The sequence below is a fragment of the Paracoccus amoyensis genome, assembly GCF_014490725.1.
Classification (GTDB): Bacteria; Pseudomonadota; Alphaproteobacteria; order Rhodobacterales; family Rhodobacteraceae; genus Paracoccus; species Paracoccus amoyensis.
This window is the reverse complement of sequence record NZ_JACOQL010000003.1, coordinates 456,941-569,905: the sequence shown is the minus strand read 5'-3', so window position 1 is coordinate 569,905 and position 112,965 is coordinate 456,941. Positions and strand designations below refer to the sequence as shown.

Below are 112,965 nucleotides of genomic sequence, written 5' to 3'. Positions count from 1 at the left end.
GCTGACGGCAAGCAGCGATGCCAGGCCATCCCATGTGCCGCCAACGGCCAGACCCTGACCAAAGCGCAGGATGGCCATGATGATGATCGCCCAATCTCCGACCGACGCATAAGATGGCACAAGACCCATGGCCACGGTGCAGGTTCCCAGCAGGAACAGCGCAATCGTCAGCTTGGCCCCGCGGCCATATTTCCGGTCAACCCGCATGAAAATCGCATTGCCGATTGGGCGCGCTATAAACGCAAGCAAAATCAAAAGAAAAGAAGCCATTGTTCCCTGAAGCGGGTTCAGAAATGGGAACAGGCGAGCGGGGAAAACGATCACCGATGCGATGGCGAAGACGAAGAAGTCAAAGAACTCGGACGTTCGTCCGATGATCACGCCGACGGCGATATCCGACGGTGATACCGGATACTCGGTTGCATCCCTTGGTTGACCTGACTGTGTAGCGGCTGATTCGACCGTTTGGACCATGATGCCAAGCACTCCGTGATCGACGTTCTAGGATAAAAGGCTAATGAACACAGACATATCTTGTGGAATCTGCGCCCAAGTTCGGCTTATGTTTGCTACATTAACGTCAGAATGCACACGCGACAAATTGTCTTCTGTCTAAATCTGCGCTTGAGTCATATCGAATGGCGCTGTGCTGGAACGCAGCGCATCACAGACGGGCCGATACAGGGCGGGGCAAATGCCCCTAACCGGGGGCATGAATGAATATGATAAAAACAATCCAACGAATTTCATGGCTGGCCATGGCCTTGTCGCTGGCGGGCTGCAAGGCGGTCGTGCTGGCGCCATCGGGCGATGTCGCGGCGCAGCAGCGGGACCTGCTTGTGATCTCGACCTTGCTGATGCTGGTCATCATCATTCCCGTTATGGTGATGATCGGTCTGTTCGCATGGCACTATAGCGCCAAGAACAAGGACGCGACCTATGCGCCTGATTGGGATCACTCGACCAAGCTGGAACTGGTGATTTGGGCGATTCCGCTGCTGATCATCGTGACTTTGGGCGCGCTGACCTGGGTTGGGACGCATTTGCTTGACCCCTATCGCCCGCTGCAACCGGCCAGTGCGACCCATTCCGATAATGAGCCCGCTGCCGTGACAGCCGAAGCCCCGTTGCAGGTGCAGGTTGTCGCGCTGGATTGGAAATGGCTGTTCATTTACCCCGAATATAACGTCGCCTCGGTCAACGAACTTGCCGTGCCTGTTGATCGGGCGGTCGAATTTACGCTTACATCCTCGACCGTGATGAATGCCTTCTACATCCCGGCAATGGCGGGCATGATCTATGCCATGCCGGGGATGGAGACCAAGTTGCACGGCATCTTCAACAAACCCGGCGAATATCATGGTCTTGCGTCGCATTATTCCGGTGCAGGCTTCTCGGGGATGCATTTCAAGGCGCTGGCCGAAGATCAGGCGGGTTTTGATAAGTGGATCGCCGACCTTCGCGCCAGTCCCGACACGCTGGACCGTCCGCGCTATCTGGAGCTGGAACAACCGACCCAGAATGTGCCGCCCATGGCTTTCGGTCAGGTCGATCCGCAATTGTTCCAGCGTGCCGTCAACATGTGTGTCGAAGAAGGCAAGATGTGCATGGCCGAAATGATGGCCCGTGATCGCGCCGGCGGGATGGGGCTGGAAGGTGCCGTCAACGTCTCGGTTCTGACCTATGACAAATACGACCGGCGTGGCACGCCGCGCCCAATTCTGGGATGGGAGCCGTTCCAGGTCGCCGGAATTTGCACCGTGGATGAGCTGGAGCAGATGTTCGCCGCAGCCGCCCGCAAAGAGGCCGTGCCGCTGCGCGATCCGACGCCCATGCGCGGTCACGGCCTGCCCGAGCCTGGAGGCTTCTTCCAGCCCAGCAGCCCGAATGATTTTTCACAGACAGCGCCGGCCGCCGGCGTGGATCGGAACCTTTAACCGGATCACGACATGGCTATTGCAAGCAACGAAACAACCTTTCTCTTCGGTCGCCTGAATTTCGGCGCCATCCCGCAGGAACCGATCGTCTGGGCCACCTTTGTCGCCGTGGCCATCGGTGGCGTCGCCTTGCTGGCGGTGCTAACCAAGTTCAAACTGTGGGGCTATCTGTGGAACGAATGGTTCACATCGGTAGATCACAAGAAAATCGGCATCATGTATCTGGTGCTGGCTCTGATCATGCTGCTGCGCGGTTTTGCCGACGCGATCATGATGCGGATTCAGCAGGTCTGGGCCTTTGGTGGGTCCGAGGGGTATCTGAACTCTCACCACTATGACCAGATCTTTACCGCGCACGGCGTCATCATGATCTTCTTTGTGGCGATGCCGTTTGTGACGGGCCTGATGAATTACATCGTGCCGCTGCAGATCGGTGCGCGTGACGTGTCGTTCCCGTTCCTGAACAACTTCTCGTTCTGGATGACGGTGGGCGGCGCGGTGCTGGTCATGGCTTCGCTGTTCATCGGAGAATTCGCGCAAACCGGCTGGCTGGCCTTTCCGCCGCTGTCGGGGATTGGCTACAGTCCGTGGGTCGGCGTGGATTATTATATCTGGGGCCTGCAGGTTGCGGGTGTCGGCACGACGCTGTCGGGGATCAACCTGCTGGTCACGATCCTGAAAATGCGCTGCCCGGGGATGACGCTGATGCGGATGCCGGTCTTTACCTGGACGGCGCTGTGCACGAACGTGCTGATCGTGGCGACCTTCCCGGTGCTGACCATGACGCTGATCCTGCTGACGCTGGACCGCTATCTGGGCACCAACTTCTTTACCAATGACCTGGGCGGCAACCCGATGATGTATGTGAACCTCATCTGGATCTGGGGCCACCCCGAGGTTTACATTCTGATCCTGCCGCTGTTCGGCGTCTTTTCCGAAGTCGTCTCGACCTACAGCGGCAAGCGTCTGTTTGGCTATACCTCGATGGTTTATGCGACCGTCTGCATCACGATCCTGTCCTATCTGGTCTGGCTGCACCATTTCTTTACCATGGGGGCAGGGGCATCGGTGAACTCGTTCTTCGGGATCACGACCATGATCATCTCGATCCCGACCGGGGCCAAGATGTTCAACTGGCTGTTCACCATGTATCGGGGCAAGATCCGTTACGAACTGCCGATGATGTGGGCCATCGCCTTCATGTTCACCTTTGTGCTTGGTGGGATGACGGGGGTTCTTCTGGCGGTGCCGCCAGCGGATTTCGTGTTGCACAACTCTCTGTTCCTTGTGGCGCATTTCCATAATGTCATCATCGGCGGTGTGCTGTTTGGCTGCTTTGCTGCCGTCAATTTCTGGTGGCCCAAAGCCTTCGGCTTCAAGCTGAACGTCTTCTGGGGCAAGGTGTCGCTGTGGTGTTGGGTGATCGGCTTCTGGGTCGCGTTCACGCCGCTTTATGTGCTGGGCCTGATGGGCGTTACCCGCCGGATGCGCGTCTTTGACGACCCCGACCTGCGGATCTGGTTCATCATCGCGGCCATTGGCGCGGCGATCATCGCAGCCGGTATCGCGGCCATGCTGATCCAGTTCTATGTCTCGATCCGCGACCGCGAGGCGCTTGCAGATGTGTCGGGCGATCCGTGGGATGGCCGCACGCTGGAATGGGCAACGTCGTCGCCGCCTCCGCATTATAACTTCGCGTTCACGCCGGTCAGCCACGGGCTGGATACATGGTGGGACATGAAGCGGTTCGGCCAGACGCGCCCACAAGCGAACTACGTGCCCATCCATATGCCCAGGAATACGGGCGCGGGTGTGGTGCTGGCGGCACTTTCCACGATCTGCGGCTTTGCGCTGATCTGGTATATCTGGTGGCTGGCCGTGCTTTCCTTTATCGGGATCATCGTTGTTACGATCGTCCATACGTTCAACTACAACCGCGATTACTACATCCCGGCCGAAGAAGTCCGAAATACCGAGGATGAACGCGACCGCGAACTTGCGACATTGGGGGCCTGACAGATGAGCACGGTTCACACGACTTCACCGGGCGATTTCTGGGAAACCGACCCCCACCATCACGAAGAAGGTGCGTCCACCGGCATAGGCTTCTGGGTCTATCTGATGAGCGACTGTCTGATGTTCGCGGTTCTGTTCGCGGTCTATGGCGTGCTAAGCGGTAGCTATGCCGCCGGGCCAGGGCCGAAGGATCTGTTCGATCTGGAACTCGTGGCGCTGAACACGGCATTCCTGCTGATTTCGTCCATCACCTTTGGCTTTGCCATGCTGGCGATGTTCAAAGGCAATCAGAAAAGCACGCTGTTGTGGCTGGCCGTCACGTTGCTGTTCGGCCTGTGCTTTCTGTCTGTCGAGATCTACGAATTCCGCCACCTGATTCACGTAGGGGCAGGGCCGCAGCGTTCGGCGTTCCTATCGGCCTTTTTCGCGCTGGTCGGCACGCATGGGTTGCATGTGACCTTTGGCTCGATCTGGCTGGTGGTGCTCATGGTGCAGATCAGCCAGCGCGGCCTGATTCCGGCGAACCAGCGGCGCATGATGTGTCTGTCGATGTTCTGGCACTTCCTTGATGTCGTCTGGATCGGCGTTTTCACCTTTGTTTACCTGATGGGGATGATCTGATGTCCGCACATACCCACGACACACATCATCACGACGATCACGGGCATGATGGCGGTCACGACCACGGCACCTATAAATCCTACTTCACCGGTTTTGTCCTGTCGGTCATTCTGACCGCGATTCCTTTTGCGCTGGTCATGGCCGGTGGGCTTGAAAGCCGTGTGATAACCATGCTGCTGGTCGTCGGCTTCGCTGCCGTCCAGATCGTCGTTCACATGGTCTATTTCCTGCATATGAACACGCGCAGCGACGAAGGCTGGACCTTCATGTCGCTGATCTTCACCATTATCATCCTTGTGGTGGTGTTGGCGGGATCGATCTGGGTCATGTATCACATGAACACCAACATGATGCCGACCATGGATCACGAGGCTTTGGGCATCGGGTCGTGATCAAAACCAAGCTGCGGGGGCACGGTGTCTTTCTGACATTCGCGGCCCTCGCGACATTGCTGTTTCTTGGGCTTGGGATCTGGCAGGTTCAGCGTCTGGGCTGGAAGCTTGACCTGATCGAACGCGTCGACGCGCGGGTCGGCGCCGATCCGATTGCCGCGCCCGGCCCGGATGCCTGGTCAACGCTGACTTCCGACAATGAATACACGCCGGTAAAGCTCAGCGGTGACTATGCGCGCGGGCAAGACACCCTGGTTCAGGCCGTGACCGATCTTGGCGGCGGGTTCTGGGTGATGACGCCCCTGACCACGGCCGAAGGATGGACCGTTCTGGTCAATCGCGGGTTCGTCGCGGCCGAAAAACGCGACGACCGGCCGCTCCCTGCGGGGAATGTCACCGTGACCGGTTTGTTGCGCATGTCTCAGCCGGGCGGGGCCTTCCTGCGCGACAATGATCCCGATGCTGATCGCTGGTATTCCCGTGACATCGCCGCCATCGCCGGGAAGCTGGGTCTGAACGATACCGCCCCCTATTTCATCGACGCGAGCCGGAGTGCTGAGACCCCGCCCGTCGGAGGGTTGACCGTGATCCAGTTTCGCAACAACCATCTTAGCTATGCATTGACGTGGTTTGCCATGGCGGCAGGCACGGTGGCACTGACCTTTATCGCGCTGCACCGCACCTCAGTTGGTCAAAAATAACAAAACATACAAATGCTTGCGCGGCTGTGTGTATATGATGCGATCCGGTGGGCAGGCCTTGACCAGGTGATCAAAGTTTAGCCACCGATTGCCACAAGGGGCTTGTCAGCCAAGTCCCGTTGCGCCACCTTTCCCGTTAGAAAAGCCCACTGTTCAAAAACTGGGCAATATCTCAGGGAGAATGAATATGCGACATCTGCTGACCACGCGTGCGATTCTGCTGGCGTCCGTCCTTGCCATTGCACCCGCCGCCTATGCGGAAACCCCGGCCGATACGCTGGTGGTTGCGCATGCGATTGATGACATCATCAGCCTTGATCCCGCGCAGGCGTTCGAATTCGCCGGCAATGATGTGAATCAGAACGTCTATGACCGGCTTGTGGATTTCGATCCGATGGATCTGGACAAGGGGTTTCAGCCGTCACTGGCCGAAAGCTGGGAAGTCAGCGCGGACGGCATGTCGATCACCCTGAAAATGCGTGATGGCGTGACCTTCCATTCCGGCAATCCTGTCCGGGCCGAGGATGCGGCCTGGTCGTTGCAGCGTGCGGTCAAGCTGAATCAGACCCCCGCCTTTATTCTGACGCAATTCGGCTTCACGCCTGAAAATGTCGATGAAAAGATCACCTTCGACGATACCAGCGTGACCCTGCATATGGATAAACCCTATGCGCCGACCTTTGTTCTGAACTGTCTGACGGCCAACGTCGCCAGCGTCATCGACAAGGAAACGGCAATGGCCAATGCCGAGGGTGAGGATTACGGCCACGCCTGGCTGAACACCAACGAGGCTGGCTCTGGCCCCTATACCCTGTCCGCATGGCGCCCGAATGAGGCCCTGCAACTGGCCGCCTATGAAGATTACTTCGCTGGCGCCCCGGCGATGAAGCGCGTTGTGGTTCGAAACGTGCCGGAATCCAGTGCCCAGCGTCTGCTGCTGGAACAAGGCGACATCGACGTTGCCCGCAACTTGTCGCCAACCGATGTCGAAGGCGTCGCAAGCGCGGAAGGCGTTAAAGTTCAGGACGAACCACGCGGCCGGATCATGTATCTGGGCCTGAACCAGAAGGATGAGTTGCTGTCGAACCCCGCCATGATCGAGGCGATGAAATATCTGGTCGATTACGAAGGCATTGCCGGAACGCTGTTGAAGGGCACCTTTGTCCCGCATCAGTCTTTCCTGCCCAAGGGCTACCTGGGCGCGCTGGAGGATATGCCCTACAGCTATGACACCGCAAAAGCCAAGCAAATCCTGACGGATGCAGGTATTACTTCGGGTGAAATCACGACCAACGTTCGTGATCTGCGGGAATATGTCGATGTGGCGCAGGCCTTGCAGGCATCCCTGGCCGAGGTCGGGATCACGATGAATATCCAGCAATCCACCGGCGCCCAGACGCTTGATGCCTATCGCGCGCGCGAGATTCCGGTGTTCATCGGTGAATGGGGCCCGGATTATTCTGACCCAAACACCAACGCCGCGACCTTCGCCTATAACCCCGACAACAGTGACGAAGCCAAGGCAACCGGCCTTCTGGCATGGCGCAACGCCTATGCGGTGCCGGACAACATGAACAAGGAAACTGTTGACGCGACGCTGGAACAGGACGCCCAAAAGCGTGCCGACATGTATATCGAATTGCAGAAGCAATATCAGGCCGAAGCGCCGATCATCCCGATGTTCCAACGGATCGAGGCGACAGGGATGCAGGATAACATCGAAAACTGGAACTCTGGCCGCTCGGTCGCGTCCGTCATGTATCGCCAAGTGACCAAGGGCGAATAAGCCTTGGCCGCCATGGATACAGAAACAGGCGGGCGGGGCATGATCCCGCCGCCAACCCCGTCTGATCGCGCCGCCGCGCGTCGTCGCCGTTTTCGCAGCATTGGCGGCACGATATTGTCGCTGGTCCTTACGCTGTTTGGGCTGCTGCTGGTGACTTTCATCATTGGTCGGGTCATGCCGATCGACCCGGTTTTGAAAGTCGTGGGGGACCGTGCGACACAGGCGCAATATGACGCCGCTTATGTGGCCATGGGGCTGGACCAGCCGCTTTATATCCAGTTCTATCGCTATATCACGGATGTGCTGACCGGGGATTTCGGGCGCTCGATCTCGACCGGGCAGCTTGTCGTTGATGATATCAGGCGGGTTTTCCCCGCGACGGTGGAACTTGCCACCCTGGGCACGCTGATCGGCGTGCTGGTTGGGGTTCCGCTGGGCGTGATCGCTGCCGCCCGCCGTGGCGGCATCGTCGATCAGATCGCCCGCGTGGTCGCGCTGATCGGATATTCCATGCCGATCTTCTGGCTGGGGTTGATGGGTCTGCTGATCTTTTACGGCATCCTTGGTTGGGTCGGTGGACCGGGCAGGCAGGGCATCATCTATGACGGCATGGTGCCCAACGTCACCGGCATGATCCTGGCGGATTCGCTGCTGGCAGGGGATTGGGACGCGTTCAGGGACGCCTTCAGCCATATCATCTTGCCCGCCAGCCTGCTGGGCTATTTCAGCCTTGCCTATATCAGCCGCATGACCCGCAGCTTCATGCTGGAACAGCTATCTGCGGAATATGTCACCACCGCCCGCGTCAAGGGCATGTCCGAACGCAGGGTGATCTGGGGGCATGCCTTCCGCAATATCGCGATCCCGCTGGTGACGGTGATCGCATTGTCCTTCGGCTCACTTCTGGAGGGATCGGTCCTGACCGAGATCATCTTCAGCTGGCCGGGATTGGGGCAATATATCACTAAGGCGCTGCTGGCGGGCGATATGAACGCCGTGCTTGGTGGCACGGTCGTCATTGGCGTCTGCTTCGTGCTGCTGAACCTGTTCAGCGATCTTCTGTATCGCGTTCTGGACCCGAGATCGAAATGAGCGATACATCCAGCAAACCGCAATCCCGCCGCGACTGGCTGCTGACCGATGCCCCGCTGACCCGCCATCAGGCTCGGCTTGGCGCCTTTTATCAGGGATGGCTGACATTTCGCGCGAACAAGCTGGCGATGCTGGGCCTGATCATCCTGATCCTGCTGATCGGCATGGCGATCTTTGCTCCATGGCTGGCCCCGCAAAGCCCGTTCGCGCAGAACTTGGCGGGCCGGTTGCAACCGCCATCCCCAGAACATTGGCTTGGCACCGATGCGCTTGGCCGCGATATCATGTCGCGGCTGATCTATGGTTCCCGCATCACGCTGTTCATCGTGGGAACCGTCGCGCTGATCGCGCCGGTCATCGGGTTGTTCATTGGCACGGTCGCGGGCTTTGCCGGAGGATGGGTCGATCAGGTGTTGATGCGCATCACCGACATCTTTCTGGCCTTCCCGAAGCTGATCCTTGCACTGGCCTTTGTCGCCGCGCTTGGCCCCGGCATCGGGAATGCCGTTCTGGCGCTGGCCCTGACCGGCTGGCCACCCTATGCGCGGCTTGCCCGCGCCGAAACGCTGACCATCCGCAATGCAGACTTCATTGCCGCCGCGCGATTGCAGGGGGCCGGGCGCATGCGTCTGCTGATCCGGCATATCTGGCCGCTTTGCATCAGCTCTCTGATCGTGCGTGTTGCGCTGGATATGGCGGGGATCATCCTGTCGGCGGCGGGCCTTGGCTTTCTTGGGCTTGGTGCACAGCCGCCGATGCCGGAATGGGGGGCGATGATTTCCGATGGCCGCATCTATATCCTTGACTTCTGGTGGGTCGCGGCGATGCCCGGGCTGGCAATCTTCATCGTCTCGCTGGCATTCAACCTGCTGGGCGACGGTTTGCGCGACGTGCTCGATCCAAAGGGGGCAAAGCAATGACCGAACCCATGCTTTCGGTCCGCAACCTTCACGTCAGCTTCCCAACCCGTCAGGGCGTATTCGAGGCTGTGCGCGGCGTCAGCTTCGACCTTGGCCGCGAACGCTTGGGCGTGGTCGGCGAATCCGGCAGTGGCAAGTCCATGACGGGCCGCGCGATCCTTGGCCTTGTCCGCCCGCCGGGACAGGTAAGGGCGGACCGCATGGATCTGGGCGGTCAATCCATCCTGAACCTGCCCGAACGCGGCATGCGTAAAATCCGGGGCAGCCGGATCAGCATGGTCATGCAAGACCCGAAATTCAGTCTGAATCCGGTGATGACCATCGGCGATCAGATCATCGAGGCGTATCGCCTGCACGCCGGGGGCGGCAAAGCCGCCGCCCGCAAAAAGGCTCTTGAAATGCTCAAGGCTGTGCAGATTCGCGATCCCGAACGCGTGATGGACGCCTATCCCCATGAGGTGTCGGGCGGCATGGGCCAGCGCATCATGATTGCGATGATGCTGGCCCCCGATCCCGAAATCCTGATTGCGGATGAACCGACCAGTGCGCTGGATGTTTCGGTCCGGACCGAGGTGTTGAACATCATGGATCGTCTTGTCCGTGACCGCGGCATGGGCCTGATCTTCATCAGTCACGACCTGAACCTTGTGGCCCAGTTTTGTGACCGCGTGCTGATCATGTATGCGGGCCGCGTTGTCGAAACATTGGCAGCACAGGATCTGCACAACGCGCGGCATCCCTATACACAGGGCCTTCTGAACAGCCTGCCGCGCCTTGACGCGCCGGTGGATCGCCTGCCTGTTCTGCAACGTCAGGAAAACTGGCGCAGTGACCCGCTGATCGACCAAGGCCTTGAAACCGAATTGCCCAAAGGGGTGTAGCTGATGCCGCATCTTCTGTGTTTAAATATCCTGCGGGGGTTCGGGGGTGCAAAACCCCCGCTACTCGGGTGCCCTCCATGCTGAACGTGGAAAATCTGGACGTCTGGTTTGGCTTTCCTCCGGATCGGGTCGATGCTGTCAAACAGGTCAGCTTTACGGTCGCCCAGGGTGAAAGCTTTGGTCTGGTTGGCGAATCCGGTTCGGGGAAATCCACCATTCTCCGTGCCATTGCCGGACTCATCGACAGTTGGTCCGGGCGCGTTGATGTTGCGGGTCAGGCCGTCCATGGCAGCCACCGTGATCGCGCCTTCTATAAAACCGTGCAGATGGTGTTTCAGGACCCCTATGCCAGCCTGCATCCCCGCCATTCCGTCGACGCTGTCCTGCACGAGGCGTTGAAGCTGCAGGGCATGGACAACATCGACCGCCGCATCAATCAACTGCTGGACGATGTCGGGCTTGGGCGCGGGTTCCGCTTTCGCTATCCGCATCAGCTATCGGGTGGTCAACGTCAGCGTGTCGCGATTGCTCGTGCTCTGGCCGGTAACCCACGCCTGCTGTTGCTGGACGAGCCGACCAGCGCGCTGGATGTCAGCGTGCAGGCCGAGATCCTGAATCTGCTGACCGATCTGCGCCGTGAACATGGGCTGACCTATGTGATGGTCAGTCATGATCTGGCGGTGGTTGGTCATATGTGCGACCGGCTGGCGGTCATGCAGCATGGCCAGATTGTCGAGGTGATGGAGGTCGATGCCCTGCGCCGCGGCGCAGGACAACAGGATTACACCCGCCACCTGATCCGGGCATCGGCTGGCTATGAACGCGCCTGACCACGCCCCTTGCAACTGCGTCTGTTATCGCTAGCCTGCCGCCGCAATGCAAAGACAGGAAACCGTATGAAGCGCGTGAAACTGGGCGGCAGCGATATCGAGGTCAGCAAGATTTGTCTTGGCACGATGACCTTTGGCAGCCAGACGCCTGAGGCCGATGGCCACCGCCAGATCGAGACGGCACTGGCCGCCGGTGTCACGTTCCTGGATTGCGCCGAGATGTATCCGGTCAATCCGGTGCGCCGTGAAACGGTCGGGAAATCCGAAGAAATTCTGGGCAACTGGCTGAGCCAACCCGGACATCGTCATAAGGTCGAGGTGGCGACAAAGGTGACTGGCCCCAGTCAGATGGTGCGTGACGGCGCAGCTTTTGATGGCGCGACGATCCGGCAAACCATCGATGCTTCGCTGCGCCGTCTGCAGACCGATCATATCGACCTGTATCAACTGCACTGGCCAGTTCGGGGCAGCTATGCTTTTCGCCAGAACTGGACCTACGATCCGTCGGGGCAGAACCGGCAGCAGACCTTGGACCACATGGCCGATGTGCTTGGCGCGATGGCCGATGCGCAGAAGGCCGGCAAGATCCGTGCGGTCGGTCTGTCGAACGAAAGTGCCTGGGGGCTGACCCGCTGGTGCGATGTCGCCGACCGTATCGACGCGCCGCGTATGGCAGCGATCCAGAACGAATATTCGCTGCTCTATCGCCTTTATGACACTGACCTGGCCGAAGTTGCCGTGAATGAGGATGTGACGCTTCTGTCCTATTCACCGCTGGCCGCAGGGATGCTGAGCGGTAAATACCGCGATGGTGCGGTGCCCGAAGGAAGTCGTGCGGCGGTCAACAAAGCCTCGGGCGGGTTGGGTAATCTGGGCGGGCGCAAGACCGGTCTGGGCCTTGCTGCGACCGAAGCCTATCATCAGCTTGCCGCCACACATGGTGTCGACCCGATGCACTTGGCGATTGCATGGCAACTGACGCGCCCCTTCAAGGTGGTGCCGATCATTGGTGCCACGACCGTTGAACAGCTTCAGCATCTGATCGCAGGCTTCGACCTGACGCTTTCCGCAGAACTGATCAAAGAAATTGATCGCCTGCATAAGCTGCATGCAATGACCTATTGATGAAACCCACACGGCACTTATCTTATTGGGCTGTGACGATAATAAATTTTTGAGCGGGGGCCGGGATGGCAGGCGATCCATATGCAGCCTTGGGGCTGAAGAAAGCGGCGACGGATGCCGAGATCAAGAAGGCGTATCGCAAGATCGCCAAGACCGATCACCCCGACCTTAATCCCGACCCTGCGGCAATGACGCGATTCAAGGCGGCGTCGGCGGCCTATGATCTGTTGAAAGACCCTGAGAAACGCCGCCGTTTTGACGCTGGTGAGATCGACGATCAGGGGCAGGAACGCCCGCAGCGCCATTACTATCGCGAACATGCCGAGGCTGCGGATAATCCCTATTCCCGCAGCTATGGATTCGAGGGCGATCCGGATTTGTCGGATGTGTTTTCGGATCTGTTTGGACGACGTGGGGCGGGCAGCGCAGGCGGCGGCTTCGGCGGCTTTCGCAGCTCAGGCTATGAAAACCCCCGTGATTTTCATGTCCGCGGGCAGGATTATCGTTTCAATCTTGAGATCGACTTCATGACCGCCGCGCGCGGCGGCAAAACCCGGATCAGCCTGCCCGACGGAGGCGATCTTGAAGTCACGATCCCCAAAGGCGTGCGTGATGGCCAAACCATTCGCCTGAAAGGCAAGGGCGGTCCCGGCATGGGGCAGGGCGGGTCCGGCGATGCCTATCTGACCATCACCATCGCCCACACCCGGATTTCCGCCGCGAGGGGAACGATATCTTCCTGACGCTGCCGGTCACGATTTACGAGGCTGCCTTGGGCGGCAAGGTTCCGGTTCCGACGATTGATGGCTCGGTCAATTTGTCCATTCCCGCTGGCTCGAACACCGGCCGCAAATTGCGTCTGAAAGGACGGGGTATCAACGGTGGCGATCAGACCGTGGAATTGAAGGTCGTCATGCCACCTAAAGTTGATAGCGAGTTAACCGAATTCATGGAAAAATGGAGTAAGGATCATCAGTATGATCCACGGTCCGAATTGAAGGCGGGGGTGTAACGGCATGACGCGCTTTTACAGTGAAACCGAAGTAATTTCCCGCGTCGACGATCTGACGCAACCTCGTCTTGGGGCGTTCATCCGGGCGCGGATCATTTCACCCGTGACGACGCCGCAAGGCCCCGCCTATCGCGAAACCGATCTGGCGCGTCTGCAACTGCTTGTCGATCTGGCCGAAGCATATGAACTGCCCGACGATTCGCTGACCATGGTGATGTCACTGATCGACCAGTTGAATACCGCGCGTGGCGATATGCGTGCGCTGATGCAGGCAGTGGCGGCAGAACCCGACGACGTGCGCGGCAGAATCACCACGACCGTCCGGCATATCCGTATCGTCCACATCGACGACGATCCCGAAAACAGCTGACGCGGGCAGGACTTAATTGGCAGGGCTGGAGCTGGCAGCATTGCCGTGCTGCCGTCTGTCTTAATCCTCTAGCCGATCGCGGTTTCTTTCCCGATCACGCTTGACCTTGATCCGCTGCTTGCGATTCGGCAGGCGTTCCATCACCGCTTGTCTTTCGGCTGGTGACATCGTCCCCCAAGTCGCGATTTCTTCCAGACTGCGATAACAGCCGACACACAGATCCTCTCGTCGGTCGATGACGCAGATATTGACGCAAGGGCTTTCGATCACGCTCATTGCGACAGATAACGCAGGCGATCCAACGCACCCTGCAGAATATATCCTGCAGCGACCTGATCAATCACCTCGGCCCTGCGACGACGAGAGGTGTCGGCCTCTAGCAAAGCCCGTTCAGCCGCCACCGTGGACAGGCGCTCGTCCCAGTAGGCGATGGGCAGCTCGGTCAGCTTGGTCAGGTTGCGTGCAAAGGCACGCGTCGATTGCGCGCGTGGCCCCTCGCTGCCGTCCATATTGCGCGGCAGGCCCAATATCAGGCCAACCAGCCCGCGATCATTGGCGATTTTCAGCAGTTCATCCGCATCCAGCGTGAATTTGGCCCGACGGATCACACTGATGGGCGAGGCGACCTGACGCAGCCCATCGCTGACCGCCACGCCAATCGTCTTGGTCCCTAAATCCAGTCCTGCCAGCGCGCCGACCGAGGGCAGGGCCGCTGCAAATTCGGTGATGTCTTCATAAATCATTCGACCAATCCCGCTTTCTGGGCGGCCTCATGCACCGTGGCCAAGGCCTGAGGCGAAGCGGCAAAGATGGACTGCGCCTCGGTCCAGATATCTTTGGCATGATCGGTGTCACCAATCACCACCAGTGAGGAAATCAGCCGCGCCCATTCTTCGGGGCTGCCCCCCTGCTCTGCCAAGCGACCTTCCAACTGGGCAACCATACCGCGAATGAAATCCTGACGCTCATCATCGGTCATGCCTTCGGCTGAGGCGATATCTTCGGCGCTTGGCCCGGTCAGAACAGGGGCAGGCGCGACATAGTCCGGCTGGCCTGCCAGCCAAGCAAGATCGGGCATCGCCGCGCGAATGGGCGCAATCCACGGTGCCGATTCCGGCCCCTGTTCCAGCAGCCTGCGCCAGATGGCAAACGTGCGGTCAGCGCGACCGTTTTGCAGATACATCAATCCGATCAGATATCGTGCCTGGGGCTGATCCGGGTCGATCTGAAGGGCCTGGCCCAGCACCCGCTCGGCCTCGGGGGTGACGATGCCGGCAGCCGCCTCGATCATCAACGCGCCCAGACGCATATGGTCGTCGGCCGTCGCCTCATGACCGCGCAAGTCGATCAGGCGCTGCTGCGCCTCTCGTGCGGCGGCAATATTACCGCTACGGGTTTCATAGGTGACCAGAAAGGTCAGTCCCTGCGGATCATCGGGTCGCTGGGCCACCGTTTCGCGAAGCTGCTGAATCAGGCGGCGGTCGTCTTCAGACAATTCCACCGGGGCGGCTGCGGGGGCGTTTGCCTCGGCCTCGGCCTGCGTGGGGCGGTTGTCATAGGCACGTTCGGCCGCCACGATCCGTGCCGTCATCGGCATGTCAGGGGCGCCCGGCGCACCTTCCTGCCAATACAGAGCCGCGGCACCAACCAGGACCAGGGCCATCACGATCACGGGCAGCGCGACTGCGGCGCCCCCGTTTTTGTCACTGCTGTCGTTCAGCCTCCTGTCGGCATCCAGAACCTTCCGGCCAATCTCGGCCTTCAGCCGCTGGGCATCCTCTGCCTCGATCACCCCCCGTTCCAGATCGCGGTCAACCTCGCGCAGTTGATCGCGGTAAACCTGCAGGTCATAGGCCGCAACAGGTTGCGCCTGCGCGTCATCACGCGCACGCAAGATGGGGGTCAAAATGGCCATGGCGACAATCGCAACCAGCGCCGTGCAGATGATCCAGAACATGGATGTCCTCCGTTACCCTTTCCCCATAGTGCGGATTGCCGCCGACCGAAAGCGTCCTGCCGTCGCATGTGTTCACGGATGTGCCATCGGCAAGCGCAAGATGTCGCAATTCGCCTTGATCTGCCGCATGCTGCCTTGAGCATGTCAGCAGCTGTCGTCATGCTGGCGTAGATATTCCATTGGGGGTCTTACATGCCGTCAGCTCGCTCCGGCCACTATTCCATCTTTGCCATCGCCCGCGAGGCGTTTCGCCAACATACCGGCTGGCAACGGGCATGGGCCAATCCCGAACCACGCAGCAAATACAAGGTGGTGATTGTTGGCGCGGGCGGCCATGGTCTGGCAACCGCCTATTATCTGGGAAAGAACTTCGGAATCACCGATGTCGCGGTGATCGAAAAGGGTTGGCTGGGCGGCGGCAATACCGGTCGCAATACGACCATCATCCGGTCAAACTACCTGCAAGACCCATCGGCTGCGATTTATGACAAGGCGCTGAAGCTGTATGAGGATCTGTCGCAGGAGCTGAACTACAACGTCATGTTCAGCCCGCGTGGTCTGATCATGCTGGCCCAGACCGAACACGAGGTGCGTGGATACAAGCGCACCGTTTATGCCAACAACCTGCAAGGCGTCGCGACAGAGTGGATCGAGCCTGCTCGCTTGAAGGAACTGGTGCCGATCATCAATCTGGAGGGTCCCCGTTATCCGGTTCTGGGCGGGCTTTATCAAGAGCGTGGCGGCACGGCACGCCACGACGCTGTCGCCTGGGGTTACGCCCGCGCCTGTTCCGACATGGGCATGCACATCATCCAGAATTGTGAAGTGCAGGGGGTTGAAACCGAAGGCGGGCAGCTTCGCGCGGTGAATACCTCCAAAGGCCGCATCGAATGCGAAAAGCTGGCCATGGTCGTCGCGGGCCATTCCAGCCAGCTGGCCGAAATGGCGGGGTTCCGTCTGCCCATCGAAAGCGTCGCGCTGCAGGCACTGGTCAGCGAGCCGATCAAGCCCTGCATGGATGTTGTTGTCATGGCCAACACCGTCCACGGCTATCTGTCGCAATCGGACAAGGGCGAAATGGTGATCGGTGGTGGCACGGATGGTTTCAACAATTTCACGCAGCGCGGATCATGGCACCATGTCGAAGAAACCGTGCGGGCGCTGGTCGAGACCTTCCCGATGATTTCGCGGCTTAAAATGCTGCGCCAATGGGGCGGTATCGTCGACATGACGGGGGATCGCTCTCCCATCCTGTCAACCACGCCGGTCAGAAATATCTTCGTCAACTGTGGCTGGGGTACCGGCGGCTTCAAGGCGATCCCCGGCTCTGGCTGGGCGATGGCAGAACTGATCGCGAACGGCACGCCCGGCCCGCTTGCCGCCGAATTTGGCCTGAACCGCTTCCGCGAAGGCCGGTTCATCGATGAATCCGTTGCCGCCGGTGTGGCGCATTGAGCGTGACTTCGCTTTTGTTAGATCCCGCGGGAACCTTTCAGAGGGGGTGCGAATTGCGTTTGCATCCAACTGAATTCCGAAAGGGAAATACATGGCAGACGGTAACAACAATAACGGTCTTTACTTCATCGTCGGCGGCATCGTTGTCGTCGTGGCGCTTTTGTTCTTCTTCATGTCGGGTGGTGATGTCGACACCGCCGGCGAAGGCGGAGATACGACCTCGATCACCGTCGAGACGCCTGATGAGCCGGCCACTGATGCACCCGTTGCCGACGCACCCGCAGTCGATGCCCCTGCAGTCGATGCCCCCGCTGTCGAAGGCGAAACCGCACCGGCCAACTAAGGCCGAGAAAGCTGGGGGATGGGGTAACGCTTCATCTTCTGTGCGGAAATATCCACGGGGGTCCGGGGGCAGTCAGCCCCCGGCCTTTGCATATCTGCGGGGCTATCCATGACACGCGATCCCGCGCTTGAAGCCAGAATGCTTCATGATCTTGGCTATCCCGCAGACATCGCCAGCAAGGCGATGTTTGGCGGACTATGCTATATGCTGAACGGCCACATGCTTTGTGCGGCGCGCAAAGGTCGTGCCATGTATCGCGTCGGTCCAGACGCCCAAGACAAAGCTCTTACATTTGCCGGAACCGAACCGATGATCCAAGGCGGTCGCGCAAAGCGTGGCTTTATCTGGTTGTCCGGTGACCCGCTTGAAGACGACGGTTTGCGTCGTGCCTTGGCGCGAATGTCGCTTGAATTTGTCTCTCACCTGCCTGCGAAAGATGCCTAGATGCTGATTTTGACGTGCCCTTATTGCGGCGTCGCCGCCGAAGAAACCGAACTGGCCCCTGGGGGCGAAGCGCACCTGAAACGCGTCGGGCCCGATGGCGATGATCAGCAGTTCGAGGCCTATATGTTTGATCGCAAGAACGAAAAAGGCGTGCATTTCGAACGCTGGCGCCATGCCTATGGCTGCGGCAAATGGTTCCTGGCAGCCCGCGACACGAACACATTGCAGGTCTATGGCACCTACAGGGCCCAGACCCCGCATCCGACCGATGACATCGTCGCGGCGATCCGCAAGGTTAGTCCCGACTGGAACCCTGACTGGACACGCGCCGAATGACCTATACCGCTCCTTTCCGCCTGCCGCAGGGCGGCCGCCTGATCGACCGTGCCTTCCAGATCCCGTTCCGATTTGACGGACGCCATTTGCGGGGCCTGGAAGGTGATACCCTGGCCTCGGCCATGCTGGCGAACGGCCAGATGCTGATGGGCCGGTCGTTCAAATATCACCGCCCCCGCGGCCCCATTGCCAGCGGTGCCGAGGAACCGAACGCCCTGTTCGGTCTCGGACAAGGCGGCCGGTTCGAGCCGAACCAGCGCGCGACCACCACAACGCTTCTGCCGGGGATGGTGCTGGGCAGTCAGAACTGCTGGCCCTCGCTGGACGCCGATATTGGCGCGGTGAACAATTGGCTGTCGCCGATGTTTCCGGCGGGCTTTTATTACAAGACCTTCATGCATCCGCGTCCGTTCTGGAAGCATGTGTTTGAACCCATCATCCGCCGCAGCGCGGGTCTTGGCCGTGCGCCGACCGATCCTGATCCCGATCGTTATGAACAGGCCTATGCTTTTGCCGATGTCGTCGTCGTGGGCGGCGGTATCGCGGGATTACAGGCGGCGAAACAGGCTGCCGACCAGGGCCAGCGTGTGATCGTGCTGGGACAAAGCCCCATCTGGGGCGGCAGAACCCCGGTCGATCACAAAGGTGGGGCAGCGGTCGTCAATGCGCTGGTCGCCGATCTGGAACGCCGCGAAAACGTCACCATGCGCCGCAACACGATGGCGACCGGGCTATATGACCACGGCTATCTGATTGCCCGCGAGGCCCTGGCGGATCACGACCCGAACCAGGGCATCCCCCGTCAGCGCCTGTGGCGCATTCGGACCCAGCAGGTCGTCACTGCAACCGGCGCGCTGGAGCGTCCGCTGGCTTTCGCCTGCAACGATGTGCCGGGAGTGATGCTGGCCTCGGCCGTGCGGGATTTCATCGTGAATTACGGTGTCGCGCCGGGCAAGCGTATTGTTGTCGTCACCAATAATGATGACGCTTATCGCACGGCGCTGATCGCCCATGATTCGGGGCTGGAGGTTGCTGCGGTCATCGACGCCCGCCCGACTGCCGACAGCGAATTGGCACAGGCCGTGCGCGCCGCCAATATTCCGGTCCTGACCGATACCGGCATCGCCAAGGTCAAAGGCGGTCGCCACGTCGATGGTGTCGTGCTGTGCAGACAGCAGGGTGATGGCCAACAGATTGGCACGCTGGATTGCGATGTCGTTGCCATGTCCGGCGGCTGGTCGCCCGTCGTTCATTTGTGGAGCCATTGCGGCGGCAAGCTGTTGTGGGACGAGGCAGAGGCCATGTTCCGCCCCAATCCCGAACGTCCTCCCCTGGGCGCTGATGGCCAAGGCAACGTCACCGCCGTCGGCGCCGCCAATGGCGATCTTCGCGCCGCGGGCGATCTGGAACGGCGCGAACTGCCGACCATGCCCGTCTGGGTCATGCCTCAAAACGCGCCCTATAAGCTGCGGGCAAAGATGTGGCTGGATTTCCAGAATGATGTGAAGGTCAGCGATGTCCAGCTGGCCGCCCGCGAAGGCTATGCATCTGTCGAACATACCAAGCGTTACACCACGCTTGGTATGGCAACGGATCAAGGGAAGGTCAGCAATATCAACGGTCTTGCGATCCTGTCCAACGCCCTGTCGCAACCCATCCCGGCAACCGGCACAACGACTTTCCGTCCGCCCTATACGCCGGTGACGCTGGCTACGATCGCTGCCGATGCGCGGGGCGATGCGTTTCAGCCGCTGCGCAAGACGCCGATGCATGCCTGGCACGAAGCGCATGGCGCATCCTGGGAACCCGTCGGCCATTGGCGGCGTCCCTATTGTTATCCGCAGGCAGGCGAAGATCGGGACAAGGCGGTCAACCGCGAGATTTTGGCGGTGCGGCGCAGCGTGGGCACGCTGGACGCATCAACGTTGGGCAAGATCATCGTCAAGGGGCCGGATGCGGGCAAGTTGTTGGACATGCTGTATACCAACATGATGTCCACGCTGCCGGTCGGCAAATGCCGCTATGGCCTGATGTGCAGCGAAAACGGGTTCCTGATGGATGACGGCGTGGTGGCACGCCTGTCTGACGATACCTGGCTGTGCCACACGACCACCGGCGGTGCGGACCGTATTCACGGTCATATGGAAGATTGGCTGCAATGCGAATGGTGGGACTGGCAGGTATATACCGCCAACCTGACCGAACAATATGCGCAGATCGCCGTCGCCGGCCCCAAGGCGCGAGAGCTGTTGCAGCGTCTGGGCGGCGATATCGACCTGTCGCAAGAGGCGCTGCCCTTCATGACATGGGCCGAAGGTCAGATTGGCGGCATACCTGCGCGGATTTACCGGATCAGCTTCTCGGGCGAGCTTAGCTATGAAATCGCCGTTCCTGCCGGTCGCGGTCTGGAGCTGTGGGAAAAACTGCACGAGGCCGGACGCGATCTGAACATCACCCCCTATGGAACCGAGGCGATGCACGTGATGCGCGCCGAAAAGGGCTTCATCATGATCGGCGATGAAACCGACGGCACCATCATTCCGCAGGATCTTGGCCTTGGCTGGGCGATTTCGAAGAAGAAGCAAGACTATATCGGCAAACGTGCGCAGTCGCGCAGCTTTATGAAACAGCGGTCCCGCTGGCAGTTGGTCGGTCTGGAAAGTCTGGATAAGCGGATCATTCCAGACGGTGCGCTTGCCGTGGATGAGGGCACGAATGCCAATGGTCAGCGCAAGACACAGGGGCGCGTTACCTCTAGCTATTATTCGCCGACGCTGGATCGTCCGATCGCCATGGCCCTGGTGCGCCACGGTCCCGACCGGATGGGGCAGGAGCTGGAGTTTCCGATGCCCTCGGGCGAGGTGCTGAAGGGACGGATCGTCGATCCGGTATTCTATGACAAGGAAGGGAGCCGTCTGAATGGCTGACGCGCTTGCAACAATCACCCGCGCCGAAAACCTTGGTATGGTAACGATCCGCGCCGATTTCGCCCGCGCAGGCGATGCGATTGCCGAAGCCGTGGGATTGGCCCTTCCGGACGTCACGCGGATCACGACCGATGACAGCCGCAGCCTTGGCTGGATGTCGCCCGATGAACTGCTTCTGATCTTGCCAGTTTCGGAAACGGCCGGGGCGATCGCGGCTTTGGAACAGGCGCTGACCGGGGAACATTCGCTGGTGGTGAATGTGTCCGATGCGCGTGCCGTCTTTGACGTGGTCGGCCCGCATGCCACGGATGTTCTGGCCAAGCTGTCCCCTGTGGATTTCGTGGAACTGCCACAGGATGGATTGCGTCGCACCCGCGCCGCCCAGACAGCGGCTGCGATTTGGCGAATCGACGGCGGGTTCAGGCTGATCGGTTTCCGCTCAACCGCCGATTATCTGGGGCTGATCCTGAATAACGCGACCCTTGCAGGCAGTCAGTTGGCCCCGCGCTGATCGGCATTTGCCGACGAAAGGGGCGTGACAAGCCTGTTCGTGCCTCTTTCATCTGCTCTGGCAGGAACCTGACCTAGTGGTATTGCGTTGTCCCGGTGAATGCGGGACTGTGCGCCCGACCGAAACTGCCACCCTTTCAGAAAAGGACCGTAAAATGGCTTTCACGCTTCCCGATCTTCCTTATGCCCATGATGCGCTTGCCGCAGGCGGCATGTCGAAAGAGACACTGGAATATCACCACGACAAGCACCACAAGGCTTATGTCGACAAGCTGAACGAGCTGATTGCCGGCACCGAATGGGAAGGCAAGTCGCTGGAAGATATCGTTACCGGGACCTATTCCAAGGGCGCGGTTGCGCAGAATGGCATTTTCAACAATGCCAGCCAGCATTGGAACCACAGCCAGTTCTGGGAAATGATGAGCCCGGATTCGGGCGCCATGCCAGCCAATCTGGAAAAGGCGATTGTTGATTCCTTTGGTTCGGTTGATGAATTCAAAAAGAAATTTGCCGAAGCAGGTGTTGGTCAGTTCGGCTCTGGTTGGGTCTGGCTGGTCAAGAATGCCGATGGCAGCCTGGAGATCACCAAAACCGAAAACGGCGTAAACCCCCTGTGCTTTGGTCAAACCGCGCTGCTGGGCTGCGATGTCTGGGAACACAGCTATTACATTGATTTCCGTAATGTGCGCCCGAAATATCTGGAAAATTTCCTGAACAATCTGGTCAACTGGGATAACGTGGCATCGCGTCTGTAATCGCGATCAGTTTGATGATCTGACTTGAACCCGCTGCATCTTGCAGCGGGTTTTTCTGTTGCCTGCTGAAAGATATTATTTGACTTGGAGGGATGTAGTCTGAAAAGGTAAGCATGATTTCCCCAAAACGCCCGAGGACAAATGCCGATCATCGCGCAAAGTAATGGTTGGACGATATCCTCTGATTTGGGGCAGCCTGTGATTGGTGGCGAAAACCCTGCCGCCGAGGGCGCGGTCAGTTTCTGGATAGAACAGACCACTGCCAGTTCAAAAACGGTTTTCGTCGAAGTGATGCCTCTGTCGGGCGATGTCGCCGATTTTGATGGAGTATCATGGTCACATGCGGCTGGCCGGGCCGAACAGCCGCCCCTGTCGAAACAGTTGCTGCTGGGTGCGGACGACCGCTTTGCATTTCAGCTGAGTGCGAAGAATTTCGATAGGCTGAACGAGGTTTTCGAACTCAAGGTCTATGAAAGCAGCGGGCAGGCATCCTGGGGACATGACCCCTTGATCGAATCCACGTTTTCCATGCCTGAAGGTGTGGTCGGACCCAGGCTGGTTGCAGACCATTTTGATTTCAGCGCTGTTGTTGAAAAGGAAGTCATCTTTGATTTTGAAATGGCGCTGAACAAGATTTTGCTCAATCATCCGACCCCGCCCGAAGCAGATAACAGTCTGGCAAAGCCGGACGGGTATTTGATCGAGCATACCCTGACCGCGTCTGAACCCCATCACGATGCAGCTTTGGCTGCGATCAATGAGGGCGATTTCATTTTCGCTTGATCAGATGGCGATGCAGCCACGCTGCGGCATTGGCATTTCCTGTCTTCGCGGTATATGACCAAACGCAACAAAATTTTGCGGAAGGCGCCGATGGCCAACCAGAACGACAGTTTCATTGACGAGGTATTCGACGACCTTCGCCGCGAACGGCTTTTTCGGCTGTATCGCCGTTGGGGTTGGCTGGCGCTGCTGATCATTCTTCTGATCGTCGGCGGTGTGATCTGGCGCGAATACAGTCAGGCGCGGGATGCGGCAAACGCTCGGGAGTGGGGTGATGCTGTGCTTGCGGCGGAAGATGCGGGTGATCCTGCCGCGATCATGCAGGTCGATCCGAATGGCGCAGAAGGCCGCCGCGTCGTGGCTGCCTTGCTGGCCGCGGGCGATTGGGCAGCCGCCGGTGGCAAGGATGCCGCGATTGAGGCTTTGCGTGCGGTTGCCGGCGATCCGGAAACCGATACGGTGTTGCACGATCTGGCCGAATTGAAGCTGGTGATGTTGCAGGGCCGCGATATGGAACCGGCAGAACGTGACGAAATTCTGTCGCGCTTGTCACGCACGGGTGCGCCATTCGAACTGCTTGCGCTGGAGCAAAAGGCTGTCGCACTGATTGATGCTGGCCGCAAAGATGATGCCATCAGCCTGATTCGTCAGATTCAGCAAAAAGATGGCCTTAGCGAAGGCTTGCGCCGTCGCCTGTCAGAGATGATGATCGCTTTGGGCGAAGAGCCTGAAATGACCGAAAGCACGATTGCGGGCTGATTGCCACGTAGCCAATAATAAAGAGACGAGGGAGAGGCGAGTATGACCGCCATGCTGCGATTGACCACGGCCCTGACCGTTGTTGCGCTTGGCCTGTCGGCCTGCGGAGAACGCGAAGTGATCCTGCCCGGTGAACGGCTTGATCCGCTTGCCGTAACCTCGCCCGACGGGCCCGCGATCGAAGGACCGGCACCGGTTACCTCGACTGCGCTGTCGCTGGCCGCACCGCAGACGAATGGCGAATGGTCGCAGCGCGGCGGAAATGCCGCGCATCAGCCGGGGCATGTGGCGCTTGGCGCCGGAACCACCCGCATCTGGTCGAACAATATCGGTTCAGGCAATGATCGCCGTCACCGGATCAGCGCTGATCCGGTTGTTGGGGGCGGGCTTGTCTATACGCTGGACAGCCGCGCACGCGTAACCGCCTCGCCAGTTTCGGGCGGCACGGCATGGTCCACCGATGTTACCCCGGCATTGGAAACGTCCTATAGCGTGTCGGGCGGCGGTGTTGCCTATGAAGCTGGCAAGGTGTTTGTCACCACAGGTTTTGGCGAGCTGGTGGCACTTGACGCACGTTCGGGCGGCGTGTTGTGGCGGCAGCGGGTCGATGCGCCGATCAGCGGCGGTCCCGCGGTCCAGAATGGCGTTGTCTATGTGACCGCGCGCAACAATGTCGGCTGGGCGGTGCGTGCATCGGATGGCAAGGCATTGTGGCAGGCTTCCGGCAACCCCTCGAATGCGGGGATCATGGGGGTTACGGTTCCGGCCGTGCAGGGCAATACCGTGGTCTTCGGCTTTTCCTCGGGTGAGTTGATGGCGGTCAATACTGCTGACGGCTTGCCAGTTTGGACCTCTCAGATCGCAGGGACACGTCGTGGCCGCGCCTATACTGCCATCCGCGATGTCACCGGTGATCCGGTGATTTCCGGCGGAAATGTATTTGGCGGCAGCTCTGCCGGGCGCATCAATTCGGTCGAACTCAGCAGTGGGATCGAAAACTGGTCCAGCCGCGATGGCGCAAATAGCCCCGTCGTTGTGGCAGGCGGTTCGGTCTTTGCCGTCAATGATCAGGCACAGCTGGTGCGTCTGGATGCGGCAAGCGGCGGCGTGATCTGGCGGGTCGACCTGCCATATTACACCGATACCAAGCCCAAGCGTCAGGACAGCATCTATGCCCATTTCGGCCCGGTTCTGGCCGGCGGTCGACTGTTCGTGGCATCATCTGATGGTGTGCTGCGGGCGTTTGATCCAAGGTCAGGACAGCTTGTCGGCCAAGGTCAGATTCCGGACGGCGCGACCTCGGCCCCTGTGGTTGCCGGTCAAACTCTTTACGTCGTGTCCCGCAAGGGCCAACTGCACGCATTCCGATGAGCTTTACACTTGCCATTGTCGGTCGGCCTAACGTCGGCAAATCAACGCTGTTCAATCGTTTGGTTGGTAAGAAGCTGGCTTTGGTCGATGACCAGCCGGGTGTTACCCGTGACCTGCGCGAAGGGGCCGGTCGTCTGGGCGATCTGCGCTTTATCGTCATTGATAGCGCCGGTCTGGAAATGGCCGAAGATGACAGCCTGCAAGGTCGTATGCGCCGCCTGACCGAACGTGCGGTCGACGAGGCTGACGTTTGCCTTTTCGTCATTGACGCGCGTGTGGGCGTCACGGCTGCCGACGAATATTTCGCTGAAATTCTGCGCCGTCGCGCCAAACACGTTATTCTGGCCGCCAACAAGTCCGAAGGTCGGGCTGGTGAGGCGGGCGCGATGGAAGGTTACGCCCTTGGTCTGGGCGAGCCCTTGCGCATCTCTGCCGAACATGGCGAGGGGATGGACGACCTGTATCGCGCCCTCGTCCCGCTGGTTGACCAGATCGAGGCCGAACGTCCCGCGCCCATCGCCGCCGAAACCGATGTCGATCTGTCCGATGAGGATGCCGAGTCCGGCGAGGGGGAAGAGGCTTGGCGCCCTTCGGCTGAACGCCCGTTGCAGCTGGCCGTCATCGGCCGTCCGAATGCCGGAAAATCGACGCTGATCAACAAGATCATCGGTGAGGATCGTCTGCTGACCGGCCCCGAAGCCGGGATCACCCGCGATTCGATCAGTGTGACGACCGATTTCATGGGCACGCCCATGCGAATTTTTGACACCGCCGGGATGCGCAAGCGCGCCAAGGTCACGGACAAGCTTGAGAAACTTTCGGTCGCCGATGGTCTGCGCGCTGTCCGCTTTGCCGAAGTGGTCGTCGTCCTGCTGGATGTCGCCATTCCGTTCGAGCAGCAGGATCTGCGGATTGCCGATTTCGCGGAAACCGAGGGGCGGGCCGTTGTGATTGCCGCGAACAAGTGGGATCTGGAAGACGAAAAGGCCGAGAAGCTGAAAGAGCTTCGCGAAAGCCTCGAACGTCTGTTGCCTCAGCTCAGGGGTGCGCCGATGGTTACCGTATCGGCCCGCACGGGCAAGGGGCTGGATCGTCTGCACAATGCAATTCTCAAAGCGCATGAGGTCTGGAACCGCCGGATCTCGACCGCGCGCCTGAACCGCTGGCTCGAGGCGATGACGGAAAGCCATCCACCGCCCGCACCGGGCGGTCGGCGTATCCGGCTGCGCTATATGACGCAGGTGAAAACGCGCCCGCCCGCCTTTATCGTCAAGGCCACGCATACGGATAAGCTGCCCGACAGCTATCAACGCTATCTGATCAACGGGTTGCGTCAGGACTTTGACATGCCCGGCACGCCGATCCGCCTGTTCTTCCGCGATCAGGGGAATGACAACCCCTACAGGGCCAAGGCGAACAAGATCAATCAGTCGGGCGCCTTGTCCAAACACAAGAACCGGCAAAAGCCCAAGGGCAGCTAACTGGCGGCGCGGATCAGCATGACGGCCATTGCCGAAACGCTGAAGATCGCCGCCAGCGCGACAACCATACTGCCACCCATTGTCGCGATGGCCAGACCGCAGAACACCAGGATCATCGCGATGGCATAGCTGATCCTGTGGTTCAACTCATGCTGGACGATAACGCCGATAACCGCGCCGAAGATCAGGACGATACTGGCCGTGACGACCATCGACAGGCCGAACTTTCCACCTATCAGGGACAGCACGGTGATGCTGCCAACACCCGTGCTCCATCCAGCGAAAAAGCCGATCGCTGGCCGGCGAATACTTCCATCGCGCAACGCTGCGGCCAGGCCTGCGTTCAACATCACCAGTGCCCCGAGCGTGGCCATGACCGGGCTTTGGTCATAGGTCCAGGGCCAGATCGCCCCGACGATCAGCGCGACACCGAAATACAGACACGACGGACCGTTCCTATCCTTCCCAGGTTCGACAAGCCTTAGAATGGCATCAAGGATCAACAGCCCCCATAGGCTGATCAATAGCGCCCAGATGACAGGGTTCTGTGGATGCAGGAATATATGGGGCAAATCCGCAATCTGCGATGTCTGGGGCATGACGACCGCCGGGTACATCAACAGCGTACTGGTCGCGGATGCGGTAGAGGGGGCGACCTCGGCCTGCGAAGACAGTGCAAATGCCAGGCCGCTGCCGACAAATGCCGCCACCGCCGCCAGATATGCCATGTCTTTTGCGCGTTCCATTCCGACCAACGCCTTTGGAGCGCGCCCGGTTTCCAGTGACCGCGGCGATTATGCGGATGATGGCGCTAAACTGATCAGACCAGCTTTCCGTCCGCCTGCAACCGTGTCGCGCCGCCAAGATATGGGTGCAGCGCCGCAGGGAAAGTGACCGACCCGTCGGCTTGCTGGCCATTTTCCAGCACAGCGATCAATGCGCGCCCCACAGCCAGACCCGATCCGTTCAGGGTATGAACGAACTCTGGCTTGCCACCGCCTTCGGGGCGATAACGGCCATTCATCCGACGCGCCTGAAAGTCCCCGCAATAGCTGACACTGCTGATTTCACGATACTTGTTCTGACCGGGCAGCCAGACTTCAAGATCATGGGTGATCCGCGCACTGAAGCCCATGTCACCGCTGGACAGAACCATCGTGCGATATGGCAATTCCAACGCCTCAAGCACCGCTTCGGCGCAGCGGGTCATACGGGCATGTTCGTCCAGGCCACTTTCCGCATCGGTGATCGACACCATCTCGACCTTTTCGAACTGGTGCTGGCGCAGCATCCCGGTGGTATCTCGGCCTGCGCTGCCTGCCTCTGAACGGAAACACTGGCTATGCGCGACCATGCGGCGGGGCAGGGTGGATTGATCGACCAATTCACCATGGACCGTATTGGTCAGCGTCACTTCCGAGGTCGGAATCAACCAATACCCTTCGCGTGTCTGATAGCTGTCCTCACCAAATTTCGGCAATTGCCCGGTGCCAACCATCATGTCTTCCAGAACCAAAATCGGGGTCCAGGTTTCTTCAAGCCCATGTTGGGTGACATGCAGATCCAGCATGAATTGGGCCAATGCGCGGTGAATGCGGGCGACTGCGCCTTTCAGCACGACAAAACGGCTGCCCGAAAGCTTGGCCGCAGTTTCAAAGTCCATTCCGGGCTTTACGCCGGCGATCTCGAAATGTTCGACCGGAGTAAAATCGAAATTACGAGGATTGCCCCAACGGTGCAGCTCGACATTATCATTTTCATCCACGCCCTCGGGGACGCTGTCCAAAGGCAGGTTGGGGATTGCCATCAACAGATCGCGCAGACGATTGTCCAACAGCGCAGCTTCGGCCTGCATGCGCGACACATCAGCCTTCTTTTCGGTCACCAATTGACGCAAACGCTCGAATTCTGCCTCGTCGCCACGTGCTTTGGCGGCACCAACTTCCTTGCTGGCGCGGTTCTGGTCGGCCTGGGCGGTTTCCGCCTCGGCAATCCGGGCGCGGCGCTCTGAATCCAGCGACAGAACCTGTTCCGATATTCCTGCCAGCCCACGGCGCTGCAGGGCCGCATCAAAAGCCTGGGGGTTTTCGCGGATGGCACGAATATCATGCATGTCTGTCACCGTCCTGGTTTAGAAGTGCCAACTGCCTAACGCATCCCGACACCCGACAAAAGCCCGTCCCCATCTTCTGTGCTTAAATATCCAAAAACGTCACCAATAGGCGACGAAGATGCGATCTAGCGCCTGATGATACCGGCATTTGCCATCAGTTGACCGATAAGCGGATAGAATTGGTCTTTTCCGGCATAACCTTCGACCCGACCCAACTCGATCCCATCTTGCAGCAGGATGAAGGTGGGCGTCATCACGGGGCGCCGCTCCAAGGCCAATCCGTTGGGATAGGGGCCGTCGATATCGACCGCCACGATCGGCGCGACTTGCCCGGTGGGAGATTGGGCGTAGCTGGGACCGACTTCGGCATCCCATGCGGCGCAATACAGACAGCCATCCCGCTCGATCATCAGCAGACGCACGCCTTTGGCTGCATCGGCCCAGGCTGCCGGGACCTGCATGAACAGCATGGCCAGCAGGCTCAGGACAGAGAAACGGAAATGGCGCAGCATGATGCTGATCCTTTGTCAGGGGGCTTTCACCGGGTTAACCGTTGCCAGCACAGCCGACAAGTTCGTCGTCATCAAACTGTGGCGAGAAACCGTGCCAAAGGGGGTGCTCTTGGCTTTTGGCTCTGTCCCGCCTATCCACACATAAGCCAAGCCGCGAAACAGTGACGGGATCATATGGACGATCTTTTGAACCGGCTGATACAGGGTGACCGCCGTGCACTGTCGCGGGCGATCACCCTGATTGAATCAACACGCGCAGATCACCGCGCTCGTGCCGTTAACCTGTTGGCGGGCCTGCCAGATCGTCAGGCGCTTCGGATTGGCATGTCGGGAACGCCGGGCGTTGGCAAATCCACCTTTATCGAAGCTTTCGGCACCATGCTGACAGAACAGGATCTACGTGTCGCGGTGCTGGCCGTCGATCCGTCATCCACCCGCTCGGGTGGATCAATCCTTGGCGACAAGACCCGGATGGAAATGCTGTCGCGCAACCCGATGGCCTTTATCCGGCCCACGCCGTCAAACGCGCAGCTGGGCGGTGTGGCGCGCCGAACGCGAGAGGCGATCCGGCTGTGCGAAGCGGCGGGCTATGATGTCGTATTGATCGAAACCGTAGGCGTCGGGCAGTCCGAAACGCTGGTCGCCGAGATGTGCGACCTGTTCGTCCTGTTATTGGCCCCGGCAGGCGGGGATGAATTGCAGGGCGTCAAGCGCGGCATCATGGAAATGGCCGATCTGATTCTGGTCAACAAGGCGGACGGCGACCTGCTGCCGACCGCGCGTCGCACTGTGGCCGATTACGCGGGGGCCTTGCGTCTGTTGCGCAAGCGCCCGCAAGATCCTGAAGGGTTTCCGAAGGCGCTGACGGTATCGGCCACGACGCAAGACGGCCTGCCAAAGGCGTGGATGGAAATGCAGGCGCTGACCGAATGGCGTCGCGAACATGGGTATTTTGATCAGACCCGTGCCCAACAGGCGCGGCATTGGTTCATGGCGGAACTGCGCGCCGGATTGCTGGCGCAACTGGAAACCCCCGAGGCACGCGCCCATCTAAAAGACCTGGGCGATGCTGTCGCACAAGGCGATGCCGCCCCGGCCGAGGCCGCGCGGGATATGCTGGATTGGCTACAGAAAACGACACAGAATTAAACGCCCGATTTTGCGGTCAGCCTGGAATGCGAATCGGTTAGAACAGGCATATCAAGAAGGAAACTGGTCATGTCTGTTTTGCCAAATTCCGATACGCTTTATGCCGCACTTGTGGCGCGCGATGCCTCTTACGAAGGGCGGGCCTTTGTCGGGGTCAGGACAACCGGGATTTTTTGCCGTCTGACCTGCCCGGCACGAAAGCCTTTGGCGACGAATTGCGAATGGTTTGGCAGTGCGGCCGATGCTGCCGCCGCAGGATTTCGCCCTTGCCGCCGTTGCTATCCCGTTGGCGCAACTGCCGAGGGCGACCCGATCATCCGCGATCTGACCGCGCGGCTGAATACCGATCCTGGATATCGCTGGTCCGAGGCTGATCTGACCCGGCTTGGCTATGATCCGTCGACGGTGCGGCGTGCATTCAAGCGTCATTTCGGGGAAAGTTTCCTGACAATGGCACGGGCGGCACGTTTGCGCAGCGGACTGACCAGTCTGCAGAAAGGATCCATGATGATTGATGCACAACTGGATGCCGGATTTGATTCGGCTTCGGGCTTTCGGACGGCCTTTGCGCGCCTGTTCGGTCATCCCCCACATGAAATGCGCAGCCCCTCCGACCTGCGGGCGGACTGGATCGACACGCCGTTGGGCGGAATGATCGCGATTGCTGATGACCAGAGCCTGCATTTGCTGGAATTTGTCGAACGCAAGGCCCTGCCCGAAGGGTTGCGCAAGCTGTCGGCGCTGACGGGCGGGCGCATCGGCCTTGGACGCACGACTGTCCATGACAAGACCGAAGCCCAGTTGCAGAACTATTTTGCGGGACAGGCCGCCATGCTGGATGTGCCCGTTGCCTTGCACGGCACCGATTTTCAGCAACAGGTCTGGCGCGCATTGCAGACGATCCCGGCGGGCGAAACGCGCAGCTATGCGGAACTTGCCGCCCAGATCGGACGCCCGACGGCGACCCGCGCCGTCGCCCGCGCCAATGCCACCAACCGGCTGGCGCTGGTCGTGCCCTGCCATCGCGTCATCGGTGCGGACGGCACCCTGACCGGCTATGCCGGTGGTCTGTGGCGGAAAGAGAAACTGATCCAGATCGAGCGTCGCTATGCAGCCTGACATTCTGTTTCGCGAATTGCACCAACCCGGAAACCCGGTCGTTCTGTTCAATATCTGGGACGCCGGATCGGCCAAGGCGATTGAAGGGGCAGGGGCCAAGGCTTTGGCAACCGGCAGCGCCTCGGTCGCGGGGGCGCTTGGCTATGCCGACGGGCAGGAATTGCCGCTGGATCTGTTGCTGACCGTGGTCGCGCGTATCCGCGCCGTTTCCACCCTGCCGCTGAGCGTCGATTTCGAGGCCGGCTATGCCGACGATCTTACCCGGATCGCCGATAATGCCGCGCGTCTGGAGGCGCTTGGTGTGGACGGGATCAACCTGGAGGATGGTATCCCGCCCGAAGCGGGCATCCGGTCTGCGGCCGAACATGCTTCCCGAATCGCGGCTATACGCGACCGAACGAACCTGTTCGTCAACGCGCGAACCGATTTGTTCCTGCAAAATGCGGCTGAGCGTCACGCCGATCTGATGGATGATGCCCTTGGTCGCGCGCATATATATGCGCAGGCGGGGGCCGAGGGGTTCTTTGCCCCCGGTCTGGCGGATCCTGACCTGATTGCCCGCCTGTGCCGGGAATGTTCCTTGCCCGTCAATATCATGGCGTCGCCGCGCACACCGTCTTTGGATCGGTTGGCTGCGCTTGGCGTGGCACGGGTCAGTCACGGGCCTTTCCCGTGGCGGGCTGCGATGGCAGGGTTGGCGCAGGCGGCAGGCGAAGAGTTCAGGATTTTGGCTTGACGTTCACGCGGTCTTTTTGTAACCACCGGCAAACGGAATTCCGGGCGCTGCCTCGCGGCGCCCTTTAACATTAGGACGGACCCCATTGCCGGGAACGCCCGCCTAGCTGAGACGAAGGAAGAAACCATGTCGCGCGTTTGCGAACTGACCGGCAAAGGTCCGATGACCGGCAACAACGTTAGCCACGCTAACAACAAAACCCGTCGTCGTTTTCTGCCGAACCTGAACGATGTCACGCTGACCTCGGAAGCCCTGGGCCGCAACTATTCGCTGCGTATTTCGGCTGCGGCGTTGCGCTCGGTCGATCACCGTGGTGGTCTGGATGCGTTCCTGGCGAAGGCCAAGGATGCTGAACTGTCAGAGCGCGCGCTGAAAATCAAGCGTGAGCTGGCCAAGAAATCGGATGATGGCGCAGCCGCGCTGGCCTGATTTCTCAGCGATTTGAGACGATTTGACCCCGCCCTTACCGGCGGGGTTTTTCGTTTTTGGCAAAGTGAATTGCGATGGCGCTTGGTCGCGGTTATAGCAACGTTGATCCTTGGAAGGCCGCGATCTTGTTGCAACGCTTTACCTATCTTGCGCTGATCCTGTGCGTCGTCATGACCAGCATCGGTTTGGGCGTGGCGCGTGGCACGGTCATGATTGGCGGTCAGATCGTTCTGTGCACGGGCGACGGCGTTGTTGTTGTCGATGACCCCAGTGCGCCCGGCACGATCCATACGCATATCTGCCCGGATATGGCCTTGTCGCTGCTATCGGGCGCGTTGCCGGATCACGCTGCCTTGCCGGACCGGCTCGCCCATTCCTTGCATGTTGCGATGCAGCAGCAAGCCGCGTTGGTCAGTCGCGAAGTTCCGTCAGGGATTGCGCGGGCACCTCCGACGCTTTGATTTCTTTAACGTAATCAAAGCTTAGATCGAGGAATATGATGAAACTCTATGTTTGTGCCGCACTTGCGGCAATGATGCCCCTGACTGCTTTTGCCCATGACGGAATGGCCGTCGAAGATGCATATGTCCGCAGCACGAACCCAAAAACGGCCGGCGCGTTCATGGTGCTGGACAACCACCGCAAGGTCGCCTGCACATTGGTCGGGGCGTCGTCCGACGCTGCCGAGCGGGTCGAACTGCACACCCATCAGGAAGCCGATGGCATCATGAAAATGATGAAGGACGAGGACGGCTTTCCGATTGATCCAGAGGCAAGGCACGCCCTGGACCGCGGTGGCGACCATATCATGATGATGGGGCTGACGCAGCCGTTGGCCGACGGCGATGTGGTCAAACTGGTGCTGGATTTCGGCGATTGCGGCACGCTGGACGTGGAAGCACCGGTCGACAATCAGCGCACGCCCGCGGAAGCATCCATGGACATGGGCGAAATGGATCATAGTAGCCACTGACCTGTTGCAAGGGCGGCTGCAGAGCCGCCCTTTCTACTTCTGATCCAATAATGCGATAACAGCAGGGCCAAGCACCTGCACCATCAGCTCCACCCCCTTGGCCGAGGGGTGGATGCCATCGGCCAGAACCAGATCGCGTTGACGATCTTTTGGGGCAAAGGTCAGGGGCGCGTAAAGATCGGGCAGCAGAAGTGCCCCATGGCGTTCCGCCAGACGGGGCCAAAGGTCAATCCAGGATTGCCGCCATTTTGCGTCGCCATCGACAGGATGAACACCGACCAGCAGAACGGGTCGGCCCCCTGCACGGGCGTCTTGCAGAATGACATCCAGATTCGTTTCGGCCGCGCGAACGTCCCATCCCATCAGCATGTCATTGCCGCCCAGTTCAATGACCACTGCATCGGGGCGGTGGCGGGTCAGAGACCACCCGATCCGCACCCGCCCGCCATAGGTCGAATCGCCTGAAAGCCCACCATTCAAGACGACGGTGGGTCGGTTATGTGCGTCCAGATAGTCCTGAAGGCGCGGTACCAACCCGTCGCCAGGCCGAAGCCCGTAGCCCTCGGTCAGACTGTCGCCAAAGATCAACAGGCGCGTCGGCGCTTGGGCGGTTGCAAGACGGGGCAAAGCCGTTATTGCAGCCGTGATTGTCAGAAAGCGCCGACGCCCGATCATGCGGCCCGCCGCAAGCGTAACGCATTGCCCACGACAAAGACCGAGGACAAGGCCATCGCGCCCGCCCCCAGCATCGGCGACAGCTGTGGGCCACCAAACGGCACCAGCACGCCCATCGCCACTGGGATCAGCGCCGTATTATACGCAAACGCCCAGAACAGGTTTTCGCGGATATTGCGCATGACCGCGCGGGACAGGCGGATCGCACGGGCGACGCCCGATGGATCGCCCGACATCAGAACCGCATCGGCGGATTCAATGGCGATATCGGTGCCCGTGCCAATCGCGATGCCGGTATCCGCTGCCGCCAGCGCAGGTGCATCGTTGATGCCGTCGCCCACGAAAACAGAGCCTTTGCCCATCTCTTTGATGGCCCTCAGCTTGTCATCAGGCATCAGCCCGCCGCGCACCTCGTCGATCCCGACCTTGCGTCCGACGCTGTCGGCGGTTGCCTGAACATCGCCGGACAGCATCATCGTGCGCAGGCCCAGATCGTGCAATTCGCGAACCGTTTCCACCGCCTCGGGACGGATCGGATCGGTCAGGGCCAGCGTTGCGCGATGCTGTCCGTCGATGGCGACATGAACCGGCGTCGCAGCCTCTGTCCGCAAAAGCGTTTCCAGGATCGTGATGCCAGCCTCTTCCAGGGCTGCTGCGTTTCCGATCAGCAGATCATGCCCATCGACCTTGGCCGACAGCCCACGACCGGCTGTGGCGTGAATGTCCCGCGCATCAGGCAGCGACAGGCCCCGCTTTTCCGCAGCCGAAAGAATTGCGGCGGCCAGGGGGTGTTCCGAATGCGCCTCGGCTGCTGCGATCAGGCGCAGGGCATCGTCTTCGCCGATGCCATCAGTCCACAGCCCAGTGACTTCAGGATGACCTTTGGTCAGTGTCCCGGTCTTGTCAAAAGCGACCAGCCTTGCTTCGGCAAGCCGTTGCAGCGCATCGCCTCGACGGAACAGGATGCCAAGCTGCGCACCGCGCCCCGTGCCCACCATGATAGAGACGGGGACGGCAAGGCCCATCGCACAGGGGCAGGCGATGATAAGCACGGCAACCGCCGCGACGACGGCATGGGCCAGATCCGGGCCGAACATCATCCACAGGATGAAGGTCAGAACGGCCAGCCCGATCACGGTGGGCACAAAGATGCGCGTCACGCGGTCGACCAGCGCCTGCACCGGCAGCTTGGTGGCCTGCGCATTTTCGACCATCTGGACGATCCGCGACAGCGTGGTATCTGCGCCGGTGGCGGTTACGCGAAATGTCAGAGAGGACATTCCATTGACCGTGCCGCCCGTGACCTGATCCCCGATGGTCTTGGACGCGGGGATCGGCTCGCCCGTCAGCATCGCTTCATCGACGGTGCCGCTACCTTCGATGATAACGCCATCGACGGCGACGCGTTCACCGGGGGCAAGTCGCACCAGATCACCCTGATGAAGCTGGGCTACCGGCACCTGAACTGCCACACCGTCGCGCAGCGCGGTGGCTGTGTCCGGCGTCAATTGCATCAACGCCCGGATTGCCTGTCCGGCCTGACCTTTGGCGCGCGCCTCTAGCCAGCGCCCCATCAGAATCAGCGTCACGATCACCGCCGCGGCTTCAAAATAAACGAAACGAGAGCTTTCCGGCACGAGGGACGGCATCAGGGTGACAACCGCTGAATACAGAAAGGCCGCGCCCGCGCCCAAGGCCACAAGGCTGTTCATCTCTGGCCCGCCGCGCAGAAGGGCGGGTATGCCGGTCGTGAAGAAGCTGCGTCCGGGCCCAATCAAGACCAGCGCTGTCAGGATCATCTGCATGATCCACAACGGCTGCTGACCAATATTCATGTAAAGCCAGTGGTGGAAGGCCGGGAACAGGTGCCCGCCCATTTCGGTGATGAAAACTGGCAGGGTCAAAGCCAGCGCGATCAGAAACCTGCGCTTCAACAGTGACGCTTCATCTTCGTGGTGGTGCTGATGTGTCGGCGCATCATCCTGGACCAAGGCGGGATAGCCCAGCTTGGTCACCACGTCGGCGATCGTTTGTCCTGGTAGATCCGGCGCGTGCCGCACATTCGCGGTTTGCGCCACAAGATTGACCTGCGCCTCGGCAACGTCTGGGCGTGCGTTCAACGTCCGTTCGATTCGGCCTGCGCAGGATGCGCAGCTCATCCCGTCGATGGACAATTTGGTTGTGACCAGTTCCGGGGGATAACCCGCCTTGGTCAGCGCGGCATCAATGTCGGGCAATTTCGCGCCATCCAGTGACATATGCGCGCGTTTGGTGATCGGGTTGACCACGATGTCACTGATGCCGGGCAGGGTGGTCAAGGCACGCTCGACACGGCCAGCACAGGCTGAACAGGTGATCCCGGGGATCGAGAGGTCTAATTTAGATAAGGTCATGGCTGTTTCCACAAATCATGCGTTTTTGGCGAAGCATGTTTGGGAAACGAGGGGGCGCCTGTGGCCGTGCGGGATCATGGATCAGCAATTGGGGGCGCGCGGTGTCACGCGCATCGCGCAGACGCTGCAGCCCTGCGGGCAAACGTGCCGCAAGTGTCCGGTCTGCCAGATGACACCGGCACGCACGGTCACCACGACCGCGGCAAAGATGCCGGGGGCGGGGGGCTGGTCTGCGCGGGGGTTGCGCCGCGTGACAGCAGGATGCGGGTTCATGTGCCATGGGGTAAAGATGTGGCCAATCGGGCGCGCCTTCAAGGGCTGTTGCACAAGAACATCGTCGTGAATTGCGTTCACCCCATATTTTGCAGTAAATGGACTGAAAGAACCAATATAAACGCTGAACAGGACGAGCATTCATGAAACGTCGTGAGTTAATGTCGCTGGCCGTGCCCTTGGCTGCGGCGGTTGCCCTTGGTCCAACGCTGGTGCAGGCACAGCAGGCCGCCTCTGATCCCTATGTTCCCACCGAAGTCGCCATCCGCGAGGATTTTGAGGTTGGCAGCATTGTGGTCGTCAGCAAGGATTTTTTCCTTTACCATGTCATCGCACCGGGTCGCGCGATCCGCTATGGCGTCGCTGTCGGCAAGGCCGAATTGGTCTGGAAGGGCAAAGCCACCATCGGTCGCAAGGTCGAATGGCCAAGCTGGCGTCCGACGCAGGAAATGATCCAGCGCAATCCCGGCCAATACGCCAAATGGGCGGATGGCATGCCCGGTGGCCCGCGTAACCCGTTGGGCGCACGCGCGTTGTATTTGTATGACGCCAACGGCAATGACACCGCCATCCGCATCCACGGCACGACCGAGCCGGGTTCGATCGGGCGGGCTGTGTCGAACGGATGCCTGCGGATGCGCAACGAAGCGGTGATGTCGCTTTACGATCAGGTTCCGCTTGGGACACCCGTCTACGTCTTCTGATACGTGACCTTGAAACTGATACGTGTTCTGGACCCCGCTTTCGCGGGGTTCGACGACATTATCGACGTTCGCGCGCCTTCGGAGTTCGCCGAAGATCATTTGCCCGGCGCGATCAACCTGCCGGTTCTAAGCGATCAGGAACGCACACGGGTCGGCACGATTTACAAACAGGTTTCGCCCTTTGATGCACGCAAGATTGGCGGTGGGCTGGTCGCCGCCAATGCGGCGCGACATATTTCGGGGGCGCTGGCGGACCGGGGCGGATCGTGGAAAGCATTGATCTATTGCTGGCGTGGTGGCCAGCGCTCGGGCAGCTTTGAAACCATCCTGGGCCAGATCGGCTGGCGAGTGAACCGTATCGAGGGTGGCTACAAGGCGTGGCGCAGGCTGGTCGTAGATCTGGTTCAGAACGGTCACGTGCCATCACCGGTCGTCGTGCTGGATGGGAACACCGGCAGCGCCAAGACCGCCATCCTTGCCAGGCTGTCAGCCCGTGGGGTGCAGGTCATCGATCTTGAGGCGCTGGCGAACCACCGTGGCAGTCTGTTTGGTGCCATGCCCGGCGGACAGCCAAGCCAGAAACTGTTTGAAAGCCGGCTGGCCCTTGCGCTTGAAGCATTGGACCCCTCGCGCCCGGTTGTCGTCGAATCGGAAAGCAGTCGGATTGGTAACCTGAATGTCCCAAAGGCTGTCTGGCAGGCGATATGCGCCGCACCCCGCATTCAATTGGATGTGCCGCTGGACGCGCGGGCGAAATTCACGGCCGACGGTTATCGCGCTATGGTTGCCGATCCCGCACGAATTGCCAGCATCATCGCAGCCATGACCACGCTTCACCCGGCCGAGCGGATCGCAGATTGGCAAGCACGGATCGCAGCGGCTGACTGGAATGCTTTGGCGCTTGGCCTGTTGCGGGATCACTATGACCCGCGCTATCGCCGCCATCGCGCAAGGCATGATGATGGGAAGGGGCGCTTGGTTGCGCTGGACAATCTGTCGGATCTGGATTTGGCGGCGGCCAAGGTTCAGGCGGCTTTGGCCACGATGCACCCTGACCAATTAGAATAGATCCTGAAGTATATTGGTCTGCTTTGCGGGACAAAGCTGCCGTTCTCTACGGACATTTAAACAGCCGAAGTTCGCGTCGATTTTTTAGAAGAAAGTCGTTGACCGGCGCTCGGCGCTCGGCAAAAGGTTGTGTTGGTGCCGCTACGCAGCTGGCCTATTCTCCGGGATCCCAAATGAAAATTTTGAAAGCCTCTTTCTTTGCCGTTGCTGCCTTTGCTCTTGTTCGACATTCCTCTGCATTAGCGGCCGACATCCAGATTACGCAGGGGGATGCGACGGCACCTTCCGTCATCGACATCACCGGACCCATCGAAAGCGGAGACGCCGACCGGTTCTATGATTTTTCGCAACGAACCGAGAGGGCTATCGTCTTTCTCCACTCGCCAGGCGGTCTCGTGGACGAGGGGCTGTCGATCGCAGCGGAAATTGGGCAACGCGGTTTTACTACGATCGTTGCGCCAGGGGCTGAATGCCACTCGATCTGCGCCGTGATCTGGGTCAGCGGCGGCAGCCGAATGATGGACAGCACCTCTACAATCGGTGTGCACGCGGCCTACCGCAATCAGGCGTTGGAAGATGGGACATCGCTGATATCTGAGTCAGGAGTCGCCAACGCCGACATCGGTTCCTTCCTCACGCATGTGGGTCTATCGCGGGAGGCCATTCGTTATTTTACGACAGCCGGACCGAATGACGTCCTGCCCATAACGCCAGCAATCGCACAGCGCCTCGACATTGACACGGCGGTGACTGACGGTAGCCTGATTAGAATGCCGGATGAGAGGCCAACGCCGCGCCGTCTAGCTTGGCAGGCGGTTACCTACATTGGACTAAGCGTTGACTGCGCCCCGCTCTTCGGTCTCGACGCTGCGTTCCTACGGGAGCAGGGCGGTCAGCGGCTTAAACTTGGCCATGAACTTTTCGGTGGAGAGCTCTTTGCTAGCTTGGTTCCTGAAATGAGCAGCCAAGTCAATTCGACAAAGGTAAGCATAGCGCTGAAAGACTGGTGCACCGGTGCTGCGACAGACCTTCACCAACAGGGTTTGTCTGTAGGCATTTCCGGGCCAGGCTACAATTGCGCAAGGGCAGCGACGAGCACGGAGCATGCAATCTGTGGCAGCTTCGAGCTGTGGCTGGAGGACCGGGCGTTGGGCTCCATCTACTCTGTTCTTCGGAATCGAAGCAGTGATGGTGAGCGCTCTGCACTGGCGGAGAAGCAGCGCATTTGGATCAGCCAGCGAGACCGTTGCGGCGATGATGCAGCCTGTATTTTGGATCGCTATAGGGCTTGGTTTCTGGATCTGAGCCTGATTGCGGCGACGGCGAACTAAACGCTTTGAATGCAAATATAGGGAACTTGCGTCCCTGTAAGCTTGATTGGCACAGGAAATGGCGATGGACGGTCACGTGGAGAGAGGAACTAGGGTCTTCAGCAAGGTCCACCGCAGCATCGCAAGTGACGGCTAAGAGCTCATACGACCAACACCGTTCCGTGGCGTCGTGAAAAATAAGGGGATGGGTTTCTAGGCGATACCTTGGATGACGTGGAATGCATTACGTGCCCACCGGGAGCATGCTCGGCCGGCAAGTATTGCCTTAGCTGTCACGCAGGAAACGGCGCAGAATACGTTCCAGTTTTGCCGCACCCAGAGGGGCCATGGCTTTGGTGTGGTCGTGACTGATGGATTCGTCGCTAAGCCCAGCACCCATATTTGTGATAACCGATATGGCGGCGCAGCGCAGTCCAAGGAAACGACCAAGGATGATTTCAGGCACTGTCGACATTCCTACGGCATCTGCGCCCAGAATTTGCGCCGCGCGGATTTCAGCGGGGGTTTCAAAGCTGGGACCGGAAAACCAGCAATAAACGCCCTCTGACAGGTCGATGCCTTCCTCCAGTGCCGCTTTCCGCAATGCGCTTCGCATCTGCACATCATGGGCGTCAGTCATCGGCACAAAACGCGCATCTGTCTTTTCGCCGATCAGCGGGTTATTCCCGGCAAAAGCGATATGATCGTTCAGCAGCATCAGGCCGCCGGGTTGAATTTCATCCCTGACGGATCCGGCCGCATTGGTCAGGATCAGCTTTTCACAACGCAGTTGCGCCAAAGTCTCAAGCGGCAGACGCATGGCATCCGCCTTGCCACTTTCGTAATAATGGGCGCGTCCACCGAAGATGGCGACGCGATGGCCCTCTAACTCACCGATCACCAGTTGCGGAACATGACCTGACACGCCTGCATGGGGAAAGCCGGGCAATTCGGAATAGGGGATGGCGACGCCGTCCACGGTGCCCGACAAATGCCCAAGTCCCGATCCAAGGATCAGGCCAAATTCCGGGGTCTCGGTTCCGGCGCGTTCATGAATGATTGCTGCAAGCTCAGCGCTCTTTGACATAGGGTTCTCCGCCCGCACGCGGCGGGATTGCACGGCCGACGAAGCCGGCAAGAATGATGACGGTAAGGATGTAGGGCAGCGCATTCATGAACATGGAGGGGATCGTAATAGGTCCGATATCCAAGTTGGGATAACGGTTCGCTATAGCCTCCAACAATCCGAAGAGGAAAGTGGCAAAAAGCGCGCTCCAGGGCCGCCATTTGGCAAAAATCAGCGCCGCCAGCGCGATGAACCCGCGACCTGCCGTCATTTCCTTCACGAAACCTGCCGACAGGCTGGTGGCAAGATAGGCCCCTGCAATGCCGCACAGGATGCCGCAGATGGCGACGGCGGCATAGCGCAGCCGTGCGACCGAGACGCCTGCCGTATCGACCGATGCGGGGTTTTCGCCCACCGCCCGCAAGCGGAGGCCGAAGCGGGTGCGGTTCAGCACCCACCATGTCAGCGGCACGCACAGGAAGGCGATATAGACAAGGATCGAATGGCCCGAGATCAGATCGGCATAGATTGGCCCGATAATAGGTGCATTCCGAATGCTGTCAGCAAAGGGCAGGGTGATTTCGCTGAACCGTGCGGGCCCCTCTAGCGACGGGGTGCGCCCTCCAAGACCGAATATCTTCTGCCCCAGCAGAACCGTCAGGCCGGAGGCCAGAAAGTTGATCGCAACGCCCGAGATCAGCTGGTTGCCCATGAACGTGATCGAGGCAACGCCGTGGATCAGCGACAGGCCCAGCGATCCACCGATACCAGCCAACAGGCCCAGCCACGCGCTGCCGGTGACATAGGCGACGGACGCAGCGGTAAAGGCCGCCATCAGCATCTTGCCTTCCAGCCCGATGTCAAAAATGCCCGATCTTTCGGAATACAGCCCGGCCAGACAGGCCAGCAGCAGCGGCGTCATCAGGCGCACGGCACTGTCAAGGATCTGGATGATTGTGTTGAAGTCCATCTATCAGCTCCGATCCGTTGCCAGCCGGAAGGCGACATATGTCAAAAATACGCCGATCGACGCCTCGATCCAGCGGCGGGCGTGGTTATAGGCCACGCGAAAGGGCGACGATGACAGCAGCACGGCATAGGCGGCGTGGCCAGCCAGAGAGATCGCAAACGCCCCCGCGACAAAGGTCGCCACAACTGCTGCAGGCGCGCCCTGCGTCGCGCCAACGGTCGAGATCGCCAGCCAGAAGACGATGGCCTTGGGGTTGGTCAGTTGCAGAAGCAGCCCGGTCAGGAAAACCCGGCCCATGGACATGGCACGAACCCGCGCGACGACTACATCCGGCGGGCGAATGGCCTTGCTCCACGCCGTGAAGGCCAGCCATAGCAGATAACAGACCCCGGCGATGCGAATGGCCGAGGAAAGCCATGCGACCTGCTGCATCAGCAGGCCCAGCCCTTGCGTGGTGGCCAGCGCCAGACCGGCGGTGCCCACGGAAATACCAAGGGATGACATGAAGGCCGCCCACCGCCCTTCGCTAACAGCAAAGCCAAGGATCATCGCCACACCCGGACCGGGTGACGCAACTGCGACCGCCAGAATAGCATAAGCCGCAGTGAAACCCGGCAGATAGAGAACCAGCCAATCCATCATGGCTTTCCCTTGCTGCGCATCGCCATGAACATCCGTTCCAGCGGTATCCGCACCATATTGTCCAGTGCGCCCGTAAACAGGATCACCAGCGCCTGAATGACGATGATCAATTCGCGCGGAATGGTCGTCCACAGGGCAAGTTCGCCCCCACCTTGATACAGAAAGCCGAACAGCAGGGCGGCAAGGAACACTCCGAACGGATGGTTGCGGCCCATCAGGGCCACGGCGATGCCGATGAAGCCCGCCCCCTCGACCGAGTTCAGCAACAGGCGCTCAGCCTCGCCCATGACGTTGTTGATGGCCATCAGGCCCGCTAACGCGCCTGAAATCAGCATGGTGATGACGGTGATCCGCACCGGAGAGATACCGGCGTAAAGGGCGCCCGGCTCGGATTTGCCAAAGGCCCGGATTTCATAGCCAAGGCGCGTGCGCCAGATCAGCACCCAGACCAGAAAACAGATCACAATCGCGAACAGGAAGGTGATGTTCACGGGTGTGTTCTTGCCCCATTCGATCCCGAAGCCGGCGGCGATTTCCGCCAGTTTCGGCAGGTGCGTGCCCTCGGGGAAACGGGCCGAGGCCGGGTCCATGCTGCCAACCGGGCGCAGGATGTTCACCAGCACATAGTTCAGCAGCGCGGCGGCGATGAAGTTGAACATGATCGTGGTAATCACGATATGGCTGCCACGTTTCGCCTGCAACCACGCCGGAATCAGCGCCCATGCCGCACCAAACAGCGCCGCGCCGATCATCGCTGCGGGCAGCGCCACGCCCCAATGCGGCCATGGCAACGCCAGACAGACCAGCGCAACGCCCAAGCCCCCCATCATCGCCTGACCTTCGCCGCCGATATTGAACAGGGACGCATGATAGGCGACCATGACCGCCAACCCTGTGAAGATGAAATTGGTCGTGTAATACAGCGTGAAGCCCCAGCCATAGCTGGAGCCAAGCGCCCCCTCGACCATCGTTGTCAGGGCCATCCACGGGCTTTCCCCGATGGCAAGGATCACCAGCGCGGAAATCGCCATCGCAAGAACAAGCGAGATCAGCGGTGTCAGAACGACATCGGCCCATTTTGGCATCTTGTCCATCAGGCCGGCTCCTGGGGCAGTTCTTCGACATGTTTCAGGTCGGGCGGAATGCCCGCACTGTCAGGGGTGTTTTCGGTGTCAACGATGCCTGCCATCAGCAGGCCAAGTTCGCCCGTTGTCGTGCTGTCGGGCAAACGCTCGCCCATGATCCGGCCATCGAACATGACGGCGATACGGTCTGACAGCGACAGGATTTCGTCCAGTTCGACGCTGACCAGCAGAATGGCTTTGCCCGAGTCGCGTAATTCCACGATCCGTTTGTGGATGAATTCGATGGCGCCAATATCGACGCCGCGGGTCGGCTGGCCGATCAGCAGCAGGTCCGGGTTCCGCTCGATCTCACGGGCGACGACGATCTTTTGCTGGTTCCCGCCGGAAAAATTGCGCGCTGCCAGATTGGGGTTTCGGGGACGAACGTCGAAACGCTCCATTTTTTGTTCGGCGTCGAGCAGAATGGCCGCATTGTCCATCAGCAACCCTTTGTTGAATTCGGGCGCATGATGATAGCCGAAGGCCACATTCTCCCACGCTGCGAAATCCATGATCAACCCTTCGACCTGACGATCCTCGGGGATGTGGCCGATGCCGCGTGCACGGCGGGTCGCAGCGTCGGATCCGGTGCCGGTCAGGTCCAAGGTCTCGCCGTTCATCCGAACGGATCCACTGATCTTGCTGCCTTTTTCGGGATAGCCGCCCAACAATTCCAGCAATTGTGTCTGGCCGTTGCCTGAGACACCGGCGACCCCCAGAATTTCGCCCGCGCGGATGTCGAAACTGATGCCACGCAGGCGTTCCACGCCGTCGGCGTCAACCAGCTTCAGGTCGCGGACTTCCAGAATGGGCGCACCCGGGTTGGCAGGAGCCTTGTCCACGTTCAGCAGAACCTTGCGGCCGACCATCAGTTCGGCCAATTCCTCGGGGCTGGTTTCGGCGGTCTTGACCGAGGCTACCATTTCGCCGCGGCGCATCACGCTGACATTGTCGGTGATTTCCATGATCTCACGCAGCTTGTGGGTGATCAGGATGATCGTTTTCCCCTCGGCCTTCAGCCCTTCAAGGATGCGGAACAGGTGGTCTGCCTCGGCAGGGGTCAACACACCGGTCGGCTCATCAAGGATCAGGATATCCGCCTGACGATACAGTGCCTTGAGGATTTCGACCCGCTGTTGATGGCCGACGGACAGTTCTTCGATCGTCTCATCGGGGTCGACGTTCAGCTGGTATTCCTGGGCAAGCTGTTTCAGCACGCCCCGCGCCTTGGAAAGTGACGTGCGCAACAGCGGACCATCCTCGGCCCCAAGGATGATATTTTCCAGAACTGTGAAATTTTGAACCAGCTTGAAGTGCTGAAACACCATGCCGATCCCCGCACGGATCGCGGTCTGGCTGTCAGTGATTGTGAGAGTGTTGCCGTTGACCTGAATTTCGCCGCTATCGGGTTTATAGAATCCGTAAAGAATAGACATCAGCGTGGATTTGCCCGCGCCGTTTTCGCCGATGATCCCGTGGATCGTGCCCTTTGGCACCCGAAGGCTGATGTTCTTGTTGGCCTGAACAGGACCGAACGATTTGGAAATCCCGCGCAATTCGATTGCGGCAGGGGCGGCCGCATCGGACCGCCCCTTTTGTTCGTCAACGGCGCCCGCCATCAGCTTGCCGGGCAGCTATTGTCAGACATGTAGTCATGCACCTTGATTTCGCCCGAGGCGATTTTCGCCTTGGCGTCGTCAAGGCCGCCTGAATTTCCGGCGTCACCAGCGGCTGGTTGGATTCGTCGATGGCGACATCAACACCACCTGCGGCAAGATCCATAACCTTTACACCCGGCTCAAGCTCTGTCCCGGCGGTGAAGGCATCGAACACGGCGTTGTCCACGCGTTTGACCATCGAGGTCAGGACTTTGCCCGGATGCAGGTGGTTCTGGTTGCTGTCGACACCAATCGACAGGATGCCTTCGTCGGCAGCAGCTTGCAGAACGCCGATGCCGGTGCCGCCAGCGGCTGCATAAATCACATCAGCGCCCTGCGAATGCTGGGCTTTCGTCAATTCACCGCCCTTGACCGGGTCGTTCCAGGCGGCAGGCGTTGTGCCGGTATAGTTCACCAGAACCTTGCCGTCAGGCGCTGCGGACTTGAAGCCCTGAGCAAAACCGCATTCGAATTTGTGGATCAGCGGAATGTCCATCCCACCGATGAAACCTACGGTTTTGGACTGCGATACCATCGCGGCCATGATGCCCGCCAGATAGCTGCCTTGTTCTTCGGTAAAGACCACCGACTGCACATTGGGCTGTTCCACGACCATGTCGATGATCGCGAACTTGGTGTCGGGATAATCGGGTGCAATCTTGGTCAGCACGTCCGAGAAGGCAAAGCCGGTCATGACGATTGGGTTCGCACCGGTTTCGGCCAGACGACGCAGTGCCTGTTCGCGCTGTGCTTCGGACTGCATTTCCAGTTCTTTATAGCTGCCGCCGGTTTCTTCGACCCACCGTTGCGCACCGTTGAAGGCGGCCTCATTGAAGGATTTGTCGAATTTTCCACCCAGATCATAGATCAGCGCAGGCTCGGCCATGGCCAGACCCGACGACAAAGCCGTCAGTGCCGCGCCTGCCAGAAGCGATTTCATCAGGGACATAGGAACCTCATCCTGTTGTTGCAGGCGATTCATGTCGCCCGTTCAATGCACCAATTTGGGCTGATAGGCGCCAAGCGGTCAACCGGATTATTCGGCAGGTCTGAACGATAACTGCATGATGATAGCATCCAAATCAGGGCCATAGTAGCGGCGTCGTTGCCCGATTTGTTGCCAGCCAGTTGCCCGGTACAGCGCAAGCGCGGGGTCGTTATTCGCCGCGACTTCCAGAAAGGCGGTCGCGGCCCCCCTGTCGCGTGACGCGGCGTCAAATTCCATCATCAGAGCGCGACCAGTGCCTGTTCGGCGGGCATTGGGGGTGACAGCGACGGTCAACAATTCTGCCTCATCAGCAACAACGCGACCGATCAGAAAGCCGGCGGGACGGGTCAAAAGGAAAGCGCCGGTCGTCGTCAAGATACTGGCGAAATCGGCCTCGCTCCACGGGCGGGGGGTCGTGAAGCAAGCTGCGTGCAGCCGGGCAAGTTCGACGGGTGTCATGGCAAAATCAGCGGTGCCGGATCGCGGGACGGGGCTGCATCGGCGGGGCGCAGATAGATCGGTGCCGGGCGCGGATGCAGGCGGTCGCGATGTTGCAGCGCCAAACGGGCAATCGCCTCGGCAGTCGGGGTTGTTGGCGTTGATGCGTGTGGCCCCGCAGGCAGATCATCGGCTGTCGCTTGTAGCGGCACGCCGATCGCATCTGCGTCGAAATCCTGCCAGACCACCTGATCCTTGCGCAAGGGCAGGACGATCCGGCAGGGGCGCGGCAGGCCAAAGGCTGCGGCTTCGGTGGCGCTGATGCCGATGGCCGGGATCCCCAGTGACAATGCCAACCCGCGCGCTGCTGCCACGGCGATGCGAATGCCGGTGAAATTGCCAGGGCCGATGCCCACGCCAATGACGGATATATTCTGCCAACCAAGGCCGCCTGCCGCCAGAACTTCCTCGAGCAACGGGAAAAGTCGTTCCGCCTGACCCTTGGCCATGTCTTCGTGACGGGATGCCAGAACCTGGTCGCCGCACAGCAAAGCGGCCGCGCAATGCGCGGCCGATGTGTCAAAGCCCAACGCGATCGGATCAGGCAACCGGGCGAACCTCGATCACTTCGGGGATATAATGGCGCAGAAGGTTTTCAATCCCCATTTTCAGGGTCAGGGTCGAGGACGGGCAGCCAGCGCAGGCCCCCTGCATGTGCAGATAGACGATGCCGCGATCAAAGCCGTGGAAGGTGATGTCGCCACCATCCTGCGCCACTGCGGGACGGACGCGCGTATCCAGCAGTTCCTTGATCTGAACGACGATTTCGGCGTCCTCACCCTCATGGCTTGCATGACCCGCATTGGCAGGCGCGTCGCCTTCGATAGCATCGGCACCCGACTGAAAATGCTCCATAATTGCGCCAAGGACCGAGGGCTTCAGATGATCCCACGGCACATCGTCACCCTTGGTGACGGTCACGAAATCGCGGCCCAGAAAGACGCCGGTCACACCCTCAACGGCAAAAATACGGCTGGCGAGGGGGGACTTTGCGGCGGTGTCCGCAGCGGGAAAATCAGCCGTGCCGGTGGCAAGGACGATGTCGCCCGGAAGAAATTTCAGGGTGGCGGGGTTTGGCGTGGTTTCGGTCTGGATGAACATCGGGGCGCTCCTTTGTCACCGATATGGCGACGCTTGGCCTGTCGGTCAAGTTTTCAGGCCCATATATGGCCATATGGATGTCGTCTGCTACGTGATCGCTTCCAGCCGCTCTTTCGACAGATCGCTGGGCACAATCGTGATCGGGCAGGGTAGGTTGTTTTCGCGCATCAGCCGCGTCAGGATTGGGTTCTGCGCGGATTTGTCGGCAGAGTTCAGGCCGACTGCAAGGATCCCGATCTCGGGGTCTTCATTCAGCAACTTGATCAGTTCTTCACCCGGATCACCCTCGCGGATGATAAGTTCGGGTTCTACTTTAGGTCTGGTCCGCATCCATTTGGCATAAACCTCATAATGCGCTTCGATTCGCTCCTGCGCCTCGGCCCGCATCACGTCAGCGACGCCAAAACCGTGCTGGATTTCCGCCGCCGGAATGACCGCAAGCACCAAGACCACACCGTCCGAGTTGGATGCGCGCATTGCCGCGAAACGCATCGCGTTCAAGCACTCGTGACTATCATCCAGTAGAACAAGGAATTTCCGCATGAAAAGGGACTTTCGCTGTGGCGATGTTCAGCCGAGAGTGGCTTATATGCCATGGTCGCGCAAGTCATTCGGCCAATTCCCGCGCGCACCAGTTTTCTTAAACATAACGATATGCTACGCGATTTGACGAACCAGAACCAACGCGAGCGGACAGCATCGTGACCATTCACCACGATTGGGACAAGGCAGAGGCTGCACGGCTTAACCGGCTGACTGCACCCAAGATGGCATGGTTCCTTGGCGAAGCAGGCGCACCCGGCGTCGAGCCGATGCCGGTGGGCAAGCGGATCTTCGATTTTTCTTTCGCGCTGCTGCTGCTGATCCCGCTATCTGTGGTCATGTGCGCTGTCGCGTTGATACTGTTGCTACTGCAGGGCAGGCCGATCTTTTATACCGCGCACCGCATGCGTTCACCTTCGGAATCCTTCACCCAGTTGAAGTTCCGCACCATGCTGCAGGACGAAGGCGATTTCGGTGCAACCGGCGCGCATAAGCACTGGCGGATTACCCCGGTCGGGCATTTCCTGCGCAAGACCCGCATCGACGAACTGCCCCAATTGTTCAATATCCTGCGCGGCGACATGAGCTTTGTCGGACCTCGTCCCCCGCTGCGTGAATATGTCGAACGTTTTCCAAGCGTTTATACTCAGGTGCTGAAAAGCCGTCCGGGGGTCACGGGTCTGGCGACGCTGATCTATCATCGCCACGAAGATCGCATCATGTCGCGCTGCAAAAGTGCAGAAGCCACAGAGATTGCCTACTATCGCCGCTGTTTGCCCGCCAAACTGAAGATTGACCTGATCTATCAGCGCCACCGCGATGTGCGGCTGGATCTGTGGATTCTGTGGAATACGCTGAAGATCGTATTCGTGCGCAAGGACGAACGTCCGCGTCGTCGCGGCCGCAACTAGGTTTATTCGCCGAACGGGTTTTCCGGATAGCCCACGCCGGTCAGATACAGACCTTGCGGTGGGCAGACCGGCCCACATTCGCCCCGATCCCTTGCTTCCAGTGCGGCGCGAACCCGGTCAGGGCTCCACCCGCCCGCACCCACACGTTCCAGCGTACCAACGATTGAGCGCACCTGATTGTGCAGGAACGATCTTGCGCGCAGAAAGAAGCGATACTCCCGGCCATGCGGGATTTCGACTTCTTCGATCGCGATCTCATCCAGCGTTTTAACCGGGCTTTTCGCCTGACAGATCGAGGATCGGAAGGTCGTGAAATCGTGCTGGCCGATCAGGAAGGCCGCACCGGCGCGCATTTTTTCGATATCCAGCGGGTTCTGAACCTGCCAAACCCGTCCCCTGCCATGCGTCAGCGGTGCGCGTCGCGCGACCAGCCGGAACAGATAGCGCCGTTCCAACGCGGAAAATCGGGCATGAAAGTCACCCGCCACCGGGGCTACTTGCAGGATCGCAACCGGCGCTGGTTTCAGATGAAAGTTCAAAGCCTCGGTCAGTCGAAAGCTGTCCCAGTCCTTTTGCAGATCGGCGTGGGCGACCTGCCCGGTCGCATGAACACCTGCATCCGTCCGACCAGCCGCGGCGATCCGGGCACCTTCTGCAAAGCCCGCATCCAGTCTGGCCAGCGCATCTTCGACCGATTTCTGCACCGATGGTTGATCGGCCTGCGCCTGCCATCCGGCAAACGGCCTGCCGTCATATTCGATTTTCAGGGCAAAGCGCGGCATAGCGTCTCAGCGCGCTTTTTCTTTGTCTTTTGTCACGTCATAGGACAGCAGCTCGTCCAGCGTCTGTGCATCTTGACTGGTGATCGCGGCGGGTTCCGATGCCCGCACGCCCTCACGCTCCAGCCTGTCGCGCAGGACTGAGATTTCGATATCCAGATCATCCCGGTCGCTGTTCAGCATCTTGCGCGACCGAGCCTTGAAATCTTTTTCCAGATCATCAAGGAATTTTTCGTAGGAAGCACGGATTTCCTGATCTCGGGTGCGGGCATACAAGTTGGCGAACTTGATCGTCGCATCGCGCGCACCCATCAGATAAATGCCCATATAGCGCCGCGCCCCGGACAAATCGCCGGGATTGTCGCGCACACGGTCGAACAGTTCATCGACGGTCGCGGCGAACATGGCGACGCGCCCTTCCAGACGCCTGTCGCCGGCGCGCAAGATAGCATCTTTCATTTCCGCCAGCAGGGCTTCACCTTCATCGACCATGCGTTGCGCGCGATCCTGTTGGAAGCTGTCAACACCGGTCGCACCCTTGTCACGCAGTGGATCTGCGCCAAAGGACAGAAAATGCAGCGCCATTCCGGCAATGCCAACCAGCACGCCACCTGTCACGGCCTCGGGTGCGGCTGCGCCGACGCCCAGACCAACGGCGGCCAGAAGCCCACCAAACAGCTTGCGTGGAATTGCGGGGCGACGGGCGACGCGGCGCACCTGATATGCGGCCTCGGCCACCAATCCTTCGCGGGTCATCCACATCCCCGAGGCGATCAGCCCAAACGCGGCAAGGTCAGAGATCATGCCCACAGGCGCCTGAAAGAAGGCATTCAGCAAGAAAGGGGTCGCCGCGATCGTCACCCATTTGGGGCGCGATTCCAGCGGATGCCGGATGGGCGCGGGTGGCATGGGCGTCGACGCCTGATTGCGGTGGTCACGGTGCGAGCCGTCGGGCGAATATCGCCCGCCATAGCGATTGGCCATGCCGTCCCTCTTATCCAGCGCCCAACATCGACGCATACAGCGTCAACAGGACCAAAAGATAGAAACTTAGCCTTTGCATCGCTTTGCGCGACATTCGCATCCTTTCCGTTGGGCCGAAATGGCCGCTTTCACCCTTTATATCGGTATCGCAACACGGATTGCAAAGAGCGTCGGGCGTTAATCAGCGCGAAACATCTGATCCAAGGCTTTGGTCAACGGGGTGCTGTCCTGCAATTCCAGCCGCACTGGCACCGCCATGACTTTTGAGCGGAAGCTGCGGGGCAGGCGGGCGGCGTCTTTTTCCGTGGTGACCATTTGCGCATCATGCAGTCGCGCTTCGGTTTCCAACCGGGTCAGCAACGCCGGAGTGAAGGGTTGATGATCATCCAACGCTTCTGCCCGGATCACCTTTGCGCCCAACGCGGTCAATGTCGCAAAAAACTTCTCTGGATGGCCAATCCCGGCAAATGCCAGAACGCGGTGATCGGTCCAGTCAAAGCCCATTTGCAGCGGCTTCAGTTCGGCCCGCAAGTGGGGCGGTGTTGTCGCGGGCGACGTGAAGTGCGCCTGTGCGTCAGGCGATCCGATGGATAGAAGAAAATCAGCGCGCGCCAGACCAATCTCCACGGGTTCGCGCAAGGGACCGGCGGGCAGGCACAAACCATTGCCGAACCCCTTGGCCGCATCGACGACGACAAGCGACAGGTCATGGGCCAATGCGGGATCCTGAAAACCATCATCAAGGATGATCGCCTTTGCGCCCGCAGCCACAGCGGCCTTTGCCCCGGTCAGCCGGTCGTCACTGACCCAGACGGGTCCGAATGCGGCCATCAACAGCGGCTCATCCCCGACCAATGCGGCGTCATGCGCGGCCTCTTGCACCATGATCGGTCCTTTGGCACTGCCGCCATAGCCGCGCGACACGACATGCGCATCAATTTTTCGCGCCATCAGAGTTTGTTGCAGATGAATGACGGTCGGGGTCTTGCCTGTGCCGCCTGCATTCAGGTTACCAACGCAAATGACCGGAACACCGACACGTGCCCGCGCACCATCAGCCAATCTGTGGGCGGTTGCGCGGGCATAGATTGCACCGAGGGGAGACAGCAATCGCGCGGTCAGGCTGGGCGGCGTGTGATACCAGAATGCGGGTGCGCGCCTCATTTTCGTTCCTTTACCAGAAGATCCAGCACCGGCGCACAAATGCGGTTGGTGACGTCCGCGCCGCCTGTGCTGACGATCCAGGCATTGCTGGCCAGGGTCGCGATATGCTCGGGCAATGTCAGTTCGGCGATTGCGGTGGCCAGATCATTCGCGTCGCTGACCTGACGCGAGGCCTTGGCCCCCTGCAACTGCTGCCATTGGGTCGGATACTGGCCCGTGACCGGCCCATGAACGATGGCAGAACCAAGGGCCGCTGGTTCAAACGGATGTCGCGTTTCGGCATCTTCGCCAGACAGTGTCCCGCCCATATAGGTGACAGGCGCAAGGCGATACCACAGCCCCATTTCCGTCGCGCCATCCGTCAACATCACCTGAACCTCATCGGTTGGATCTTCGTCCAGGGTGCGGCGCGCTACGGTCAGGCCCGACGCTTCGATTTCGGCGGCAAGATCGTCGATCCGGTCGGGATCAAGCGGTGCCAGGAACAACAGCGCCCGATGTGACTGCCGCAAAGCGGCTTGATGCGCTTCCAGAACCGCCTGTTCTTCAGCTTGTGGAACCGACGCTGCAAACCAGGCGTGCCGCCCCTGCATCAACGCGGCAAAAGCCGACCGCTCCTCCTCGACATAGGACAATGGTTCGCGAATTTCAGCGACGGGACCCGTCATCACGAGTTTGTCGCGGGGCACGCCCATCCGCAGGGCAATGCGCTGGCTGGTCTGATCCGTGACAAGGACCAGTTTCACCTTGCGCAACAATTCGCGACGCATCGCGCTGCGCATGCTCCAGCCGGTATCGGTGCGGTCGAAGCGGGCTTCGGCCAGGATGACCGGGATGCCTTTTCGGCTTGCGGCCTCAATTTGCGCTGCTGGTAGATCGGTGCCCAGCAGCAGCAGGGCAACAGGGTTTGCGGTATCCATCAAGGCTTCCGCGGTTGTCAGGCTATTGCCCGTATCGGCAAGATACTGATCGTCAATCCGAAGGATACGCAGATCGGGCCGTGCCCGTTGCAGGCGTTTTTGAACCTGTTCCAGCGCGATTGCGGCATCCGGCGACGGCCTTATCAGCAGCAATGGACCGTCAGCTTCGGGCAAGGAAAGCAGAGGGCGGTCCGCGCTGGGCTTGCGCAGTTCCAGCCAAAGTGCCAGACGCCCGATCCTCCAGCTTTCTGATGCCATGCCGTATCGTCCAATCGAGCAGAAAGGTTAGCCGCGAACGTCCAGTTCTTCGGTTGCGCTGGCGGCGGTTTCTTCGTCCCGCAGGCGGTGCAGATGGGCGATGAAATAGCGGGTATGGGCGCTGTCAACGGTGCGCTGCGCCTCGGCCTTCCAGGCGCTATAGGCGGATTCGTAATTCGGAAAGATGCCAACGATATGGATATTGTCCACATCGCGAAACTGCGTTGATTGAGTGTCGGTCAACTCGCCACCGAACACCAGATGAAGACGCTGGCTCATATTAGCCTCCGTAAGTGCGTTTATGGGCGGAACCTAGCCTGCAAGCCGTGCAAGAAAAAGCCGAGACAGGCAAAAAACTAATCAGTTTAGATTTGTGAATGCGTCACGCATGAGGTATTATCTTAAGTGCAGTGTTGAACGTCATCCAATCCCCATTGGAAGTCATGACACGATGCTGCGACCAATTGATGTCCCGGCCGGGGTGTGACCGGGACATTATTTTCTTGTGGCGGATGGATGTCAGCGACAGATATCAGCGACCGGCCATTTCCATGACAACTTTCCACTCATCTTCGGTTACGGGTTGCACCGAAAGACGGGTATTCTTGACCAGTGCCATGTCTTTCAGGCGTGGCTCCGTCTTGGCTTGATCCAGTGATACCGGGCTGGGCAATGGCTCGATCGCCTTGATGTCCACGCATTCCCATTTTGGATCATCCGCCTTGGAATCGGGGTGCGCCTCGGCAATCACTTCAACGATGCCGACGGCCTCTTTCCCGATATTCGAATGATAGAACAGCCCGCGATCACCGATTTTCATGGCCCGCATCATATTGCGCGCCTGATAATTGCGCACACCGTCCCATTCTTCTCCCTGATCGCCTTTGGCAACCAGATCGTCCCAGCCGAAAACATCAGGCTCTGATTTGAACAGCCAGTATTGCATCAGCCAATGACCTTTTTCCACTCGATGATTTCGACGCTTTCAAACAACCCTGCTGCCTTGTAGGGGTCGTTGGCAGCCCAGTTTTGCGCAGCTGCCAGATCATCGGCTTCCACGATGACCAGCGACCCGCGCATGTCCCCTTGTTCGATCAGCGGACCGGCCATGGCGACGATACCGCTCTCCTTGATATAGCCCAGATGAGTGTCACGGGTGTCCAGACGGATTTGTAGCGCACCGGGCTTATCCCGGCAGATCACGGCGAAAAGCGGCATTCATTCCTCCTTCAGGGGGCGGGTCATCAAAGATTCGGCGGCTGTTTTCACGGACGCACCGCCTTGGGCAAGTTTGGCAACCATCGCGGCGATGGGCATGTCCAGATCCAGCTTGACGCCAAGCGCGGAGACGGCGCGGGCGGTCGCTGCACCTTCGACAGTGGTCGAGGGGTCGAATTCCTCGCCTTTGCCCAACGCCTGTCCAAAGCGGAAATTCCTCGATTGGGCCGATGTGCAGGTCAATGTCAGATCGCCCAAGCCCGATAAACCTGCCAGTGTTTCGGCCCGCGCTCCCATATGGGTTGCCAGCCGGGTCATTTCGGCGAAGCCACGGGTGATGATCGCTGCGCGCGCGCTGTCGCCAAAGCCCGCGCCAATCACCACGCCGGCGGCGATCGCAATCACGTTCTTTAACGCTCCGCCAAGCTCGGCGCCGGTGACATCGTTGCTGCGGTAAAGCCGCAGGACCGGCGTGGACAGCATCTTCTGCAAGTCGACCGCAGCAGCGTCATCCCCGCAGGCCAGCGTCAGTGCCGTGGGCAGGCCCCGTGCGATATCGGCAGCAAAGGAGGGGCCGGTCAGAACAGCAACCGTTGCATTCGGACAGGCTTCGGCGATCAGGATCGAGGGGCCGGTCAGACGTTGCAGATCAATCCCCTTGGCCGTGCTGACAAGCCGTTTGCCGTCAAGCCGTCGGGCATGCTGATCCAGAAAGCTGCGCAAGGCCTGTGCCGGAAGCGCAAGCAGGATTGTATCCGCCTTGGTCGCTGACGCCAGATCATTGGTCAGCACAATCTGATCGGGCAGGGTGACGCCGGGAAGCCGAGGGTTTTCGCGCCCCCAATCAATATCGCGCCCCCATAGGGTGACAGAACCATTCGCCGCCAACGCGACCGCCAATGCGGTTCCAAAGGCGCCCGAGCCAAGGATTGTCACATCGTTCATGCCTTGGCCCCTTTCTTGCCGCTCCCCAGCATGGGTGCGGCGTTGCGATCAAGCGGCCAGCGGGGGCGTGCGGCCAGATCCATTCCATCGTGATGGCCAAGGCGGAAACGCTCGATCCCGGCCCAGGCGATCATGGCACCATTATCCGTGCAAAGGCGCAAAGGGGGCGCTAAGAACTTTGCGTCCGCGTCATGGGCCACCCGCTCTAACGCGGCGCGGATCGTGCGATTGGCGGCGACACCGCCCGCGACGGCCAAAACCGGAACCGGATTGGCAGCCAGCGCCCGGCGGGATTTTTCGGCAAGAACCTCGGCCACGGCGAGCTGAAATGCGGCGCAGAGATCGCGGCGGTCGGTTTCGCGCAGACCGCCTTGCTCTGCGATCAATTGGTCGCGCAGACGCAGGGCGGCGGTTTTCAGGCCCGAGAACGACATGTCAAAGCCGGGCCTGTCCAGCAGTGGACGCGGCAGGCTGAAGCGATCAGGATCGCCCTGTTGCGCCTCGGCCTCGACCGATGGGCCGCCGGGTTGCGGCAGGGCCAAAAGCTTGGCCAGCTTGTCAAAAGCCTCGCCCGGAGCATCGTCGATGGTGCCGCCAAGGCGCGTGAAATCTTCCGGGCTGTCCACAAGCAGAAACTGGCAATGCCCGCCAGATACCAGCAACATCAGATACGGATAGTCGACGCCATCGGTCAAACGAGGCGTGAGGGCATGTCCGGCAAGGTGATTCACCCCAACCAGCGGCAATCCGGCACCGGCCGCGATCCCCTTGGCCGCCATCACTCCGGCCATGACACCACCAATCAGTCCCGGACCCGCAGTCACGGCAACACCTGAAAGGTCGCGCAAGCCTATGCCAGCTTCAGCCAGGGCTTGCTCAACAGCGATGTCCAGACGTTCGGCATGGGCACGGGCCGCGATTTCCGGCACGACGCCACCAAATTCGGCGTGCAGGGCCGTCTGACTGCTGACGACCGAGGACAAAATATGCCCGTCGCCCCGGACGATGGCCGCCGCCGTGTCGTCGCAACTGCTTTCGATGCCAAGAAAGATGATATTGTCCATGCTCTTGCCGGGCGAGGGATTGATGCTTACCCCTGTGGCCTAGCATCGGCCAAGAGGGAAGCCAATGGCGACGGTGGCAAGACCCACGCTTCTGTTAACGCGCCCCTATGCGGATTCGCAGCGATTTGCTGCGATGCTTCCGGAATGGAGGGCCATTATCTCTCCGATTCTGGAAATCGTGCCTGTGGCGCATGACGTGGATGTGGTGCGCAGCGCCCAAGGGCTTGTCTTTACCTCTGGCCACGCCATCGCATCGGCGGGTGCGGGCAGGGGCAGGCTGGCGATTTGCGTCGGCCCACGAACGGGCCAGCTGGCCCGGCGGGCGGGTTTCAAGGTTGTGGAAGGCAATGGCTTTGCCGAAAGCCTGTTGCCCCTGATCGCCGCCGCAGAAATCCCCTTGCTGCATCCCCACGGGCGACATCTGGCCCGTGAATTGCCCGTGAAAAATGTCGTCGTCTATGATCAACTGCCGCTTGCACTGACGGGCGCTGCACGGGATCTGCTGGCGGTGACTGACCCGGTTGTCGTGCCGCTGTTTTCCCCGCGTTCGGCCCGGATTCTTGGGCAGCAGGTTTCCCACGCGCAGGCGCCGCTTTGGCCTGTAGCGATCAGTCGGGCGGCCATGGACGCCTGGAACGCCCCGGCTGTGGCACGAAATATCGCCAGTGAACCCTCATCCCGTGCTATGGCTGCGGCAATTCGCCAGCTACCTGTTAGGGAACATTAATCATCACTGCGGGTTGAGCAGATGGCCGCGCCTTATTAGGCTGTCATCAAAATCAATGCTGCCACTCTAAATGCTGCCACTGGGCCACTATGGCGCGCGATAACGAGGACTGCCGTGAAAAAGCCAGAAGAATCCAAAACCTCGGGCACGCCGAAGCCGAAAAAGACGTCAACCAATTCTACGGACACTGGCCTGACCGCCAAAAAACAGGCGGCCCAGAGGGGGACGATTAGATCGCAAGCTGTTGAACCCGGTGAAGGCAAGGCTGCTGCTGCCAGCGGTGGTAGTATTGAGCCCGTGAAGTCCAATCTGGTCGGGAACAAGATCGAAGGATTGCCCGCCGCCGTGTCCAGGACCGCTAAGCCCGAAGAAAAGCCCATGCCATCAACGCCAAAGACACCCGAGTCGCCATTGAAGCTTGAGACGGCGAAAGCCGAACCTGCGAAACCTGAGCCAGAAAAGTCGCAACCCGCCAAACCCATGACCACGACATCACAGCCGCCCAAGGCCGCACCCGAAAAACCCACACCCGAAAAGCCCGTAGATGCACAGCCGGCAAAACGTGAACAGGCAGGCTTCTGGCCGTTGGTGTTTGGGGGCGGTGTCGCTGCCCTGATCGGGGGCGTCGCGACCATCATGGCGTTACCGTTTCTACCGGCGTCATGGTTGCCGGAACAGCAGACGGCCGAGATTGACGTGGCAGCGATTCAAAGCAATGCCACAAGCGCCGCAGAGGCTGCGGCTGACCGTCGGATCCAGGAATTGCAGGCCCAGTTGCAAGCGGTCCCGACATCTGACGATGCGACGCGGGATTTGGCAGCGATGCAACAGCGCATCGACGCGCAGGCCCAGCAGATTGATCAATTGTCGAACCGCCCGGCCTTTGATCCGGCGCTGGCCGAACGCCTGCAGACCCTGACCGCACAGGCCGCTGCGTTGGAAAACCAGATCCAGACCGCTGCTGAACAGGCGCAAACGCAAATCACCGCTGCACAGGTCGAGGCTCGGAAGCTGCAAGAGGCGGCCGAGGGAAGCACGCGTCGCGCCGAGGCCGTGGCTGCGATCGCCTCGCTGCAGACGGCACTGGATCGTGGGCTGCAGCCAGACGAAGCACGACAGACGATGGAAGGGGTCGGCATCGAAACGCCTGATGCGCTGAACCGTGAAATCGCCAGCCTTGGAACGCTGCAAAGCGAATTTCCCGATGCGGTGCGGGCCGCGCTGCGGGCCGCCCTGCGTGAGGAAAGCGCTTCGGGACAAGGCAATGTTTTTACCAATTTCCTGCGCGCGCAAACCGGGGCCCGTTCGGTCGAGCCGCGCGAAGGCAACGATCCAGACGCCATCCTGTCGCGCGCCAATGCCGAGGTCGAGGCCGGTCGTATCGGCAATGCGCTGACTGAAATGGAGGCCCTTCCTGATGTGGCAAAAAACGCGCAGCTGATGGCTGAATGGACTGCCAAAGCTACGGCCTATCGCGATGCGCAGGCCGCGCTTTCCAGTCTTTCAGCCATGTCGAATTGAGGGCGGTATCATGCTGATTTCCGTTATGAAAATCGTAGCCTTCTTTGCGGTTGTCTTGGCTTTGGCGCTGGGCGCCATTCATCTGTCAAAAACAGGGCAGGTGTTGCATCTTGAATATGGCGGCCAAGAGATTGCACTGACCCCGCTGAAGGCCATCGTCGCGCTGCTGGTTCTGCTGGTATTAACTTGGGTCGCCCTGAAGCTTTTGGGGCTATTGCTGGCCTTTATCCGTTTTATCGCGGGCGATGAAACTGCAATCAGCCGCTATTTTGATCGCTCACGCGAGAAAAAGGGCTATCAGGCGCTTGGGGATGCTGTGTTGGCGATCGCTTCCGGCGAAGGCAAACTGGCGCAGGACAAGGCGGCAAGGGCCGAGAAATATCTGCAACACACGCATATCACCAACCTGCTGTCCGCGCAGGCGGCAGAGGTTGCCGGCGATAAAAAACTGGCCAATCAGATTTATCGTCAGTTGCTCGAGGACGACCGCACCCGTTTCGTCGGTATCCGTGGACTGATGCGTCAGAAGCTTGAGGATGGCGATACGGCAACCGCACTTCTGCTGGCCCAGAAAGCCTATGCGTTGAAGCCGCGCCACAAGGAAATTCAGGACACGTTGCTGGAACTGGAAATGCGCGAGGGCGACTGGAAAGGAGCCCGCAAGATGCTGAAGGAAAAACAGCGTCTGGGCGAAATTCCAAAGGATGTTCAAATTCGTCGCGATGCCGTTCTGGCCCTGCAAGAGGCCAGCGATGTTCTGGCCAAAGGCACGTCCATCAGCGCAAGGGAAGCTGCAATTTCCGCTGCCAAAGCTTCGCCCGACCTGATCCCTGCCGCCGTTCTGGCTGCACGCAGCTATATCGCCCAGAACGACGCCCGCAACGCTGCGCGCTTATTGGAAAAAACATGGTCGGTGCGTCCGCATCCCGACGTCGCCGCGGCCTATGCTGAAATCGAGCCGAATGAGACGCCGACACAACGTCTGTCCCGCTTCAACCGCCTGATCGAACGCAATCCGAGCGACGAAGAATCGCGGTTGTTGAAGGCCGAACTGCTGCTGACGGCCGAGGATTTCCCGGCTGCTCGTCGTGAGCTTGGTAATCTGGCCGAGACGCATCCGACGGTGCGCACCCTGTCGATCATGGCCGCGATTGAACGTGGCGAAGGCGCGGATGACAGCGTCGTTCGTGGATGGCTTGCGCGTGCCCTGACCGCGTCGCGCGGCCCGCAATGGTGCTGTGACAAATGTCAGAATATCATGACCGACTGGGCACCTGTCTGTGATAGTTGCGGTGGCTTCGATACGCTCAGCTGGCGTGAGCCGGTCGAAAAACGCGGTGCGGCCTCTGCAACCGCCGGGGCAGAGCTGCTGCCATTGCTGGTTGGTGCGCCAAAGCGGGAACAACAACCGGCGGCCGACCCGACTGACGTTGTCGAACCTGACAGCGTTGTGGCGTCGCGCGCCGATAAGCCGCAACCGGAAGACGCTGAACTTCTGGACGCGACCTCAGTGGTCAAGGCTGACGAGCCCACCCCTGAAAAGCCTGCACCGCAAAAAGCAGAAACGCCCGAGCCAGAGACCGAAAACCCGGCTACATCAATGCCGGAAAAAACTGTTTCAGGGCCCGTTGGACCGGCACCAACGCCAGATTTGAAACCAACGCCGACGCGGGATGAGGAACGCGAAATGGTTCGCCCTGACGTTGTTCCACCTGACGAGGCCGATTGGACCGAAGGCAAAATCAAACCATAATCGGATGAGGGGCGCGAAAAATGTTCGCGCCCCTCTTTCCACCTACGCCGGAACCTGTTATCCGGCGCACCACAACCAAGTGCCGATGTAGCTCAGCTGGTAGAGCACGTCATTCGTAATGATGGGGTCGGGGGTTCGAGTCCCTTCATCGGCACCAGGTTGTGAGATTCTCATCAAATCTTAAGAATGTCGATCTGGGCATCGTTCAAGCCTGCGCAGAAGACCTGCGGTGCTTCGTTTTATGCGACGTCTCGGGTGGCGCTGTGCGGGCGCGGTGGACAGCCGTCCGGGCGCGGTCAACGCATGACGGCCCCGACGCCCAGTCGGTGCTGGATCGCACAGTTGCCCAGGGCTCTGGCGCTCAGGCGAGATCGCGCAGTTTTGGCTCGCGATCCCAGTACCTCAGTTTGGCCGCCTCGGGCAGCGTTGCCAGATCAGTAACGCCTTCGTCTGCCTCAATCCCGGCACGATCCAACAGCGGCTTCGCCCCTTCGCTGGCACCAATGGCCTTAAGATGCGCGAAGGCGTCCGAGACGAAACCAACAGCGGCGCTGTCCTTGGCCAGCTTTTGCGCCGCCTGCTGTGTCAGCACCAAGGCCACCGCATCGAACAGCACCGAGGGCGAGCCGGCGAGTTGGCCGTCGGCCTTCATCGTCCCGCCCTCAAGGGAAATCCCGCCGACACTCGGAGCGATGGTGAATGCTGTGCCCTTTGCGGTCTCGACCGCCTTTTTAAGCTTGTCGATCTCGGCCTTGCTCGACCCTTCGTCAAACAGGATCGCGACCTGCCGCCCCTCCAGCGTCCGCTGCCAGTTCTTCTGGATCGACAATGCCTCAGACGGATCAAGGTCTAGCGGTTGGATAACGGCCTTGGCCGGCGCTGGCAGGTTCATGCCAAGTCCCTTCGCAACCCGCTTGCCCAGATCTGGATGCAGCACCTGCAAATGGCCCAGCATCCGTTCGCGGATATGGGGCAGTCCGACCTTGGACAATTCGAACACCATGGCCGAGGCGATATGCGCACGCTCATTGTCGGTCATCGAGTTCCAGTACATGCGTGGCTGGCTGTAGAAATCGCCAAAGGATTCTGCGCGCATCCGCAGCTTGTCACCCTCGACGTGCTGCTGGGCCGTGCGGAAACCGGTGCTGACCGGTCGCGGGCCGGGATCCTCGCCGGCCTCGTTCAGGCTGTTCGGCTCGTAATTTGCGCGGCCCTTCGGCACATGGGTCTGCATCAGCCCGTCACGCTGCATGTTGGCAAAGGGGCATTTCGGTGCATTGATCGGGATCTGGTGAAAATTCGTGGTCCCCAGCCTCGATTTCTGTGTGTCGAGATAGGAAAACAGCCGCCCCTGCAGCAGGGGATCATCCGTGAAGTCGATCCCCGGCACCACGTTCGAGGGCAGGAAGGCGGCCTGTTCGGTTTCCGCGAAGAAATTATCCGGGTTACGGTCCAGCACCATCCGGCCGATCACACGCAGGGGCACGATCTCTTCGGGGATGATCTTGGTCGCGTCCAGCACATCATAGGGCAGCGTCTCGGCCAGTTCCTTGTCGAAGACCTGAACGGCAAAATCCCACTCTGGGTGGTCCCCGCGTTCAATCGCTTCCCAAAGATCGCGGCGATGAAAATCGTTATCCGCTCCCTGTGTTTTCGCGGATTCGTCCCAGACGAAGGATTGCGTGCCAAGTTTCGGGCGCCAGTGGAACTTGCAGAACGTCTCTTCGCCCTTCTCGTTCACCAGTTTGAAGGTGTGGACGCCAAAACCCTCCATCATCCTCAGGCTGCGCGGGATGCCACGATCCGACATCGCCCAGATTAACGTGTGCAGAGTTTCCGGCATCAGCGATACGAAATCCCAGAAGGTGTCATGCGCGGATGCGGCCTGGGGAAAGGCGCGGTCGGCCTCCATCTTGACCGAATGGATCAGGTCCGGGAACTTGATCGCGTCCTGGATGAAGAAGACCGGGATATTGTTGCCGACCAAGTCCCAATTGCCTTCGTCAGTGTAGAACTTGACCGCAAAGCCACGAACGTCGCGCGGGGTGTCAACCGAACCCGCACCGCCTGCGACCGTCGAGAAACGGGTGAAGACCGGGGTCTTCTTGCCTTTGGCGGAAAACAGGCTGGCGCGGCTGATTTCAGGAATCGGGTCGGTACATTCGAAATAGCCATGGGCGGCAGATCCGCGTGCATGAACGATCCGTTCCGGAATGCGCTCATGGTCGAAATGGAAGATTTTCTCGCGCAGCACGAAATCTTCCAGCAGGGTGGGTCCGCGCACGCCGGCCTTCAGGCTGTTTTCGTTATCCGAGATCGGGACACCGAAATTCGTGGTCATCGCCGGGTCGTCGCCAACGGCGATCTGGTGAAGCTCACCTGCGTCGCCGCGCTCGGTCTTGAATTTTTTGTCGTCGGTCATCTTTTCCTGCCTTCCTGAAAGTGGGGTGGCAACGGCGATGAACGCCGCCTTGAAAAGGCAACGGACCTTCAGTGGGCAGGTTCCCGGAATAAACTTATCTGAAGCGGAAGATCGCTCGGTCCGGATCAGAGCGCCCCGCGATCTTGGCAGCAACGATCTGGGCGCCGATCATCGAAAAGGTGATGCCATTGCCGCCGAAGCCCATGATGGTGTGAATACGTGTGAAGCCCGGAACAGTATCGATGATCGGCAACCCGTCTTTCGTCACGCTGAACGGTGCCGACCAGCTATAGGCGGGTCGGCCGATGTCGACGCCCGTCAGGTCGTGCAGTTTGCGTGCGATGATGGTCGCCTTCCGCACCAGCTTGTCCGGGTCGGAATTGGCGGCCGCGGCATCTTCATCTTCGCCGCCCGCGATGATCCGGCCCGCGTCATCGGTGCGGAAGTAAAGATAGGGGTCAGAGGCTTCCCAGACGATGGTCTGTTTCATCCAGTCCGGCAGTCGCGTCAGGGGCCGTGACGCCAGGGCCCAGGTCGATGTGACATGATGGGTCGAGGTCTTCATCTGCGGCAGGAATTCGTAGCCGGTGCAGAACACCGCGTGGTCCGCTGTCACAACCTCGCCCTGTCGGGTGGCAAGCGCAATGCCGCCAGGCAGTTCGGCCATGTCGGTGATCTCTATGGGCGAGATCACCCTCGCGCCGCGCTGCATCGCCTGCGCCAGCAACCCTGCCGTCAACTGCGCGGGATTGGCCGAGGCAGAGGCGACGGAACGGATCGCGCCCGTCCGGTTCATCTGGTATTCATTGGCAAGATCGGTCGCGTTCAGGTATTCGGCCTCGATGCCGATTGCACGGCGTGCCTCGGCCTCGGCCTTCAAGGCGCGCTTTCCCATCTGATCACCGGTCAGATACAGCGCCGGTTTGCGCGCCATCGCACAGTCGATGCGAAGGCGCTCAACCAGGTCGACCAGATCATTGACGGCCTTTACCGAACGACGCCAGGCGGCGTTTGCTTTGTCAGCCCCGATCTGGCGCTGCAACTTTGTCAATGGCACGTCTATTTCGTGCTGTATCATCGCCGTGGAGGCGGGCGTCGAGCCGCGAACAGGCGGACGCCGGTCCAGCACCAGCACAGAACGCCCTTGCGCTGTCAGCGCCTCGGCGACAAGGGCGCCGCTGATCCCGGTGCCGATGACAATGACCTCGACATGATCGACGTTCAGCGAACGCTCTTGCGATACGGTGGAATTCGGCGTCCTCACCCAGAACGGTGTTCCGGTCCTAAGGTCGTCTTTGCGGGTTTCTGCATCCCGGTCCGCCATATGTCCTCCAAACGCAGGCCGATCACACTTAACCCTTGGTCGGGGAAACGGTTCCTGTGACGGGCGGCAACACAGATGCCCCACGGTGCGGCGCATTCGCACGCACGCCGAACCAGATGCGCCGTTATGGCAAAGCCTTAGCGGCGCGCTTCGGTCAGCATCTTCAGCGCCAGACCCGCCAGCACCATTCCCATCAGCCATCGCTGGACGACAGCAAAGGTCGGGCGCCGCACCAGAAAGACCGCAATGCTGCCCGCCGTGATGGCAATGATTGCGTTCACGCTGACGCTGATGATGATCTGCGTTGCCCCCAGTGCAACGGATTGCAGCAGAACCGTGCCATGACCCGGCTGGATGAATTGCGGCAGCAGGGACAGATACATGACCGCGATTTTCGGGTTCAGCAGGTTGGTCAGAAAGCCCATCGCGAACAGCTTGCGAGGGGTGTCCTTGGGCAATGCCTTGACGTGAAAGGGCGATCTGCCGCCGGGCTTCACCGCCTGCCATGCCAGATACAGCAGATACAGCGCCCCCGCGATACGCAGCGTGTCATAGGCAAACGGAACCGCCATCACGATGGCGGTGATCCCGAAAGCCGCGCAAAGCATGTAGAACACAAACCCCAATGCGACGCCGCCCAAGGAAATCAGACCGGCAATCCGGCCCTGACTGATAGAGCGTGAAATCAGATAGATCATGTTCGGTCCCGGCGTCAGGACCATTCCAAGCGATATCAGGGCGAAGGCAAGAAGGTTGGAAAGCTCGGGCATGTTCGACCTGGGGCTATGACTGCGTCACCATAGGCATCATCGGGTCGGATGGACAATATCCCTTGGGAAAGCGCGGCCGGTTTCGGCCGCGCTTTTGTTGCTTCAACGCCAGTTCAGGGCCGGTGCGACATGTGTCAGGATGCTTTCCAGCACATGCACATTGTAATCGACACCCAACATGTTGGGGATGGTCAGCAACAGGGTGTCAGCCTCGGCAATCGCTTCATCCTCGCGCAGTTGGTCGATCAGCTTGTCCGGCTCATCGGCGTAGCTGCGGCCAAAGATATGCCGCGTCTGCTCGATTGCGCCCACCTGATCAGAATCCTTGCCACCGCGCCCGAAATAGCGGCGATCTTCGTCATTGATCAGGGCAAAGATCGAACGGCTGACGGAAACACGCGGCTTGCGATCATGGCCAGCTTTTTCCCATGCGTCGCGATACATGCGGATTTGTTGCGCCTGCTGAACGTGGAACGGCTCTCCGGTTTCATCGGCCTTAAGGGTGGAGCTTTGAAGGTTCATACCCATTTCGGCGGCCCATTCCGCGGTCGCATTGGTCGCAGCCCCCCACCAGATCCGGTCACGCAGGCCCGGCGAATGCGGTTCCAGCCGCAACAGGCCGGGTGGGTTGGGGAACATCGGGCGTGGATTGGGCTGCGCAAAGCCTTTTCCATCAAGCTGTTGCAGGAACACTTCGGCATGGCGACGGGCCATGTCTGCCTGCGTCTCATCCTCGCCCGGCTGATAGCCGAAATACCGCCACCCGTCGATCACCTGCTCGGGTGAGCCGCGACTGATACCCAGCTGCAAACGCCCGTTCGAAATCAGGTCCGCCGCACCCGCATCTTCAACCATATACAGCGGGTTTTCATAACGCATGTCGATGACGCCGGTCCCGATCTCGATTTTCGAGGTGCGGGCACCGATGGCCGCCAGCAACGGAAAGGGCGAGGCAAGCTGTTGGGCAAAGTGGTGAACCCGGAAATAGGCACCATCGACGCCAATTTGCTCTGCGGCCACGGCCAGATCAATGGACTGGTGCAAGACATCCGAGGCGGATTTGACCTGTGAACCACGGTCAGGGGACCAGTGCCCAAAGGACAAGAAGCCGATATTTTTCATGAAACTGTTCCTATTTCCAATACTGGTCTTTTGCGCAATTAGGCTGCGCTACCAAGTTGACAGGAATGTAGGTATTCAGCCCATGCGGCTGCAAGGCCGGGGAAAGATCGCTATTTCAGCAGGCTGGCTGCGGTGGTCTCGTCCGTGATCAGTCCGTTGATCACCCCGGTATGCAGTGCCCCAAAAACCGAATCGCGTTTGTCGGGTCCGAAGGCCGCTGCAACAACCAGTGCGCGTTCCGTGCTTGGCAGCTCGGCCGAGGCTACACGCTCGTTCTTTGGCAAAAACTTGCCGTTGATGTCATAACTATGGCCCAGAATCTCTCCGACAGCACCCTGTTCCTGCAGTGCAAGGATTTCGGCCATGGTCAGAAAGCCATCCTTTGCCAAAGGGGCTTCGGAGCCCATTGAGCCAAGTCCAATCAGCGCAACCTGAGCATGCTTGGTCATCTCCATAACCCGGATATTGCCCGGCTGACGATGCAGGGCATCGCGCTCTTCCTTCGAGGTTGCGATGACCGGAACCATCAGCGGAAAGGATCTTGCCGTGACGATATCAGATAGCGAAAACAGGACATTATAATATGCAGCAGAACCGTCCGCCGAGATATTGCCGGTCAACGAGGCGATCCTGTGCTGCGGGCAATCTATTCGCGCCATCTGTGTCACAGCGGCGCGCAAGGTGCGTCCCGCGCCAACCGCCAGTGTAATCGGGGCGCCTTGCTGTAAGTGCGACTCGATGAAGTCGGCAACGGCCATGGCGACACCCGTCTGCCCCGCCGCTGCCGGAGTGATCGACGCCATTTTCAGCCCGAATCGCTTTTGCAGGTCTTTTTCCAGGCTGAAACAACTGGTCAGCGGGTGATCTATGCGCACTTTGACCAATCCCGCGGCCAAGGCTTGCGCCACCAGACGTTGTGCAGTTTGGCGCGAAACCCCCATCTCTTGCGCGATTTCATCCTGCGTTCGACGGGCGACATATGACAACCAGGCAGCGCGCGCGGCCTGTTCCAACTTGCGGTCGTCCCTCATCTGGTAGTCCTTTCAGTCAGTTAGGCCTTTCAGCCGTCGCGAACGCTGAACAACACTTATGACGCGACGTAAAAATGCATTTGACAATTTTACCTCATCCTATGAGCATTTGCCAATGCTCTGGGCAAATAACGCCCCTGGGGGGAGCGATGAGGAGGAACAAGGTTATGAAGATGACAATACGCAGCCTGATGGGGGCATGTGCGCTTACAGCTTTGGCAGCGCCGGTCATGGCCGAGACACTGACCATTGCGACCGTGAACAATGGCGACATGATCCGTATGCAGAAGATGACCGCGCCTTTTACCGAGGCGAACCCGGACATCGAGCTGGAATGGGTGACGCTGGAAGAAAATATCCTGCGTGAACGTGTGACAACCGACATTGCGACCAATGGCGGCCAGTATGACGTGCTGACCATCGGCACCTATGAGGTTCCGATCTGGGCAAAGCAGGAATGGCTGGTGCCGCTGAATGACCTCCCGGCAGAATACGACACCGACGATTTGCTGCCACCGGTTCGTCAGGCTTTGTCAGTCGATGACACGCTGTATGCTGTGCCGTTTTATGCTGAATCGGCGATGGTGATGTATCGCACCGATCTGGCCGAGGCTGCCGGCGTGACGATTTCGGAAAGTCCGACCTGGACCGAGATCAAAGCCGCTGCTGAAGCAATGACCGACAAAAGCAAAGAGCAATACGGCATCTGCCTGCGCGGTAAGCCCGGCTGGGGCGAGAATATGGCCTTTCTGACCGCGATGGCCAACAGCTATGGTGCGCGTTGGTTTGACCCAGAGTGGAAACCGCAGTTCGACAGCGCAGAGTGGAATGCCACGCTGACCGATTATCTGGATATGATGACCAATTACGGGCCGCCCGGCGCATCGTCGAACGGCTTCAATGAAAACCTGTCGCTGTTCCAGCAGGGCAAATGCGGCATCTGGATTGACGCCACGGTGGCGGCCAGCTTTGTGACTGATCCGACCAGTTCGACCGTTGCCGAGAACGTCGGCTTTGCGCAATTCCCGAACAAGGAAGGCGTGGATAACCACGGCAACTGGCTGTGGGCATGGAGCCTTGCGATCCCGGCATCGTCCGACGCGCCGGACGCCGCCAAGAAGTTCGTCGCCTGGGCAACCAGCAAGGATTATACAGCGCAGGTCGCTGAAGCCGAAGGCTGGCGCGCCGCACCTCCGGGGACGCGCACGTCGCTCTATGAAAACGCTGATTATCAGGCCGCTGCACCTTTCGCGGCCATGACACTGACAGCGATCGAGGGCGCCAACACCCAGAAATCATCGGTTCAGGATATCCCCTATACCGGCGGTCAGTTTGTGGCGATCCCGGAATTCCAGGGGATCGGGACGGCGGTTGGACAGCAATTCTCGGCGGCTTTGGCTGGGCAGATGTCGGCGGCGGATGCGCTGACAGCGGCTCAGGCGAATACAACGCGTGAAATGGCTCGGGCCGGTTATCCCAAGTAAGCCCTGACAAAACCTGCATCGCCCGGCGATAGGTCGGGCGGTGCACCGACCCGAAATTCGCGCGAGTCCCGCGCCAATCGGAGGAAGCACGCCATGGCCACCCGCCAGACTCAAAGCCTTGCTCGGCTTATGCGCGCACCCGCAATCATCCTGCTTCTGATCTGGATGATCGTGCCGCTGGCAATGACGCTTTATTATTCGTTTCTGAACTACAATCTGTTGAATCCGGCAAGCACCAGTTGGGCTGGCTGGTTCAACTATCAGTATTTCTATACCGACCCCGCATTCTTCGAGGCGATCTGGAATACTCTGATCCTTGTTCTGGGCGTGCTGTGCATCACGGTGGTTGGCGGCATTCTGATCGCGCTGTTGATCGACAAGCCGATCTTCGGTCAGGGGATCGTCCGCATCCTTGTGATCTCGCCGTTCTTCGTCATGCCACCGGTGGCGGCGTTGATCTGGAAGAACATGATCATGCATCCCAGTTATGGCGTGCTGGCCGACGTTGCGAAATTCTTCGGGCTGCAGCCGGTGGATTGGTTCGCACAATTTCCGCTGTTCTCGATCATCGTGATCGTGGCGTGGCAATGGCTACCCTTTGCAACGCTGATCCTGCTGACCTCGCTGCAATCGCTGGATGGCGAACAGATGGAGGCGGCTGAAATGGACGGCGCATCGGCGCTGAGCCGTTTCTTTTATCTGACGCTGCCTCACATGGCCCGCGCGATAACCGTCGTGATCCTGATCCAGACGATCTTCCTGTTGGGGGTCTATGCGGAAATCCTTGTGACCACGAATGGCGGGCCGGGCAACGCTTCGACCAACCTGACCTACCTGATCTATCGCGCCGCCCGTCTGAACTTCGACATTGGCGGGGCCGCGGCAGGGGGCATCATCGCGGTCATTCTGGCCAATTTCGTCGCCATCTTCCTGATGCGCGCCGTCGGCAAAAACCTGGATTGAGGAGGCAAGGATGGCACGCGCTGTTTCGCAAAATACCAAGATCGGCTACACGATCGCGGCATGGTTGGTCGCTCTGCTGATCTTCTTCCCGATCCTTTACGCAATCATCACCAGCCTGAAGACCGAGCAGGAAGCGATTGCAGGCTTCGATCTGATCCCCAGCTTTACCTTGGAGAGTTACCGAGAGGTTCAGTCCCAGTATAATTACTTCCGGCCCTTCATGAACTCGGTCATCATCGCGATCGGCTCGACCGTCCTTGCGCTGATCGTGGCGGTTCCGGCCGCCTGGGCGATGGCGTTCGCGCCGACCAAGCGGACCAAGGATATTCTGATGTGGATGCTGTCCACCAAGATGATGCCTGCCGTCGCCGTGCTGGTGCCCATCTATCTGATCTTTCTGAAGACCGGGCTGATGGATACACGGATCGGGCTGGTCATCGTGCTGATGCTGATGAACCTGCCAATCGTGGTCTGGATGCTTTACACCTATTTTCGCGAAATTCCCGGCGAAATTCTGGAAGCTGCGCGGATGGACGGTGCCACGTTGGGGCAGGAAATCGTGCATGTCCTGACGCCGATGGCGGTGCCGGGTATCGCCTCGACGCTGCTTCTGAACGTCATTCTGGCATGGAACGAGGCTTTCTGGACCATCCAGCTGACAACAACGAATGCCGCACCACTTTCGGCCTTTATCGCGTCTTTCAGCAGTCCGCAGGGGCTGTTCTGGGCCAAGCTGTCGGCAGCATCCGTCATGGCCATTGCGCCGATCCTGATCATGGGCTGGTTCAGCCAGAAACAACTTGTCCGCGGCCTGACGTTTGGCGCGGTGAAATAAGGGGGACAATCAGATGGGTTCCATTACACTGAAAAACGTCCGCAAGGCCTTTGGCGAAGTCGAGGTTATTCCGGGTGTCGATTTGACCATCGAGGACGGCGAATTCGTGGTCTTTGTCGGTCCATCGGGCTGCGGGAAATCCACGCTTCTGCGCCTGATCGCAGGGCTTGAGGACGTGACATCTGGCGGCATCAGTATCGACGGCAAGGATGTCACCGATGCGGGCCCGGCCCAGCGTGGTCTGGCGATGGTGTTTCAATCCTATGCGCTTTATCCGCATATGTCGGTTCGCAAGAACATCGCTTTCCCGCTGAAAATGGCCAAGATGTCCGAGGCCGAGCAGGAAAAACGCGTCAGCCATGCCGCCAAGATCCTGAACCTTGACAGCTATCTGGACCGAAAGCCCGGACAGCTGTCGGGCGGTCAGCGTCAGCGCGTGGCGATTGGTCGCGCCATCGTGCGCGAGCCTTCGGCCTTTCTGTTCGACGAACCGCTGTCGAACCTTGACGCAGCCCTTCGGGTGAACATGCGGGTCGAAATTTCGGAACTGCATAACAGCCTGAAAACCACGATGATCTACGTCACCCACGACCAGGTCGAGGCGATGACCATGGCCGACAAGATCGTCGTGCTGCGGGCTGGCCGGGTTGAACAGGTCGGTTCGCCGCTGGAACTTTACAGCCGTCCCGCGAACAGGTTCGTCGGCGGTTTCATCGGTAGCCCGAACATGAACTTCATCGAAGGTGAGGATGCCGCCCGCCATGGTGCCCATACCATCGGTATCCGTCCCAAACACTGGAAGCTGTCGCAGGCTGAAGGAGAGTTCCCGGGCACCGTGGGCGTGGCCGAACATCTTGGCTCGGACACCTTCCTGCATATCGATCTGGACAATGGCGCCCATATCATCGCCCGCGCGGCGGGCGAATTTCCGGTTCACCACGGCGACCGCATTTTCCTGACCCCGCAGGAAGGCCGCATCTACAAGTTCGGTCAGGATGGGCTTGCCCTATGAGGTTGCAGGGTAAAACCGCGCTGATTACCGGCGCTGCCCGTGGCATCGGTCGCGCCTTTGCCGAGGCGTATATTCGCGAAGGCGCCACGGTTGCGATTGCCGACATCAATGGTGATGGCGTGCGCGCCACCGCCGCCGAAATCGGTGCCGTTCCCATCGTCATGGACGTGACGGATCAGGCAAGCATTGATGCAGGTGTGGCCGAAGCTGCTGCCCGGATGGGCGGCATCGACATCCTGATCAATAACGCCGCGCTGTTCGACCTTGCCCCCATCGTTGACATCACGCGCGACAGTTATGACCGGCTTTTCGCGATCAATGTCAGTGGCACGCTGTTCACGATGCAGGCCGTGGCGCGGCACATGATCGACACCGGACGCAAGGGCAAGATCATCAACATGGCCTCGCAAGCCGGCAGACGGGGCGAGGCGCTGGTTGCCGTTTACTGCGCGACCAAGGCCGCCGTCATCAGCCTGACCCAATCGGCCGGGTTGAACCTGATCGCCCAGGGCATCAACGTCAACGCCATTGCCCCCGGCGTGGTGGATGGCGATCACTGGGACGGCGTCGATGCCAAATTCGCCGCCTATGAGAACAAACCCCGTGGCCAGAAGAAGAAAGAGGTCGGCGAAGCCGTCCCCTATGGCCGCATGGGCACCGCAGAAGATTTGACCGGCATGGCGATTTTCCTTGCCACGCCCGAAGCCGATTACATCGTCGCCCAATGTTTCAATGTGGACGGCGGCAACTGGATGAGCTGATCATGGCAACCAAACTGAACAACGACAACCTGTCCTCGCTTGGCGTTCCGGTGCCAAATTACGACCGCACGCAGTTGAAGGGCGGGATCGTTCATTTTGGTCTGGGTAATTTCCATCGCGCCCATCAGGCGGTGTATCTGGACCGGCTGATGAACACCGGCAAAGGCTTGGATTATGCGATTGTCGGTGCAGGGGTCATGCCGTCCGACGCCCGGATGCGCGACGCGCTTGCCGCGCAGGATTTCCTGTTTTCGGTTGTCGAACAGACGGCCGAAGCCTCGGACCCGCGGATTGTTGGCGCGACGGTGGACTATCTGCCGCCCGCAGATGCAGCGGCGATCATCGCCAAGCTGGCCGATCCTGAAACAAAGATCGCCAGTCTGACCATTACCGAGGGCGGCTATTTCATCGATGCCGCAACCGGGCATTTCAACCCCCGCCATCCCGCGATTGTGGCGGATGGTGCGAACCCTGACCAGCCCAGAACGGTCTTTGGGATGCTGGTCGCGGGTCTGAAGGCGCGGCGCGATGCGGGGCTGCAGCCGTTTACCGTTATGTGTTGTGACAACATCCCACATAATGGCGTCGTCACCCAGGAAGCCGTCGTCGAAACCGCGCGCCTGTCCGACCCTGAGCTGGCCGAATGGATCAAGTCCAGCGTGGCCTTTCCGAACGGGATGGTTGACCGGATCACCCCCGCAACCAGCGACCGCGAACGCGCCATGATTCGCGACGATTTCGGCATTGACGACGATTGCCCGGTATTCTGCGAGGATTTCATTCAATGGGTGCTGGAAGACAACTTCCCCGCAGGTCGCCCCGCGCTGGAAGATGTCGGCGTTGAGTTTGTCGACGACGTGACCCCGTGGGAGCTCATGAAAATCCGCATCCTGAATGGCGGGCATGCGGTCATCGCCTATCCTGCCGGTCTGATGGATATTCATTTCGTGCACGAAGCGATGGAAGATGATCTGGTCCGGGGCTTTCTTGAGAAGGTCGAAACGGATGAGATCATTCCCGCCGTTCCCCCCGTGCCGAATACCGACCTGCAAGCCTATTTCCGGAAGGTCAAGGAACGCTGCGCCAATCCCAAGATCGGTGATACCATCCGCAGATTGTGTCTGGACGGATCCAACCGGCAGCCGAAATTCATCGTGCCCACCATTGCGGATCGTCTGCAAGCGGGCAAATCGGTCGAGGGGCTTGCGTTGGAAAGCGCACTTTGGTGCCGCTATTGCGCGGGAACCACCGATTCCGGCGCGGTGATCGAACCGAATGACCCGAATTGGGACCATTTGACCGCCGTTGCCATGCAGGCCAAGGACAATCCTGCCGCATGGCTGGCAATGGCCGAGATTTATGGTGACACCGGCAAGAACCCTGCCTTTGCGGGCGCCTTTTCACGCTGGCTGAACATGCTGTGGGACAAGGGCACCAAGGCGACGCTGCAAACCTATATCGGCGGATGACCTATGCGCTGATCTTCGACTGCGACGGTGTGCTTGTGGACAGCGAGCCGCTGTCGATTGCCGAACTGGGCGATACCCTGCGGGCAGCGGGGGCGGTGATTACGAATGATGAGATGTTCGCCCGCATGATCGGGCGTTCTGTCGCCTCGATCGTCGACATCGTCCGGCAGGAACAGGGCGTCGACGCAACGCCGCTGCTGCCGGATTATCGGCGCCGTCTGGCGCAGCGATTTCAGCAGGAACTGTATCCTATTCCCGGGATCGCGCACGCCTTGTTGGAATTACAAAGCCTGCCCAAGGCGGTTGCTTCGTCGTCCACCCCGGCAAGGATTGCGCAATCGCTGGAACTGACTGGGCTGGCGGGGTTCTTTGGCACAAGGGTGTATTCCGCCGTTCAGGTTCAGAACGGCAAACCCGCACCTGATTTGTTCCTGCTGGCTGCAAGGGAGCTTGCGGTTCCGCCTGAAAACTGCATCGTCATTGAAGATAGCGGTGCGGGCGTTCGTGCGGCCAAGGCGGCGGGAATGTATTGTATCGGGCTGTTGGGCGGCTCACACGCGCAGGCTTCTGGATTGGCGCAAAAGCTGCCTCAATCGGGCGCCGATGCCATTGCCCAGCGGGCGGATCAGTTGCCTGCTCTCGTGCGTGAGCGCATCAGCGCGCCATTGGCGAAGTAAAGAGGCTGCAGATGTATCTTGGCATTGATCTGGGCACTTCCGGGGTCAAAGTTCTGTTGATGGACGAGGGGCAGAATGTCCTTGGATCCGCCACATCGGGGCTAAGCGTGTCGCGTCCGCAATCCGGATGGGCCGAACAGAACCCCGCCGACTGGATCAGCGCGACCGAAGCGGCAATGGCTGAGCTGATATCGAAACATGACTTGTCGGGCGTCAAAGGGATCGGCCTGTCAGGGCAGATGCACGGTGCGGTCACGCTTGACGCCGACGGTCAGGTAATCCGGCCGGCGATCTTGTGGAATGATGGAAGATCACAGCAGCAGGCGTCCAAACTGGATGCTGATCCGCAATTTCGTGACGTTTCGGGCAATATCGTTTTTCCCGGCTTTACCGCACCCAAGCTGGTCTGGATGGCCGAAAATGAACCGGCCGAGTTTGCCAGAATTGCCAAGGTTCTGTTGCCCAAGGATTATTTGCGCCTTTGGCTGACTGGCGAATATGTCGCAGAAATGTCAGATGCCGCCGGAACAAGTTGGCTGGATACGGGTGCCCGCCGCTGGTCCCAGGATTTGCTTGCCGCTTCGGGAATGCGATTGGACCAGATGCCCGATCTGATCGAAGGAAATGCCCCGTCGGGCGGCATTCGTGCCGATTTGGCGCAGGCATGGGGGATGACGCCAGGGACGATTGTGGCCGGAGGGGCCGGCGACAACGCCGCCACTGCAGTTGGTGCGGGGACGGTGGCCGAAGGGCAGGGGTTCGTGTCCCTTGGAACCTCGGGCGTGCTGTTTGCCGCAACCGAACGTTATTTGCCGCGCCCGGAAAGTGCCGTCCACGCCTTTTGTCACGCCTTGCCGGGGATGTGGCATCAGATGGGGGTGATCCTGTCGGCGTCAGCCGCGATGGAGTGGTTGTCGGGGATCACAGGCCGGAAACCCGCCGACCTGACGGCGGAACTGGGCACGGCTTTGAAAGCCCCCGGTGAGGTCACGTTCCTGCCCTATCTTTCGGGGGAACGGACGCCGCATAACGACGTCGCCCTGCGCGCAAGTTTTGACGGGTTATCGGCGCGGACAGACCGGGCGGCGTTGACGCAGGCCGTGCTGGAGGGGGTGGCCTTTGCCTTTGCCGATAACCTTGCGGTGCTGCGCCAGGCCGGGTCCAACCCGCAGGCGCTTGTCGTGCTGGGCGGTGGTGCGCGGTCCGAGTTCTGGGTGCAATCCATCGCGACCGCGCTTGGCCTTCCGATCCTGATCCCCGAAAGCGGCGACTATGGCGCGGCTTTTGGCGCCGCACGTCTGGGGATGATGGCCGCAACCGGGGCATCCGTGGCCGAGACCTGCACCTCGCCCCGGATCGCAGCTGTCATCGAACCGAATAGGGCTCTGGCGGCGGCCTATTCGGATCGGCTGAACAAGTTCCGCGATCTTTACGCCAGATCTGCGGGGTGACGGGCACCTCAGTCGCGCCCCAGCATGTAAAATTCGTCATTCGGCCTCATGCCGGTGACATTTGCCATCCGGTTCGACATCCCGAAAAAAGCCGAAATGGCGGCGATGTCCCAGATATCGTCATCGGTGAAACCATGTTGTTTCAGGGTCGCGAAGTCCGAATTTTCGACTGCATGGGCCTGCTGGGATACTTTCATCGCGAAATCCAGCATGATGCGCTGGCGTGGCGTAATATCCGCCTTGCGATAATTGACGGCAACCTGATCGGCCAGCAACGGAGCCTTGGCCCTGATTCGCAGGATCGCCCCGTGGGCCACAACGCAATATTGGCACTGATTTGCCGCGCTGGTCGTGACGACAATCATCTCTCGTTCAGCTTTGGTCAGGTTGCCGGGCTTGTCCATCAGCGCATCATGATAGGCAAAGAAGGCGCGGAATTCATCGGGGCGATGGGCCAGAACCAGAAAGACATTCGGCACGAAGCCCGACTTTTCCTGCACAGCCTGGATGCGTTCGGCAATATCGGGTGGCAGGTCCGCAATCGATGGCACGGGGAACTGGCTGATTGGATGTTGGGACATGGGACGTTCTTTCGGGGAAAGTGGCGTTTGCACGGATCGTTACCTGGATAGTGACCCCTTCGAAGCGGACTGACAACGCTTGCGACCAGTCCTGCAATGCTGCCATCGTGACCAAAACACGGAGGCGGAAGATGACAAAGAATATCCTGTGTTATGGCGATTCCCTGACATGGGGATGGATTCCTGTGGTCGCAGGCTCACCCACCTATCGCTATCCTCATGAGCAGCGTTGGACAGGGGTGATGGCGCAAGAGCTGGGCGAGGGGTATCATATCATCGAAGAGGGGCTAAGCGCCCGCACGACCAGCGTCGATGATCCCAACGATCCGCGTCTGAACGGGGCCAATCATCTGCCGATGCTGCTGGCAAGCCATCTGCCGCTGGATCTGGTGATACTCATGCTGGGCACGAATGACACGAAATCCTATTTCAATCGCTCACCATATGAGATCGCCAATGGCATGGCGAAATTGGTCGGGCAGGTTCTGACCAGCGCCTATGGGGTGGGAACGCCCTATCCTGCGCCGAAGGTTCTGGTTGTCGCGCCACCACCGCTGGCCCGGATGCCGCACCCCTGGTTTCAGGGCATGTTCGACGGCGGGCATGCCAAGTCCCAGCAATTGGCCGGGCTATATGCCGCGCTGGCTGATTTCATGAAGGTGGATTTTCTGAATGCTGGCGATCACCTGACCACGGATGGTGTGGATGGCCTGCACTTCACGGCCGAAAACAATGCGGCTTTGGGACGGGCAATCGCCGCAAAGGTCGGCGGAATATTGACCTGATTGAAAAGGAAACGGGCCGACAAACAATCGGCCCGTTTTGACGAATTGGCAAAAATGCTCAGCCAAGCGCCTTGGCGATCGCGCCCCACAACTGGTTTACCGCCAGCGCCGCAAAGGCCAGCGTACAAAGCGCCATCAGCAGGTTGGTGATCGCGCCGTTCCGCCATTCGCGCGGGGTGCGATCCGTATTCAGAATCCACAGCAGCGTGATCGCCATAAAGGGCATGAACAACGCGCCCAATACGCCATAGGCAAGGATCAGATAGACCGGCTGACCCAGAAACAGCATGATCATTGGCGGGAACGTCAACCACAGGACATAGGCTTTGTAATAGACGCCACTGGCTCCACGGTCTGGATCACCATGTGGCAGGCCACGAATTTCGCCTACAAAGTCAGCGAACATCAGGCTGACGCCGTTCCAGACACCGATCAGCGAACTCATCGAGGCGGCCCAGAAGCCGACAAGGAAGATGACGGCCATAAATTTGCCGTAACGCTCACCCAGAACATTGGCCAGATCGACCATGCCCTGATCGCCACTGCCGATTGCAATGCCTGCCGAATACAGCAACTCGGCCCCCACGATCAGCGTCGCGACAACGAAAATGCCGGTGATGATATAGGCGACAAGGTTGTCCAGCCGCATCACGCGCATGTAGCGTGGCGTGTCCCAACCTTTTTCACGCAGCCAATAACCATAGGCGGCCAGGGTGATCGTGCCGCCAACACCTCCCGCAAGCTCAGGACGTTGATCATCGCACCTTCGGGAATACGCGGAATCAGGCCATTCAGGATTTCGCCCAGATTGGGCAGGGTAAATGCCGCCGCGATGATCACCGTGACAAACATCAATACGACGAAGAAAGTGACGACCTTTTCGAACAGATCATACCGTCCGCTCCACACCAGCGCGAGGCCCAGCAGGCCCGAAATGATGCCCCAGACCGCAACACTAAGGAATGGAAACAGCGAATAAAGCGCAAGCCCGGTTCCGGCCATCGCTGCCGCGCCATAAACGAAGCCCCAAATGACGATATAGGGACCGAAATAGACCGAGGTCCATTTGCCCAGGCTGGCCCAGCCTTCAAAGATCGTATTGCCCGTCGCAAGTGAATAGCGCCCGGCACCCTCGACCAGAACGACCTTCATGATGCAGCCAACGATGACCGACCACAGCAGAAGATAACCATATTTGCTGCCTGCAACGGTTGTCGCGATCAGATCGGCGGCGCCGACGCCGGTGGCGGCCACGACAAGTCCGGGGCCGACAAGGCTCCATTTAGGCTCGGCCTCTTGTGAGGGGGGTCGGTCAGTCATGCTCCCGTCCTTTATATTGTGATTATCTTTGCCCAATGCGGCTTGCGCCACATTCTCCTATGCCAGTGATACGATCATGCGGCGGGCGTGGCGAGATCTTGCCGCGCTGAAAATTGCGATGATAGCGCAAATAATCGCTGATCTTTCAGGATCGGGTCTGTCTTGATGACATTATCAGCAGGCCGATCTGACCAAAATCAGGATGTCGCAGCCTGCTTGTTTATCTTTTTGCGGCCTTTTTGCCACGGCGCCCCATATTGCAGCCAAATTGCAGACAGCCACCACAGCGTCAGGATGGCCCATCCGTCCACCAGCAGTCGGCGCCAGATCGGCTGATCCGCCGGGTTCATCTGGAACGCATCACCGATCACCGACAGCAGAACGCACATGATGAAAGCCCACAGGCCACCCTTGCCGATTTCCTGCAGGGCAACACCCGGGCGCGTTGCGGCCAACCACTCCGTCGGGCGGGCCAGCGGCACGGCGACAAGCCAGGCTGCGGCCATGATCGCCAGATAGCGGGTGCCATCAAGGCTCCACTTGTCGATGCTGCCGTAAACCAGCTTCAGCGCATTTCGAACAGGCAGGGCGGCGTCACCGAAATCCAATGCAATCAGGATGGCCGCGCCGAACAGAAACATACCCGTCGCCAGAACCGTCAACAGCGTTCTGTAGGGCATCAGGACCGGCATGAACCTGTGCCGGAACAGGCCCATGGCGATACCGGAATAAAACAGCAACTGCCAGCCGAACGGATTGAATAGCAGCCCACCGTCACGATGGTTGGGGATCAACCCGTTCAGTGTTGGCGCGAACCACCACAAGACCAGCGAGCCAGCGGCAAAGCTGAATGGATACCGCTGGAACAGCGGCACCAATAGCGGGGCCGATGCAATCAGGATGACATAAACCGCCAGCACATCCAGCAGGTTCGGTTGCAGCCACATCGTTGCCAGCACGCCAATATAACCCAACGGGTTCTCCAGCACCCAGATGGAATACTGTCCCCAGACTGCCGTGTGTTCCAGCCCGGCATATTTCAACCCGGCTGAGACAAGGGCCATCACGACCCCGCCGATAATCAAGGCCCGCCAAACTTCGAACGCGCGGCGGGCGAAACGCCACTGCGCTGTGCGCACGCCTTGCTTTTCCTCGACACTCAACCAGACCATGCCGACCAGAAATCCCGACAGCAGCACAAAAAGTTCGGCCGCGTCAAAAACCGAGAAATTGGCCAATGTGAATTTGCGCAGCGGCGATACCGGCATGTGGTCAATCATGATGCAGACCAGCGCATAGCCGCGCAGCATATCAAGTGCGATAAGACGTTTCATTGCGGTAGGGCGCTCCACTGCGTCAGCAAGGGCGCATTGGCAACCAGCACGTCCGTTTCCTCGCGCGTCAGAAAGGAGAGCGCCTCTGACTGGGTGGCTGCGTTGGCTATTTTGGCTTGGGCGGTGATTTGCGGCAGTCGTTGCGCCGCAGGCAGGTCGCCGACGGGCTGTAGCATCGAGATATGACGTGCCAGTAATTCTCGGTCTTTGCCAAGCTTCAGAATGACGGACCGGTCCGTGATCGGTCGTGGCAGATTACGTGCGGCGGCAAGGGCGGCAGTCAGGATCGCCGGCGGATCGCGTTCTTCGGGTGTCACCAACAATCCGCGCATCCGCGCCCAACGACCGAAAACCGGGCTGGCTGAATAGCGGGAAGTTACCGGCGACAGGATCAGACCGGCAAGGATCGGCGACAGCCAGACCAATTGCCAGGGCGAAAACCTGGCCAGAACAACCAGCGTGACAACCCCGACAAGGACGTGAATCCAATGCCTGCGCAGCACAACGCCCCAATCCGGCATCGAACCTGCACGCACCTGTGCCTGCCAGCCGCTGTCGCGGCCCCGCAAAATTTCATAGATTTGCCGCGTCTGGATCAGCATTTGCACCGGGGCAATCAGGGCCGACAGCAGGTTCTCGAAGATCGCGCTGGCAAAAATGCGGACCGGGCCGCCCGAATTGCGCGCCAAGGGGCGCAGCCACGCACGAAATGTCGCGATCATCTTGGGCAGCAACAGAAACGACATCGCTGCCACGAACAGCCAGAACATGCGCCGGGCATCAAAGACCGGCCAGTCGGGGAAAAGCTGATAGGCGGTCGGGAAATATTCCGGCGTGGACAGCAGCACCGTAAAGGACAGGATCAGACCCACCATCAGCAGCGTCAGCCAGATCGGACTCATCAAAAAGCCCAGCATCCCGATGATGAAATGCGCAAAACTGATCGGGCGCAGACCGCGCATGGACAGCAGTCGCGAATGTTGGAGATTGCCCTGTGCCCAGCGGCGTTCGCGCGCCGCCATGTCCAGCAGCGTGGGCGGAGAGCCTTCGTAACTGCCGCGCAGATCGTGATCCAGCCGCACCTTCCAGCCCGAACGGCAAAGGGCAGCGGCCTCGACGAAATCGTGGCTTAGAATGGTGCCGCCGAACGGTGGTTTGCCCGGCAGACGGGGCAGGCCACAAGCCTCGGCAAAGGCTTTCATCCGGATGATCGCGTTATGGCCCCAATAGTTGCCGGTATTGCCCGACCATGCGGCCACGGCGCGGGCAATCATCGGGCCATAGACCCGGCCCGCGAACTGGATCTGCCGGGCAAAGATCGTCTCGCCGCCGACAAGGATCGGCATGGTCTGGATCAGCCCGATCTCCGGGTCGCCATTCATCCGTGCCGACAGTTCCCGGATCGTCTTGCCGGTCAGGATACTGTCGGCGTCCAGCACAACCATCTGATCATAGCGGCCGCCCCAACGGCGGACGAATTCGGCCAAATTGCCGGATTTTCGATCCTCATTGGTCATGCGCCTGCGATACCAGATCGGCACGGGAGAGGTTTCGCGCGCCTTGGCAATGGTCAGCGTTTCGTTCACCGCCATCACCGGATCGCGGCTGTCCGACAGCACAAAAATCTCGGTTCGATCAGCCATTCCTTCGCGATCCAGCTCTTGCGCAAGCGCGGATAGCAGGCCGATGCTTTCCGACGTATCCTCGTGATAGACGGGCATCACGACGACAACGCGGGCCGTGTTGGGACCATCGGGTGTGCGCAAACGCGGGGCGAACAGACCTGCCAGAACCGAACAGAACGAAAATCCGACCCAGGCAAAGGTCGGCACGAACAGGACCAGCAGTGCCCATTGCATGGGCGTCGGACGGTCACCGAAAGTTTGCAGCATTTGCGAAAAGCCGATTGCTGCGATTGCCGCAGCGCCGCCAAAGGCAACCAGTCGCGCCAGCCAGACCATCGGCCCGTTGGCACGCTTTTTATGGCGGATCGACGGCTGGCGGCCAAAATCCTGCGTTGGCATGTCCAACGGTGCTTCGGGCGGAACGGCGTCCATCGCCTGATCGGCAATCACGCTTTCTTTTGAATTGATCTCCGTCATACGGTCCAACGCGCCAGCCAGGTCTCGCTAAGTGCAAGACCATCGCTATCGGTCAGAACCGCCTGCAAATCAGCCAAAGTCGCATCGCCCGGTTCAAATTCAAAGGCCAGACGCAGAACGCCCTGATCAGGGAGAGGTTTCAGATAAGCATGAACGATATTGCCGGCCGAGGTTGTAACCTTGGATTGCGGCAATTCATTCGTAAACAGCGCAAGGTCGAAATCGACGATGACACTGCGGGTCGTTTCGACATTGATCGAACGGCCGGAACGAACCTGTCTGACTTTGGCCAAGGGCACGTCATTCGGGGGCAGCGGTGCGAATGAAAGCCGGTAGCGGTATTCGTGCCGCTCATCCCGTGCCATGGGTTTTTTGGGCAACCAATAGCTGACGATATTGTCGTTAAACTCATTCTCGACCGGGATTTCGATCAGGCGAACCTCGCCTTCGCCCCAATCCCCCTCGGGCTGAATCCAGACTGAGGGCCGCAGATTGTACATTGCCTCGGCATCTTCGTATTCGGCGAAGTTCCGGTTGCGCTGGATCAGGCCAAAGCCACGCGGACTATTGTCCACGAAGGAAGATATCTGCAGATTCTTGTGCGACCCAAGCGTGCGCCACAGGGCCTGACCGGCGCCCGTGTGCATTTGCAGGCCGTCACTGTCATGAACGGCGGGACGATAATCATCGACCACGCGGCGGCTGGCGGGGCTGAACCAGAACATCGATGTCAGTGGCGCAATGCCGGTGTTTTGCAATTCCACCCGCGGGAACAGTGCGACACGGGTGCGTACCATGGTCACCGCACCCGGATTGATATCGAATTGATAGGCCGCGGATACGGATTTGCTGTCCAGCAACGCATGGATGCGCACCCATTCCGAAGCGGGATCAGGCTGATGTATCCAGAAATCGGTGAAAAGCGGAAACTCCTCGCCATCTGGGCTGCCGGTCTTGATCGCCAGACCGCGTGCCGACAGACCATAGATCGTGCCGCGCGCGACGGCGCGGTAATAGGTCGCGCCTTGGAAGACCAGGAATTCGTCCATCACGCCCGGACGGTTCAGAACCGTGCGCAGGCGGAAACCGGACCAGCCCATTTCACCAACGGTTTCGGTATCCGCACCTTCTGGGAATTGCGACGGATCGAATTCCAGCAATTTGGGGTCAAAGACCAGTTTATGGGGCACACCATCACGGACGATGCTGATATTGACCGGTTCATAGAAAATCGCGCCCGGTGGCAGCAGGTCCATGCTGAACCGGCCCGAACCGCCCAGCGGATCAGCGTCGCGACGGAAGCGGATTCCCCGATATTGATCATAGTTCAGATCTGCAAAGCTGCCGACCTGTTCGGCGACGGGCTGTTTATATACGCCCCGTGCACGCTCAGCGGCCAAGGCTGCGACTTCTTCGAAGCCGAAGACGGTGGTGGCAGCAGCAGGCGGGTTGTCAGCTTCGGCGTTATCCGCCTCGGACTGCGCCTGAACCTGGGGTTCAGACTGGGCCTGAACCTTGGTGGCTGCAAATGTGCCACCTGCGGCAATCGCGGTGGCTGCATTGAGGAACTGACGACGCTTCATATCTGGGGATGCCGGGTTAAAAAAACTGTTTCATCATAAGGGGCCTGTTATGCAGCAACAAGCCGCAATGCCAACATCCCCCAGCTACCTTTGTCATCACTTTACCAGAGAACTGGCTGAAAATCGCCTGCCGATGCGGCTATTGCCGTGCCAACCATTCGGTAACAGGCCGCCGGATATTTGGCATCCCGGAGTCCAGTGCCTCGTCAACGACCTGAGCAAGCTCGGTGATCGAGACATGGCGGATCAGATGTTTGACCGGACCGATCGAGGCTGGGCGCATCGACAACCGGCGGATGCCCAATGCCGCGAATGTCAGAGCCTCGATGGGGCGCCCCGCATCCTCGCCACAGAAGGACAGGGGAACGCGGGCATCTTCGCAGCGGGCGACGATCTGTTTAAGCAGCATCAGAAACGACGAATTCAACGTGTCATAGCGTCGGCGAACACGTTCATTTTCGCGATCCGCGGCGAAGAAGAACTGCTTCAGATCATTGCCGCCGATGGACACGAAGTCGCACATCTCAAAAAAGCGCTTGGGCGCAAAAGCCAGCGACGGCGTTTCCAGCATTGTGCCAACGCGGATGTCGCTGGGCATGTCGTGGCCCAGGCGCTGTTCGCGCGCCACTTCCTGCATCAGGATCCGGTAGGCGGCGTCATATTCTGTGATATCGGCGACAAACGGAAACATCACATGCAGAGGGCGCCCGACGGCAGCCCGGATCAGCGCCTGCAACTGCATCCGCAACACGCCGCGCTTATCCAGGCCAACGCGGATCGCCCGCCAGCCCATCGCCGGGTTCGGTTCGTCCTGCGGCTTCATATAGGGCAGAACCTTGTCCGACCCGATGTCCAGCGTGCGAAACATGACGGGCTTCTCGTGCGCATTGTCCAGCACGCGCCGATACAGCGCCGCCAGTTCAGACCTGCGCGGCACATGGTTGCGGATGAGAAATTGCAATTCCGTCCGAAAAAGACCCACGCCTTCGGCGCCTGACCCCTCGAGTGAGGGCAGATCGGCCATCAGGCCCGCATTCATGTAAAGCTGCACCGTCTCGCCACAGGTGCCGGTCGCCGGCAGATCGCGCAGGCTGGCATAGCGCGACTGTGCCTCGGCCTGCATGGCGATCTTGTCGCGAAAGGCGGCGGCAACGCTTTCTTCGGGGCGCAGGTGGACGATACCCTGATCGCCGTCGACCAGAACGGAATCACCGTTCAACGCCTCGGTCGTGATGCGGGCGGCGTGAATGACCAGCGGAATCGCCAGCGCCCGCGCGACAATGGCTGCGTGGCTGCCGACCGAGCCTTCTTCCAGCACGACACCTTTCAGCTTGCGACCGTATTCCAGCAGTTCGGCCGGACCGATATTGCGCGCCACAAGGATCGGGTTTGCGGGCATTTCCGCACCGGTGTCCACGCCCTGACCGGTCAGAATGCGCAGCAGCCGGTTCGACAGGTCGTCCAGATCATGCAGGCGGTCGCGCAAATAGGGATCGGCTGCCAGTTCCAACCGCGAGCGTGCCGAAGATTGTTCTTTTTCAACAGCAGCTTCGGCGGACAATCCCAGAAGAATGTCTTCTTCCATCCGCTTCAGCCAACTGCGCGAATGGGCGAACATCTTGTAGGTTTCCAAAACCTCCATATGTTCGCCATCGCCGACCATGGCGGCGGCGGCAAACATGGTGTCCACCGTTTCGCGCAGGCGTTCGACGCCGGCATGAAGCCGTGCCTGTTCTTTTTCGGGATCGTCACCCACGGGGTTTGCGACAACGACCCGCGGTTCATGCAGCCAGACATTGCCTTCGGAAACCCCTTCCTGACCGGTCGAGCCGCGAAACATCTGTGGAAAGCGGTGGACAAGGGGCAGGTTGTCCATCTGACTGCCCTTGAAGGCACCCAACTCGGTCATTTCGGCCAGCACCATGGCGACGACTTCCAGTCCGTAAACCTCGTCTTCGCTGAACTGGCGGGCATCGCGCGACTGGACAACCAGTACACCCAGCTTTTCACCGACGCGCTGAATGGGAACGCCCAGAAAACTGGGAAAAACCTCTTCGCCGGTTTCGGGCATGAAGCGAAAGCCGGGTTCCGATGGGGCATTGCCGGTGTTCACAAACCGCCCGGTGCGCGCCACGCGTCCAACCAGACCTTCGCCCAGACGCAGGCGAGTCCGGTGCACGGATTCCGCCCGTAACCCTTCCGTCGCGCTGAGTTCCAGCGTTTCAGCATCGCGGAACAGATAGATCGAACACACCTGTGTCCGCATCGAATCCGCAATATTATGCGTGATCTGGTCAAGCCGATCCTGCCCGCCGCCGGCGGCAGAAAGAATATCCTTGAGCCGCTTCAAAAGCGTCCGAGAATCTTGGTCCTTGCGGTCTTGCATCGCCTGGGCCTGCCTTTGCTGTCGCAATGGTCCCGCAGGGCCTGTGCCAGTGCTATGATATGCGCTGGATCAAGCCGCTTCGAGGCCAAAGGCATCATGCAGTGCCTGCACTGCCAGTTCCATATATTTGCGGTCGATCAACACCGAAATCTTGATCTCGCTGGTGGCGATGACCTTGATGTTGATGTTTTCATCAGCAAGCGCCTTGAACATATGCGCGGCGACGCCGGTATGGCTGCGCATGCCAATGCCAACGACGCTGACCTTGGCAACCTCGGTGTCCACGACCAGCTCGTCATAGGCGATAGTGCCCTTGTTTTTGGCGTCTTCCATCGCGCGTTTGGCACGCTCGACCTGATTGATCGGAACCGAAAATGTCATGTCAGTCACCGAACCGGGGTGATCTTCATAATCTTTTTCCGAGATGTTCTGGACGATCATATCGACGTTGACGCCAGCTTCGGCCAGTGGGGCAAAGATAGCGGCAGAAATGCCGGGACGATCTTCGACCGTGACCAGTGTGATCTTGGCTTCGTCGCGGGAATAGGCGACGCCGTTGACGACTTTCGATTCCATGATTTCATCCTCATCGCAAACCAGCGTGCCTGAATTTTCGTCCGTATCTTCGAACGATGATAGCACGCGCAGGCGAACCTTGTAGCGCATTGCCAGCTCGACCGAGCGCGTCTGAAGCACTTTCGCGCCAAGGCTGGCCAGTTCCAGCATCTCCTCGAACGCGATCTTTTGCAGCTTGCGCGCTTTCGAGGTGATCCGCGGGTCGGTCGTGTAGATGCCGTCCACATCGGTATAGATGTCGCAGCGTTCAGCCTCGAACGCAGCGGCAAAGGCGACGGCGGTCGTGTCCGATCCGCCACGGCCCAGCGTGGTGATGCGCCCATCCGGCGCCAGGCCCTGAAAGCCCGCGACGACGGCGACCTTGAACCCTTCGGCGAATTTCTGATCCAGATTGGCGCGCGGAATGCTTTCAAACCGGGCCGAGGAATGCTGCGCAGTGGTGTTGATGGGCACCTGCCAGCCCTGCCAACTGCGTGCGGGCACACCCATTTCCTGCAATGTCAGCGCCATCAGCCCTGCGGTGATGTTTTCACCCGAGCTGACGACTGCGTCATATTCACGCGCGTCAAACATCGGTGAGGTCTGTTCGACCCAGCCAACCAGTTCGTTGGTCTTGCCCGACATCGCGCTGACAATGACAATGACATCATAGCCGCGATCAACTTCGCGCTGCACTTTTTGTGCGGCGTTGCGGATGCGGTCCAGATCGGCGACGGACGTGCCGCCAAATTTCATCACCAGAAGCGGCATTTCGGGCCCCCAGCCTTGGCATTGTTATCGGCGGGCTTTTATGGGTGGGGGGCCGAAACCGCAAGGGGCATAGCACCATTGTCCGCAAACACTTGCGCTTCATATCGGTCACCTTGACATCTGGCGATCCTGATCGAAATTGGCGCACCGCGCGAGGGCCGGACGTTTCAGGCGTGTGAGGACGACCAGCGTCGCTGCAACCATTGTTGCGGCGAACAGCATCATGGCGGGCAACAGGCCCAGAATATCGGCAAGAACCCCGCTGACAATGACAGGCACGGAAAAGCCGGCATAGGCATAGATGAACAATCCCGCGGTTGCGCGGGCGCGATCATCCGGGGCACGTGACGAAATCTCGGCCAAGGCGGCCAGATAGGTGAAGCCATAGCTGGCGGCGCTGGTGAAACAGGTTCCGGCCAGAACCGCAGCAAGAAGATCAAAGCGCATACCGATCAGCAGGATGACAAACCCGATGGGAACAAGGCACAGCCCGACGGTCAGAGCTGCATTGTTTTTCAGTCGTTTCGCAATGGGCTGGCATAGAAATCCTGTGAAAATCGCCAGAAAGATCACCAGACCCGACCAGCTGCCCAGATCGTTGCGGGCAAGTTGCAGTGGGACAACCGCAATCGTCATGCCGGTGACGGACCATGCCAGCGCCAGCGAGATGCCGAATATCCCCGTGCCTTTCGGAAACAGCGGCATGCGGAGCAATGGTGCATTGGTATCGCGGTGTGTTTTCGGCAGTAATATGATCGCTAAGGCAAGGCAGGGCGCGACAGCAAGCAGAAGGGCAAAGCTTGCGGGAAACAGCGTCGGCCCTTGAATTCCAAGGCTGATCCCGGTCGCCAAGGCCCCTCCGCCAAAGCCCAGCGATGTGACCGATGTCACAGCCAGTGCGCTGCTTTTGGTGCGGTTGCCGCCCAGAATTTCGGTCATATAGGCTGTGCCCGCAGTGGTCGCCAACCCGGTTCCAACACCCAAAATGGCGCGGGCGATTATCAGTGTGGCCCAGCTTGGCCAGATGACCAAAATACCTGTTGCGGTCGCGCCAAGGGCCAGTGCAAGGGCGATCGGCGGCTTCCGCCCGATGCGGTTCGACAAACCGCCCAGAAACAGCAGGGTCGGCATCAATCCCGCGACATAGGCCGCAAAAGCGATGGTCACCGCTGCCGCGCCCATATCGTTCTGCGCGGCATAGGCGTCATAAAGCGGTGCCTGCAAATTGACGGCAAAGGTCACGGTGAAAAGGCACATTCCAAGAAGCGCGGCGGATATCTTGTTTGGCATTGAGTGGACCCTTTGCTGCATTCAATCTCGATTGCCACCTGGTCAGGTTTATGACAATTTTTAAATTGTCATAAATACAGGATGTGGGATGCCCGGCGCCAGATATCTGAAGTTTGCGGAAATGATATCGAACGCGATTCGCGATGGCACATTTCCACCCGGCAGCAGGCTGCCGACCCACCGGGCCTTTGCAGAGAAATTCGGGTTGGCTTTGGCAACGGCGACCCGTGTGTATCAAGAGCTGGAACGAAAGGGGTTGGTTTTGGGCGAAGCGGGCCGGGGCACCTTTGTCCGCGATCCGAATGTGCCGCCGACAGCCGGGCTGCGGCAGGACGAAACCCCGGATATGATTGACCTGATGTTCAACATGCCGGGCAACGCGGTCGACGCTGACATGCTGCGCGCCGGTTTGCGCAAACTGGCGGCGGGCGGCGATCTTGAAGCGTTATTGCGTTATCATCCGCATGGCGGACGGGCGCATGAGCGAAAGATATTCGCAGATCACCACAGTCAGATGGTCGCGCCCGCCAGGCCAGAAAACCTGTTGGTGACTTCGGGCGGGCAGCACGGGCTGTCGATTGTATGTTCAGCCCTGCTGCGCCGTGGGGATGCGGTCGCGGTTGATGCGCTGACCTATCCCGGCTTCAAATCGGTTGCAGAATTGCATGGCCTTGATCTGGTTCCAATACAACCAGTCGCAGGCGTGATGGACCCCGATGATCTGGAACGGCAAAGCCGGAGCAGGCGGCTGCGCGCCGTTTACCTGATGCCGACGGTGCACAGCCCGCTTGGCACGGTGATGGACGAGCGGACCCGGCAACGCATCGCCGATGTGGGGCGGCGGCATGATCTGATGCTGATCGAAGACGGCGCCTATGCGTTTCTGGAAACGGGCGCGCCGCCCAGCTTTCAGCATATCGCGCCCGAACGAACGATTTATATCGCGAGCTTTTCCAAAAGCCTCGCGACGGGCCTGCGCCTTGGATATGTCGTTGCACCGGACGGATGTATCGACAATCTAACAGGGGCGATCAGGGCGACAATCTGGAACGCACCGGCCGTGATTTCCGGTCTGGTGACTGGCTGGATCGAAGATGGCACGCTTGCCGAATCCATGGAACGCCGCCGGCGTGATGGTGCCGCACGACGACGCCTGTGCCGTGAGGTGTTCGGCGACGATATCATGGCACACCCGAATGCCGCATTTGCATGGCTGCCGCTGATACCCGGACTGCGGGCCGAACCGATCATCGCAAAATTACGAAAGGGGGGAATCTCAATCTCGGGCGCCGAAGCTTTTGCCACGACCATGGCGGTGCCGCAGGCATTGCGGCTGGCTTTCGGCGGGATAGAATTGGAAACTTTACCGCGAATTTTCAGACAGATACATGAAATAACCGCTGCGGCCAAAATATCCGGGCGTATCAGTTCGCCTTCTGGCGGGGCGTAAAGGGCAGGGGGGCGACGGGAACGCCTTCCTCGATCAGTTTCTTGGCCTCCTCGGGCTTGGCCTCGCCGTGAATTGCACGGCTGGGGCTGCGGCCTTCGTGCATTGCGCGCGCCTCATCCGCGAATTTCAGGCCGACATAATCCGAATTGGCTTCGACATGCTTGCGCAACTGATCCAGGGCTGCTTCCATGCGGTTTTGTGGTTCGGTCAATGGCGCTGCCCCGGCTTTGGTTTTCGAGGGAACGGATGGCGCCATCAAGGTTTTCTGCACATTCGATGTGCCACACAACGCACATGTGTTCTGGCCGGCCTTCTGCATCGCCTCGAACGCCTCGGACGAGCGGAACCAGCCGTCGAAATCATGTCCATTGTCGCAGCGCAACGAATAGCGGATCATGGGGTCACCTTACTGAACATAGACATTATATCGTGTCAGACCGCGCGCTTCGCAAGATCGCGCAGGGCGGTGACCAGTCCGTCGGGCGCCCCAACCCGCTGGTCCAGCACGTTACGCCCGGCATGACCCATTGCCCGGATGCGCGCAGGCTGGGCCAGAATCTCTGCAAGTGATGTTTGCAGGGAATCAACCGTGACTTGCCGGGCCGCATCTGCAGCGGTCAACGCGGCATAGGCATCCGGGAAATTGCTGACATGCGGACCGTAGAGGATCGCGCATTGATAGGCGGCTGGCTCCCACGGGGTATGGCCACCCCGATCGTTCAACGAGCCTCCGACAAAGCACAGGCCCGCCGCTGCATACCAGCGCGCCATCTCACCCAATGTATCAACCAGCAAGACCGGCCCGTCTTCTGCGCCCTGCGACCGTCGGATGACGGGCAATCCACGCTGTTCGATCAGGTTGGCGACCTCATCGCCGCGCTTTGGATGGCGGATCGCAAGGATCAGTCGTAAATCCGAATGCTGTTTTCGGGCCTCGACAAAGGCATCCAAAAACACCTGCTCCTCACCCTCATGCGTCGAGGCGGCCAGAAAGGTCATATCGCGCGCGGCGCTGTCGACGGGGGGCGATATCTGCGCCGGGCCAAGAAGCTTCAGGTCCAGTTTGGGCAGAATTGCTGCGGGGCGCGCACCAAGACGCAGCAATCGTTCTTCGCTGAGGGCATCTTGGGCGGACAAGGCTTCAACACGTTCAAGAATCGGCCGGATGAGGCGCGGAAATCGCCCCCAGTTTCCGGCCGATTTGGCTGACATTCGCGCACCGATCATGGTCTGGGGTATTCCGCGCCGTGCTAATTCGCGGGATCGCAGCGGCCAAAATTCGCCTTCGATGGTAACCTGAAGACGCGGGTGGACGGCATTCAGAAACCGCTGCATCGTGCCGGGCAGATCCATCGGTGCAAGCCGCGCGGCAAGACCCCAGCCTGTAACCATCTGGCGTGCCGTTTCGGTATTTGTTGTGACGAGCACGCTGAAATCACGGGCAAGGTCTTCGATGATCGTCCGCGCTGATGTCAGTTCACCCACGGATGCGCCGTGAATCCAGATGTCAGCGGCCACGGGCCGCGCGTCCATGACCAACCTTTCCCGCAAGGCATCCTGTCCGCCCAGCGTTGATTGCAAGCGCAGAAGTGGTTCAGCCAGTCGGGTCAATGCGCTGTAGATCATCCCTGCCTCTGCCGCCGATCTGTTTTCGCAGCTATATAGGCGCATGCCGGCAATGCAAACGATCGCGGGCCGCGCCATGCGCAGGCGATGACGCAGGAAAGTCGTCATTGGAAGCGGCTTTCACCTCCTTGCCTATGCAACGAATAGAGATCGCTTGGCTTCTTTATGAATCGCCAGATCACTTCTGGATCCGGTGCTTCACAACCCGCGTCTGCGGTTGGTTCAGCCACTGTGGCACCTTGAAAACCCGTGCTTGAGGGAAAGCCGTCGGACAGGCACGCGTCAAGCGACACCCGTAATGATTTTATATGGGAAATTCTTTGGAGGCGGGTACCGGAATCGAACCGGTCTTCACGGATTTGCAATCCGGTGCGTAACCTCTCCGCCAACCCGCCGCCGTCGAAGGTTGCCATCGCATAATGGATCGGCCGCGGCCTTGCAAGTCGAGAACGACTGCCGTTGCCCATGTCGGTGAATCATGGCAATAAAACTCAAAGCAAACCGCAGAGGTTCCCGACATGACCGATTTCGCCGCACGGCGCACGATGATGGTGGACACGCAGGTTCGTCCCAACGATGTGACGAAGTTCACCGTTATCGAGGCGATGTTGACGATTCCACGCGAAGATTTTGTTCCTGCGGCCCGTCGTGCCGTCGCTTATTCCGGCGAAAACCTTGATATCGGGAATGGGCGCGTGCTGTTAGAGCCGCGCACCCTGGCCAAGATGGTCGATGCGCTGGACATTCAGCCAAATGAACTGGTCCTGGATCTGGGCTGTGGTTTGGGCTATTCAGCCGCCGTCATCGCGCGGATGGCCGAAGCCGTTGTCGCCATTGAAGACGATGACGACCTGGTGGCCGAGGCGGAAACCCGGCTGGCGGAAGCGGGTGTTTTCAATGCCGCCGTCTTGTCGGCCAGACTGACGGATGGCGCCCCGGATCAAGGGCCCTACGATGTTGTGATGATCGAAGGCGCGGTTGAAGACGTGCCCGAAACCATCGTCGACCAACTGAAAGAAGGTGGTCGGATTGCCGCCCTGTTTGTTGAAGGTAAATTGGGCGTCGTGCGCCTTGGGTATAAACTGAACGACCGGATCAACTGGCGCTATGCGTTCAACGCGAATGCACCGCTGCTGCCCGGGTTTACACGGGAACGGGGGTTCAGCCTATGATGTTGTCTTTGCGTAAATTTGCCATTGCTGCAACGCTTGGCCTTGGCATGGCCATTCCCGCCAATGCCGACTCGTTGGCGGATGCGATGGTGGCGGCGTATCGCCATTCTGCGCTGATGGATCAGAACCGCGCCGTTCTGCGCGCCGCGGACGAAGATGTCGCGGCCGCAATCGCCGAATTACGTCCGGTATTGCAATGGGTTGCCAGCCATACCGTGTCGAAAGGCGAAGCTGCGTTTCGGACCGCGACCGGCATTGATACCGATTATATTACCAGACGCACCAGCACCGTTCAGCTTGCTGCCGAAATGACCCTGTATGATTGGGGGCGTTCGGCACTGGCGATTGATGGCGCGAAAGAGCAGGTTCTGGCAACGCGTCAGGCGCTGGTCTCGGTCGAGCAGGATGTCATTCTGGCGGCGGCAACGGCCTTCTTCCAGGTGCGTTCGGCGATGGAGCAGGTCGAGCTGCAACAAAATTCGGTTCAGGTGTTGTCACGTGAACGTCAGGCGGCGCAGGATCGCTTTGACGTTGGCGAAATTACCGTCACCGATGTGGCACAGGCTGATGCGCAACTTGCCGCCACGCAGGCAACCCTGGTTTCGGCGCAAGGCGATCTGGAAATCGCGCGTGAAGGATATCTGGCGGCAACTGGCCGTCCAGGCACGAATCTGGATACGCCGCCCGCCTTGCCTGCATTGCCGGCCTCTCTGGATGCCGCGCGACAATTGGCGCAGCGCAACCATCCGGTGATCAAGCAGTATCAACGTCAGGCTGCTGCGGCTGAAATCGGCGTTGCAGCCGCCGCGGCCGAGCGGAACCCCAACCTTAGCGCAAATGCCGGGGTTGGCGTGACGCGCAGTCTGGATACGGTGACTGGCGACTACGAGAATCGGAATAGTGCTTCTGTCGGTCTGGAGCTGAGCCAGACGATTTATTCCGGTGGCCGCCTGCCAGCGGCTCATCGCAAAGCAATGGCCCAGCGGGATCAGGCACGCGCTGTGCTGCTGAATGCGTCGCGCCAGGTCAATCAGGCTGTTGGTGAAGCCTGGGCGAATATCGACGTTTCACGGGCCGAAATTCGCGCGATCGATCAACAGATTTCCGCCGCACAACAGGCCTATGATGGCGTTCGCGAAGAAGCGTTGTTGGGCGCGCGCACGACATTGGACGTTCTGGATGCGGAGCAATCGCTGCTAGAGGCGCGAGCCGATAAAATTACGGCACAAGCCAATCAGCAGTTAGCACATTATCAACTTCTGTCCGCTATGGGTTTGTTGACGGTAGAACACCTGAAACTGGGAATTCCGACCTATGACCCTTCGCAGTATTACAATGCCGTGCGCGATGCGCCGCATACAAGTAAACAAGGCCGCGATCTGGATCGCGTCCTGCGGGCAATCGGCCGCAATTAAGATCCTGAACAAGCGGGGGCACCATGGCTGATCCCCGCTTGTCACAATCCGCAACGCGCCTGTCGGAAGATATCGGCGACGTTCTGTCAGCCATCCGCCGCATGATCGCCGAGGATGAGGCGCTCAACTCGACCCGCGATAGATTGCGGGCGGAACGCGATGCGCTTGATTCGCTGATCCACTCTGACACCTTGCACGAAGATGCGGGTGAATTTCTGGCCCGCCGTTATGGTGGCAATGCAGCCTTGGCCCGTAAAATGGTGGGTGCAACCGATCCGCGCCCCGCGAATGTGATCGAGGAAAGCTGGCCGCTTGGCGACAGCGCAAATGCCTCTGACGCCGCGCGACCAAAGCAGGTTCTGCGGCATGGGCAGTTTGACGCAAGAACCGCTGATCCGTCTGCGATCCATGCAACGGTGGCGCCCGCCAACGACACTGCTCCGCTAAGGCTGGAACAGCGGGTGCAGCAGCCAGAACCGACCGGTGACATCACACCGAAACGAGGCGGCTGGCGATCGTGGATCCGCAGCGAACCGCGCAAGTCGCTGGATACGGCAGCGAAACAGGCGATCGAAGACAGCCCGAATGTCGAGATTGTCCTGACATCTGCCGCACAAGAGTTCGAGGGGCTGGTTGACGATGACTCGGACTTCGCCGAGGCGTTTGACTGGAAATCACGGATGCGGCCTGAACTGCCGACAACGGCGGCAAGCCTGCCTGTCGATACGTCGCCGCAAATGTCCGCGGATGACGAGGACGACAAGGCTTCGTCCCTGATCACCGAAGTGGATGCAGGGCAGGGCATCGCCGAGGACGAGGTTGAAGCATCGCCACCGCAGTTGAATGCAGATGATCCTGCCCTTCGCGATCTTCTGCGCGAGATCATCCAGGAAGAACTGCAAGGTGAGATGGGCCAGCGGTTTTCCAGCAATCTTCGCGCCGTCATTCGGCGTGAAGTGGCGACGGTAATCGATCAGCACCTGGACCGGTTCTGAGCCAAGCACTGTTCTTCCATTCCGGGACAGGCAGCACATCAGCCAGGGCACTTTGGCTGATGTGTTTTTTTTAACACGGCCCAGCGGACGGTGTCACGCGCCCCTGCAAGCGATTTCCGTTCACGGTTCACCTCTGTAGCCTCTTGCCCCGTCTGTGCGGCAGTGGTCTATGTAGGGTATGAAAAAGTCCGATAATCCCGCCGATCCTTTCAAGAAAGCTTTGTCCGAAGCGACCCGTGCGCTGGCGGATGAACACGAGTTGAACGTGACGTTCAGCGCCGATCCGTCGGGCGTGTCCGGCGATACGATGCGTTTGCCGCAGGTCAGCCGTCGTATGACGCGGGATGAGATCTTGTTGGCGCGGGGCACTGCCGATGCCTTGGCGATGAGGCTGCGTCATCACGATGCGGGCACCCACGCAAAATTTGCCCCCGCCGGGCCGATGGCGCGCGAATTGTATGAGGCGCTTGAAACCGCGCGGGTCGAAGCGTTGGGCGCGCGCGATATGCCGGGTGCGCTGTCAAATATCGACGCCAAGATCGGTTCTGATGCCGACAAGAAAGGCTATGGCCAGATCAAGGCAGCTGCCGACGCGCCGCTGTCTGTGGCTGCGGGATATCTGGTTCGTCAGGCCGCGACGGGGCGTGCATTGCCGGCCGCTGCACAGCATGTCGCAGATTTGTGGCGCCCCTTTGTCGAACAGCAGGCCGGAGACGCGCTGGCCAATGTCAGCGAAGTTCTGGCGGATCAGGCGGCCTTTGCGCGTTTGTCGCGTCAGGTCATCAGTGATCTGGGCTATGCCGACCAGCTGGGCGACGATCCCGAAGACCCGCAAGATGACGATGCCGAGGATAACGCCGAACAGGACGAAGAATCCGGCGATAATCAATCGCGGGAAGAGGATGAAGGCGAAGACGCCGAAGCCTCGCCCGAGCGCAGTCAGGAGCAGACGCAGGACGAACGGCAAGCGCAAGTCAGCATGGATGATCAGTCCGAGGATGAACTGAGCGACGAAGCGGAAATGCCGGAATCCGAGACACCCCCGGATATTCCGCCGCCGGTCAGTGACGCATCGGCGGATTACAAGGTCTTTACGCAGGAATGGGATGAGGAGATCCGGGCAGAAGATCTGGCCGATCCGGCAGAATTGGAACGCCTGCGAGCCTATCTGGACAAACAGCTTGAACCGCTGCGGGGCGCGGTCAGTCGCCTGGCGAACAAGTTGCAGCGGCGTTTGCTGGCACAGCAGAACCGCAGTTGGGAGTTTGACAAGGAAGAAGGCGTGCTGGATGCGGGCCGTCTTGCGCGTGTTGTCGCAAATCCGACCACACCGCTGAGTTTCAAGGTCGAAAAGGATACCGAGTTTCGCGATACGGTCGTGACGCTGCTGATCGACAATTCCGGCTCGATGCGCGGCCGCCCGATCTCGATTGCGGCCATCTGTGCCGACGTCTTGGCACGCACGCTGGAACGGAGTTCGGTCAAGGTCGAAATCCTTGGCTTTACAACGCGCGCCTGGAAAGGCGGCCAAGCGCGAGAGGCCTGGTTGCAGGCGGGACGTCCGGCCCAGCCCGGTCGTCTGAATGATCTGCGGCACATTATTTATAAGGCTGCGGATGCGCCTTGGCGGCGGGTGCGACCGAACCTTGGCCTGATGATGAAGGAAGGCCTGCTGAAGGAAAACATCGATGGTGAGGCGCTGGAATGGGCGCATCGCCGTCTGGTCAAGCGGCCAGAGGCGCGCAAGATCCTGATGGTGATTTCCGATGGGGCGCCCGTTGATGATTCGACGTTGTCGGTGAACCCGGCCAATTATCTGGAAAAACACCTGCGCGATGTGATCGCGATGGTCGAACGCAAGAAGGCGGTCGAACTGCTGGCCATCGGGATTGGCCATGATGTGACGCGTTATTACGAACGCGCCGTGACCATTACGGATGCCGAACAGCTTGCCGGTGCGATTACCGAACAACTGGCGGCGCTGTTTGACAGCGATCCACGCAAACGGGCGCGGGTTCTGGGAATGTCGGCGATGCGGCGTGCCTAGTGCCGTCCGCTTGGCTCCGCAGTGTCAGCCGTGTTCCTCGGCCGCAGTCTCTGTCAGCGCCTGATTTAGCGCGCGCAATGCGTCGATGTGATAGACCACGCCGATAATTTCGGGATCGGATACCGGCTCGTCCGGGTCAGTTGGGGATTCTGGCGGGCGGATGACCGGCAGGAACGCGGCTCCGGTTCGATCAAATTCGCGCAATGCCTGATCCAACGGGGTGCCTTCGAGCAGGGCGTGACCATCGGCAACCAGATTGCGAACCAGATCCGGGGCGGGGGCATTCGCGGCGTCAACTGGGCGCAGGATCGCCGTGATGCGCATTTTCTGCGGCAACCAGACCTGAGGCCCTTCGGCGATACGCACACCGCGATTTTCAAGCTGCGTCAGAAAGAAAGACCGCCGCACCAGACGCGACGCAAGGGCGGAGCTGAGCGATACAGCCGTCATCACCGCGATCCCCGTTTGCCAGTCGCCAGTCATTTCAAACACGATCATCGCCGTTGAAATCGGTGCACCAAGAATGGCTGCGCCAACAGCGCCCATCCCCGCAAAGGCGTATAGGTTCACCGTGCCGGACAAGTCTGGCAGGGCCGAGGTGGCGATGATGCCAAACGCCAGCCCGGTCAACGACCCCATCACCAGTGCGGGTGAAAAGACCCCGCCCCCCATGCGACCGCCAAGTGTGATTGCTACAGCGACGGCCTTGACCAAGGCGAAGACGATCGCGGCCAGCAGGCCGATCTGTCCGGATAAGGCAGCCTCTGTCGTTTCATATCCGACGCCGATGATATGGGGGAAGGGAATTGCGATCGCGCCCAGCAGCAGCCCGGCGATGGCGGGACGTGACCACCGTGGCCAGCCGATTTTGCCCATGACCCATGTGCCCACACGATCCGCGCGAAAGATTGCGGACATCATCGCGACAGCGACCAGTGCGGATAAAAGGCCCAGCAGCATGAAGGCCGGCAGCTCGATATAAAAGGCAAGGCTCATTGCCTGGGGCAGGGTGAATTCGGTGAGGCCGCCAAACTCCAACCGGTTGATGACGGTTCCTGCCACTGCGGCAATGGCGATGGGCGCGAAGGAATGGATCGCGAAATGGCGCAGGATGACCTCGTGCGCGAAAAGCGCCCCGGCAATCGGCGCGTTGAAGCTTGCGGCGACGGCGCCTGCGACAGCGCAGCCCAACAGGTTGCGCCCCGTCATCGGGCTGGCCTTGATGCGGGTCGCCACAGCGGTCGAGATCACGCCGGCAAGGTGGACGACTGGTCCTTCGCGACCCGAGCTGCCCCCGGTGCCCAGCGTGATCAGCGATGCTGCTGCCGATGCCAGGCCTTCGCGCATTTCCACGCGCCCGCCTTCCAGCGCGGCGCCCTCGATCACATCGGCGACTGCGCGAACGCGCCCATCAGGGGTAAAACGATCAAGGATCACGCCGACGACCAGGCCGCCGATGACAGGGACGATCAACACCCAGTACCACGGCAGACCTTGCGCCATACTGGCCAGCGTCAGATCGTCCGCCCCATAGATCATCCGTTGCAGGGCGGCGATGCCGAGGCGAAAGCCCAAGGCAGCAAAACCCGCGCCGACCCCGATCAACAGCGCCAAGAGCCAGAACTGGATCTGGTTGGGGCCACGGGTTCGCATGATCTTCAGGGCGGTGTTGCCGCGGTCACGGCAATATTGCCAGCCTTTACCGATCCATGACGAATGCGCCGTGGTTTTCTGCGGTGAGTTCTCGATGCGTTCGCCGTTCATCGCTGACCTGTCCCTGCGGCCAGCGGATCACAGTTCGGGCTGCGGGTCCAGCATCAGGGGCAAGGATTTTCGCAGTAACTTCATGCCACCGGGCGCCCAGCCCAATGCGCGCAGCGCGTCACAACGAAGGACGCTAAGCGTCGCATCATCCGCGCGGGCGGGCAGGGCATTTCTGCAGCCGGTCAGATTGGCGAATTCGGCCAGAAGGTCGTGTCGATCAAGGATCAGATCGCTGGCATTCGCAATCCGTGGCGGTCCGGGCGTTTTCAGCAGCGACACTATGGCAGCGGCCAAATCATCGCCGTGCAATTCAGTTGCGACACGCGGTGTTACGGGCTTGTTGGCAAGATAGTCTGCGAACAGGCTGCGCCATTTATGCGCCGGGCCGGGGCCGTATACCCCCGTCGCGCGCAGGGCTGTTGTCAGTATTCCTTGTTCGGCAAGCTGTTGCAGGTGAGTTTCGGCCAGCGCCTTGACCTGACCATAAAGACTGGACGGTCGTGCAGGCAGATCATCCGTCAGGACTGTGCCCGGTGGATAGCCGTCGTGAACCGCGCGCGAGGACAGAAAGACAATGCGGGGAACGCCGCTCTGTGCAGCGGCGTCGAACAGGCGTGTTGACCCGTCCAGATTGAGACGTCGAAACCCTGCGGCGTCACCTCCCTCTCCGCCTCGATAACGGCCGGGGATATGGGCGAAAGCGCAGTGGATCAGGGCGTCGTAGCCGCCAAGATCGGGCGCGTCGCCCAGATGGTAGCCGTTATCGCGACCGAACACGGTGACATGATGGCCCGCATCTTGTGCAGCCGTCAGGACAAAGCCGCCGACGATGCCCGATGCTCCGGTCAGGGCGATGCGCATCAGGCGGCGGGGCGTTCCTGGGCCGACAGATCGGGCACGGGCTGGCCTTTGGCAATGGCCTTCCACAGGTCGATCAGGGGGCGCAGCAGGTGCACCTTGTCATGGTCGGACCACGGCTTTTCATACTGGAAATGCAGGATGCGAATGTCGTCCCAACTCCACAATTCCGGCATCTTGAACCAGACATATTGCAGCATGTTGTGATGGATCGACAGGCCATGCCAGTCTGGGAAATAATCCTGCAGAAACGTTTGATCGGTGCGGCGCCAGAACACGCCGGGTCGGTCCAGCCGGTCCAGCATGTCGCGATAGGTGGTCGGGTCGGGCCGCGCGGTAAAGACGCCCGAGTTCATGCGGTGAAACCCGTCCAGCCCGTCATAAACATTCGGAGCGGCGCAGAATTCGGGCAGTTGGAACAGCTTGTCCACCGGGCGCAGAACGATGGCATCCGCGTCGATGAAAACGCAGCGCTCATAATCCAACTGCCACAAGCGCAGCTTGATGAAATTATCCAGCGGGGTGTGGAAGGCGGGTTTGCCACCACGTGTATAGGCCGCGCGGGCATGCAAGGCGTCGCGGGCATGGGTCTGATCAAAGGCTTGCGAGGTTGGCAGCAGATCGGCCGCCACCAGCCTTGCGCCAAGCGCGCGCAGCCGGGCCAGGTGCGGTGCCTCTAATCCCCGATGCATCACCACCAGGTCGGCAGGGGTCCTGGTCAGCGCCAGCGACCTCAGCAACGCCTCGGCACCGGGCATGTAGGCGCTGTTGCTGACCAGCGTGACAAAAGCGTGGTCCGACCGGGCAGGACCATCGGCCAGAAGGCCGTCAGGAAGGGTCTGTGCGCCGCGCTTTGATGCCGGATGCAGTGGGGAAATCCGGTTGCTGTTCATGAGCCGTCCTGCCTTGGGTCGCGCTTTGTGATGGTTTGGACCACATCACTATGGCGTTTTCGTGACCAGTTGATGACAGAAGTGGAAGGGGTTTGCCAAGTGCCCGGTTCCGAATAAAGTTTCGGAATCAAGCGGAGGATTGCCGATGTCATTGCCCGAAGCACTTGTCGCAAGTCTGACCGCATTGCTTGGGACGCGCTTTTCCCAAACCAACGCGGACCGCGACCATCATGCGCAATCTGAAAGTTTTCATCGGGCGCCACCGCCAGATGCCGTCGCGTGGCCCAAAACGACAGAGGAGGTTTCGCAGATCATGGCGGCCTGCTCGGCAGCGGGCGTGCCGGTAATCGCCTGGGGGGCCGGCACCTCGTTGGAGGGGCATGCACTGGCCTATTCCGGCGGTGTCACGCTTGACCTGACGCAGATGGATAAGGTGGTCCAGATCAGGCCCGAGGATATGCAGGTCACCGTCCAACCCGGCGTCACCCGAGAGGCGCTGAACACGGAACTGCGGGCGACGGGGCTGTTCTTTCCCGTTGATCCGGGGGCCAATGCGTCGCTGGGCGGAATGGCCGCAACCCGGGCCAGCGGCACGACGGCGGTTCGCTACGGCACGATGCGGGACAACGTGCTGGCGTTGCAGGTTGTGCTGGCAGATGGGCGGATCATTCGCACCGGCTCGCGGGCCGTGAAATCCAGCGCGGGGTATGATCTGACCGCGCTGTTCCTTGGCTCTGAAGGGACATTGGGCATCATCACCGAACTGACCCTGAAGCTGTTTGGCCAGCCCGAAGAGGTCGCCAGCGCAGTCTGTGCCTTTGTCACGCTGGATGACGCTGTCGAATGCGTCAGCGCGACGATCCAATCGGGCATTCCAATGGCGCGGATCGAATTTGTTGATGCCGCGACCGCATGCGCGTTTAATCAGCGGGAAGGCACGACGCTGCCCGAAAGCCCGCATTTGATGATCGAGTTTCACGGCTCGCCCAATGGAGTGCGTGAGGACGCGGGACGGTTCGGAGAGATCGCGGCGGAATTTGGCGCGAAAGACTTTGACTGGGCGACGACGGCCGAAGACCGGGCGCGCCTGTGGCGCATGCGACATGGCGCCTATCACGCCTGCCTTGCCCTGCGTCCGGGGGCGTCAGGCGTGGTTACCGATGTCTGCGTGCCGATGTCGGAACTGCCGGCGGCGGTTCATGCGGCGGCAGATGACATTGCCGCCGAAGGGCTGATCGGCCCGATTGTGGGCCATGTGGGCGACGGAAATTTTCATTCCCTCATGCTGGTCGATCCTGGCAACCCTGATGAAATCGCCGCAGCCAAGCGTGTCGCGAAGAAGATGGCCGAACGCGCGTTGGCCGTGGGTGGCACGATTACCGGAGAGCATGGGATAGGCGTGGGCAAGCGTGATCTGATGGCCGCACAGCACGGCGATGCCTGGGCAGTCATGGGCGCGATCAAGCAGGCGCTGGACCCGCAGAACATCCTGAACCCCGGCAAAATGGTTCCGGATAGGAACTGATTCGTGTTCGGTCGGTTGACCTTAAGTCAGAAAGAATTGAGGAAATCATGTCCAGCAACGACACCGATCCGAACAGAGCGGCAAGGCGTCATAAGCCCGCGATCATTGCGATTATCTTTGCAGTGGTCGTGGTTGTGGTTGCCTTTCTTTTCTTCATGCCCGGATTTGATGAGCAAAACGAAGGCATTGCGACGACGCCACCGCCCGAAGGGACAACCTCGACCGAGGCCGAAGGTGGTATGGCTGACACCGAAACCACGCCCAGCCAGTAAAAGAACGCGCGAACTTCTGATATTGGACCCTGCGGGAGAATGTTCCGCGGGGTCTATCTGATGAGCACATCTAACTTCGTTTTGACACACTCGTGACCAACACAGCCCGGTGACTTTCGCTCACGGTTTTGCGATAAGCATTCCAAGGCGTGCCAAACGCCACGAAAACATGAGGGCAGTAATGCGTATCTTTACGAAATTCTTGCTGGGGCTGATGCTGGTTCTGGCAGTGGCCTGCGCGCGCACGCCTGCGCGTGGCCCGGCACCGGGGCCGGGGGCGAACCCGCAACTGGGCGACAGCCAACCACATCCGTGGAGCTCGGGCCACCCCTATGGCCACGACGTCCATGGCATCGACATCTCTCGCTGGCAGGGCGATATCGACTGGAACCGCGTCCGCGGCTCGGGCATCAGCTTTGCCTTCATCAAATCGACCGAAGGCGGCGACCACATCGACCCGAATTTCCGCCGCTACTGGAATGAAGCGGCACAGGCCCGGATCCCACGCGGCGCCTATCATTATTATTATTTCTGCCGCTCGGGGGCCGAGCAGGCGCAGTGGTTCATCCGGAACGTCCCGCGCGAGATTGGTTCGCTGCCGCCGGTTCTGGATATCGAATGGACCAATTCGAAAACCTGCCCCCGTCGCCCGCCGCCGTCCGAGGTGAAGCGCGAAGCCTCGATCTTCATGGATATCGTCGGTCGCCACTATGGTCAGCGCCCGATCATCTATACGACCGTGGATTTCTATCGCGATAACCAACTGGGCGATATGCGGGCCGAATTCTGGCTGCGTTCGGTAGCCGATCACCCGCGCGTCCGGTATCCGGGCCAGCGTTGGGCATTCTGGCAATATACGGGCACTGGTATTGTGCCTGGGATTCAGGGCAATGTTGACCTGAACGCCTTTGCTGGCACCCGCTCGGATTGGGCACGATGGTTGCAGACACGTCTGACACGCTAAGACCCGGCCTTTGGCTGAGGATTGAGTTTGCGGCGCTCTATATCGGGGCGCCGCTTATTATTGCGCTGTTCATGCCCACCAATCTGCTGTTTCGGGCGTTGGCGGTATTTTCAACCGCAGGGCTGTTGCTGCTTTGGCTGACCGGCGGATTCGATTGGCGGTCACTGATCCGTGGCTGGCGGCGCATCCCTTGGCTGACGGTTCTGGCAATTGCGCTGGCCGTCTTGACGTCCGGCTATGTCATTTTGTCGCTGACCAACCCCGACGGGTTGTTTTCTACCGCGCGAAGCAGGCCGGGATTGATGGTGATGATCTGGCTGCTTTATCCGCTGCTGTCGGCCCTGCCTCAGGAACTGATTTTCCGGGTGCTGTATTTCCACCGTTACCGGGGATTGCTGCCCGCGCATCGCGCCGGATATGCCTTGAATGCCGCGATCTTTTCCTTTGCTCATCTGATGTATTGGTCGTGGCTGGTCTGCGCGATCACCTTTGTTGGCGGCTGGATTTTTGCCCGCGCTTATGTCCGGCAAGGCTTTCCTTCGGCGTGGCTTTTGCACGCCATCGCGGGGAATATGCTGTTTACGGTCGGAATGGGCTATTATTTCTACAGCGGGAACGTGGTCAGACCCTTCTGACAGGTTGACTTCACCCCCGCCAAGCTGTTCATGCGGGGGCTGAACGAAAGAGGTCCGCCATGCACGCCTATCGCAGCCATACCTGCGCCGATCTGACCGCCGCCAATGCCGGGGAAACCGTCCGCCTGTCGGGCTGGGTCCACCGGGTCCGCGACCACGGGGGCGTGCTGTTCGTCGATCTGCGCGACCACTACGGCATGACGCAGGTGCTGGCCGACAGCGACAGCCCGGCCTTTGCCGCGATGGAAAAGCTGCGTGCGGAAACCGTGATCCGCATTGATGGCCGTGTGAAACTGCGCGACGCGGCGCTGGTGAACCCCAAGCTGCCCACCGGCGAGATCGAGGTCTATGCCACCGATTTGGAGGTTCTCGGCCCGGCGGATGAGCTGCCTCTGCCGGTCTTCGGCGATCTGGATTACCCGGAAGAAACGCGTCTGGCCTACCGCTTCCTCGACCTGCGCCGTGAATCGCTGCACAACAACATCATGCTGCGGTCCAAGGTCGTCCGCTCGATCCGCAACCGTATGTGGGACAGCGGGTTTACCGAATTCCAGACGCCGATCATCACCGCGTCCAGCCCCGAAGGCGCACGCGACTTTCTGGTGCCCTCGCGCCTGCATCCGGGCAAGTTCTACGCCCTGCCGCAGGCCCCTCAGCAATTCAAGCAGCTGATCATGGTGGCGGGCTTCGACCGCTATTTCCAGATCGCCCCGTGCTTCCGCGACGAAGATCCACGCGCCGACCGCAGCCCGACCGATTTCTACCAGCTTGACGTCGAGATGTCCTTTGTCGAACAAGAGGACGTGTTCAACACCATCCAGCCGGTCATTCAGGGCCTGTTCGAGGAATTCGGCAATGGCCGCCCGGTCGATACCAACTGGCCGCGTATCCCCTATGCGGAATCGATGCTGAAATACGGCAGCGACAAGCCCGACCTGCGCAACCCGATCGAAATGCAGGTGGTCAGCGACCATTTCCGCGACTCGGGCTTTGCGATCTTCGCGAAACTGTTGGAGCAAGAGGGCACCGAAGTTCGCGCCATTCCTGCGCCCACCGGCGGCAGCCGCAAATTCGCCGACCGGATGAACGCGTTCGCCCAGAAAGAGGGCCTGCCGGGCATGGGCTATATCTTCTGGCGTAAGGCCGAAGATGGTAGCACCGAAGCCGCTGGCCCCGTCGCCAAGAATATCGGCCCCGAACGGACCGAGGCGATCCGCCTGCAACTGGGTCTGGCCGAGGGCGACGCGGCCTTCTTCCTTGGCGGCAAGCCCGAGGCGTTCGAGGCCGTCGCGGGCCGCGCCCGCAACGAAATTGGCCGCGAATTGGGTCTGACGGAGGAAAATCAGTTCAAATTCGCATGGATCGTCGATTTCCCGATGTATGAGAAGACGGACGAGGGCAAGATCGACTTCAGCCACAACCCGTTCAGCATGCCGCAAGGCGGTCTGGACGCGCTGAATGGCGATCCGCTGGCCGTCAAGGGATATCAATACGACCTCGCCTGCAATGGTTATGAGCTGATCAGCGGCGCGATCCGTAACCACAAACCGGAAATCATGTTCAAGGCATTTGAACTGGCCGGCTATGGCCATGATGAGGTCGAAAAACGCTTTGGTGGCATGGTCAAGGCGTTCCGTTATGGCGCACCGCCCCACGGGGGCTGCGCGGCCGGTATCGACCGGATCGTGATGCTGCTGGCGGATGAACAAAACATCCGTGAAGTCATCATGTTCCCGATGAACCAGCGCGCCGAAGACCTGATGATGGGTGCGCCAAGCGAGCCGACCAACGAACAGATGCGCGAATTGCGTCTGCGGGCGCTGCCGAAAGAGTGATCTGACACTCTCTGTCAGGTTATGCCATAAAGTTTCACGAGGGGCTGTCCCTTCGTGAAACAGGGCAATTTGGCAGATGGTTGAATATTCCGAACTTGCGGCGATCCGGCTGGGCTATGGTCTGTCACCACGCGTCCCATCCCCAACCACGCCGCAGGAACTGGTTGATTCGATTCAGAAATCCAGGCCGACCGCGCAGGATCTGGTCACGGATGAGGTGCGGCAGTTTCAGATCGAGCTGCAGGAAATCGTTCGCAGCGATGCGCCGGATAAAACCATGCTTGCCCGCGCGCACAGACGTAAGGGCTCGCAACGGCGGCAGCTAAACATCAAGCGCCGGTTCGAAAGGGCCGTCGCCAACCCCGGCGGATTTGGCGAGCGGCTGGTGCAGTTCTGGGCCGATCATTTCACGGTCACCGGTGGTCTGGTCGTGCAATCACTAATGGCTGAGGCCTTCGTGACCGATGCCATTCGCCGGAACCTGACGGGTAAATTCGCGGACCTGATGTATGCGGCCGAAACGCATCCGCGCATGCTAAGCTATCTGAATCAGCAGCAATCGGTCGGTGAAAACTCCCTGGCGGCCCAGCGGCAGCCTAAGCGCAACATGGGGATAAACGAAAACCTTGCCCGCGAGATGATCGAACTGCACTCTCTTGGCGTCGGGGCGGATTACACTCAGGATGACGTGCGGCAATTGGCCAAGCTATTGACCGGCCTCAGCTATGATCCGCGCAGCGACCGGATGTTCCGTCCGGTGCGGGCAGAGCCGGGTGCCGAAACGGTGCTGGGCAAGACCTATGGCGGCGAAGGTCGCGCACAGGTCGAAGATATCCGGGCGGTGATTGGCGATCTTGCAACGCACGAGGCGACGGCCAATCACATCGCGCGTAAATTGGTCGTCCACTTCATCGACGACGATCCACCGCAACAGGCTGTTGATCGGCTGGCGCAGGTATTCCGGGACACCGATGGCGATTTGCCTTCGGTTTACCTGGCTTTGGCGGAAAGCCCGGAACTTGAAACGCATTTTCGTAAGAAGGTCCGGCAACCTTTTGATTTCATGGCGGCATCCTTTCGGGCCGTTGGCTTTGGCCGCAAGAAGATGCAAAACCTGACGCTGCCGCAGATCCGAAATCAGATCATGGCGGGACTGGCCGCCATGGGACAGCCCTGGGCATTGCCGCGCGGCCCGGATGGGTGGCCGGAAGAGGCTGCAGCATGGGCCACGCCACAGGGGATTGCCGCACGCATCGACTGGGCCAACCGGGAATTGCCGAAGCTACAAAAGCAGCTGCCCGACCCACGCGACGTGCTGACCAATTCACTTGGTTCAACCGCGACCGAGCCGCTGGAATGGGCGGTTCCCAAGGCTGAAAGCCAGCGCGAGGGCATCGCCGTCGTTCTTGGCTCTGCCGACTTCAATCGGAGGTGACGCCATGCTGTCACGACGCTTGTTTCTGAAATCTACGGCTTTGATTGGATGCTCGGTTGCCGCGCATCCGTTGTTGAACACAATCGCATTCGCCTCGGCTCCGGGGGAAAACCGGCTGGTGGTCATTATCCTGCGTGGCGCGATGGATGGGCTGGATGTCTTCCAGCCCTATGGTGATCCGGCGCTGCGCGAATTGCGGCGCACGCTGTCGGTAGGCCCCGAAAATGGAGCGATCGATCTGGACGGATATTTTGCGCTGCATCCTGCGCTGGACAGCCTGATGCCGCTTTGGCGCGTCGGTGAGCTTGGCTTTGCGCCCGCAGTTTCAACGCCTTATCGCGACAAGCGCAGCCATTTCGATGGGCAGGACATGCTGGAAGCCGGCACCGGCACCGATCTGGATTTGCGCAACCAGCGGGATGGTTGGCTGAACCGTCTGTTGCAGCAAATGCCGAATGTGCAATCGGAAACGGCTTATTCCATCGGGCTGGACGATATGCGGATTCTGGATGGGCCGGCGCCGTCGAAAAGCTGGGCACCCGAAACGCGCCTGCGTCTGAGTGCGCAAGGTCAGCGGTTGCTGGAACATGTCTGGCACGACGACCCGCTGTTCCGGCAGGCGGGGGGGCAGGCGATGGAGATTATCGGCAGCGGCGTCAGCACAGTCGAGGAGGAAAATGGCCCGACACGTGATGCCCGACTGCTGGCGCGTTTTGCTGCGGACAGGCTGAACGGGGACACCCGGATCGCGACGTTCTCTATCCCCGGTTGGGATAGTCATTCGCAGCAGGAAAAGGTGATGAGCAAGCCACTTGCGCGTCTCGCTGCGGCGATTCTGACACTGAAAGACGCGCTTGGTGACAATTGGGGCAAGACGACGGTTCTGGCCATGACCGAATTCGGCCGCACCGCGCGTGAAAATGGCACCGGTGGCACGGACCACGGCACGGGCGGTGCGATGCTGATGGCTGGCGGCGCGATCAAAGGGGGCAGGGCGATTGGCGAATGGCCGGGACTGGCGGATCGTGATCTTTACGCCGGGCGCGATCTGATGCCCATGCGCGATATCCGTGCCTATGCGGCGTGGGCGCTGCGCGATCTGTTTGATGTTTCACAGGATGTTCTAACCCGAACCGTCTTTCCAGATCTGGACATGGGGGACAATCCCGGCATTCTGGCCTGACGAATTGTCAGGAGTATCGTCGCAATGCCGGATCAACCCGTCAGGAATGCAAACCGTCCGACCGGTCAGGCGATAGATTTCGTGCGCCCGCCCTTGCCGGGGCAGCAAGTCATCACGGGGCCCTGGACCCGGCTGGAGCGGTTGAATGCGGCCCGCCACGCGGCTGATGTCTTCAAGGCGCAATCAGGGCATGACTGGTTGTGGGATTATATGCCCAACGGTCCCTATGATGATCAGCAGGCATTTTCCGATTGGATGGTCAGCGTGCAGGACGGTGCCGATCCGTGCTTCTATGCGATCATCGACCCGGATAGTGGTCAGGCGGTCGGCGAAGCGTCGTTCATGCGTGTCGATGTGGCCATGGGCGTCATTGAAATCGGGAACATTCTGCTAACGCCAGCGTTGCAGCAACGGCGCGAAGCGGGCGCCGCGCTGATGGCGATGATCCGTTGGGCTTTTGACGCGGGATATCGGCGGGTCGAGTGGAAATGTAATTCGCTCAACGCTCCTTCACGTCGCGCGGCCTTGCGTCTTGGCTTTAGCTACGAAGGCACGTTTCGCAACCATATGATCGTCAAAGGTCTGAACCGCGATACCGCATGGTTTGCGATGACCGATCAGGATTGGCTTGCCCTGCAGCCGGCCTATGACCAATGGCTGGCGTCCGACAATTTCGACGCCAGTGGTCAGCAGCGGCAAAGCCTGTCGTCGCTGACCGATATTGCGTTACCCGGTCGTCAGGAGGGCTAGCCTAGATTTCGGCCACCGTTGCCAGTCGATCTTGGACCATGCCGCTGATCCGGACCAGATCACCTGCAAGTGCATGACCGGCTTGATGATCGCGGGCAAGGGCCGTTGCCGCCTCTTCCAGCGCGGGATCATGGGCTGATCTTGCGACCCCGGCCAGGAAACGTGCGATATAGTCGATGGCCGAGGTGTCCCGTGCGCCCGAAAGGATTTCGGCGACATGGACCAGATCATCGCGCAAGCCCGAGGGATCGGGCTGGATCACGTCGTTGGGTAACAGGCGCAATCCACGACCTGTCGTCTGTTCTGGCAGGGCCGATAAAATCATCTGTTGAAACACGGCAAGACTTTCGATGGGCTTGGGAAGAAAGCCGTCCGCACCCGCCTGCAGCGCCGTTTCGCGCAATTCGGGATCGCCCGAGATGCCCAGCAGCACAGGCACCCGCAGTTCTGCATTGGCAATCTGCCGGATCAAATCGGCGCCATCGCCATCTGGCAGCCCAAGGTCGATAATGACGACCGCAGGACGATAGGTTCGCAGATGGCGCGCCGCCGAACGCAGGCAGTCGGCCCGCCGGATACGCGCGCCAGAGCGCAGGCACAGCAGTCGCACCGCTTCGCTGGCAAAGCGCGAATCTTCGACGACCAACACAGTCAGGCCCGCCAAGGGGCGCCCCGGCAAGCACGCCTGCCACAGAGGCAGCGTTTCGCGTAGGGTCGTTCCAATTTCTGTCTGCATGTCTGAAATCCCGTTCATCATCCCCTATGGACTTACCTAACGACCGATTCTCTAAGAACCGGTTAATCATGGTCGGATTTCCTTTCGCTTCATCGATGAAAGGACTACAAAGCCTGCAAATACGGGAGAGAATGATGATCGGACGTTTGAATCACGTAGCCATAGCAGTGCCTGATCTTGCCGCCGCCTCGGCCCAATACGCGAATACTCTGGGCGCGAAAGTGGGGGCACCTCAAGACGAGCCGGATCACGGCGTGACGGTTGTGTTCATCGAACTTCCCAATACCAAGATCGAGCTTCTGTATCCGCTGGGCGATGACAGCCCGATCAACGGGTTTCTGGAAAAGAACCCTTCTGGCGGCATTCATCACATGTGTTTCGAGGTCGAGGATATTATTGCCGCCCGGGACAAGCTGAAGGCCGACGGTGCCCGCATTCTGGGCAATGGTGAGCCAAAGATCGGCGCACATGGCAAGCCGGTCCTGTTTCTGCATCCGAAAGATTTCAACGGCACGCTGATCGAATTGGAGCAGGTCTGATGAATTTGACTGGCGGGATCGTCCTGTTCGCGGTGTTGTGGTTTCTGACCTTGTTCATCGTGGCGTGGTTGGTCAGCGCAGTCAGCAGGATGCCGGACATGTTGTGCCGGGCACCCATGCTGGCGCACCGGCCGATCTGAAGGTGAAGCCGATCCTGATCCGGACCACGCTGATTACCGTCGCCATTTGGGGGCTGATCGCATGGATCATTCTTAGCGGAGTTGTGACCCGCGCTGATGTGGCGAATTTCGATCAGATTTTTCGCTGATCAAGTGGAACAGATGGGTAAAAGCCGCCGCCGCCAGTAATGGCACGGCGATATTCACGAGCGGAATCGTCAATGCGATCGCGACAAGAACGCCGGCCAGAATGATTTGCCCGCGATTGTCGCGCCGCATGATCAACGTGGCCTCTTTCGACAGATGTCGGCGGGCTGCCATCTGAAAAAATTCTCGGCCCAGCAGCCAGCCGTTCACGACATAGAACAGCACCGGCGCAAGTGGCCCAAGCACGGGCGTCAGGAGCAGCGATATGATCGCCACCAGCACGACCAAAGCCATCAGGGCCAGCGATTCCCCCAAGCCATCCATGATGCTGAGCGATTTGCCGCGACGGGCAGGGTAGTGAATATCCTCGACCGCCTCGGCCACATTTTCCGCGAATAGCCCGGCAAAGCCAGCCGCAACCGGCGCCATCAGGAAAAAGCCCATCAGCGGGAACAGGGCCAGCGAACCCCATGACAGCGTATTGCCAAAATCAATCGTTCCAATCCATGGCAGGGCGAAGTCCCCCGGCAGGAACGTGCGGATCAGCCAGAACAATCCGGCCTGCAACGCGACAAAGAGAACGATCGTCAGGGCGATTCCTGCCAGTGCCAGCTTGAAGACACGCGGACGCAGAAGATCGCCCCATCCAAGCGCCAGCGCGCGGAAAGCGACGGTCATAGCCAGACCGTGCGTTCAGCGATATCCGGGCGTGGACGTTCGGGCGGCGCTTCGCCGCGCGTTCCGATATGGATCAAGCCCGCAATCCGTTCATGTTCAGCCAGTTCCAGATATTTACGCCCAAAATCAGGGTTCAATGCCGCAAATCCGGTCAGCCATGCCGCGCCCCAGCCAGAGGCAAGCGCCGCGTTCACAAGACCCAGACACACGGCTCCGGCAGACAGAAATTGTTCCCATTCGGGCACCTTCGGGCTTTCAACCGGCGAAAAGACCACCGCAACGATCAGGGGGGATGTAAACGCCGCCTCGGCCTTGGCCGCCGCTGCCTGGTCCTGACCGCTTTCAAGAACCTGCTGCCGCACGATGGGTGCCAAACTGTCCAATGTTTCGCGTGACAGGACAATGAAACGCCATGGCTCCAGCTTGCCGTGATCCGGCACACGGGCGGCCAATGTCAGCAATTGGGTGACTTGATCGCGATCAGGTGCGGGTTGCTGTAGCAGTTTTGGCGGATGAGAGCGGCGCGAACCCAGAAATTCCAGTGCGGCGTTGTTGCGAAATTGCATTGGCGTCTCCTTCTTGTTCTTGCGGTTCCAGTTAAGCCCGGCGGCGGCGAAAGCAAAGTGCATCACAACATCTTTGCAAAGGGTTGAAAGAAAGCGGTCAGCCGTTGAAACATGGCAATATGATCGACCTGACCCATCTTAACCAGCCAAATGCCGAAATTCCGGTTCGCGTCACGCCAAAAGCAAAGCGAAATCAGGTCGCTATGGCCGAGGGTGGAATTTTGCGGGTCCATGTCACCGC

114 protein-coding genes, 2 tRNA genes and 1 pseudogene (2 of these 117 only partly in view) are annotated in these 112,965 nt (G+C 59.8%); 64 read left to right on the top strand and 53 right to left on the bottom strand.

Annotated features, from left to right (window positions below; translation table 11 throughout):
* Positions 1-474: the start of an MFS transporter gene (locus H4P12_RS11825; protein WP_187793862.1), read on the bottom strand. It extends 858 nt beyond the left edge of the window; 474 of the gene's 1,332 nt are visible here — the first part of the coding sequence; it begins with the start codon at positions 472-474; its stop codon lies beyond the left edge, outside the window.
* Between the two features lie 242 nt (positions 475-716).
* Here H4P12_RS11825 and cyoA point away from each other — a divergent pair, with 242 nt between their 5' ends.
* The 14 genes from cyoA (at position 717) to H4P12_RS11760 (ending at position 13,683) form a co-directional block, all read left to right on the top strand.
* The gene (gene cyoA / locus H4P12_RS11820) at positions 717-1,937 is read left to right on the top strand and encodes a ubiquinol oxidase subunit II (protein ID WP_187793861.1); all 1,221 of its coding nucleotides are present in this window, start codon (positions 717-719) and stop codon (positions 1,935-1,937) included.
* Positions 1,938-1,949: 12 nt separating this feature from the next.
* Positions 1,950-3,953: a cytochrome o ubiquinol oxidase subunit I gene (cyoB, locus tag H4P12_RS11815; RefSeq protein ID WP_187793860.1), complete on the top strand. Its 2,004-nt coding sequence runs from the start codon at positions 1,950-1,952 to the stop codon at positions 3,951-3,953.
* Positions 3,954-3,956: 3 nt separating this feature from the next.
* Positions 3,957-4,574 carry a cytochrome o ubiquinol oxidase subunit III gene (gene cyoC / locus H4P12_RS11810; protein ID WP_187793859.1) on the top strand — a complete coding sequence of 206 codons (618 nt, stop codon included), beginning with the start codon at positions 3,957-3,959 and terminating at the stop codon, positions 4,572-4,574.
* Complete coding sequence (cyoD, locus tag H4P12_RS11805; RefSeq protein WP_187793858.1) at positions 4,574-4,966, top strand: cytochrome o ubiquinol oxidase subunit IV; 393 nt, start codon at positions 4,574-4,576, stop codon at positions 4,964-4,966. Before cyoC ends, cyoD begins: the two co-directional genes overlap by 1 nt.
* The gene (locus tag H4P12_RS11800) at positions 4,963-5,667 is read left to right on the top strand and encodes an SURF1 family protein (RefSeq protein WP_343069816.1); all 705 of its coding nucleotides are present in this window, start codon (positions 4,963-4,965) and stop codon (positions 5,665-5,667) included. The genes cyoD and H4P12_RS11800 overlap by 4 nt, the downstream gene beginning before the upstream one ends.
* A gap of 181 nt (positions 5,668-5,848) precedes the next feature.
* Entirely contained in the window at positions 5,849-7,453 is a 1,605-nt protein-coding gene (locus tag H4P12_RS11795) for an ABC transporter substrate-binding protein (RefSeq protein ID WP_187793857.1), read from the top strand.
* 39 nt (positions 7,454-7,492) lie between these two features.
* Positions 7,493-8,545, top strand: coding sequence for an ABC transporter permease (locus H4P12_RS11790; protein WP_187793999.1), 1,053 nt, complete (start codon positions 7,493-7,495; stop codon positions 8,543-8,545).
* Entirely contained in the window at positions 8,542-9,465 is a 924-nt protein-coding gene (gene nikC / locus H4P12_RS11785; protein ID WP_187793856.1) for a nickel transporter permease, read from the top strand. The genes H4P12_RS11790 and nikC overlap by 4 nt, the downstream gene beginning before the upstream one ends.
* Positions 9,462-10,346: an ABC transporter ATP-binding protein gene (locus H4P12_RS11780; RefSeq protein ID WP_187793855.1), complete on the top strand. Its 885-nt coding sequence runs from the start codon at positions 9,462-9,464 to the stop codon at positions 10,344-10,346. Before nikC ends, H4P12_RS11780 begins: the two co-directional genes overlap by 4 nt.
* Before the next feature lie 77 nt (positions 10,347-10,423).
* The gene (locus tag H4P12_RS11775) at positions 10,424-11,176 is read left to right on the top strand and encodes an ABC transporter ATP-binding protein (protein ID WP_187793854.1); all 753 of its coding nucleotides are present in this window, start codon (positions 10,424-10,426) and stop codon (positions 11,174-11,176) included.
* Between the two features lie 66 nt (positions 11,177-11,242).
* Positions 11,243-12,301 carry an aldo/keto reductase gene (locus H4P12_RS11770; protein ID WP_187793853.1) on the top strand — a complete coding sequence of 353 codons (1,059 nt, stop codon included), beginning with the start codon at positions 11,243-11,245 and terminating at the stop codon, positions 12,299-12,301.
* Positions 12,302-12,366: 65 nt separating this feature from the next.
* A complete protein-coding gene (locus H4P12_RS11765; protein ID WP_343069814.1) occupies positions 12,367-13,044 on the top strand; it encodes a DnaJ domain-containing protein in 678 nt (225 codons plus the stop codon).
* Entirely contained in the window at positions 13,035-13,313 is a 279-nt protein-coding gene (locus H4P12_RS19185) for a DnaJ C-terminal domain-containing protein (protein WP_343069822.1), read from the top strand. Before H4P12_RS11765 ends, H4P12_RS19185 begins: the two co-directional genes overlap by 10 nt.
* Positions 13,314-13,317: 4 nt before the next feature.
* Complete coding sequence (locus tag H4P12_RS11760; RefSeq protein ID WP_187793852.1) at positions 13,318-13,683, top strand: hypothetical protein; 366 nt, start codon at positions 13,318-13,320, stop codon at positions 13,681-13,683.
* A 60-nt stretch (positions 13,684-13,743) separates the two neighbouring features.
* Here H4P12_RS11760 and H4P12_RS11755 read toward each other — a convergent pair whose 3' ends face one another.
* Genes H4P12_RS11755 through ccmI form a run of 3 tightly spaced genes read right to left on the bottom strand, consistent with a single transcriptional unit; the run spans position 13,744 to position 15,640 of the window.
* Complete coding sequence (locus H4P12_RS11755; RefSeq protein WP_187793851.1) at positions 13,744-13,959, bottom strand: DUF1289 domain-containing protein; 216 nt, start codon at positions 13,957-13,959, stop codon at positions 13,744-13,746.
* Positions 13,956-14,426, bottom strand: coding sequence for a Holliday junction resolvase RuvX (gene ruvX / locus H4P12_RS11750; protein WP_187793850.1), 471 nt, complete (start codon positions 14,424-14,426; stop codon positions 13,956-13,958). The genes H4P12_RS11755 and ruvX overlap by 4 nt, the downstream gene beginning before the upstream one ends.
* Positions 14,423-15,640 carry a c-type cytochrome biogenesis protein CcmI gene (ccmI, locus tag H4P12_RS11745; RefSeq protein ID WP_187793849.1) on the bottom strand — a complete coding sequence of 406 codons (1,218 nt, stop codon included), beginning with the start codon at positions 15,638-15,640 and terminating at the stop codon, positions 14,423-14,425. The genes ruvX and ccmI overlap by 4 nt, the downstream gene beginning before the upstream one ends.
* A 192-nt stretch (positions 15,641-15,832) precedes the next feature.
* Here ccmI and H4P12_RS11740 point away from each other — a divergent pair, with 192 nt between their 5' ends.
* From H4P12_RS11740 to der, 11 genes are all read left to right on the top strand, one after another.
* Positions 15,833-17,095 (top strand): sarcosine oxidase subunit beta family protein, encoded by a 1,263-nt coding sequence (locus tag H4P12_RS11740; protein ID WP_187793848.1) that lies wholly within the window; start codon positions 15,833-15,835, stop codon positions 17,093-17,095.
* Positions 17,096-17,186: 91 nt separating this feature from the next.
* Entirely contained in the window at positions 17,187-17,438 is a 252-nt protein-coding gene (locus tag H4P12_RS11735) for a hypothetical protein (protein ID WP_187793847.1), read from the top strand.
* Between the two features lie 108 nt (positions 17,439-17,546).
* Entirely contained in the window at positions 17,547-17,882 is a 336-nt protein-coding gene (locus H4P12_RS11730) for a TfoX/Sxy family protein (protein WP_187793846.1), read from the top strand.
* Positions 17,883-18,218: a sarcosine oxidase subunit delta gene (locus H4P12_RS11725; RefSeq protein ID WP_187793845.1), complete on the top strand. Its 336-nt coding sequence runs from the start codon at positions 17,883-17,885 to the stop codon at positions 18,216-18,218.
* The gene (locus tag H4P12_RS11720; protein ID WP_187793844.1) at positions 18,215-21,145 is read left to right on the top strand and encodes a sarcosine oxidase subunit alpha family protein; all 2,931 of its coding nucleotides are present in this window, start codon (positions 18,215-18,217) and stop codon (positions 21,143-21,145) included. Before H4P12_RS11725 ends, H4P12_RS11720 begins: the two co-directional genes overlap by 4 nt.
* Positions 21,138-21,656 (top strand): sarcosine oxidase subunit gamma, encoded by a 519-nt coding sequence (locus H4P12_RS11715; RefSeq protein ID WP_187793843.1) that lies wholly within the window; start codon positions 21,138-21,140, stop codon positions 21,654-21,656. Before H4P12_RS11720 ends, H4P12_RS11715 begins: the two co-directional genes overlap by 8 nt.
* A 154-nt stretch (positions 21,657-21,810) precedes the next feature.
* On the top strand, positions 21,811-22,410 hold the full coding sequence (locus H4P12_RS11710; RefSeq protein ID WP_187793842.1) for a superoxide dismutase: 600 nt from the start codon (positions 21,811-21,813) through the stop codon (positions 22,408-22,410).
* 186 nt (positions 22,411-22,596) lie between these two features.
* Positions 22,597-23,193 (top strand): hypothetical protein, encoded by a 597-nt coding sequence (locus tag H4P12_RS11705; protein ID WP_187793841.1) that lies wholly within the window; start codon positions 22,597-22,599, stop codon positions 23,191-23,193.
* A 90-nt stretch (positions 23,194-23,283) separates the two neighbouring features.
* Complete coding sequence (locus H4P12_RS11700; RefSeq protein WP_187793840.1) at positions 23,284-23,952, top strand: tetratricopeptide repeat protein; 669 nt, start codon at positions 23,284-23,286, stop codon at positions 23,950-23,952.
* A gap of 42 nt (positions 23,953-23,994) precedes the next feature.
* Positions 23,995-25,323 carry an outer membrane protein assembly factor BamB family protein gene (locus tag H4P12_RS11695; RefSeq protein WP_343069813.1) on the top strand — a complete coding sequence of 443 codons (1,329 nt, stop codon included), beginning with the start codon at positions 23,995-23,997 and terminating at the stop codon, positions 25,321-25,323.
* The gene (der, locus tag H4P12_RS11690) at positions 25,320-26,804 is read left to right on the top strand and encodes a ribosome biogenesis GTPase Der (RefSeq protein WP_187793839.1); all 1,485 of its coding nucleotides are present in this window, start codon (positions 25,320-25,322) and stop codon (positions 26,802-26,804) included. The genes H4P12_RS11695 and der overlap by 4 nt, the downstream gene beginning before the upstream one ends.
* Here der and H4P12_RS11685 read toward each other — a convergent pair.
* The 3 genes from H4P12_RS11685 to H4P12_RS11675 form a co-directional block, all read right to left on the bottom strand.
* Positions 26,801-27,550, bottom strand: coding sequence for a hypothetical protein (locus H4P12_RS11685; protein ID WP_187793838.1), 750 nt, complete (start codon positions 27,548-27,550; stop codon positions 26,801-26,803). The genes der and H4P12_RS11685 overlap by 4 nt on opposite strands.
* Positions 27,551-27,624: 74 nt before the next feature.
* Entirely contained in the window at positions 27,625-28,917 is a 1,293-nt protein-coding gene (serS, locus tag H4P12_RS11680) for a serine--tRNA ligase (protein WP_187793837.1), read from the bottom strand.
* Between the two features lie 125 nt (positions 28,918-29,042).
* The gene (locus H4P12_RS11675) at positions 29,043-29,429 is read right to left on the bottom strand and encodes a thioredoxin domain-containing protein (RefSeq protein ID WP_246449257.1); all 387 of its coding nucleotides are present in this window, start codon (positions 29,427-29,429) and stop codon (positions 29,043-29,045) included.
* 174 nt (positions 29,430-29,603) lie between these two features.
* Between H4P12_RS11675 and meaB the strand changes: the two genes are divergently transcribed.
* From meaB to H4P12_RS11645, 6 genes are all read left to right on the top strand, one after another.
* Positions 29,604-30,578, top strand: coding sequence for a methylmalonyl Co-A mutase-associated GTPase MeaB (meaB, locus tag H4P12_RS11670; protein ID WP_187793836.1), 975 nt, complete (start codon positions 29,604-29,606; stop codon positions 30,576-30,578).
* A 69-nt stretch (positions 30,579-30,647) separates the two neighbouring features.
* A complete protein-coding gene (locus tag H4P12_RS11665; protein ID WP_187793835.1) occupies positions 30,648-31,697 on the top strand; it encodes a bifunctional transcriptional activator/DNA repair enzyme AdaA in 1,050 nt (349 codons plus the stop codon).
* The gene (locus H4P12_RS11660) at positions 31,687-32,433 is read left to right on the top strand and encodes an isocitrate lyase/PEP mutase family protein (RefSeq protein WP_187793834.1); all 747 of its coding nucleotides are present in this window, start codon (positions 31,687-31,689) and stop codon (positions 32,431-32,433) included. The genes H4P12_RS11665 and H4P12_RS11660 overlap by 11 nt, the downstream gene beginning before the upstream one ends.
* 126 nt (positions 32,434-32,559) lie before the next feature.
* Complete coding sequence (rpmB, locus tag H4P12_RS11655; protein ID WP_187793833.1) at positions 32,560-32,862, top strand: 50S ribosomal protein L28; 303 nt, start codon at positions 32,560-32,562, stop codon at positions 32,860-32,862.
* Between the two features lie 74 nt (positions 32,863-32,936).
* Complete coding sequence (locus H4P12_RS11650; protein ID WP_187793832.1) at positions 32,937-33,323, top strand: hypothetical protein; 387 nt, start codon at positions 32,937-32,939, stop codon at positions 33,321-33,323.
* A 38-nt stretch (positions 33,324-33,361) separates the two neighbouring features.
* On the top strand, positions 33,362-33,835 hold the full coding sequence (locus tag H4P12_RS11645; protein ID WP_187793831.1) for a copper chaperone PCu(A)C: 474 nt from the start codon (positions 33,362-33,364) through the stop codon (positions 33,833-33,835).
* 33 nt (positions 33,836-33,868) lie between these two features.
* On the opposite strand, the gene H4P12_RS11640 is transcribed toward H4P12_RS11645, so the two are convergent.
* The 3 genes from H4P12_RS11640 to H4P12_RS11630 all read right to left on the bottom strand — a co-directional run bounded on the left by H4P12_RS11640 (position 33,869) and on the right by H4P12_RS11630 (position 37,257).
* Complete coding sequence (locus tag H4P12_RS11640; protein WP_246449256.1) at positions 33,869-34,462, bottom strand: arylesterase; 594 nt, start codon at positions 34,460-34,462, stop codon at positions 33,869-33,871.
* 44 nt (positions 34,463-34,506) lie between these two features.
* Entirely contained in the window at positions 34,507-36,903 is a 2,397-nt protein-coding gene (locus H4P12_RS11635) for a heavy metal translocating P-type ATPase (RefSeq protein ID WP_187793829.1), read from the bottom strand.
* 81 nt (positions 36,904-36,984) lie between these two features.
* Positions 36,985-37,257 carry a hypothetical protein gene (locus tag H4P12_RS11630; protein WP_187793828.1) on the bottom strand — a complete coding sequence of 91 codons (273 nt, stop codon included), beginning with the start codon at positions 37,255-37,257 and terminating at the stop codon, positions 36,985-36,987.
* A gap of 62 nt (positions 37,258-37,319) precedes the next feature.
* Here H4P12_RS11630 and H4P12_RS11625 point away from each other — a divergent pair, with 62 nt between their 5' ends.
* From H4P12_RS11625 to H4P12_RS11615, 3 genes are all read left to right on the top strand, one after another.
* Complete coding sequence (locus H4P12_RS11625; RefSeq protein WP_187793827.1) at positions 37,320-37,880, top strand: L,D-transpeptidase; 561 nt, start codon at positions 37,320-37,322, stop codon at positions 37,878-37,880.
* A gap of 3 nt (positions 37,881-37,883) precedes the next feature.
* Positions 37,884-38,948 carry a tRNA 2-selenouridine(34) synthase MnmH gene (gene mnmH / locus H4P12_RS11620; RefSeq protein WP_187793826.1) on the top strand — a complete coding sequence of 355 codons (1,065 nt, stop codon included), beginning with the start codon at positions 37,884-37,886 and terminating at the stop codon, positions 38,946-38,948.
* Between the two features lie 173 nt (positions 38,949-39,121).
* Positions 39,122-40,279: a lysozyme inhibitor LprI family protein gene (locus tag H4P12_RS11615; protein ID WP_187793825.1), complete on the top strand. Its 1,158-nt coding sequence runs from the start codon at positions 39,122-39,124 to the stop codon at positions 40,277-40,279.
* Between the two features lie 265 nt (positions 40,280-40,544).
* On the opposite strand, the gene H4P12_RS11610 is transcribed toward H4P12_RS11615, so the two are convergent.
* The 10 genes and pseudogenes from H4P12_RS11610 to H4P12_RS11565 all read right to left on the bottom strand — a co-directional run bounded on the left by H4P12_RS11610 (position 40,545) and on the right by H4P12_RS11565 (position 48,848).
* On the bottom strand, positions 40,545-41,345 hold the full coding sequence (locus H4P12_RS11610; RefSeq protein ID WP_187793824.1) for a purine-nucleoside phosphorylase: 801 nt from the start codon (positions 41,343-41,345) through the stop codon (positions 40,545-40,547).
* The gene (locus tag H4P12_RS11605) at positions 41,329-42,294 is read right to left on the bottom strand and encodes an ABC transporter permease (RefSeq protein WP_187793823.1); all 966 of its coding nucleotides are present in this window, start codon (positions 42,292-42,294) and stop codon (positions 41,329-41,331) included. Before H4P12_RS11605 ends, H4P12_RS11610 begins: the two co-directional genes overlap by 17 nt.
* Before the next feature lie 3 nt (positions 42,295-42,297).
* Complete coding sequence (locus tag H4P12_RS11600) at positions 42,298-42,936, bottom strand: LysE family translocator (RefSeq protein ID WP_246449254.1); 639 nt, start codon at positions 42,934-42,936, stop codon at positions 42,298-42,300.
* Positions 42,933-44,030 carry an ABC transporter permease gene (locus H4P12_RS11595; protein WP_187793822.1) on the bottom strand — a complete coding sequence of 366 codons (1,098 nt, stop codon included), beginning with the start codon at positions 44,028-44,030 and terminating at the stop codon, positions 42,933-42,935. Before H4P12_RS11595 ends, H4P12_RS11600 begins: the two co-directional genes overlap by 4 nt.
* Positions 44,030-45,679: an ABC transporter ATP-binding protein gene (locus H4P12_RS11590; RefSeq protein WP_187793821.1), complete on the bottom strand. Its 1,650-nt coding sequence runs from the start codon at positions 45,677-45,679 to the stop codon at positions 44,030-44,032. Before H4P12_RS11590 ends, H4P12_RS11595 begins: the two co-directional genes overlap by 1 nt.
* A pseudogene (locus tag H4P12_RS11585) lies at positions 45,679-46,667 on the bottom strand (BMP family lipoprotein). Before H4P12_RS11585 ends, H4P12_RS11590 begins: the two are co-directional and overlap by 1 nt.
* Before the next feature lie 87 nt (positions 46,668-46,754).
* Positions 46,755-47,165, bottom strand: a complete 411-nt coding sequence (gene rimI, locus H4P12_RS11580) for a ribosomal protein S18-alanine N-acetyltransferase (protein WP_187793820.1) — start codon at positions 47,163-47,165, stop codon at positions 46,755-46,757.
* Positions 47,162-47,752, bottom strand: coding sequence for a tRNA (adenosine(37)-N6)-threonylcarbamoyltransferase complex dimerization subunit type 1 TsaB (gene tsaB / locus H4P12_RS11575; RefSeq protein ID WP_187793819.1), 591 nt, complete (start codon positions 47,750-47,752; stop codon positions 47,162-47,164). Before tsaB ends, rimI begins: the two co-directional genes overlap by 4 nt.
* The gene (locus H4P12_RS11570) at positions 47,745-48,305 is read right to left on the bottom strand and encodes a NifU family protein (RefSeq protein ID WP_187793818.1); all 561 of its coding nucleotides are present in this window, start codon (positions 48,303-48,305) and stop codon (positions 47,745-47,747) included. The genes tsaB and H4P12_RS11570 overlap by 8 nt, the downstream gene beginning before the upstream one ends.
* Positions 48,306-48,392: 87 nt before the next feature.
* Positions 48,393-48,848: a universal stress protein gene (locus tag H4P12_RS11565; RefSeq protein WP_187793817.1), complete on the bottom strand. Its 456-nt coding sequence runs from the start codon at positions 48,846-48,848 to the stop codon at positions 48,393-48,395.
* A gap of 158 nt (positions 48,849-49,006) precedes the next feature.
* Here H4P12_RS11565 and H4P12_RS11560 point away from each other — a divergent pair, with 158 nt between their 5' ends.
* Positions 49,007-49,759, top strand: a complete 753-nt coding sequence (locus H4P12_RS11560; RefSeq protein ID WP_343069812.1) for a sugar transferase — start codon at positions 49,007-49,009, stop codon at positions 49,757-49,759.
* A gap of 2 nt (positions 49,760-49,761) precedes the next feature.
* On the opposite strand, the gene truA is transcribed toward H4P12_RS11560, so the two are convergent.
* The 9 genes from truA to tsaD form a co-directional block, all read right to left on the bottom strand.
* Entirely contained in the window at positions 49,762-50,541 is a 780-nt protein-coding gene (gene truA, locus H4P12_RS11555; RefSeq protein WP_187793816.1) for a tRNA pseudouridine(38-40) synthase TruA, read from the bottom strand.
* 6 nt (positions 50,542-50,547) lie between these two features.
* Positions 50,548-51,522 (bottom strand): 5-bromo-4-chloroindolyl phosphate hydrolysis family protein, encoded by a 975-nt coding sequence (locus H4P12_RS11550; RefSeq protein ID WP_187793815.1) that lies wholly within the window; start codon positions 51,520-51,522, stop codon positions 50,548-50,550.
* 177 nt (positions 51,523-51,699) lie between these two features.
* Positions 51,700-52,686 carry a tetraacyldisaccharide 4'-kinase gene (lpxK, locus tag H4P12_RS11545; protein ID WP_187793814.1) on the bottom strand — a complete coding sequence of 329 codons (987 nt, stop codon included), beginning with the start codon at positions 52,684-52,686 and terminating at the stop codon, positions 51,700-51,702.
* Positions 52,683-53,864 (bottom strand): 3-deoxy-D-manno-octulosonic acid transferase, encoded by a 1,182-nt coding sequence (locus H4P12_RS11540; protein WP_187793813.1) that lies wholly within the window; start codon positions 53,862-53,864, stop codon positions 52,683-52,685. The genes lpxK and H4P12_RS11540 overlap by 4 nt, the downstream gene beginning before the upstream one ends.
* Positions 53,865-53,891: 27 nt before the next feature.
* Positions 53,892-54,143, bottom strand: a complete 252-nt coding sequence (locus tag H4P12_RS11535) for a DUF4170 domain-containing protein (protein WP_187793812.1) — start codon at positions 54,141-54,143, stop codon at positions 53,892-53,894.
* Between the two features lie 253 nt (positions 54,144-54,396).
* Complete coding sequence (locus H4P12_RS11530; RefSeq protein WP_187793811.1) at positions 54,397-54,810, bottom strand: EVE domain-containing protein; 414 nt, start codon at positions 54,808-54,810, stop codon at positions 54,397-54,399.
* Entirely contained in the window at positions 54,810-55,082 is a 273-nt protein-coding gene (locus H4P12_RS11525) for a YciI family protein (protein ID WP_187793810.1), read from the bottom strand. The genes H4P12_RS11530 and H4P12_RS11525 overlap by 1 nt, the downstream gene beginning before the upstream one ends.
* Entirely contained in the window at positions 55,083-56,027 is a 945-nt protein-coding gene (locus tag H4P12_RS11520; protein ID WP_187793809.1) for an NAD(P)H-dependent glycerol-3-phosphate dehydrogenase, read from the bottom strand.
* A complete protein-coding gene (tsaD, locus tag H4P12_RS11515) occupies positions 56,024-57,091 on the bottom strand; it encodes a tRNA (adenosine(37)-N6)-threonylcarbamoyltransferase complex transferase subunit TsaD (protein ID WP_187793808.1) in 1,068 nt (355 codons plus the stop codon). The genes H4P12_RS11520 and tsaD overlap by 4 nt, the downstream gene beginning before the upstream one ends.
* Positions 57,092-57,155: 64 nt before the next feature.
* Between tsaD and H4P12_RS11510 the strand changes: the two genes are divergently transcribed.
* Positions 57,156-57,818: a uroporphyrinogen-III synthase gene (locus H4P12_RS11510; RefSeq protein WP_187793807.1), complete on the top strand. Its 663-nt coding sequence runs from the start codon at positions 57,156-57,158 to the stop codon at positions 57,816-57,818.
* A gap of 35 nt (positions 57,819-57,853) precedes the next feature.
* Here the strand turns inward: H4P12_RS11510 and H4P12_RS11505 are convergent, their stop codons facing one another.
* Positions 57,854-58,300 (bottom strand): hypothetical protein, encoded by a 447-nt coding sequence (locus H4P12_RS11505; protein ID WP_187793806.1) that lies wholly within the window; start codon positions 58,298-58,300, stop codon positions 57,854-57,856.
* Between H4P12_RS11505 and H4P12_RS11500 the strand changes: the two genes are divergently transcribed.
* The 3 genes from H4P12_RS11500 to H4P12_RS11490 all read left to right on the top strand — a co-directional run bounded on the left by H4P12_RS11500 (position 58,299) and on the right by H4P12_RS11490 (position 61,249).
* Positions 58,299-59,339: a COG4223 family protein gene (locus H4P12_RS11500; RefSeq protein ID WP_187793805.1), complete on the top strand. Its 1,041-nt coding sequence runs from the start codon at positions 58,299-58,301 to the stop codon at positions 59,337-59,339. The genes H4P12_RS11505 and H4P12_RS11500 overlap by 2 nt on opposite strands.
* 10 nt (positions 59,340-59,349) lie before the next feature.
* Positions 59,350-61,092 carry a heme biosynthesis HemY N-terminal domain-containing protein gene (locus H4P12_RS11495; RefSeq protein ID WP_187793804.1) on the top strand — a complete coding sequence of 581 codons (1,743 nt, stop codon included), beginning with the start codon at positions 59,350-59,352 and terminating at the stop codon, positions 61,090-61,092.
* Positions 61,093-61,173: 81 nt separating this feature from the next.
* Positions 61,174-61,249, top strand: a tRNA-Thr gene (locus H4P12_RS11490).
* Between the two features lie 204 nt (positions 61,250-61,453).
* Here H4P12_RS11490 and H4P12_RS11485 read toward each other — a convergent pair.
* The 5 genes from H4P12_RS11485 to H4P12_RS11465 form a co-directional block, all read right to left on the bottom strand.
* Positions 61,454-63,514, bottom strand: a complete 2,061-nt coding sequence (locus tag H4P12_RS11485; protein WP_187793803.1) for a catalase — start codon at positions 63,512-63,514, stop codon at positions 61,454-61,456.
* Between the two features lie 94 nt (positions 63,515-63,608).
* The gene (locus H4P12_RS11480; RefSeq protein WP_343069811.1) at positions 63,609-64,778 is read right to left on the bottom strand and encodes an NAD(P)/FAD-dependent oxidoreductase; all 1,170 of its coding nucleotides are present in this window, start codon (positions 64,776-64,778) and stop codon (positions 63,609-63,611) included.
* 197 nt (positions 64,779-64,975) lie between these two features.
* The gene (locus H4P12_RS11475) at positions 64,976-65,608 is read right to left on the bottom strand and encodes a LysE family translocator (RefSeq protein ID WP_187793801.1); all 633 of its coding nucleotides are present in this window, start codon (positions 65,606-65,608) and stop codon (positions 64,976-64,978) included.
* 102 nt (positions 65,609-65,710) lie between these two features.
* Positions 65,711-66,730, bottom strand: coding sequence for an LLM class flavin-dependent oxidoreductase (locus H4P12_RS11470; protein ID WP_187793800.1), 1,020 nt, complete (start codon positions 66,728-66,730; stop codon positions 65,711-65,713).
* A 110-nt stretch (positions 66,731-66,840) separates the two neighbouring features.
* A complete protein-coding gene (locus H4P12_RS11465; protein ID WP_187793799.1) occupies positions 66,841-67,761 on the bottom strand; it encodes a sugar-binding transcriptional regulator in 921 nt (306 codons plus the stop codon).
* A gap of 167 nt (positions 67,762-67,928) precedes the next feature.
* Here H4P12_RS11465 and H4P12_RS11460 point away from each other — a divergent pair, with 167 nt between their 5' ends.
* From H4P12_RS11460 to xylB, 8 genes are all read left to right on the top strand, one after another.
* On the top strand, positions 67,929-69,245 hold the full coding sequence (locus tag H4P12_RS11460) for an ABC transporter substrate-binding protein (protein WP_187793798.1): 1,317 nt from the start codon (positions 67,929-67,931) through the stop codon (positions 69,243-69,245).
* Between the two features lie 93 nt (positions 69,246-69,338).
* Positions 69,339-70,208, top strand: coding sequence for a carbohydrate ABC transporter permease (locus H4P12_RS11455; RefSeq protein ID WP_187793797.1), 870 nt, complete (start codon positions 69,339-69,341; stop codon positions 70,206-70,208).
* 10 nt (positions 70,209-70,218) lie between these two features.
* Entirely contained in the window at positions 70,219-71,043 is an 825-nt protein-coding gene (locus tag H4P12_RS11450) for a carbohydrate ABC transporter permease (RefSeq protein WP_187793796.1), read from the top strand.
* Between the two features lie 13 nt (positions 71,044-71,056).
* Complete coding sequence (locus H4P12_RS11445; protein WP_187793795.1) at positions 71,057-72,055, top strand: ABC transporter ATP-binding protein; 999 nt, start codon at positions 71,057-71,059, stop codon at positions 72,053-72,055.
* Entirely contained in the window at positions 72,052-72,816 is a 765-nt protein-coding gene (locus tag H4P12_RS11440; protein ID WP_187793794.1) for an L-iditol 2-dehydrogenase, read from the top strand. Before H4P12_RS11445 ends, H4P12_RS11440 begins: the two co-directional genes overlap by 4 nt.
* 2 nt (positions 72,817-72,818) lie before the next feature.
* The gene (locus tag H4P12_RS11435; RefSeq protein WP_187793793.1) at positions 72,819-74,285 is read left to right on the top strand and encodes a mannitol dehydrogenase family protein; all 1,467 of its coding nucleotides are present in this window, start codon (positions 72,819-72,821) and stop codon (positions 74,283-74,285) included.
* On the top strand, positions 74,282-74,962 hold the full coding sequence (locus tag H4P12_RS11430) for an HAD family hydrolase (RefSeq protein ID WP_187793792.1): 681 nt from the start codon (positions 74,282-74,284) through the stop codon (positions 74,960-74,962). The genes H4P12_RS11435 and H4P12_RS11430 overlap by 4 nt, the downstream gene beginning before the upstream one ends.
* A gap of 11 nt (positions 74,963-74,973) precedes the next feature.
* Positions 74,974-76,413 (top strand): xylulokinase, encoded by a 1,440-nt coding sequence (gene xylB, locus H4P12_RS11425; RefSeq protein ID WP_187793791.1) that lies wholly within the window; start codon positions 74,974-74,976, stop codon positions 76,411-76,413.
* A gap of 8 nt (positions 76,414-76,421) precedes the next feature.
* Here xylB and H4P12_RS11420 read toward each other — a convergent pair whose 3' ends face one another.
* Positions 76,422-76,994, bottom strand: coding sequence for a peroxidase-related enzyme (locus H4P12_RS11420; RefSeq protein ID WP_187793790.1), 573 nt, complete (start codon positions 76,992-76,994; stop codon positions 76,422-76,424).
* A 131-nt stretch (positions 76,995-77,125) separates the two neighbouring features.
* Here H4P12_RS11420 and H4P12_RS11415 point away from each other — a divergent pair, with 131 nt between their 5' ends.
* Positions 77,126-77,779 carry an SGNH/GDSL hydrolase family protein gene (locus H4P12_RS11415; protein ID WP_187793789.1) on the top strand — a complete coding sequence of 218 codons (654 nt, stop codon included), beginning with the start codon at positions 77,126-77,128 and terminating at the stop codon, positions 77,777-77,779.
* Positions 77,780-77,837: 58 nt separating this feature from the next.
* On the opposite strand, the gene H4P12_RS19050 is transcribed toward H4P12_RS11415, so the two are convergent.
* The 8 genes from H4P12_RS19050 to H4P12_RS11380 all read right to left on the bottom strand — a co-directional run bounded on the left by H4P12_RS19050 (position 77,838) and on the right by H4P12_RS11380 (position 89,087).
* The gene (locus tag H4P12_RS19050; RefSeq protein ID WP_281390447.1) at positions 77,838-78,437 is read right to left on the bottom strand and encodes an Nramp family divalent metal transporter; all 600 of its coding nucleotides are present in this window, start codon (positions 78,435-78,437) and stop codon (positions 77,838-77,840) included.
* Positions 78,428-79,099: an Nramp family divalent metal transporter gene (locus tag H4P12_RS19045; RefSeq protein ID WP_281390446.1), complete on the bottom strand. Its 672-nt coding sequence runs from the start codon at positions 79,097-79,099 to the stop codon at positions 78,428-78,430. Before H4P12_RS19045 ends, H4P12_RS19050 begins: the two co-directional genes overlap by 10 nt.
* 197 nt (positions 79,100-79,296) lie before the next feature.
* The gene (gene opgC, locus H4P12_RS11405) at positions 79,297-80,433 is read right to left on the bottom strand and encodes an OpgC domain-containing protein (protein WP_187793788.1); all 1,137 of its coding nucleotides are present in this window, start codon (positions 80,431-80,433) and stop codon (positions 79,297-79,299) included.
* Positions 80,430-82,535, bottom strand: a complete 2,106-nt coding sequence (gene mdoH, locus H4P12_RS11400; protein ID WP_187793787.1) for a glucans biosynthesis glucosyltransferase MdoH — start codon at positions 82,533-82,535, stop codon at positions 80,430-80,432. Before mdoH ends, opgC begins: the two co-directional genes overlap by 4 nt.
* Positions 82,532-84,118, bottom strand: a complete 1,587-nt coding sequence (locus tag H4P12_RS11395) for an OpgD/OpgG family glucan biosynthesis protein (protein WP_187793786.1) — start codon at positions 84,116-84,118, stop codon at positions 82,532-82,534. Before H4P12_RS11395 ends, mdoH begins: the two co-directional genes overlap by 4 nt.
* 139 nt (positions 84,119-84,257) lie before the next feature.
* Entirely contained in the window at positions 84,258-86,504 is a 2,247-nt protein-coding gene (gene ptsP, locus H4P12_RS11390; RefSeq protein ID WP_187793785.1) for a phosphoenolpyruvate--protein phosphotransferase, read from the bottom strand.
* Positions 86,505-86,573: 69 nt separating this feature from the next.
* Complete coding sequence (locus tag H4P12_RS11385; RefSeq protein ID WP_187793784.1) at positions 86,574-87,830, bottom strand: aspartate kinase; 1,257 nt, start codon at positions 87,828-87,830, stop codon at positions 86,574-86,576.
* 108 nt (positions 87,831-87,938) lie between these two features.
* Positions 87,939-89,087 (bottom strand): MFS transporter, encoded by a 1,149-nt coding sequence (locus H4P12_RS11380; protein WP_246449252.1) that lies wholly within the window; start codon positions 89,085-89,087, stop codon positions 87,939-87,941.
* 121 nt (positions 89,088-89,208) lie between these two features.
* Between H4P12_RS11380 and H4P12_RS11375 the strand changes: the two genes are divergently transcribed.
* Complete coding sequence (locus H4P12_RS11375; RefSeq protein ID WP_187793782.1) at positions 89,209-90,570, top strand: aminotransferase-like domain-containing protein; 1,362 nt, start codon at positions 89,209-89,211, stop codon at positions 90,568-90,570.
* Here H4P12_RS11375 and H4P12_RS11370 read toward each other — a convergent pair.
* The 3 genes from H4P12_RS11370 to H4P12_RS11360 form a co-directional block, all read right to left on the bottom strand.
* On the bottom strand, positions 90,545-90,967 hold the full coding sequence (locus tag H4P12_RS11370; RefSeq protein WP_187793781.1) for a DUF1178 family protein: 423 nt from the start codon (positions 90,965-90,967) through the stop codon (positions 90,545-90,547). The genes H4P12_RS11375 and H4P12_RS11370 overlap by 26 nt on opposite strands.
* Before the next feature lie 35 nt (positions 90,968-91,002).
* The gene (locus tag H4P12_RS11365) at positions 91,003-92,241 is read right to left on the bottom strand and encodes a 3-deoxy-D-manno-octulosonic acid transferase (protein ID WP_246449250.1); all 1,239 of its coding nucleotides are present in this window, start codon (positions 92,239-92,241) and stop codon (positions 91,003-91,005) included.
* Positions 92,242-92,517: 276 nt separating this feature from the next.
* Positions 92,518-92,591, bottom strand: a tRNA-Cys gene (locus tag H4P12_RS11360).
* Between the two features lie 123 nt (positions 92,592-92,714).
* On the opposite strand from H4P12_RS11360, the gene H4P12_RS11355 reads away from it, so the two are divergent.
* The 4 genes from H4P12_RS11355 to cobT all read left to right on the top strand — a co-directional run bounded on the left by H4P12_RS11355 (position 92,715) and on the right by cobT (position 97,825).
* Positions 92,715-93,368, top strand: a complete 654-nt coding sequence (locus H4P12_RS11355) for a protein-L-isoaspartate O-methyltransferase family protein (protein ID WP_187793780.1) — start codon at positions 92,715-92,717, stop codon at positions 93,366-93,368.
* On the top strand, positions 93,368-94,783 hold the full coding sequence (locus tag H4P12_RS11350; RefSeq protein WP_187793993.1) for a TolC family outer membrane protein: 1,416 nt from the start codon (positions 93,368-93,370) through the stop codon (positions 94,781-94,783). Before H4P12_RS11355 ends, H4P12_RS11350 begins: the two co-directional genes overlap by 1 nt.
* 23 nt (positions 94,784-94,806) lie before the next feature.
* Entirely contained in the window at positions 94,807-95,778 is a 972-nt protein-coding gene (locus H4P12_RS11345; RefSeq protein ID WP_187793779.1) for a hypothetical protein, read from the top strand.
* Between the two features lie 178 nt (positions 95,779-95,956).
* Positions 95,957-97,825, top strand: a complete 1,869-nt coding sequence (gene cobT / locus H4P12_RS11340; protein ID WP_187793778.1) for a cobaltochelatase subunit CobT — start codon at positions 95,957-95,959, stop codon at positions 97,823-97,825.
* Between the two features lie 24 nt (positions 97,826-97,849).
* Here the strand turns inward: cobT and H4P12_RS11335 are convergent, their stop codons facing one another.
* Genes H4P12_RS11335 through H4P12_RS11325 form a run of 3 tightly spaced genes read right to left on the bottom strand, consistent with a single transcriptional unit; the run spans position 97,850 to position 101,340 of the window.
* Positions 97,850-99,589, bottom strand: a complete 1,740-nt coding sequence (locus H4P12_RS11335; protein ID WP_187793777.1) for a chloride channel protein — start codon at positions 99,587-99,589, stop codon at positions 97,850-97,852.
* A gap of 27 nt (positions 99,590-99,616) precedes the next feature.
* Positions 99,617-100,450 (bottom strand): NAD-dependent epimerase/dehydratase family protein, encoded by an 834-nt coding sequence (locus tag H4P12_RS11330; protein ID WP_187793776.1) that lies wholly within the window; start codon positions 100,448-100,450, stop codon positions 99,617-99,619.
* The gene (locus H4P12_RS11325; protein ID WP_187793775.1) at positions 100,450-101,340 is read right to left on the bottom strand and encodes a glycosyltransferase; all 891 of its coding nucleotides are present in this window, start codon (positions 101,338-101,340) and stop codon (positions 100,450-100,452) included. The genes H4P12_RS11330 and H4P12_RS11325 overlap by 1 nt, the downstream gene beginning before the upstream one ends.
* A 145-nt stretch (positions 101,341-101,485) precedes the next feature.
* Between H4P12_RS11325 and H4P12_RS11320 the strand changes: the two genes are divergently transcribed.
* The 8 genes from H4P12_RS11320 to H4P12_RS11285 all read left to right on the top strand — a co-directional run bounded on the left by H4P12_RS11320 (position 101,486) and on the right by H4P12_RS11285 (position 109,939).
* Positions 101,486-102,865: an FAD-binding oxidoreductase gene (locus H4P12_RS11320; protein WP_187793774.1), complete on the top strand. Its 1,380-nt coding sequence runs from the start codon at positions 101,486-101,488 to the stop codon at positions 102,863-102,865.
* Between the two features lie 47 nt (positions 102,866-102,912).
* Positions 102,913-103,137 (top strand): hypothetical protein, encoded by a 225-nt coding sequence (locus H4P12_RS11315; RefSeq protein ID WP_187793773.1) that lies wholly within the window; start codon positions 102,913-102,915, stop codon positions 103,135-103,137.
* A gap of 181 nt (positions 103,138-103,318) precedes the next feature.
* The gene (locus H4P12_RS11310) at positions 103,319-104,101 is read left to right on the top strand and encodes a glycoside hydrolase family 25 protein (protein WP_246449248.1); all 783 of its coding nucleotides are present in this window, start codon (positions 103,319-103,321) and stop codon (positions 104,099-104,101) included.
* A 71-nt stretch (positions 104,102-104,172) separates the two neighbouring features.
* Positions 104,173-104,736, top strand: a complete 564-nt coding sequence (locus H4P12_RS11305) for a CPBP family glutamic-type intramembrane protease (protein WP_246449246.1) — start codon at positions 104,173-104,175, stop codon at positions 104,734-104,736.
* Between the two features lie 59 nt (positions 104,737-104,795).
* The gene (gene aspS, locus H4P12_RS11300; RefSeq protein ID WP_187793770.1) at positions 104,796-106,571 is read left to right on the top strand and encodes an aspartate--tRNA ligase; all 1,776 of its coding nucleotides are present in this window, start codon (positions 104,796-104,798) and stop codon (positions 106,569-106,571) included.
* A gap of 76 nt (positions 106,572-106,647) precedes the next feature.
* Positions 106,648-108,006, top strand: coding sequence for a DUF1800 domain-containing protein (locus H4P12_RS11295; RefSeq protein WP_187793769.1), 1,359 nt, complete (start codon positions 106,648-106,650; stop codon positions 108,004-108,006).
* A gap of 4 nt (positions 108,007-108,010) precedes the next feature.
* Entirely contained in the window at positions 108,011-109,189 is a 1,179-nt protein-coding gene (locus tag H4P12_RS11290; protein ID WP_187793768.1) for a DUF1501 domain-containing protein, read from the top strand.
* A gap of 24 nt (positions 109,190-109,213) precedes the next feature.
* Complete coding sequence (locus H4P12_RS11285; RefSeq protein WP_187793767.1) at positions 109,214-109,939, top strand: GNAT family N-acetyltransferase; 726 nt, start codon at positions 109,214-109,216, stop codon at positions 109,937-109,939.
* 1 nt (position 109,940) lies between these two features.
* Here the strand turns inward: H4P12_RS11285 and H4P12_RS11280 are convergent, their stop codons facing one another.
* Positions 109,941-110,675, bottom strand: a complete 735-nt coding sequence (locus tag H4P12_RS11280) for a response regulator (protein WP_187793766.1) — start codon at positions 110,673-110,675, stop codon at positions 109,941-109,943.
* A 134-nt stretch (positions 110,676-110,809) separates the two neighbouring features.
* Between H4P12_RS11280 and mce the strand changes: the two genes are divergently transcribed.
* Together mce and H4P12_RS19180 are read left to right on the top strand one after the other, a co-directional pair.
* A complete protein-coding gene (gene mce / locus H4P12_RS11275; protein WP_187793765.1) occupies positions 110,810-111,214 on the top strand; it encodes a methylmalonyl-CoA epimerase in 405 nt (134 codons plus the stop codon).
* Positions 111,215-111,251: 37 nt separating this feature from the next.
* On the top strand, positions 111,252-111,482 hold the full coding sequence (locus tag H4P12_RS19180) for a DUF1467 family protein (protein WP_343069810.1): 231 nt from the start codon (positions 111,252-111,254) through the stop codon (positions 111,480-111,482).
* Here H4P12_RS19180 and H4P12_RS11265 read toward each other — a convergent pair.
* Positions 111,427-112,158, bottom strand: coding sequence for an EI24 domain-containing protein (locus H4P12_RS11265; protein WP_187793764.1), 732 nt, complete (start codon positions 112,156-112,158; stop codon positions 111,427-111,429). The genes H4P12_RS19180 and H4P12_RS11265 overlap by 56 nt on opposite strands.
* Entirely contained in the window at positions 112,155-112,724 is a 570-nt protein-coding gene (locus H4P12_RS11260) for a nitroreductase family protein (protein ID WP_187793763.1), read from the bottom strand. Before H4P12_RS11260 ends, H4P12_RS11265 begins: the two co-directional genes overlap by 4 nt.
* Positions 112,725-112,843: 119 nt before the next feature.
* On the opposite strand from H4P12_RS11260, the gene H4P12_RS11255 reads away from it, so the two are divergent.
* Positions 112,844-112,965, top strand: the start of a protein-coding gene (locus H4P12_RS11255) for a DUF167 domain-containing protein (RefSeq protein ID WP_187793762.1). 136 nt of this gene lie beyond the right edge of the window; the window shows 122 of its 258 coding nt (coding positions 1-122); its start codon is at positions 112,844-112,846; the stop codon falls past the right edge of the window.

Excerpts from the sequence above, each read along its gene's own strand:
- H4P12_RS11320 (WP_187793774.1), top strand. The coding sequence starts at position 101,486 with ATGTCATTGCCCGAAGCACTTGTCGCAAGTCTGACCGCATTGCTTGGG.
- H4P12_RS11735 (WP_187793847.1), top strand. The coding sequence starts at position 17,187 with ATGGCAGACGGTAACAACAATAACGGTCTTTACTTCATCGTCGGCGGC.
- H4P12_RS11395 (WP_187793786.1), bottom strand. The coding sequence starts at position 84,118 with ATGAAGCGTCGTCAGTTCCTCAATGCAGCCACCGCGATTGCCGCAGGT.
- H4P12_RS11435 (WP_187793793.1), top strand. The coding sequence starts at position 72,819 with ATGGCAACCAAACTGAACAACGACAACCTGTCCTCGCTTGGCGTTCCG.
- serS (WP_187793837.1), bottom strand. The coding sequence starts at position 28,917 with ATGCATGATATTCGTGCCATCCGCGAAAACCCCCAGGCTTTTGATGCG.
- H4P12_RS11625 (WP_187793827.1), top strand. The coding sequence starts at position 37,320 with ATGAAACGTCGTGAGTTAATGTCGCTGGCCGTGCCCTTGGCTGCGGCG.
- H4P12_RS11570 (WP_187793818.1), bottom strand. The coding sequence starts at position 48,305 with ATGTTCATCCAGACCGAAACCACGCCAAACCCCGCCACCCTGAAATTT.
- H4P12_RS11660 (WP_187793834.1), top strand. The coding sequence starts at position 31,687 with ATGCAGCCTGACATTCTGTTTCGCGAATTGCACCAACCCGGAAACCCG.
- H4P12_RS11440 (WP_187793794.1), top strand. The coding sequence starts at position 72,052 with ATGAGGTTGCAGGGTAAAACCGCGCTGATTACCGGCGCTGCCCGTGGC.
- H4P12_RS11610 (WP_187793824.1), bottom strand. The coding sequence starts at position 41,345 with ATGTCAAAGAGCGCTGAGCTTGCAGCAATCATTCATGAACGCGCCGGA.
- H4P12_RS11595 (WP_187793822.1), bottom strand. The coding sequence starts at position 44,030 with ATGGACAAGATGCCAAAATGGGCCGATGTCGTTCTGACACCGCTGATC.
- H4P12_RS11420 (WP_187793790.1), bottom strand. The coding sequence starts at position 76,994 with ATGTCCCAACATCCAATCAGCCAGTTCCCCGTGCCATCGATTGCGGAC.
- H4P12_RS11775 (WP_187793854.1), top strand. The coding sequence starts at position 10,424 with ATGCTGAACGTGGAAAATCTGGACGTCTGGTTTGGCTTTCCTCCGGAT.
- nikC (WP_187793856.1), top strand. The coding sequence starts at position 8,542 with ATGAGCGATACATCCAGCAAACCGCAATCCCGCCGCGACTGGCTGCTG.
- H4P12_RS11695 (WP_343069813.1), top strand. The coding sequence starts at position 23,995 with ATGACCGCCATGCTGCGATTGACCACGGCCCTGACCGTTGTTGCGCTT.
- H4P12_RS11485 (WP_187793803.1), bottom strand. The coding sequence starts at position 63,514 with ATGACCGACGACAAAAAATTCAAGACCGAGCGCGGCGACGCAGGTGAG.
- ruvX (WP_187793850.1), bottom strand. The coding sequence starts at position 14,426 with ATGATTTATGAAGACATCACCGAATTTGCAGCGGCCCTGCCCTCGGTC.
- ptsP (WP_187793785.1), bottom strand. The coding sequence starts at position 86,504 with ATGCAAGACCGCAAGGACCAAGATTCTCGGACGCTTTTGAAGCGGCTC.
- H4P12_RS11635 (WP_187793829.1), bottom strand. The coding sequence starts at position 36,903 with ATGACCTTATCTAAATTAGACCTCTCGATCCCCGGGATCACCTGTTCA.
- H4P12_RS11290 (WP_187793768.1), top strand. The coding sequence starts at position 108,011 with ATGCTGTCACGACGCTTGTTTCTGAAATCTACGGCTTTGATTGGATGC.
- H4P12_RS11295 (WP_187793769.1), top strand. The coding sequence starts at position 106,648 with ATGGTTGAATATTCCGAACTTGCGGCGATCCGGCTGGGCTATGGTCTG.
- H4P12_RS11615 (WP_187793825.1), top strand. The coding sequence starts at position 39,122 with ATGAAAATTTTGAAAGCCTCTTTCTTTGCCGTTGCTGCCTTTGCTCTT.
- H4P12_RS11355 (WP_187793780.1), top strand. The coding sequence starts at position 92,715 with ATGACCGATTTCGCCGCACGGCGCACGATGATGGTGGACACGCAGGTT.
- rimI (WP_187793820.1), bottom strand. The coding sequence starts at position 47,165 with ATGACACCCGTCGAACTTGCCCGGCTGCACGCAGCTTGCTTCACGACC.
- H4P12_RS11725 (WP_187793845.1), top strand. The coding sequence starts at position 17,883 with ATGCTGATTTTGACGTGCCCTTATTGCGGCGTCGCCGCCGAAGAAACC.
- H4P12_RS11710 (WP_187793842.1), top strand. The coding sequence starts at position 21,811 with ATGGCTTTCACGCTTCCCGATCTTCCTTATGCCCATGATGCGCTTGCC.
- H4P12_RS11470 (WP_187793800.1), bottom strand. The coding sequence starts at position 66,730 with ATGAAAAATATCGGCTTCTTGTCCTTTGGGCACTGGTCCCCTGACCGT.
- H4P12_RS19050 (WP_281390447.1), bottom strand. The coding sequence starts at position 78,437 with ATGCGCGTGATGCGGCTGGACAACCTTGTCGCCTATATCATCACCGGC.
- H4P12_RS11375 (WP_187793782.1), top strand. The coding sequence starts at position 89,209 with ATGCCCGGCGCCAGATATCTGAAGTTTGCGGAAATGATATCGAACGCG.
- H4P12_RS11385 (WP_187793784.1), bottom strand. The coding sequence starts at position 87,830 with ATGCCGCTTCTGGTGATGAAATTTGGCGGCACGTCCGTCGCCGATCTG.
- H4P12_RS11325 (WP_187793775.1), bottom strand. The coding sequence starts at position 101,340 with ATGAACAGCAACCGGATTTCCCCACTGCATCCGGCATCAAAGCGCGGC.
- H4P12_RS11280 (WP_187793766.1), bottom strand. The coding sequence starts at position 110,675 with ATGCAGACAGAAATTGGAACGACCCTACGCGAAACGCTGCCTCTGTGG.
- H4P12_RS11450 (WP_187793796.1), top strand. The coding sequence starts at position 70,219 with ATGGCACGCGCTGTTTCGCAAAATACCAAGATCGGCTACACGATCGCG.
- H4P12_RS11335 (WP_187793777.1), bottom strand. The coding sequence starts at position 99,589 with ATGAACGGCGAACGCATCGAGAACTCACCGCAGAAAACCACGGCGCAT.
- meaB (WP_187793836.1), top strand. The coding sequence starts at position 29,604 with ATGGACGATCTTTTGAACCGGCTGATACAGGGTGACCGCCGTGCACTG.
- H4P12_RS11700 (WP_187793840.1), top strand. The coding sequence starts at position 23,284 with ATGGCCAACCAGAACGACAGTTTCATTGACGAGGTATTCGACGACCTT.
- mce (WP_187793765.1), top strand. The coding sequence starts at position 110,810 with ATGATCGGACGTTTGAATCACGTAGCCATAGCAGTGCCTGATCTTGCC.
- H4P12_RS11605 (WP_187793823.1), bottom strand. The coding sequence starts at position 42,294 with ATGGACTTCAACACAATCATCCAGATCCTTGACAGTGCCGTGCGCCTG.
- cyoB (WP_187793860.1), top strand. The coding sequence starts at position 1,950 with ATGGCTATTGCAAGCAACGAAACAACCTTTCTCTTCGGTCGCCTGAAT.
- H4P12_RS11530 (WP_187793811.1), bottom strand. The coding sequence starts at position 54,810 with ATGCAATACTGGCTGTTCAAATCAGAGCCTGATGTTTTCGGCTGGGAC.
- H4P12_RS11350 (WP_187793993.1), top strand. The coding sequence starts at position 93,368 with ATGTTGTCTTTGCGTAAATTTGCCATTGCTGCAACGCTTGGCCTTGGC.
- H4P12_RS11525 (WP_187793810.1), bottom strand. The coding sequence starts at position 55,082 with ATGCCGCTTTTCGCCGTGATCTGCCGGGATAAGCCCGGTGCGCTACAA.
- H4P12_RS11430 (WP_187793792.1), top strand. The coding sequence starts at position 74,282 with ATGACCTATGCGCTGATCTTCGACTGCGACGGTGTGCTTGTGGACAGC.
- tsaD (WP_187793808.1), bottom strand. The coding sequence starts at position 57,091 with ATGGACAATATCATCTTTCTTGGCATCGAAAGCAGTTGCGACGACACG.
- H4P12_RS11305 (WP_246449246.1), top strand. The coding sequence starts at position 104,173 with ATGCCCACCAATCTGCTGTTTCGGGCGTTGGCGGTATTTTCAACCGCA.
- H4P12_RS11445 (WP_187793795.1), top strand. The coding sequence starts at position 71,057 with ATGGGTTCCATTACACTGAAAAACGTCCGCAAGGCCTTTGGCGAAGTC.
- H4P12_RS11645 (WP_187793831.1), top strand. The coding sequence starts at position 33,362 with ATGAAACTCTATGTTTGTGCCGCACTTGCGGCAATGATGCCCCTGACT.
- H4P12_RS11535 (WP_187793812.1), bottom strand. The coding sequence starts at position 54,143 with ATGAGCCAGCGTCTTCATCTGGTGTTCGGTGGCGAGTTGACCGACACT.
- opgC (WP_187793788.1), bottom strand. The coding sequence starts at position 80,433 with ATGAAACGTCTTATCGCACTTGATATGCTGCGCGGCTATGCGCTGGTC.
- xylB (WP_187793791.1), top strand. The coding sequence starts at position 74,974 with ATGTATCTTGGCATTGATCTGGGCACTTCCGGGGTCAAAGTTCTGTTG.
- H4P12_RS11260 (WP_187793763.1), bottom strand. The coding sequence starts at position 112,724 with ATGCAATTTCGCAACAACGCCGCACTGGAATTTCTGGGTTCGCGCCGC.
- H4P12_RS11540 (WP_187793813.1), bottom strand. The coding sequence starts at position 53,864 with ATGGCATCAGAAAGCTGGAGGATCGGGCGTCTGGCACTTTGGCTGGAA.
- lpxK (WP_187793814.1), bottom strand. The coding sequence starts at position 52,686 with ATGAGGCGCGCACCCGCATTCTGGTATCACACGCCGCCCAGCCTGACC.
- H4P12_RS19045 (WP_281390446.1), bottom strand. The coding sequence starts at position 79,099 with ATGACTGACCGACCCCCCTCACAAGAGGCCGAGCCTAAATGGAGCCTT.
- H4P12_RS11685 (WP_187793838.1), bottom strand. The coding sequence starts at position 27,550 with ATGGAACGCGCAAAAGACATGGCATATCTGGCGGCGGTGGCGGCATTT.
- H4P12_RS11265 (WP_187793764.1), bottom strand. The coding sequence starts at position 112,158 with ATGACCGTCGCTTTCCGCGCGCTGGCGCTTGGATGGGGCGATCTTCTG.
- H4P12_RS11455 (WP_187793797.1), top strand. The coding sequence starts at position 69,339 with ATGGCCACCCGCCAGACTCAAAGCCTTGCTCGGCTTATGCGCGCACCC.
- H4P12_RS11730 (WP_187793846.1), top strand. The coding sequence starts at position 17,547 with ATGACACGCGATCCCGCGCTTGAAGCCAGAATGCTTCATGATCTTGGC.
- H4P12_RS11590 (WP_187793821.1), bottom strand. The coding sequence starts at position 45,679 with ATGGCGGGCGCCGTTGACGAACAAAAGGGGCGGTCCGATGCGGCCGCC.
- H4P12_RS11780 (WP_187793855.1), top strand. The coding sequence starts at position 9,462 with ATGACCGAACCCATGCTTTCGGTCCGCAACCTTCACGTCAGCTTCCCA.
- H4P12_RS11345 (WP_187793779.1), top strand. The coding sequence starts at position 94,807 with ATGGCTGATCCCCGCTTGTCACAATCCGCAACGCGCCTGTCGGAAGAT.
- H4P12_RS11650 (WP_187793832.1), top strand. The coding sequence starts at position 32,937 with ATGGCGCTTGGTCGCGGTTATAGCAACGTTGATCCTTGGAAGGCCGCG.
- H4P12_RS11760 (WP_187793852.1), top strand. The coding sequence starts at position 13,318 with ATGACGCGCTTTTACAGTGAAACCGAAGTAATTTCCCGCGTCGACGAT.
- H4P12_RS11665 (WP_187793835.1), top strand. The coding sequence starts at position 30,648 with ATGTCTGTTTTGCCAAATTCCGATACGCTTTATGCCGCACTTGTGGCG.
- H4P12_RS11365 (WP_246449250.1), bottom strand. The coding sequence starts at position 92,241 with ATGCGCCTATATAGCTGCGAAAACAGATCGGCGGCAGAGGCAGGGATG.
- H4P12_RS11795 (WP_187793857.1), top strand. The coding sequence starts at position 5,849 with ATGAATATGCGACATCTGCTGACCACGCGTGCGATTCTGCTGGCGTCC.
- H4P12_RS11465 (WP_187793799.1), bottom strand. The coding sequence starts at position 67,761 with ATGAGGGACGACCGCAAGTTGGAACAGGCCGCGCGCGCTGCCTGGTTG.
- H4P12_RS11475 (WP_187793801.1), bottom strand. The coding sequence starts at position 65,608 with ATGCCCGAGCTTTCCAACCTTCTTGCCTTCGCCCTGATATCGCTTGGA.
- H4P12_RS11510 (WP_187793807.1), top strand. The coding sequence starts at position 57,156 with ATGGCGACGGTGGCAAGACCCACGCTTCTGTTAACGCGCCCCTATGCG.
- H4P12_RS11675 (WP_246449257.1), bottom strand. The coding sequence starts at position 29,429 with ATGCTGCGCCATTTCCGTTTCTCTGTCCTGAGCCTGCTGGCCATGCTG.
- H4P12_RS11790 (WP_187793999.1), top strand. The coding sequence starts at position 7,493 with ATGATCCCGCCGCCAACCCCGTCTGATCGCGCCGCCGCGCGTCGTCGC.
- cobT (WP_187793778.1), top strand. The coding sequence starts at position 95,957 with ATGAAAAAGTCCGATAATCCCGCCGATCCTTTCAAGAAAGCTTTGTCC.
- truA (WP_187793816.1), bottom strand. The coding sequence starts at position 50,541 with ATGCCGCGCTTTGCCCTGAAAATCGAATATGACGGCAGGCCGTTTGCC.
- H4P12_RS11460 (WP_187793798.1), top strand. The coding sequence starts at position 67,929 with ATGAAGATGACAATACGCAGCCTGATGGGGGCATGTGCGCTTACAGCT.
- cyoC (WP_187793859.1), top strand. The coding sequence starts at position 3,957 with ATGAGCACGGTTCACACGACTTCACCGGGCGATTTCTGGGAAACCGAC.
- ccmI (WP_187793849.1), bottom strand. The coding sequence starts at position 15,640 with ATGTTCTGGATCATCTGCACGGCGCTGGTTGCGATTGTCGCCATGGCC.
- H4P12_RS11715 (WP_187793843.1), top strand. The coding sequence starts at position 21,138 with ATGGCTGACGCGCTTGCAACAATCACCCGCGCCGAAAACCTTGGTATG.
- H4P12_RS11330 (WP_187793776.1), bottom strand. The coding sequence starts at position 100,450 with ATGCGCATCGCCCTGACCGGAGCATCGGGCATCGTCGGCGGCTTTGTC.
- H4P12_RS11770 (WP_187793853.1), top strand. The coding sequence starts at position 11,243 with ATGAAGCGCGTGAAACTGGGCGGCAGCGATATCGAGGTCAGCAAGATT.
- H4P12_RS11310 (WP_246449248.1), top strand. The coding sequence starts at position 103,319 with ATGCGTATCTTTACGAAATTCTTGCTGGGGCTGATGCTGGTTCTGGCA.
- H4P12_RS11380 (WP_246449252.1), bottom strand. The coding sequence starts at position 89,087 with ATGTGCCTTTTCACCGTGACCTTTGCCGTCAATTTGCAGGCACCGCTT.
- H4P12_RS11755 (WP_187793851.1), bottom strand. The coding sequence starts at position 13,959 with ATGAGCGTGATCGAAAGCCCTTGCGTCAATATCTGCGTCATCGACCGA.
- H4P12_RS11505 (WP_187793806.1), bottom strand. The coding sequence starts at position 58,300 with ATGGGTTTGGCGGGTTGCGACTTTTCTGGCTCAGGTTTCGCAGGTTCG.
- mdoH (WP_187793787.1), bottom strand. The coding sequence starts at position 82,535 with ATGACGGAGATCAATTCAAAAGAAAGCGTGATTGCCGATCAGGCGATG.
- aspS (WP_187793770.1), top strand. The coding sequence starts at position 104,796 with ATGCACGCCTATCGCAGCCATACCTGCGCCGATCTGACCGCCGCCAAT.
- H4P12_RS11500 (WP_187793805.1), top strand. The coding sequence starts at position 58,299 with ATGACCACGACATCACAGCCGCCCAAGGCCGCACCCGAAAAACCCACA.
- H4P12_RS11520 (WP_187793809.1), bottom strand. The coding sequence starts at position 56,027 with ATGAACGATGTGACAATCCTTGGCTCGGGCGCCTTTGGAACCGCATTG.
- cyoA (WP_187793861.1), top strand. The coding sequence starts at position 717 with ATGAATATGATAAAAACAATCCAACGAATTTCATGGCTGGCCATGGCC.
- cyoD (WP_187793858.1), top strand. The coding sequence starts at position 4,574 with ATGTCCGCACATACCCACGACACACATCATCACGACGATCACGGGCAT.
- rpmB (WP_187793833.1), top strand. The coding sequence starts at position 32,560 with ATGTCGCGCGTTTGCGAACTGACCGGCAAAGGTCCGATGACCGGCAAC.
- H4P12_RS11370 (WP_187793781.1), bottom strand. The coding sequence starts at position 90,967 with ATGATCCGCTATTCGTTGCGCTGCGACAATGGACATGATTTCGACGGC.
- der (WP_187793839.1), top strand. The coding sequence starts at position 25,320 with ATGAGCTTTACACTTGCCATTGTCGGTCGGCCTAACGTCGGCAAATCA.
- H4P12_RS11495 (WP_187793804.1), top strand. The coding sequence starts at position 59,350 with ATGCTGATTTCCGTTATGAAAATCGTAGCCTTCTTTGCGGTTGTCTTG.
- H4P12_RS11600 (WP_246449254.1), bottom strand. The coding sequence starts at position 42,936 with ATGATGGATTGGCTGGTTCTCTATCTGCCGGGTTTCACTGCGGCTTAT.
- H4P12_RS11415 (WP_187793789.1), top strand. The coding sequence starts at position 77,126 with ATGACAAAGAATATCCTGTGTTATGGCGATTCCCTGACATGGGGATGG.
- H4P12_RS11740 (WP_187793848.1), top strand. The coding sequence starts at position 15,833 with ATGCCGTCAGCTCGCTCCGGCCACTATTCCATCTTTGCCATCGCCCGC.
- H4P12_RS11765 (WP_343069814.1), top strand. The coding sequence starts at position 12,367 with ATGGCAGGCGATCCATATGCAGCCTTGGGGCTGAAGAAAGCGGCGACG.
- H4P12_RS11285 (WP_187793767.1), top strand. The coding sequence starts at position 109,214 with ATGCCGGATCAACCCGTCAGGAATGCAAACCGTCCGACCGGTCAGGCG.
- H4P12_RS11720 (WP_187793844.1), top strand. The coding sequence starts at position 18,215 with ATGACCTATACCGCTCCTTTCCGCCTGCCGCAGGGCGGCCGCCTGATC.
- H4P12_RS11550 (WP_187793815.1), bottom strand. The coding sequence starts at position 51,522 with ATGGCCAATCGCTATGGCGGGCGATATTCGCCCGACGGCTCGCACCGT.
- H4P12_RS11565 (WP_187793817.1), bottom strand. The coding sequence starts at position 48,848 with ATGCGGAAATTCCTTGTTCTACTGGATGATAGTCACGAGTGCTTGAAC.
- H4P12_RS11315 (WP_187793773.1), top strand. The coding sequence starts at position 102,913 with ATGTCCAGCAACGACACCGATCCGAACAGAGCGGCAAGGCGTCATAAG.